We start from the raw sequence: 103,471 nt of genomic DNA, 5'->3' as shown, positions 1-103,471 counted from the left end.
CTCCAAACCGACACAGGTGGGCAGGGTGAGAATCCCAAGGCGCTTGAGGAAACTCGGGTGAAGGAACTAGGCAAAATGGTACCGTAACTTCGGGAGAAGGTACGCCTCGGATGGTGACGGGACTCGCTCCCCGAGCTGTTCGAGGTCGCAGAGACCAGGCCGCTGCGACTGTTTACTAAAAACACAGCACTCTGCTAACTCGAAAGAGGACGTATAGGGTGTGACGCCTGCCCGGTGCCGGAAGGTTAATTGATGGGGTTAGCTTCGGCGAAGCCCTTGATCGAAGCCCCGGTAAACGGCGGCCGTAACTATAACGGTCCTAAGGTAGCGAAATTCCTTGTCGGGTAAGTTCCGACCTGCACGAATGGCGTAACGATGGCGGCGCTGTCTCCACCCGAGACTCAGTGAAATTGAAATCGCAGTGAAGATGCTGTGTACCCGCGGCCAGACGGAAAGACCCCGTGAACCTTTACTACAGCTTCACACTGAACTTTGAGCTTGTTTGTGTAGGATAGGTGGGAGGCTTTGAAACCGGGACGCCAGTCTCGGTGGAGCCATCCTTGAAATACCACCCTTGCAAGTTTGGAGTTCTAACTCAGGCCCGTTATCCGGGTCGAGGACCGTGTGTGGTGGGTAGTTTGACTGGGGCGGTCTCCTCCCAAAGAGTAACGGAGGAGTGCGAAGGTACCCTCAGCGCGGTCGGAAATCGCGCGACGAGTGCAAAGGCATAAGGGTGCTTGACTGCGAGACAGACACGTCGAGCAGGTGCGAAAGCAGGTCTTAGTGATCCGGTGGTTCTGTATGGAAGGGCCATCGCTCAACGGATAAAAGGTACTCCGGGGATAACAGGCTGATACTGCCCAAGAGTCCATATCGACGGCAGTGTTTGGCACCTCGATGTCGGCTCATCACATCCTGGGGCTGAAGCAGGTCCCAAGGGTATGGCTGTTCGCCATTTAAAGTGGTACGCGAGCTGGGTTTAGAACGTCGTGAGACAGTTCGGTCCCTATCTGCCGTGGGCGTCGGAGATTTGACAGGATCTGTCCCTAGTACGAGAGGACCGGGATGGACGCACCTCTGGTGTTCCGGTTGTCACGCCAGTGGCATTGCCGGGTAGCTAAGTGCGGAAGGGATAACCGCTGAAAGCATCTAAGCGGGAAACCCACCTGGAGATGAGATCTCCCTGGAGCTTCGAGCTCCCTGAAGGGCCGTTGAAGACGACAACGTTGATAGGCTGGGTGTGGAAGCGCGGTAACGCGTGAAGCTAACCAGTACTAATTGCCCGTGCGGCTTGACCATATAACACCCAAATGGTTGTTGGTCTCTTCTGACACATCACCTAGTTGCATTCCGAATTTGGACAGTGAGCGCTGTCCAGCCAGTTTGCCTGGCGGCTATAGCGAGCAGGAACCACCCGATCCCATCCCGAACTCGGAAGTGAAACTGCTCTGCGCCGATGGTAGTTAGGGGCCTCCCCTCGTGAGAGTAGGTCACCGCCAGGCATTTACACCGAAAGCCCGATTCCTCTTGCGAGGGGTCGGGCTTTTTTTGTGCCTGTTTTTGTGGTGGTGAGACGCCGGACGGCCGGCGGGAGGTATGCGGTGGCGAACAAGCGGACGGATGGTGGGCTGGTGATCGTGGGCCTGGTGCTTATTGCCGTGGGGGCGTATGCGCTGCTGGGGCAGCAGGTCCATTTCTCGCCGATCGCTCCCCGTGAGGATGGAGGATTTGGCGGGTGGTTCGCGACCGTTGTGGGTGTGGTGATGATCCTTGGCGGGCTGTATTTCCTCCGCGAATCGCGGAAGTAGACTCTGGCAGCCAGCGGGCTGCGTTTCTGTGGCTATTCCCTAGAGCTCGCGCCAGCTGAACCCTTCTTCCTGGGTGGCGAGTTCCATTTCGGCTGCGGCCGCGCCGACGCCCTCTGCAAGCGCTTTCCGGGCGTGGTCGGGATGGTTGTTGTCGCTGGACAGGTGCATCCCGATCAGGGAGCGCAGCTTTCGGTTGTCGGCCCGCCGGAGCAGGTCACGCGCCGCGTGGTTGGGGAGGTGGCCCCATCCTCCGCGAATGCGCTCCTTGAGGCGCTCGGGATACGGGCCGGCCTGGAGCATATCCGGCTCGTGGTTGCATTCGAGCAGGAGTCCGTCGACCCGGGCGGCGATCGCGACCATGTGAGGCGTGACATGGCCGGCATCGGTCATTAGTGCCAGCTCGCGGTCGCCGTCGGACAACGTGAACTGCGTGGGTTCTCGCGAGTCATGCGGGACGGTGAACGGAATCACCCGCAGGTCGCGGATCTCGATCGGCGAGTCGCTGGTGATTTCCAGGGTGCTGGGGAAGCGATTGTCACGGGCGGCACGGATGGTGCCGTGGGAAGCGTATACGGGGATCCCGTGGCGTCGGGAGAACGCGCCGGTAGCCCCGATATGGTCACCGTGCTCGTGCGTGATGAGGATTGCGTTCAGCTGGTTGGGCTGCAGGCCTGCGCGCGCGAGCCGACGTTCGGCCTCCTGAGCGGAGAAGCCGCAGTCGATCATGATGCAGGTGTGGCGGGCGCGCACGACCAGTGCGTTTCCGCCGCTCCCGCTTCCAAGGGAACAGTATCGAAGCATGCCGACAGTGCCGGTGCTGGGCGATCAGCGGCGAAATCCTTCCTCGATCCGTTCGAGGAGGAACCGGGTGTCGTCCTCGTCCAGCGGTTCGCCCTCGATGTCCCGTGCACGCAGGAGGGACTGGCCGTTGTCCGCGGAGAGTTCGAGCCGGTAGCGCGTGTCTGCGCGGCGGTCACCGCGACCGAACAGGCGGCTGAAGAAGCCACCTTCGTCTTCGTCGGCGCTGTCCGGGCGATAGGTGACTTCGTGCACGCCGCTGCGGCGGTCGCGTTCGTCGACGAGGAGGCCGGAACGGTCGAGGCGCATGCCGAGGTGCCGCCATACCTGGTCCGTTTCGCTGTCAAAGCGAAGAACCAGTTCGTCGCCGACATTCTCGATGCGAGCGCCCGGCACCCGCTGGACCTCGGATTCGTCGGCGCGCTGACCGCCTTCGCCGGGGTCGCCGGTGAGCAGGAACAGGCGGAGGCGATTGAGCATTTCCGCCTCCAGTTCCGGATCGGAGGGGCGGGAAACCCAGAGGAAGCGTTCTTCGCCCACGGGCTGTTCTTCGGCCCCCCGATGGGTGATGTAGACCGCGGTGCGACCGTCTTCCTCGCGTTCCACGCGCAGGCGGTACCGGTCACGGGTGTTCGAGTCGTAGAGACCGCCAATGGTCCGGGCGATGAAGCCGCGGGTGCCGCTGAACGGGATACCGGCGCGGTCTTCGGCCCACTGGGTTTCCATGATGCCGACTTCCGGTTCGTTGCGTTCCAGCGGCAGGTTCTGGCTGTCCCAGAACGCGGCCAGGCGATTCCACAGGTCGTCCGGGTCGGTATCGACCGTCAGCCAGCGCGTATCGCCGTCACGCCAGATCTGTACATCGCTGTCTTCGGGCAGGACCTGGACCTCGCCGGCTCGCGGCGCCAGGGCGCCCGTTCCGTCCGGTGTGCCGGTCTGTCGGGTATCGGGCTGCTGCATCTCGCGGGCGCTGACGCGTTCTCCCGGCGCGTCGGGGACGCGGTAGCCGTCGCGGCTGTCGGGGGCACTGAGTTCGGGCGGAACCTCGAGGTCAGGGGCCTGACGGGATTCCTGATATACCGGGCCACGGTCATCGGTACCGGCGCAGCCGGCGGTACCCAGTGCGAGGGCGACGGCCAGCGGCAGCGCCGCGGGCAGGTAAGCGCGTACGGTCGTACGAGCGGAAAAGGACGAAAAACGGGTCATGAACGGTTCATACCTCGATGCCGGCCTGGCGCATGGCGTCCAGAACCGGGGCGTGAAACGGAGCCGAAAGCGGTGTCAGCGGGAGGCGGATGCCTTCTTCCATCATGCCCATCTGCTGCAGCGCCCATTTGACCGGGATCGGGTTGGCTTCCAGGAAAAGGGCCGAGTGCAGTCCGTCCAGCTGGCGGTTGATCTCGCGGGCTCGTTCGGCATCGCCTTCGCGCACTGCCCGGCACATCTCCGACATCAGACGCGGCGCGACGTTCGCCGTGACCGAGATGACGCCGTGGCCACCGGCCAGCATGAAGGCAAGTCCGTTGGCATCCTCGCCGCTGAACAGGTCCAGGCGGCTCCCGACGCGTTCGACCAGCTCGGCAGTGCGCTCGTTGCTGCCGGTCGCCTCCTTGATGCCGACGATGTTGGGCACCCCGGCGAGGCGCTCGACGGTTTCGGGCAGGATGTCGACCGCCGTCCGGCCGGGCACGTTGTACAGGATCTGCGGGATGTCCACCGCCTCGGCGATGGTCTTGTGATGCAGATACAGACCTTCCTGGGTCGGCTTGTTGTAGTAGGGGGCGACCAGCAGGCAGGCATCGGCACCGGCTTCCTTCGCACACCGGGTCAGGGCGATCGCCTCCCGGGTGGAATTGGCCCCGGTTCCGGCGATGACCGGCAGGCGGCCATCGATGGTCCGCACGACGTGCGCGATGGCCTCGCAGTGTTCGTCGAAATCGAGGGTGGCCGATTCGCCGGTGGTGCCCACGGCGACGATGGCGTCGGTACCCGACTCGACATGGAATTCCAGCAGCCGATCCAGCGCTGGCCAGTCCAGGCTGCCATCGGCGTGCATCGGGGTCGCGAGCGCGACCATGCTGCCTTGAAACATCGCCCCCTCCAGGACAAGTAATGGTGCAGTCTAACGGGGGACTGACAGGGCATTCAAGAAAGCGCCGCGTTGGCCTGTACCCGGGGAGGTGATATGTTCCGGCATCATGATCCACGCGATGCGCCATTGCCGTTCGCCATCCTGCTCGCCGGTTGCAGGAGGCCGGGCCCGTGGCTGAGGTCGTCGGGGCCGGTACGCACACCGAGCTGGTGCTGAGTCTGCTGGGGCCGGACCGGCCGGGCCTGGTGACCCAGGTGACCCAGCACGTCGCCGAATCCGGTTGCAATCTGGAAGCCAGTCGCATGGTGGTGCTTTCCGGCTATGCCTGCATGGCGGTGACCGCCAGCGGAAACTGGAAGACCCTGGCGACCCTGGAAGGGCGGCTGGAACGTCTGGAACGCGAGAGCGGGCTGGTGGTGACCGCGCGTCGCGGGCCGCTGGCAGAGGCGGGTGAGGCCGCGATGGCCTACGCGGTGGACGTGATTGCCCTGGATGCCCCGGGGCTGCTGCACGGCCTGGCGAACTTCTTCGCCACGCGGGGCGTCAACCTGCGGGATGTACAAAGTCGCGTTTACACGGCGCAGCAGACGGGCGCCCGCATGTTCGCGGCGAACATCGTGATCGACATCCCGGCCGCGCAGCATCTGGCGACGCTGCGGGGCGAATTCATGGACTTCTGCGACGAACTCAATCTCGACGGGGTGCTGGAGCCGATCAAGGCCTGAATGCCGCCCCGTCCCCGACCGGAGACACGAGAATGACGGTTGCGATCGATCAGGCCGTACCTGCCGATATCCGCCTGCCGGCCACCGGCGAGCAGGAGCTGGCGCTGGAGGATTTCCGCGGGCGCACGGTGGTCCTGTATTTCTACCCCAAGGACAACACGCCGGGGTGTACCAACGAGAGCCGTGACTTTGCCGAGCGCCTGGCCGATTTCGAGGCAGCGGGGGCGGTGATCCTCGGCTGCTCGCGCGACAGCGTGAAGAGCCACGAGAATTTCCGCAGCAAGCAGGAGCTGCCGTTCGACCTGCTCAGCGATGCGGACGAGCGCCTGTGCGAGGCCTTCGACGTCATTGGCATGAAGAACATGTACGGCAAGCAGGTGCGCGGCATCGAGCGCTCCACGTTCCTGATCGACGCGGACGGCGTGCTGCGCCGGGAATGGCGCAAGGTGAAAGTCCCCGGCCACGTGGACGAGGTGCTCGCCGCGGTGCGTGAACTCTCGGGCTGACATCGAGCGCGTTTCTGCCCCTGCCCCTGCGCCCCGGAGGCCCGATGATCGAAGACCGCGAACCCGGCCGTCATCTGTTCGTGCTGGACACCAACGTCCTGATGCACGACCCCACCGCGCTGTTCCGTTTCAAGGAGCACGACATCTTCCTGCCGATGGTGGTGCTGGAAGAGCTGGACCGGGGCAAGAAGGGGGTCTCCGAGGTGGCGCGCAACGTGCGTCAGGTGAGCCGGTTCATCGACGAGCTGATGACCGGGGCCACCCACGAGGCGATTGTCGCCGGGCTGTCGCTGACGGCGACGTCGCTGGAGGACTCGGATCTCGGCGGCCATGGCCGGCTGTTTTTCCAGACCCGCAGCCTGAATTCGCACTTGCCCGAGTCCCTGCCGGGCTCTTCGGCCGACAACGACATTCTCAGCACCGCACGGGCGCTGGAAGAGGAGCTCCCGGATGTCCGGGTGACCCTGGTTTCCAAGGACATCAACCTGCGCATCAAGGCCGCGGTGATCGGCCTGCATGCGGAGGACTACCACAACGACCAGGTGCTGGATGACGTTTCCCTGCTGTACTCGGGGATGCAGGAGCTGCCCGGCGACTTCTGGGACACCCACGGCGCGGCGATGGATTCCTGGCAGGAGGCCGGCCGGACCTATTACCGGGTGAAGGGCCCGCTGGTTGCGGAATGGCATCCCAACCAGTTCGTCTATCGCGAGGGCGAGCAGCCCCTGAGTGCCATCGTGCTGGAGGTGGATCGGCCGGCCGAGACCGCCGTGATCGAGCTGGTGGACGACTACATGAATCCCCGGCACACGGTCTGGGGCATCAATGCCCGCAACCGCGAGCAGAACCTGGCGCTCAATCTGCTGATGGATCCGGAGGTCGATTTCGTCTCGCTGGTGGGAGCGGCGGGGACGGGCAAGACCCTGCTGACCCTCGCGGCCGGCCTGGCGCAGACGCTCGAGGACGGGACCTACAAGGAAATCATCATGACCCGGGTGACGGTGCCGGTGGGCGAGGACATTGGCTTCCTGCCGGGTACCGAAGAGGAGAAGATGACTCCGTGGATGGGGGCCCTGATGGACAACCTCGAGGTCCTCGGCGGCAACACCGAAGGGGCCGGGGAATGGGGCCGGGCGGCCAGCGGGGACATCCTCACCAGCCGCATCAAGATTCGCTCGCTCAACTTCATGCGCGGGCGTACCTTCCTCAGCCGCTACATCATCCTGGACGAGGCGCAGAACCTCACCAGCAAGCAGATGAAGACGTTGATCACCCGCGCCGGGCCGGGGACCAAGATCGTCGCGCTCGGCAACATCGCGCAGATCGATACCCCGTACCTCACCGAGACCACCTCGGGGCTGACCTATGTGGTGGACCGCTTCCGTGAATGGACGCACAGCGGGCACATCACGCTCACCCGCGGCGAACGCTCGCGGCTGGCGGATTACGCTTCCAACCACCTGTAGGTGGCGCAGGGGTTGGTGGAGCGAGTGCGGTGTCTGGCTAGCCGTCCTCGCTGTAGCGCACGCAGGCGCGGTCGGTCTCCCACAGGGTAAGGGCGCTGACGCGCAGCCCCGGGCGGTTCAGGCGTTCCGCCAGCTCGCGGAAGAACCAGCGGGCGATGTTCTCCGCGGTGGGATTGACGGTGTCGAACGGCGGCACGTCGTTGAGGTAACGATGATCCAGCTGCCCGGCGATCTCGCGTGCGGCGCTCTTGACCACCTTGAAATCCACCGCCATTCCGGTGTCGTCCAGGGTTTCGGCCTCGACCTCGGCTTCCACCTTCCAGTTGTGGCCGTGCATGTTCGCGCACTGCCCCGGGTAATCGCGCAGGGTGTGCGCGGAGGCGAAGTCGGTCAGGACGCGCAGGGTATAGCGGGCACTCATGTTCGGATTCCGGAAGCGGTCGGCCGGCGGGCCGGGAGATGGCTGTCAGCCTGCAAAGCCTAGCCGGCCGCCCGGTGCGGCGCAATTCTCCTGCCCGGCCGCGTGGCGAATCGCTGCCAGCACGCCGGCGGTATCGAGACCGCATTCGGCGAGGATGGTCTCGCGCGGCCCGTGTTCGGTGAAGCGGTCGGGGATGCCGAGGGTCTGGCAGGGGATGTCCAGCCCCTCCGCCGACAGCCACTCCAGGACCGCGCTGCCGGCGCCGCCGGCGCGGGCATGATCCTCCAGCGTCACCAGGCGGTCGTGTTCCGCCGCCAGGCGGGCCAGGCAGGCGGTATCCAGCGGCTTGACGAAGCGCATGTTGACGACCGTCGCATCCAGGGCTTCGCCGGCCTCCAGCGCCGTATCCAGCAGGGCGCCGAAGGACAGGATGGCGATGCGTTCCCCCGCACCGTCCGCGCCCGCCTCGCGACGGATCTCGGCCTCGCCCACCGGCAGCGGATCCAGACGGTCGCCCGGCTCCGTACCCGGGCCGCTGCCGCGCGGATAGCGCACCGCGGCCGGACCGTTCCAGGCAAAGCCGGTCGCCAGCATGCGGCGGCATTCGGCCTCGTCGGCCGGGGCCATCAGCAGCAGGTTGGGTACGCTGCGCAGCAGGGCGATGTCGAAGGTACCGGCATGGGTGGGGCCGTCGGCGCCGACGATGCCGGCCCGGTCGATGGCGAACAGCACCGGCAGATCCTGCAGGGCGACATCATGGATGACCTGGTCCATGGCCCGCTGCAGGAAGGTCGAGTAGATCGCGACCACCGGGTGCTGGCCCTCGCAGGCCATGCCGGCCGCCAGGGTCACTGCGTGCTGCTCGGCGATGCCGACGTCGAAGTAGCGTTGCGGGAAGCGTTCCGAGAACGCCACCAGGCCGGAGCCTTCGCGCATCGCCGGGGTGATGCCCAGCAGGCGCTCGTCGGCCGCCGCCTGGTCGCACAGCCACTGGCTGAAGACGTCGGTGTAGGTCGGTGCCTTCGGACCGGAGGGGGCGAGACCGTTCTCCGGTTCGAACTTGGACACACCGTGATAGCGGCAGGGGTCCTCTTCGGCCGGGGCATAGCCCTGGCCCTTGCGGGTGACGACGTGCAGCAGCTGCGGTCCGTGTCCGCCGCGCAGGTTCTTGAGGATGCCGGCCAGACCGCTGACATCGTGACCGTCGACCGGGCCGAAGTAGCGAAAGCCCAGTTCCTCGAACAGCGTGCCGGGCACCAGCATGCCCTTCATGTGCTCCTCGGCGCGCTGGGCGAACGCCTTCATCGGTGGCACGAATTCCAGCATGCGCTTGGAGCCCTCGCGCATCGAACTGTACAGGCGCCCCGACAGCAGCCGGGTGAAGTACTGGTTCATCGCGCCCACGTTGGGCGAGATGGACATGTCGTTGTCGTTGAGGATGACCAGCAGGTTGCAGTCCAGCTCGCCGATGTGGTTGAGCGCCTCGAAAGCCATTCCGGCGGTCATCGCGCCGTCGCCGATCACCGCCACGTGGCGCCGGTCGAGGCCTGCGTGGCGGGCGGCCAGGGCCATGCCCGCGGCGGCGCTGATGGAGGTGCTGGAATGCCCGGCGCCGAAGGCGTCGTATTCGCTCTCCGCGCGCTTGGGGAAGCCCGCCAGTCCGCCGTGCTGGCGCAGGGTCGCCATGGCCTCGCGCCGTCCGGTCAGGATCTTGTGCGCATAGGCCTGGTGCCCCACGTCCCAGACGATCCGGTCGTCCGGGGTATCAAAGGCGTAGTGCAGGGCGATCGCCAGTTCCACCGTCCCGAGGTTGGCGGCCAGATGTCCGCCGGTGCGCGAGACACTGTCGATCAGAAAGGTGCGCAGCTCCCGGGCAATCTCCGGCAGTTCGGCGCCCGGTCGGGCGCGCAGATCGGATGGCCACTCGATGGCATCGAGGAGGGGGGTGGCTTGCATCGTGGAGGGCACCGGCTCAGTGGATGCGGTCGACAATGTAACGCGCGAGATGGCGAAGCAAATCGGCCTCCGCATCCAGGGGTTGCAGCGCCTCGAGTGCCTGGTCGACCAGCGCCACCGCGCGTTCGCGCGAGGCTTCCAGGCCCATCAGCGCGGGGAAGGTCGACTTGTCCAGGCGCGCATCCGCTCCGCAGGCCTTGCCCAGGGTCTCCGGGTCGCCCTCGACGTCCAGGATGTCGTCGCGGATCTGGAAGGCCAGGCCGATACATTCGGCGTAGTCGGTCAGGCGCGTCAGCAGGGCGTCGTCGGCGCCGCCGGCCAGCCCGCCCAGGCGAACCGAGGCGCGGATCAGGGCGCCGGTTTTCAGCCGGTGCATGCCCTCCAGACCCGGCAGGTCCAGGCGCCCGCCGCAGGCTCCCAGATCGATGGCCTGGCCCCCGGCCATGCCCTGCAGGCCGGCGGCGCGGGCCAGTTCCTGCAGCATGACCGGGGCGCGCCCGGCCGGCAGTGCCGCCGTCCCGCTCGACAGCGTGACAAAGGCCTGCGCCTGCAGGGCATCGCCGGCGAGGATCGCGGTGGCTTCGTCGTAGGCCCGATGACAGGTCGGGCGCCCGCGCCGCAGATCGTCGTCATCCATCGCCGGAAGGTCGTCGTGGATGAGCGAGTAGACGTGGATCATCTCCACCGCCGCGGCTGCGGCATCCAGCGCGTCCTGCGGGGCCCCCAGGGCCTCGCCGGTGGCATACACCAGCAGCGGGCGCAGGCGCTTGCCGCCGGAGAGCGTGGCATAGCGCATTGCCTCGATCAGCCGGGCGTCGGGCGCGCCGGCCGGATCGAGGGCTCGGTCCAGGACCCCCTCGATGCGTTCCTGATACGCGGGGATGGCCTGTTCGGGCGAGGTGGTGGCTGTCACGTCGGGCGTCCGCAGGTCCGGATCAGAAGGGCACCGGGTCATCGTCATCCGTCGCGGGCGGGGTTCCGCTGGCGGCTTCCGGATTGCCGGAGGTTTCGGTGGTCAGGGCTTCCATGCGCCGCTGGGCCTCGTCGAGGGCCCGCTGGCAGCGATCGACCAGCTGCATGCCCTGCTGGAACTCTTCCAGCGACTGTTCCAGACCCAGCTCGCCCGACTCCATGCGGGCCACCAGGGTCTCCAGGGCTTCCAGGCTGGCTTCGAAGTCGGCCGGGGTTCCGGGTGCGGGATCGGGAGTCTCGTCGGACATGGCGATTGTCGGCTGCAAAAACGGCCAAAGTACCGGATCCGCGCGTGCGTGAAAAGCACGAGGGGGCAGGTTGACAGGGCCGGGGGCAGGGCATACATTTGCGATACGGTTTAGACAGAGTCTAAATCACCCTCTGCACTCGATGCGACACTCGCTCGTTGTGTCTGTGTAGAACCCATACGAAGAAGGAGAGACATCATGGATCTGAAAGGCAGCAAGACCGAAGAAGCCCTGAAGGAAGCGTTTGCCGGCGAATCGATGGCGAACCGTCGCTATCTGTACTTCGCTTCCAAGGCGGACGTGGAAGGCTACAACGACGTCGCCACCGTGTTCCGTTCCACCGCCGAAGGTGAAACCGGCCACGCCCACGGCCACCTCGAGTATCTCGAGAGCTGCGGCGATCCGGCCACCGGCCTGGAGTTCGGTTCCACCGACGCGAACCTGAAGACGGCGGTCGCCGGCGAGACCCACGAGTACACCGACATGTACCCGGGCATGGCCAAGACCGCGCGTGACGAGGGCTTCGACGAAGTCGCCGACTGGTTCGAAACCCTGGCCAAGGCGGAGCGGTCCCACGCCAACCGCTTCCAGAAGGCGCTGGACCAGCTGGACGACTGATCGTCGCGGCTCGTGTCCCGCAGCGGGGCCGGTTCAGCCGGCCCCGTCTTGTCTGCAAGAACAGAACAATCAGAACATCCGGAGGGATGAATGTCTGCGCCGACCCATCAACGTGAAGGCAGTCTCGAAGCCCCGACCCGCCATCCACTGGACTGGAAGAACCCCGAGTTCTACAACGAGGAATCGTTGTTCAGCGAGCTCGAGCGCGTCTTCGACATCTGCCACGGCTGCCGGCGCTGCGTCAGTCTGTGTCATTCATTCCCCACGCTGTTCGATCTGGTCGACGAATCCGAGACCATGGAAGTCGACGGGGTCGACAAGAAAGATTTCTGGCAGGTGGTGGATCACTGCTACCTGTGCGACCTGTGCTACCTGACCAAGTGCCCCTACGTCCCGCCGCACGAGTGGAACGTGGATTTCCCGCACCTGATGCTGCGGGCCAAGGCATTCCGGTTCCAGAACGAGGGTGCGAAGACCTCGCACAAACTGCTCTCCAGTACCGACACGGTGGGCAAGCTGGCGGGCATTCCGGTGGTGGCCGGCGCGGTCAACGCGGCCAACAAGAACGCAACGGTGCGCAAGCTGCTGGACAAGACCGTCGGTGTGCACCCGGACGCCCCGGTGCCCGAGTATCACTCGAACAAGGGCCGTTCGCGCGTGGCGAAGGTGGCCGGCGGGGTGAGCAACCCGGAGCCGGCCGGCACCACTCAGGGCCGGGTCGCGCTGTATGCCACCTGCTACGGCAACTACAACGAGCCGCACCTGGTCGAGGATCTGGTCAAGGTCTTCGAACACAACGGCATCGAGGTCACGCTGGTCGAGAAGGAGCAGTGCTGCGGCATGCCCAAGCTCGAGCTGGGCGATCTGGAGTCCGTGGAGGCCTCCAAGGACGCGAACATCCCCGCGATGAAGAAGATGATCGACCAGGGCTACGACATCGTCGCCCCGGTCCCGTCCTGCGTGCTGATGTACAAGCAGGAACTGCCGCTGATGTTCCCCGACGAGCAGGACGTGGCCACGGTACGCGATCGCATCTTCGACCCGTTCGAGTACCTGATGGAGCGCCACAAGGACGGCAAGCTGAACACCGACTTCCCGGAAAAGCTGGGCAAGATCGCCTATCACGCCGCCTGCCATCTGCGCGTGCAGAACATGGGCCTGAAGACCCGCGATCTGCTCAAGCTGGTGCCGGACACCGAGATCGAGACCGTCGAGCGCTGTTCCGGGCATGACGGTACCTATGGCGTGAAGAGCGAATTCTACGAGACGGCCAGCAAGATCTGCCGGCCCGTGGTGAACCGGGTGCAGAAGGCCGAGGCGGACCACTTCTCCAGTGACTGCCCGATGGCCGGACACATGATCGAGAACGGACTGCAGGGCAAGGGCGAGGACAAGGCACCCGAGCACCCGCTGACCCTGCTGCGCCAGGCCTACGGCCTGTAACGACACTAAGGAGGGGAGTCTTCATGGCCAGCGACAGCTATCACGAACCCGTTGCGGAACTGAGCGACGAATCGCGCGAGATGCACCGCGCCATTTCCTCGCTGATGGAAGAGCTCGAGGCGGTGGACTGGTATCAGCAGCGCATCGACGCCTGCAAGGACGACGAACTGAAGGCGATCCTCGCGCACAACCGCGACGAGGAGATCGAACATGCCGCGATGGTGCTGGAATGGATCCGGCGCCGGAACCCGGTGTTCGATCGCGAACTCAAAGACAATCTCTGGTCCGACAAGGACTACACCGACAAAAGCCAGCATCACGACCACTGATGCCCCCCGCGCGGGTGATGTGGCTCCCGGTGCTCGAGGAGGTGAGAACATGGTAACGGAGGAAAACGTGGACAAGCTCAGCCGTGACGACCTGTATTCCCTGGAACAGTATTCCGAGGTACGGCCCAAATTCCGCCGCGACGTGATGGAGCACAAGCGCCACCGCGTGCTGCAGATCGGTCCTGCGGTCACCCTGCACTTCGAAGACCGCATGACCATGCAGTACCAGGTCCAGGAGATGCTGCGGGTCGAGAAGATCTTCGACCGCGAGGGCATCGAGGACGAACTGGGTGCCTACAACCCGCTGATCCCGGACGGCTCCAACTGGAAGGCGACCATGATGGTCGAATTCCCCGACGCGGACGAGCGCAAGGTGCAGCTGTCGAAGCTGATCGGCATCGAGCGTGCGACCTGGGTGCAGGTGGAAGGCCACGACAAGGTCTACCCGATCGCCAATGAAGACCTCGACCGCGAGACCGAGGACAAGACCTCGTCGGTGCACTTCCTGCGCTTCGAGCTGACGCCGACGATGGTGTCGGCGGTCAAGTCCGGCGCGGCCATCGCCGCCGGCGTGGAGCACGAGAACTACAACCACCGCGTGGACGCCGTGCCCGAGGGCATGCGCGAATCGCTGGCGGCGGATCTCGACGCCGTGAACTGACGCGCGGATTCCCGCACGCAGCAGTGAAAAAGGCGCCTCCGGGCGCCTTTTTTGTGTGCAGGCCACGTGGATCCGCGGTCCGGCAGGTTCCGGCTCGCCCCGGGGTTTCAGGGATTTACCCGGGCCTCCCGCCGTTGCGCTGACCGGTGGGGCGCTGCCGTCCGTTCTGGCTTCACGATGTTATACAGAATCCGTATAGCATCGACCGTCTGACGGGCTGCCGACCTTGCATCGACAATATCTGCCCCTCCATGGTGAGGTGACCGGCAATGCCCTCCGCCACGAGTCCCGCCAGACGAGGCCCGGGGAACCGAGTGATCAACCGTTCCGTCCGCACCGATTACCGGTGAGCCCACTTTACCTTAACCCCTTGAAAACACGCGCCTCCCGGTGTCCTTCCCGCAATCAGCGCCCCCTTCCGGCACGGATCCCTGTCGCCATGAGCTCACCTCACGGTTTAGCCATGATCCCACCATGGCTAAACTGTCGGAGCAGAAGCCACCAGAGGAAGGGGCGGTGCCGCGAGGATCAGGTGATATACAGACTCTGTATATCACCAATATTACAGATTCTGTCTAATCTGCTGTTAACCACAAAAAACCAATGGGAGGCAGGGGTTTGTCTCAAGTAAATGTCAGGTCTGAAATTCAGGAAAGCCCCATATCAGGTGAAGTGGCGGCCTTAACTGCAGTCGTTCGTCCGATTTTGATGGGACTTCTCTACAGCTTAAAGGGCGATGTAGTCAAAGAGGCAGGCGAGTATGAGAATCTCAAGCTCAAGATGCTCCCGAGGCTTTATAGACCTGGCGACGGCGATTGCGGCATTTGCTACGAATACGCCGTACATGACGCCATGCTAAGGCGTGATGCTACTGTTTTAGAGCGGGTAGAGGATGCCCTAAAAAAATGCAAGGTGCCTGGTGAAGAGCTCGAATCATTGCTTTTTGGCGTGGAAAAAAAGGGCGCCAGTCAGCTAATAGCAACAGCCGAAAACACGCTGACCGATGACTCGAGAATTCTAACAGGGAAAAGGTCACAGCCACCCAAGCTCAAAGGTTATCTAAACCAGCTAGCGGCGGCATTCCGAAGGGAAAATACTCGCCCATCGCTACCTACTAGTATAAATGGCCTCTGGAAGGCCGATTTGTTTCTTGGAACAACAGATGGAGATAGATGGGTCGGTACGACTGTGAAAATAAACAGTTCGCAACTCGAAGCTGCGAACGGATTAAGGGTCGGGGTAGTACCGGCAATTCAGGGAAAAAGCGATAAAGTAAGAAAAGATGAAAGGAAAAACCTAATAATTTGCCCAATTCCTTACGATGGGGCTTTTATGGAGATTTTTTACAGTGCTTGGGGAATAGTTCAGCAATTCATACAAGCGGACGCGCAGCTACCGAAAGAAGTTTTCTTACCACAGGCCTCTCATCGGCAAGTGGCGAAGGAATTGGCAACAAGAAGGGATTTCCCCGTGCTTGATGTTATTGAGGCACTTGGTCCTGTATCCCAACCAGGCCTTTTAAGAACCCAGGAAAGCTCTCAGTCTATGAAAGCTATTGGCCGAGGCGATTTGCTTCTCGAGGGTCTTATTTCACCGGTTCCGAGGAAAAGTAGTTAACAAGTCGCGCCACGCGGACGCACTAAAGTGCGCCGGTGCGCTCGGGCGTTATGTACAACTCACACCAGAGGTAACATGAAGAAAGAATTAACTATTGATCAGCTTAGCGAAGAGGCTGCGAAATTCGCGGAAATTGAGACCAAGTATGACGAGCCTACGCTATATGGGGTTACTGACGGAAAGGCGGTCGGTACTTACCTAGAGCACAAATTTACAGCCTACCTTGCTGAGAACTACTCTTATCAAGAAGGCAACTCTGCATCGGGCATTGATTTGCCAGGATTGGGCGTGGATATAAAGGTTACAAGCATTAAACAGCCTCAATCATCGTGCCCTTTCAAGTCGGCCACTCAAAAAGTTTATGGGCTGGGATACAGTCTGCTTGTATTTGTCTACGAGAAGTATGACGATCACGAGGATCGCACTGGCAGGCTGGATATGAAGCACACCATTTTCGTAGAGAAAGATGCAACCGCTGATTATCAGACGACAAAAGGACTTGTAGATATTCTCGATAGAGATGGGAATCTTGATGATATCAGTGCATTTTTGGTTGAACGAAATCTCCCGCTTGACGAAATCAGTGCAAATGATCTGGCAGAGAGAATCCTTAAACATCCTCCCAGGATTGGGTATTTAACTATATCTAATGCTTTGCAGTGGAGGCTTCAATATCGAAGAGTTATCGACAAGGCCGGTGATGTCGACGGCGTTCTAAGGATTAGATGATATGGCAAAGACGTTAGACAAATGGCAGTTTGGTGATTTCCAAACTCCAAGCGACCTAGCCACGCGGGTCGTTGAAGTTCTAAAAAGGAATCATCATATTGCGCCCGACTTGATAATTGAGCCAACTTGCGGAAAAGGCGCATTTGTGAGAGCTGCTTTAAGTGGTTTCACTGATTCTAAAGTCGTAGCGTATGAAGTAAATCCAGAGTACGTTTCGGATGCTAGCGCTTCAATTGAGCCAGACCAGGCCGAACGAGTTTCTATTAAGCAAGGTGACTTCTTTCTATTAGATTGGGAAGAAGTGCTAAATCAAAATAAAGGCAGCCTTTTAATTCTCGGTAATCCACCATGGGTGACTAGCAGTGAATTAGGCATTCTCAATAGCGAAAATCTGCCCGAAAAAACTAACTTCCAAGGGAGACGTGGGATCGAAGCTATCACAGGTTCAGGTAATTTTGATATATCTGAGTGGATGCTGCTTCGGCATGTTGACTGGCTGGAAAAGCATGATGGCGCGTTGGCAATGCTATGTAAGTATTCCGTCGCGCGTAAAATTATGCGCAAGTTACGCCAAAAAAAGGAGCATCGGCTCTTTGGGCATATCTATTCAATTGACGCGATGAAGTACTTCTCGGCTGCTGTTGACGCATGTTTGTTTGTTCTTACAACCGATGTAGGCAATGCGGATTGTGAGGTTTTTGACAGTCTCGAAGCAACTCAGCCAGCCTATATCATTGGGGAAAGGGATGGGTTTGTCGTCAGAGATATCGAAACCTATGAAAAATACAGAAGTCTTCGCGGCCAAGATTCAGTCTATATTTGGCGCTCAGGACTAAAACATGATTGCTCGAAAGTTATGGAGCTAGCCAAGCAGAACGAGGCTTATGAGAATGGCTTCAAAGCTAAAGTAGATGTTGAGCCGACATTCGTTTACCCACTTCTGAAGAGCTCCGATATTGGTAACTCAAGAACAGATATTTGCAGACGCTGGGTAGTGGTTACCCAAAGATCTGTAGGTGAAAGTACCGATAGAATAAAATTTGAGGCTCCTAAAACATACGAGTATCTCGAAAACCATGCTGATGTATTGAATTCTAGAAAAAGCTCGATATACCGTGGAAAGCCAAAGTTTTCCATCTTTGGTGTTGGGGAATACACTTTCCTTCCTTGGAAAGTGGCGATATCAGGGCTATACAAAAAACTGGATTTTTGTCTGGTTGGTCCAATTGATGGAAAGCCGGTTATCTTCGACGACACCGTCAATTTTCTTTCATTTAAGACAGAGAGTGAAGCTAAATTCGTACACTCTCTCCTTATGTCTGAACCGGCTAGAAAATTTTACGATGCGAGCATTTTTTGGGAAGAGAAAAGACCAATTACTACTGAAATTCTAAGGCGCCTTTCCCTAAAAGAAGTAGCCAGATATTTAGGGTTACTGGATAAATATATGGAGTATGTAGGATATAGGGAGACGACAAACGCTGATGGTCAACTTAGTCTCGGAATTGCCGAGAAGGCCACGGGATACAAGCGTGCAAGCAGTACATAACAAAGCGCTGCACTCGGACAATTTTTCCGCTACGCTCCAAAATTGCCGGTGAGCGCGGCGTTAGCTAGTGAGTACAAAAAGCACATAGTGTGCTAAACTTTGACCTATGAAACCTATCACATGGAACCCCGGAGAAGAACAAGCTTCTCCAAGCAGAAAGGAACGTCTCTTTCGAGGATGTGGTTTTGCATATCTCGGTTGGAGGCATCTTGGATACGTTCGAGCATTCGAATCAGGAGCGATATCCGGGGCAACAAATTCATGTGATTGAGATTGAGGGGTATGCGTATTTGGTGCCCTTTGTGGAGTCAGAGGATGAGGTTTTTCTGAAAACGATCATCCCGAGCCGGAAAGCGACCAAAACCTATTTGGGAGGTCCAAAATGAGTAGGCTGGATAAAGAAGAGCAGGAAGTTCTGGATGCATTCGATGCAGGAGAGCTGCAGAGGTCGCCAGACAGTGAAGACAGGAAACTGCGGCATCAACAATACGCCGAGGCCATGTTCAAAAAAGATGCCCGTATTAACATCAGGCTTTCTTCCAAGGATCTTCGGGGGCTCCAGAAGAAAGCCCTGGCGGAAGGTATTCCCTACCAAACACTTGTTGCCAGCATCCTTCATAAATATGTGGAAGGTCGCTTGCACGAGGATCGATAGCTAACCAGGCCATGCACCGGATGCCAAAACCTCCGCTTCGCTCTGGTTTTGTCACCGGTGATGGCGGGCGTTAGCGGCTCATGAACCGACATCGCTGCACACATCAGGCACATGATCGGGCGAAGGTGGAAGGGGTGGGAGGCTTGCGGCGCCACAAGATCCACCAGCGGTGGGGCCGGGGGTAGGCACTGCACGGGAGGCGGCCCGGGCTCGACTACAGCGCGTCGAGGACCTCGCCCAGGCGTGAGACGGCGACTACCTCCATGCCCTTGATTGGCTTGCGCGGGGCGTTGGCGGCGGGGGCGATGGCGCGGGTGTAGCCGTGCTTGGCGGCCTCGCGCAGGCGTTCCTCGCCGTTGGGGACCGGGCGGATCTCGCCTGCCAGGCCCACCTCGCCGAAGGCCAGCAGTTCCTGCGGCAGGGGCCGGTCCCGCAGGCTGGAGAGTGCGGCGGCCAGCATCGGCAGGTCGGCGGCGGTTTCGGTCACGCGTACGCCGCCGACCACGTTGATGAACACGTCCTGGTCGAACAGGGCGACGCCGCCATGGCGGTGCAGCACCGCCAGCAGCATGGTCAGGCGGTTCTGCTCCAGGCCCACGGTGATGCGTCGCGGCTGCGAGGCGTGGCTCTCGGCGACCAGGGCCTGGACCTCCACCAGCAGCGGGCGCGTACCTTCGCGGGTGACCATCACTACGCTGCCGGGCACCGGGTTCTCGTGGCGTGACAGGAAGATCGCCGAGGGGTTGGAGACCGGTTTGAGGCCGGTCTCCAGCATCGCGAACACGCCCAGCTCGTTGACCGCGCCGAAGCGGTTCTTGACCGCCCGCAGCATGCGGTAGCGCCCGTCCGGATCGCCCTCGAAGTACAGCACGGTGTCGACCATGTGTTCGAGGATGCGCGGGCCGGCCAGCTGCCCGTCCTTGGTCACGTGGCCGACCAGGATCACGGTGATGCCGCGCTGCTTGGCGAGCCGCACCAGCGCCGCGGCGGCATCGCGCACCTGGCTGACCGAGCCCGGGGCCGACTGCGAGGCCGCGGTGAACAGGGTCTGGATCGAGTCGATCACCAGCACCCCGGGGCGTTCGCTTTCGCAGGTGGCAATGATGTTTTCGACCTGGGTCTCGGTCAGCAGGCGCAGGCCGTCCACTTCCAGCCCCAGGCGCTGCCCGCGCATGCTCACCTGCTGGGCCGACTCCTCGCCGGTCACATACAGGGTCTGCTCCGCCGGCAGGGCGGCCAGGGTCTGCAGCAGCAGGGTCGACTTGCCGATGCCGGGATCGCCCCCGATCAGGATCACCGAGCCGGTGACCAGGCCGCCGCCCAGCGCGCGGTCGAGTTCGGAGATCCCGGTGGAGGTGCGCGGCAGCTCGCCCGTCTCGACCTCGCCCAGCCGGGTGATGCGTGCGCTCTCGCCGGCATAGCCGCCGCCGCGCGGCCCGGCGGAGGCGACCGGCGCGGCCTCCTCGAGCGTGTTCCAGGCGCCGCATTCCCCGCACTGGCCGGCCCATTTGGGCGAGGTCGCGCCGCAGGCGCGGCAGATGTACTGGGTCTTGCTGCGGGCCATGTCAGTCTTCCGGGGTGGTCGGGCTGTGGTGTTCGGGCGGGATGCGCACGGTGCGGATGGTGTTGTTCTTGATCTGTACGATGTCCATCACCACGCCGTTGATGCGCACGCTGACCGGGGCTTCCGGGATGCTCTCCAGGTGCTCCACGATCAGGCCGCTGAGGGTGCGCGGGCCGTCCAGTGGCAGATCCAGGGCCAGCAGCCGGTTGAGCTCGCGCAGGTGGATGCCGCCGTCGACCATCGCCGCGCCATCTTCCTGGAACAGGATATCGTCGCTCATGGTTGGCGAGTCGGTGGTGAATTCGCCGACGATGTCCTCCAGCAGGTCCTCCAGGGTGATCAGGCCCTGGATGTCACCATATTCATCCACTACCAGCCCGATCCGGCGACGCTGCTGCTGGAAGTTGATCAGCTGGCGGTTCAGCGGCGTCCCTTCGGGAATGAAACAGGGTGCCGTCACCACCTGGCGCAGCGCCTCGGGGCCGAATTCGTCACGTTCGATCAGCGGCAGGACGTCGCGCAGGTGCAGGAAGCCCAGCACCCGGTCCAGCTCGCCCTCCACCACCGGCAGCCGTGTGAAACTGCCGTGCAGCAGCTGATCCAGGACCTCGTTCCACGGCTCGGTCAGGTCCAGCACCACGATCTCGTTACGCGGGATCATGATGTCCTCGACCGTGGCCCGCTCCAGATCCAGCAGGTTGAGCAGCATGCGGCGGTGGTTCGGAGGGATCAGCGAGCCCGCCTCGGAGACCACGCTGCGCAGCTCGTCCGCATTGAGGGCCGAGCGCTGGCGGGCATCCACCGGCACCCCGAACAGCCGCAGGAAATTGTTGGCCAGCAGGTTGATGAGCCATACCACCGGCCACAGCACCCGCATCAGGATGCGGTAGATTCGTGCCGCGGGGTAGGCGACCCGCTCGCTGTGCAGGGCCGCCAGGGTCTTGGGCGCGGTCTCGGCGAAGATCAGCAGGGTCAGGGTCAGTATGCCGGTGGCGATGGCCACCCCGGTGTCGCCGAACAGCCGCCAGCCGATGATGGTGGCGATCTGGGCGATCAGGATGTTGACGAAGTTGTTGCCCAGCAGGATCAGCCCGATCAGCCGGTCCGGTTGTTCCAGAAGGTGTGCGGCATCCGCCGCCCCGCGGTGCCCGGTCTGGGCGCGATGCCGCATGCGGTAGCGGTTCAGCGCCATCAGTGCCGTCTCCGACCCGGAGAAGAAGGCCGACAGCAGGAACAGCACGACCAGCGCGCCGAACAGGACGGACAGCGGGATTTCTTGCAACGGGGCGACCTGCGGTCAGGGGTGGGCTGGCTCCATTTCAGGCAAGCCCCGCGAGGCTGTCAAGCGCCGGGGCAGGGGCTCAGACGCGCCCGAGGATGACCTCCAGCACCAGCTTGGTACCGAAGTAGGCCAGCACCAGCGCGACGAAGCCGCCGGTGGTCCAGGCCAGCGCGCGCGACCCGCGCCAGCCCAGCCGCCAGCGCCCCAGCAGCAGCACCGAGAAGATGAGCCAGGCCAGGATCGACAGCACCGACTTGTGCACCAGGTCCTGGGCGAACAGGTCGTCGACGAAGATGAAGCCCGAGATCAGGCTGAGCCCGAGGAACAGCCAGCCGATGAAGATCATGCGGAACAGCCACAGCTCCATGGAGAACAGCGGCGGCAGGTAGCGCACGATCCCGCGCGTGTGGTGATCGTGCAGGGCGCGGTGCTGGGCGGTCATCACCGCAGCCTGCGCGGTGGATAGTGCAAGAAAAGCCCAGCCCAGGGCGGAAAACAGTACGTGCACCGCGATGCCGGCCGAGGTCGCGTAGCGGGCGTCGCCGTCGCACAGCAGCGCGGTCAGCGCGGCCAGCAGGGTCAGTGGCAGGACCACCATCCCGAGACTGGCCAGCGGGTGACGCAGGGCGGTGACCCACAGCAGGGCCGCCACCAGCCACATCGACGCCGACAGCGCATTGCCCAGGCACAGGTTCCAGCCCGTGCCGGTGACAACCGCCGGCACCAGCGCCACCACGTGGGCGATCAGCGCCAGCAGCCACACTGCCAGCGGTCCGCGTGGCTGCCCGGCGGCCAGCGGTCGGTCGCGTATGCCCAGGGCCAGGTAGCCCAGCGCGATCAGGTACAGAAAAACGGCGATGGTTCCGGCGATCGTGATCATGCGCGGATTATCTCTTGTCGCGCCCGCGAATGCACTTCGTTACCGCGCGCTGCAGGAGACCCCCGGTCACGGGTATAATGTCGGATTCGATGCGGGCCGCTCCCCGCCGATTTCATCCGCAGGAGACACGTCCCATGTTCGACGGCCTTTCCAGTCGCCTCCAGGACACGATGAAGCGCCTGAAGGGTCAGGCGCGCCTGACCGAGGACAACATCCAGGAGGCCCTGCGCGAAGTGCGTATGGCCCTGCTCGAGGCCGACGTCGCGTTGCCGGTGGTGCGCGAGTTCGTGAAGGACGTCAAGGAAAAGGCGCTGGGCAAGGAGGTCATCGGCAGCCTGACGCCGGGGCAGGCCCTGATCAAGGTCGTGCACGACGAGCTGGTCGCGACCATGGGTGGCGAGAACGCCTCCCTCAATCTGGCCGCGCAGCCGCCGGCGGTGGTGCTGGTGGCCGGCCTGCAGGGTGCGGGCAAGACCACCAGTATCGGCAAGCTGGCGAAGCTCCTGCGCGAGCGCGACAAGAAACGCGTGGCCGTGGTCAGCTGCGACGTCTACCGCCCCGCCGCGATCCAGCAGCTGGAGACCCTGGCCGGCCAGGTCGAGGTGACCTTCTACCCCAGCGACACCTCGCAGAAGCCCGACGACATCGCCACCGACGCGGTGCAGCGGGCCCGCCGCGAAGGGGTCGACGTACTGCTGGTGGACACCGCCGGGCGCCTGCACGTCGACGAGGACATGATGGCCGAGGTGCAGAGCCTGCACGCAGCGGTCGAACCGGTGGAGACCCTGTTCGTGGTCGACTCCATGACCGGGCAGGACGCGGCCAACACCGCGCGCGCGTTTGGTGATGCCCTGCCGCTGACCGGCGTGGTGCTGACCAAGGCCGACGGCGATGCCCGCGGGGGTGCCGCCCTGTCGGTGCGGCAGATCACCGGGGTGCCGATCAAGTTCATCGGCACCGGCGAGCGCCCCGACGGGCTCGAACCCTTCCATCCGGAACGTATCGCGTCCCGTATCCTCGGCAAGGGCGACGTGGTCTCCCTGGTCGAGGAGGCCTCGCGCCAGGTGGATCAGGACAAGGCCGAAAAGCTCACGCGCAAGCTGAAGAAGGGGCGCGGCTTCGACCTCAACGACCTGCGCGAACAGCTGGCCCAGATGGAGAAGATGGGCGGCATGGGCAGCATGCTGGAAAAGCTGCCCGGCGGCGGCAAGATGCAGGAGGCGATCAAGAATCAGGCCGGCGACAAGGAGATCCGGCGCATGCAGGCCGTGATCTCCTCGATGACCGACGAGGAACGCCGCCACCCGGACATCATCAAGGGGTCGCGCAAGCGCCGCATCGCCGCGGGCTCCGGCTGCCAGATCCAGGACGTCAACCGCCTGCTCAAGCAGCACACCCAGATGAGCAAGGCGATGAAGAAATTTTCCAAGGGCGGCGCATCGAAGATGATGCGGGCCCTTGGAGGACAAATGGGCGGCATGGGCGGCCCTGGAGGCCCCGGAGGGGGCCTGCCGAAACGCTGACGACGGGGCTTCGGCCTTGTCTTGGCGCTGCAATTCGTTATAATCGCGCGTTTTCTCGCGAAACCGAACTTCACGGGGTTCAAGACTTCATGCTTACAATTCGTCTGTCACGCCGCGGCGCCAAGAAGCGCCCCTTCTACTCGATCGTGGTGACCGACTCCCGCGCCCGCCGCGACAGCGGCTACATCGAGCGCGTCGGTTTTCACAATCCGGTTGCCCGCGGTCAGGAAATCCCGCTGAAGATCGACCTCGAGCGGGTCGATTACTGGCTGAGCCACGGCGCCGGCATGTCCGAGCGCGTGGAGCACCTGGTCAAGGGGTACCGCAAGCAGCAGGCTGCGGCGGCCTGACCTCCGGGAGACGCAGGTGAGCGAGGCGGGTGAGCGCATCCGCGTCGGACGCGTCTCCGGGGTCTACGGCGTCAGGGGCTGGGTCCGGATCTTTTCCGAGACCGAGCCGCGTGACGCCATCACCGGTTTCCCCCGCCTGTGGATGAAACAGGCCGAGGGATGGCGGCTGGTGGAGATTGAAAGCGGCCGCGCGCACGGCCCCGGTGTGGTCATCAAGTTCGCCGGGGTGGCCGATCGCGATGCCGCCTACGGACTGATGGGGGCCGAGCTGGCGATCGAGCGCGAGTGGCTGCCCCCGGCGGAAGAAGGTGAATACTACTGGGCCGACCTGCAGGGCCTGTCCGTTGAACATGTCGACGGCACGCCGCTGGGGACGGTCACCGGTTTCATGGAGACCGGCGCCAATGACGTGATGGTCGTGAGCGGTGAACGCGAGCGGCTGATCCCCTGGGTGCAGGGTCCGTACATTCTCGAGGTCGATCTCGAGGGTGGGCGGATCCGGGTGGACTGGGATCCGGAATACTGACGCGGCGATGCGCTTCGACGTCATCACCCTGTTCCCGGAGCTGGTCGCATCCGTGACGCAGTGGGGCATCCCGCGCCGGGCCGTGGAGGCCGGGCAGCTGGACCTGCGGACCTGGAATCCGCGGGACTGGGCCAGCGGGGTGCACCAGGCGGTGGACGACCGGCCCTATGGCGGTGGCCCCGGCATGGTCATGCAGGTGCCCCCGCTGAAGGGGGCGCTGGACGCCGCCCGGGCCGATGGTGATGAACCGCTGCACGTGGTGGCGCTGACGCCGCAGGGCCGGCCGCTGGACCAGGCCCGGGTGCGGGAGCTGGCGCAGCGGTCGCGGGTGGCGCTGGTCTGCGGCCGCTACGAAGGGATCGACGAACGCTTCATCGAAGCCGAAGTCGACGAAGAAATCTCGCTGGGGGACTACGTGCTCTCCGGCGGTGAACTGGGCGCCATGGCGATCATCGATGCCTGCGCCCGCCTCCGGCCCGGGGTGCTGGGGCATGCGGACTCCGCCGAGCAGGATTCCTTCAGCGAGGGCCTGCTGGACTGTCCGCACTACACCCGGCCGGAGGAACTGAACGGACACCGCGTCCCCGGCGTCCTCCTTGGAGGCGACCACGGCGCGATCCGCCGCTGGCGCCGCCGTGAGGCGCTGGGGCGTACATGGAGCCGCAGGCCGGATCTGCTGGCCCGGCTCGAACTGGGGGGCACGGATCAGGCCCTGCTGGACGAATACCGCGAGCGTCACCGACTGGGTGGCGTCCGCTCCGAGAGCGATGATTGAGGTCGAGCAATGAATAACGTCATTCAGCAACTGGAAGCCGAGCAGATGAAATCCGATGTCCCGGATTTCGGCCCGGGCGATACCGTGGTGGTGCAGGTCAAGGTCCGGGAAGGCGAGCGCGAGCGCCTGCAGGCCTTCGAGGGCGTAGTGATCGGCAAGCGCAACCGCGGGCTGAACTCCGCGTTCACCCTGCGCAAGACCTCCTACGGCAACGGAGTGGAGCGCACCTTCCAGACCCACAGCCCGCAGATCGCCGAGATCCAGGTCAAGCGTCGCGGCAAGGTCCGTCGTGCCAAGCTGTACTACCTGCGCGATCGTACCGGCAAGGCCGCGCGCATCAAGGAAGACGTCCGCGCCCGGGCCAAGGGTCGCGGCTGACCCTCCGGGCCGCGGTTGGTCCCGCGGACCCCCGCACGAGCGCATGCAGGGCCGGCGCTGCATCCTCCCGGGTGCATCGCTGGCCTTTGTGTATGCCTGCGACCCCGAAAACTCCCTCCTCCTGCTCGGCTGGGAAGGCCATGAAACGCGGGTTTCCGTCCCGCTGCGCCTGCCCTTCGCTCCCGAGGTCTACGTCCGGGACCCGCGTGCCTGGGTTCCGCCCGATTGCCTGCCGCCCGGCACCCCGCATCAGCAGCGGGTCTGGCACGCGCTGACCCGCATCCCCGTCGGCGAAACCCGCACCTACGGCCAGATCGCCCGCGCCATCGGCTCCTCGCCGCGGGCCGTGGGCCAGGCCTGTCGTGCCAATCCCTGGCCCCTGTTCATCCCCTGTCATCGTGTCCTGCCGGCCGGCGCCGCCCCCGATCGTGGATCTGCGGGGGGGTACGCCGGCCAGCTCGCGGGGCCCCTGGCCGGCGCCAAACAGGCCCTCCTGGGACACGAAGCTGACCGGAAAATCGAAATCAACGGGAACTTTTTGCAAAAAGGGGAATAGATCCGTTCCCCGGGGCGTCTGCCTATCGGTGCCGGGCTGCAAGAACCCTTGAAAAACAGACTTTTAGGAAACGCTAATATAGCGTTTGTTTGTTGACACGGTGTTCACGCATTCCGCACTCTGCAGCGTAGGTTCGGGCGACGGAGACCCGGGCCCATCGAATAAAACCGTGTGATGGAGGTTTCCATGTTCAAGAAAGCATTGCTCGCCTTGCCCGTAGCAATGGCGGTCGGGGGCGCTGCCCAGGCCGGCGAATGGCAGGACCCGACCGATGTCCTGCAGAAGCTGCTCGACGCCAATCCCGATTCGGTGTATCTGCATCAGAGTGAACAGAACATCATGATGATGCCGGACAACCCCGCCCTGTGGGTGGCGGAAGATGGCGAGCAGCTGTTCTACGAGGAGCGCGGGCCGAACAACGCGTCGCTCGAATCCTGCGACTTCGGCAAGGGCGAGGGCGTGCTGGAAGGCGCCTACGTGGAGCTGCCGCGTTACTTCGAGGACGTCGGCAAGGTCATGGATTTCGAGCAGCGCCTGGTGCACTGCATGAAGGAGATCCAGGGGTTCGACGAGGATGATGCCGCCATTGCCCAGCGTCATGGCAGCGGTTCGGACATCATGCAGCTGACCACCTATATCGCCATGCAGTCTTCCGGCATGGAGTGGCAGCCGCAGAACGAGCATCCCGAGGAGCAGGCGATGATCGCGGCCGGCGAGAAGCTGTTCTTCCGTCGCGGCGGAGCTCAGGACTTCAACTGCGCCTCCTGTCACGGTCAGTCCGGCAAGCGCATCCGTGCGTCGGTCCTGCCCGAGATGCGTAACTCCCAGGAATGGACCAAGGCGGTCTCCTGGCCGGCCCAGCGTGCCGGGCACGACAACGTCCGCAGTCAGAACCACCGCATCCGTGGTTGCGTGTGGCAGATGCGTCATGCCGCCATCAAGCCGGACTCGATGGCCAACACCGCGCTCATCGCCTTCTGGAATGACGCGGCGCGTGGCGAGCCGGCGATCCTGCCCGACCTCAAGCGGTAACCCCGGACGCAATAGGAGACAGCAAGCATGTTCAAGAAAAATACTGTTGCGGCCGGTGTGGCCGCCTTTGCAACCATCGCGCTGGCAACGGGCTGCGCCGTGGCCGAGGGCAACAAGTCGGACGATGTTGACATCACCGCCATGAGCGCGGATGAGTTGGCCGAATACATGATCTTCGAGTCGGACAGCTTCCGTTATGACCAGGTCCCGCAGGAAGGCGGCACCATGGAAGAGCGCATGACCCAGGACGAGATCCAGGCGGCCTGCTCGATCGAGGGTGATCCGGACGGCGAGACCGCCGGCCGCGTGGTGGCCCTGGCTCGTGAGCAGTACGAGGCTCCCGAAGGCGACCTCGAACTGGGCGACTGGGAGCGCGGCGAAGAACTCGCGTTCTCCGGCTACGGCTATCGGATCGGTCACAACATCGATGATCATTCGACCCGGGAAGCCGGCGGCAACTGTGTCAACTGCCACGTTTTCGACGAGGACGGTCCCACTCAGGGCACCATCGGGCCGAGCCTGGTGAATTACGGCGCCACCCGTGGCGACAGCCAGGCGATTCGCGAGTACGTCCACCAGGTGATCAACAATCCGCATCAGTACTTCCCGTGTGCGGAAATGCCCCGCTTCCAGGGGCTGCTGAGCGAGGAGCAGATCAGCCATATCATGGCTTACATGCTGGATCCGGAGTCCCCGGTCAACAACTGATCCGGAGCGGCCGCAAGGCTGCATGACGATCCGTTCGGCGGATCGTGACCCGGGCCGCCGCGTTCCTCGCGGCGGCCCCCTCCCGGGGCATTCGCCACGGGACCAGACATTATTCACCATCGCACCCGCGAGCCGGGGTCAGCCGGGCGCCGCAGTGCACTCTGCCGGTGCCGCCGGCGTGGCTGCGGTCGCGGGTTCGAGGGCGAAACGGAATCGGGGAGACATCAGGGATGCCAGGCCAAAGCGTACGTTGGGGGTTGCCGCTTGCCGTGTCGGCAGCGTTATTCACCACCGGGTGTCAGTTTTTCGGCGACGCCGGCGAGGGCGAAACTGATATCGCCGCGATGGAAACGGACGAACTCGTTGAACACATCGTGTTCGAATCGGACAGCTATCGACTGGATCAGCCCGTTCAGGAAGGTGGTTCGGCCCGCGGGCGCATGGAACAGGATGACCTGCAGCGTGCGTGTTCCGTGGTCGGAGGGGAGCTTCCGGACGATCAGGTGCAGGAGGTGATTACCCTCGCCCGGGAAAGCTACGAGGCTCCCCCCGGGGGACCGCGTCTGGGTGACTGGGAGCGGGGCGCAGAGCTGGCCCGTTCGGGCTACGGTTTCCGCGTGGGTCATCGCAATGACGACCATTCCACGCGCACTCCCGGCGGTAACTGCTACGCCTGTCATCAGATGGATCCGAACGAGCCGATCTACGGTACGATCGGGCCGAGCCTGGTCGGGTACGGGAGCGGCCGGGGTACCGACGAGGCGTCGCTGCGGTATGCGCACGAGGTAATCTCGAATCCGCACCAGTATTTCCCCTGTACGGAGATGCCCCGGTTCGGTGCCAACGAACTGCTGAGCGAGCGGGAGATCAGCCACATCATGGCCTATCTGCTGGACCCGGAGTCCCCGGTAAACCAGTAAACTGCACCCGCAGCGGGCGCCGTGCTCCGTGACCCGGAGCCGGCCGCAAGGAAGTCCAGCCACCGTGGTCCGCCGCGGTGGTTTTTTTATGGCCGGGGCGTAAGGGAGCGAACCATGCTCAGCTATCAGCACGACTACCACGCCGGCAATTTCGCCGATATCCACAAGCATCTGGTGTTGCGTGCGGTGCTGGCGGCATTGCAGCGGCGGACCAAGCCGTTCGTGGCGCTGGATCTGCATGCCGGGGCCGGAGTTTATGACCTGGACGGCGAGCGGGCGCGCAAGACCGGCGAGGCGGCGCTCGGCATCGAGCGCCTGCGCGCCTGTGCCTGCGAAGCCGCGCTGCCGGAGGCGGTGACCGGGTTTCTGGAGACCGTGCAGCAGGTGGCCGGGACCGACGGGTATCCGGGATCACCGGCGCTTATCCGCGCGTCTCTGCGCGAGAATGACCGACTGGTGGCGTGCGAGATGCACCCCGAGGCCCACGAACGCCTGCAGGGCGCGTTCGCCGGGGATGCGCGCTGCCATGTGCACCGGCGCGATGCGCGCGAGGCCGCCCGAGGGCTGTTCCCGCCGCAGCCGCGGCGCGGGTTCGCCCTGCTGGACCCCTCGTACGAACGCCCGGCCGAATACCGTGAAATCGCGGAGATGGCGGAGACCATCCTGGAGCGCTGGAACACCGGGATGGTGCTGGTCTGGTATCCGGTGCTGGCGGGGCGTCCGGATCATGCCCTGGTCGAACGGCTGTGCACCCGCAGCACCCCCTGGCTGCGCAGCGAACTGCGTCTGCGTGATGATCCTGGCGTGGAGCGCGGGGCGCATACCGGGCTCGCGGGATCCGGCATGCTGGTGCTGCGTCCGCCGTGGCAGCTGGAAGAAGAACTGGCCGCAACGCTGCCTGCGGTGCTGGGCTGCCTCGACTCGGAGGGCGAGGGGGCGCTTTATCGCGCCGAGGGGCTTGAAGAAGGTCGCGGCGACCCCAGACTCCGGCGTGTTACCAGTAACTGAACCCATCCGAACCCATCACGGAGTCGTAACCCCATGACCGAAACCCGGACCGAGCAAGCCGCCGAGGCGGAAACCCGCCAGTTCGAGACCGAGGTCAGCCAGCTGCTGCAGCTGATGATCCACTCGCTGTATTCCAACCGCGAGATCTTCCTGCGCGAGCTGATCTCCAACGGCGCGGATGCCTGCGACAAGCTGCGCTTCGAGGCGACCGCGAACCCCGATGCGATCCCGCAGCCGGCCGAGCTGCACATCGACGTGGACGTGGACAAGGACGCCCGCACCGTGACCGTGCACGACAACGGCATCGGCATGTCGCGCGACGAGGTGATCCGGCAGATCGGGACCATCGCCCATTCGGGTACCCGGGCCTTCCTCGAGAAGCTGACCGGCGACCAGCAGAAGGATGCCCAGCTGATCGGGCAGTTCGGGGTCGGGTTCTATTCCTCTTTCATCGTCGCCGACCACGTGCGCGTGGAGACCCGGCGCGCGGGTGCCGGAATCGAGGCCGGCACGCGCTGGGAGTCGAAGGGCGACGGCGAGTACACCCTGTCAGACTGCGAACGCGCGGAACCGGGCACCGAGATTACCCTGACCCTGAAGGAAGACGCCGACGAGTTCCTCGAGCCGATGCGCCTGCGCCACGTGATCGGGCGCTACTCGGACCATGTGGCCTTCCCGATCCGCATGCGCAAGCAGGACGACGAAGGCAATCCCACGGACGAGTGGGAGACCGTCAACCGCGCCAGCGCGCTGTGGACGCGGTCGAAGAGCGAGATCTCCGACGAGGAATACCGCGAGTTCTACAAGCACATCGCGCACGACTTCGAGGACCCGGTGGCCTGGACCCACAACCACGTGGAAGGCCGTCAGGAGTACACCACGCTGTTCTACATCCCCGGCCGGGCGCCGTTCGACCTGTGGGATCGCGACGCCCGCCACGGGGTGAAGCTGTACGTGAAGCGCGTGTTCATCATGGACGACGCGGAGAAACTGCTGCCGAACTACCTGCGCTTCGTGCGCGGGGTGGTGGACTCGTCCGATCTGCCGCTGAACGTCTCGCGCGAGATCCTGCAGGATAACCGCCTGGTGGATTCCATCCGCTCGGGGTCGGTGAAGAAGATCCTCGGCCTGCTGGAGAACATCGCGAAGAACGAGCCGGAGAAATACGCCGGGATCTGGGACAACTTCGGTCGCGTACTCAAGGAAGGCCCCGGCGAGGACTTCGCCAACCAGCAGCAGATCGCGGGCCTGCTGCGTTTTGCCAGCACGTACAACGACGATGACACGCAGAACGTTTCTTTCGCCGACTACAAGGCACGCATGAAGGAAGGGCAGGACGCGATCTACGTGATCAGCGCCGACAACGCCGCCGCCGCGCGCAACAGCCCGCACCTGGAGGTGTTCCGCAAGCACGGCATCGAGGTGCTGCTGCTGTCCGACCGGGTGGACGAATGGCTGCTCTCCAACCTGCGCGAGTTCGACGGTACCCCGATCAAGAACGTGGCCAAGGGCGACCTTGATCTCGACAACATCATCGGCGAGCAGGATTCCGACGACGCGGACAATACCGAGGACCGGAAGGACGACGAACTGGGCGACCTGCCCGAGCGCATCCAGAGCGCACTGGGTGACCGGGTCGACTCCGTGCGCCCGTCGAAGCGGCTGGTGGACTCGCCGGCCTGCATCGTCCTCGGCGAGCACGAGATGGCGCTGTATCTGCAGGAGCTGCTGAAGCAGGCCGGACAGGAGACCTTCTCCTCGAAGCCGGTGCTGGAGGTCAACGCGCAGCATCCGCTGGTCGAACGGCTGAAGACGGCGGAAGGCGACGACTTCAACGACCTCGCCTCGCTGCTGTTCGAGCAGTCGCTGCTGGCCGAGGGCGGGCAGCTGGAGGACCCGTCGGGTTTTGTCCACCGACTCAACCGGTTCTTGCTGCAGGCCGGCTGACCCCCGTTCCGTCGCGGACGGTCAGTGCATGCGCCGGGCCCAGTGCCCGGCGTTTTCGTTGGTGTGCCCCGGAGCGGATTCGGCCACTGTCAGCGGGGACTGTGACGCGAGGGGGCTGGTCGGGTTACCCTGTCGGGCCACATTTCAAGAGAGCAGTGTCCATGCAAGTCGCGCAGAATTCCGTAGTGTCCATCCACTACAAGCTCACCAACAACGATGGCGAGACCATCGACAGCTCCGAAGGCCGCGAGCCGCTGGCCTATATGCACGGTAATGGCCAGATCGTGCCCGGTCTGGAACGCGAGCTGGAAGGCAAGGCCGCCGGCGACAAGGTCCAGGCCACCGTGCCGCCGGAAGAAGGTTATGGCGAAAAGATCGATGCCATGGTGCAGGAAGTCCCGATGGAGGCCTTCCAGGGCGTCGACTCGATCGAGCCGGGCATGCAGTTCCAGGCTCAGACCGAAAACGGCCCCCTGACCGTGACGGTCACCAACGTCGAGGGCGACACCGCCACGGTGGATGGAAACCATCCGCTGGCCGGCCAGACGCTCAATTTCGACGTCGAGGTGGTGGAGGTGCGCGAACCCTCCGCCGAAGAGCTGGAGCATGGCCACGCCCACGGGCCGGGCGGTCACGAGCACTGATCCTGCCTGCCGGGCCGGCCCCCGCCCGGTCCGGATCCCCCGGCGGTCGCAGCCCCGCGGCCGCCGGGACTTTCTTCCTTCTCCCGCTTCCCTAGAGCGCCAGCCGTGGCCAGTGCGCCGGCATGCGCCGGGGTGCGTGGGTCACGATGACCGTCTGCCGTGCCTCCAGCCATGGCCCGATGCGCTCCAGGATCGCCGCCTCGGTGGCTTCGTCCAGTCCTGCAAAGGGTTCGTCCAGCAGGGCGACCGGTCGGTCCTGCAGCAGCAGCCAGGCCAGCGCCACCCGGCGTGCCTGCCCGCCGGAGAGGTTGCCGGCATCCTCGCCCAGCGGATACTCCAGGCTGTAGCCCATGCGCTGCAGCAGCGGCGCGATCCGCACCTGATCCAGCACGGCCCACAGCCGGTCAGCGGAAAGTTCCGGCTGCCCCAGCCGCAGGTTGGCGGCCAGGCTGTCGTCCAGCAGGCGCACGCGCTGGGGCAGGTAGCCGATTACCCGGTGGCGGGTATCGGGGTCCAGCGTGGTCAGGTCCCGCTCGCCCCACAGCAGTTCGCCGCCGGTCGGCGTCAGCTCGCCGGCCAGGCTCTCCAGCAGGGCAGTCTTGCCGCGCCCGCTGATCCCGTGAACCACCAGCGGGTACCCGGGCTCGGGCCGGATGTCCAGCGGGCCGGCCAGCGGGCGGTCGGCGCGGAAGCCGACGCTCAGGCCACGCGCCTCCAGCGGGCCGGGGGGCAGTTCGACCGGTTCTGCCCCGGCGGGCTCCGGAGCCTCGGCTCCGGCCTCGGTCTCGCGCAGGCGCCGGGCCGCTTCCAGGCTCTCGCCGAGGCGCCACCAGGCGCCGGGCAGGCTGCCCAGCGCCTCGTTGAGGCCCAGGGTCATCAGGGTGAGCAGCACGGCGACCGGCCCGGAGATCAGCCCTTCGGCGTAGGCATGCAGCGCGTAGCCCAGCATGGCGAGGGTGGTCAGCATCACCACCAGCTGCACGCCCTGTTCGCCCAGCACCCCCGCCCGTTCCTGGGTCAGGCGACGCGCGGCTCCCTCACGGGCTCGCCGGGCCAGGGCCGCTCGGCGTTCCTCCAGGCGGCCAAACGCAGTCAGTTCCGGCAGCCCGCCGAAGTAGTCCAGCAGCGCCACGCGCTCATTCGATTCTTCCTGCACCAGCCGGCGGCCATGACGCCGACCGGCAGCCGCCGCGAGCCCGGCGGTGATCAGGGTGATCGCGGCGGCCACCAGCAGCATGACTGCGGCGAGCGGCGGGGCCAGCCACAGCGCGATCGCCACGGCGCTGACCAGTGCCAGCAGGGCCCCGACCATCGGTCCCACCACCCGCAGCGGGATGGCGTCCAGGGTGTCGATGTCGCTGGTCAGCCGGGCCTGCAGGTCGCCGCTGCGCAGATTCGCCAGACGCCGCGCCGGCCAGCGCGCCAGCTGGCGGAAGGTGGTCGCGCGCAGGTCGGCGAGGATGCGCAGGACCGCTTCGTGTCCGGTCACGCGCTCGAAATACCGGGCGATCGTGCGCAGCACCGCCGCCGCACGTATCCCGCCGGACGGTGAATAGATGTCCAGGGTGGCCAGCATGCCGGCCCCGGCCAGAGCGGTGGCGGTGATGAACCAGCCCGACAGGGCGAGCAGCACGATGCCGCTGACCCAGGTCACCGCCAGCAGCAGCCAGGCGAGCAGGCTCCAGCCGAGCCGCGAGGCAAACAGGCGTTGCAGGTATTCGCGGTCCGTCATGCCAGGCTCTCCACGCGGCCTTCGGCCAGCCGGACCACTCGGCTGGCACGTTCCCGGACGGCCTCGCGGTGGGCCGCGATGACCAGGGTGATGTCGTGCTCCGCCGCAAGGGCGAACAGGGTGTCCAGCAGGGCGGCCTCGGTCGCCTCGTCGAGCGCGCTGGTGGGTTCGTCCAGCAGCCACAGGGGATGCCCGGCGAGGATCCCGCGGGCCATCGCGATGCGCTGGGCCTGCCCCCCGGAGATCCCGGTGTTGCCTTCGCCGATGGCGGTATCCAGCCCGTCCGGAAGCTGCGGGTCATCTACCGGCAGCCCGGCGCGGGCGAGGGCGTCATTCATCGCCGCGTCGCTTACCGGTTCGGCAATGGCGAGCTGCAGATTGTCGCGCAGGCTGCCGTGGAACAGGTGGGCATCCTGGCCAATCCAGACGAACTGCTGCAGGTCGCTTGCTACGCGGATCGCGCCGTCGGCCGGCCGCAGGAAACCGGCCAGCAGCGCCAGCAGGGTGGACTTGCCGGAGCCGCTGGGGCCGGTCACCGCCAGGTGTTCCCCGCGACCGATCTGCAGGTCGATGTCGTGCAGGGTCGGTTGGGCGGTATCCGGATACTGCACCTGCACTCCGGCCAGGTGTATCGCCGTGCGCGGGCTGTCCGGCACCCCGGCCGGGGCGGAGGCGGGGCCACCGGCCGGCTGCAACAGCGGCGCCAGGGACTCGGCCGCGGCCAGGGCGGCGGCCCGATCGTGATAGCTCTGCGCGAACTGGCGCAGGGGCAGGAAATATTCGGGCGCCAGCACCAGGATGAACAGACCGGTGAACAGGGTCAGGCTGCCGGCCGGGCCGTAATCGATGGCCCCGAACAGGCCGAAACCGATATAGATGGCCAGCAGGCCGATCGCGACCGCGCTGAAGAATTCCATGATCGCCGACGACAGGAACGCGACCCGCAGCACGCGCATGGTCAGGCGGCGGTGTTCGTCGCTGGCGGCCACCACCGCCTCGCGGGCTGCCTGCGTGGCGCGCGCGCGGCGCAGGAAGTCGAGGCTGCGCAGGCGGTCGAGGAAATGCCCGGCCAGGCGGTTCTCCTCGTCCTGCTGGCTGCGGTGGATCTGTTCGGCGCCCATGCCGACCAGGGCCATGAAGGCGGGGATCAGCGGCGCCGAGAGCAGCAGCAGGCCGGCGGCGAGCCAGTCCAGCCAGGCGACCGTCAGCAGCAGCACCAGCGGGGTCAGGATCACCATGCGGGTGCCGGGCAGGTAGCGGGCGTAGTGGCCCGTCAGGTCTTCCACCCGCCGCAGGTAGTGATCGACCCAGGCCCCGGACGGCGCGCGGTGCGCCAGATGCACGGGGCCGTCGCGCCGGGCCGCGTCCAGCAGTTCCTCGCGCAGTTCGCCCTTGACCGCATCCGCCAGACGATGGCCGGCGCCATCGCGCAGGGCCTGCAGGGCATAGCGCAAGACCGCCGCCACCGCCGCTCCCGCCAGCACCATTCCCAGTGGCAGGCGTTCCGGTGCGAACAGCGCCATGTGGACTGCCCAGGCGATCAGGCCGGCCAGGGCCACGGTGGCGAGGGTGGCGCCCAGACCGGCGGCGGTGGCGCCCAGCAGCCAGTGGCGGTGCGGACGCATGCGCGCCTGCAGCCAGGGGCCGGGGCGTGGAAGGCCGGAGTCGGGGGCGTCGGCGGGCATCGAAATCCTTCCGTGACGGGGCGGGGTCCGCGGGTCCGGGGCGGCCCGGGGACGGAAATTCGAAACTAATCTATAAGAAGATGCTGATCAATGGACCCGGCAACGGGTGGGGCCGACACACCACGACACACCTGAAAAGAATAGTGTTGAAAAGCATTCTCATTAGCGGTAATGTCGCCTCATCCACCCATTGCCATGGGCCGGAGCCGTCAAAGATGATTGTATGTGTCTGCAATGCCGTGCGCGAACGCCAGATTCGGGAGCTGGTGGCGCAAAGCGATACCCGCGTCCGTATGCGCGATCTGCGCGAACAGCTGGGTGTGTGCGGTGATTGCGGCAAGTGCGCACGGCGGGCCCGGGGGATCCTGCGCGACTGCGCGGATCGCGCGGGCGACCCGGTGGCCGGACACGCGCCGGCCGGGGGCTTCGCGGGCATTCCGGTGACGGCCGGGACCACGGCAGCGGGGGCCTGCGCGGCCACCTAGGGAACTCCCTGGTCCGGTGCGCCCCGCGCGCCCCTTCAGGCAACGAATTCGGGATCCAGCATGAATGCATTGATCGAGTCCCTGGCGGGCAAGCGCTTCGCCGGGTTTCTGGACGCGGGCGGGCCCGTGGTGGCCATCCTGCTGGTGGCGTCGGTGGTGGCACTGGCGTTCGTACTGGTAAAGCTCTGGCAGCTCTGGCAGCTGCGGGTGACCGACGTGCGTCCGGCCGAGCAGGCCCTGGAGCTGTTTCACGGCGGGGATCCGGAAGCCGCCATTCGGCATGCCGAAGCCACGCCCAACCCCGCAGCGCGCGCAGTGGCGCTTGGTATTCGCGGACTGCGCTCCGGCGTGCCCGAAGCCACCGTACGGGAAGAGGTCGTGCGGTATGGCAACGCGACCATCCAGTCCCTGCGCCAGGGTCTGCGGCCGCTGGAGGTGATCGGTGCGCTGGCACCGCTGCTGGGCCTGCTGGGGACGGTGATGGGCATGATCAGGGCCTTTCAAGCGCTGGAAGAGGCAGGCAGTCAGGTGGATCCCGCCGTGCTTTCCGGCGGGATCTGGGAAGCGTTGCTCACTACCGCCGTGGGACTGGCCGTGGCCATTCCGGTGGTGGCCGCACTGAACTGGCTGGAGACCCGGGTCGAGCGGGTGGCGCATCGCATGGATGACGCGGTCACGCGGCTGTTCACCGGCCAGCTGATGCCCCTGGCCCCGCGCGAGAAGGCCGCGGATGCGGAGCCCGCCAGCCAATGACCGGTGACCCGGCGGAACAGCCGACGCTGGACACCGGTCGCCCGCGCCGGCGTAACCTGATCAGCCTGACGCCGCTGATCGACGTCGTTTTCATCCTGCTGGTGTTCTTCATGCTCGCCTCCAGTTTCCTCGACTGGCGCGCCGTGGAGCTGGAGGCCCCGGCCGAGGCCGGGGGAGCCGGCTCCATGGAAGGCGCAATGCTGGTGGAGGTGCGGCCCGATGACCTGCGTCTGGGCGGCATTGCGGTACCCGCCGCTGAACTGCGCGAACGCGTGTCCGCGCGGCTGGCGGAGGATGCCGACACCCGCGTGCTGGTGATGCCGGTGGCCGGGGTGAACATGCAGCGCACCGTCGAGATCCTCGAGGCGCTGGCCGATGCCGGGGTCCGCGACCTGTCCGTGATCCGGGAGGGTGGCTCATGATTGGCCAGCGTCGCCATTTCCAGGTTGCGCACCGGCCGCGCAACGACGACGAGAGCATACTGCCGCTGATCAACATCGTGTTCCTGCTGCTGATCTTCTTCATGGTGGCGGGGCAGCTGAGCGCGGTGGATCCGTTCGAGGTCGAGCCGGTGGAGTCCGCGGTGGATGGCCAGCCCGGCCCCGACGAATTCATGGTGATCGTGGGCACCGAGGGGCGTCTGGCGGTCAACCAGGACGAGATCGATCTCGAGGGCATGGCGCGGCTGGTGGCTGAGCACCTGCAGCGGCACGGCGATGCGGCGCGGGTGCGGGTGAAGGCCGATGGCCGCGCCGAGGCCGTCGACGTGGTCGGCATTCTCGAACGCCTGCGCGAGGCGGGCGTGGAGCGCATCGACCTGCTGACCGTGCCGGAGACCTGAAGCATGCAGCCCGGCATTCGACACTGGGTGGTCGCACTGATCCTGGCCGTGGTGCTGCACGGACTGGTCGCGATGGCCCTGCTGCTGCGCGAGCCGCCCACCGGGGCTGAGGACGCCGGGGTCGGCGGCCTGGAGATCTCCATGGCGGCCGGGGGCTCCGCACCCCCGGCCGCCGCGGCGGAGCCACCCGCGGAGACGGCCGAGGCCGAACCGGTCGAGCCCGAAATGCCCGAGCCCGCCCCGGCCGAGCCGGTCCGGCCGGAGGAGGCCGAGGCTCGGGAGCCGGAACGCCAGCCGGTCCGCGAAGCGGAGGAGGTCGAGCCCGAGCCCGAACCCGAATCCGAGCCGGAACCGGAACCGGAGCCCGAGCCCGAGCCGGAGCCGGAGCCGGAGCCCGAGCCCGAGCCGGAGCCGGAGCCGGAGCCCGAGCCGGAGCCCGAGCCGGAGCCCGAGCCGGAGCCCGAGCCGGAGCCGGAGCCGGAACCGGAGCCTGCGGGAACGGCCGAGACGGTCGCCGAAACCGATGCCGTGGCCGATGAGCCGGGCGAAGCGGACCCGACGGCCGACGAGTCCGGCCCCGCCGGGGACGCGGAGGGGGCAGCCGAAACGGATGCTACGGGCGGTGGCGACCCCGGGGCGGAGAGTGACTACCTTGCCGAACTGCAGGCCTGGGTCGAGCAGCACAAGCGCTATCCCAGAGCGGCCCAGCGTCGCCGGCAGGAAGGTACCGTGGAGGTCCGGCTGCAGCTCGCCCGTGATGGTTCGGTGATCGACTACGAGATCCAGGAGAGTTCCGGCTCCGGGATCCTGGATCGCGCGGTGGAAGACATGGTGCAGCGGGCCGACCCGTTTCCGGCGCCGGACAGTATCGGTCTGGACGGCTACGAGATCGTGGTGCCGGTGAATTTTTCGGTGCGCTGAGGAACGACGGATCGACGCGTTGTGGAGGCAGGCGAGATGACACGAAAGCGGCAGATTCACGGCGGACTCGCGGCAGGCGTGCTGGGGCTGGTCCTGGCGCTGCCGGCACTGGCGGAGGACGGCGGCGGGATCGGCGTCCAGCTGAACAAGCTGGAGCCCGACGGCGACGACTGTCGCGCCCATCTGGTACTGGAGAACGGCCTGGATCAGGCGCTGGAGTCGCTGCAGCTGGATCTGGTGGTGTTCGGCGATGACGGCATCATCCAGAGCCGGACGCTGCTGGAGATGGCACCGCTGCGGGCGGGGAGCACCTCGGTGCGGGCCTTCCGCATGACGGATACGTCCTGCGATCGCGTCGGCCGCATCCTCGTCAATGACGTCGCCGATTGCGAAGGCCCCGAAGGCGCGGTCGCGGACTGTGCCGACCGCATCGAGATCGAAAGTCTGGCGGATCAGCCGCTGATTCGTTGAGTTGTGCTTCGGGCAGCTCCGCTCCGGAGCGGCTCCGGAGAAGACGTGAAGACCTCACGGGTTCCGTACGCGGACGCCAGCCGCAATACCGTGGACTACCGGCGGTCGAACGCCTGCAGCGAATGGCTGCCCGGAGCTTCCATGACCTTTGACTTGGACGATCGCTGGCAGCTGCTGGCCGGTGTGCATCGCGGCTTTCCGCCGGCCGGAGGCGGAGCCGGGTCCGGTACCGCCCCCGAGACCAGTATCAACTGGGAGCTGGGCGGGCGCTATATCACCCCCGGACGATTTCCGCAGGAATGACGCACCGGTGCTGAGCTGCAGGGGTTCCTGATCCCCGGTCCCCGCTCGCAGGTTGCAGGCGGGAAGCAATAAAAGGCCCGATCGGGGACGGTTCCCGATCGGGCCTTTGTGGCCGGGGAATGCGATGGCATCGCCCGGCGGAGCTTCCGGGGCGCGATCAGAATTGGGGTTCGTCGTCGCCTTCCATGTCGCCACCCATGCCGTCGTCCATGCCATCGCCTTCGGGCTCCATTCCCTGGCCACCCATGTCACCTTCCGGCGGGGCGCCTTCCTGCATGCCGCCTTCCATACCGTCCTCGGCCGGCGGCGCGCCTTCTTCCATCTGCTGTTCTTCGAACTCGTCCATGCCCATGTCGTCACCGCCGCAGCCGGCGATCAGCAGGGCAAAGGGCACGATGGCGGTGGCAGCCAGCAGTTTCGTGGAACGTTTCATTGAGGTCCTCCTCATTGGGACAAGGGTAAGAATCAGGGACAGGGTCCCGTTACCCCTGTGTCTCCTGCCCCCGGGGGTGAGTTCCCGACTCGCGCCCGGCGGATCCGCACGCAAGCGGGATGCCGGTGAAAAAATGAGAATGGCGTCACGCTCTGTGGTTCGCGTGCCCGGTCGCCGTGGGGGACATCGACGCTGCGTTGTCCGGTCGGTACATTGCCGGCCGACATGTCCCGAACCGAGTTCGCACCATGAATGCATCAAATGATCCGCGCGGGCTGCTCGAGCAGGCGCGCGCGGCCTGGACGGACGGAGACACCGCGCGGGCGGTGGACCGCTGGCAGCAGGCCGCCACCGCGGGTGATCCGCTCGCGGCCTACAACCTGGGGGTGCTGCTGGATGAAGGCACGCATATGCCGCGCGACCCGGCGCGTGCCGCGATCTGGTATCTGCAGGCGGCCGAGGCGGGCTGGCCGGATGCCGCGTTCAATCTGGCGGTGCTGTTCGAACAGGGCGACGGCGTGGAGGCCAGCCCGAACGAGGCGGCGCGCTGGTTCCATGCCGCCGCCGAGGGCGGCAATCCGCAGGCGATGTTCAACCTGGGCCTGAAGTTCGACGAGGGGCGCGGGTTGCCGCAGGACGCCGAGCAGGCGGCGCAGTGGTATCTGCTGGCGGCCGAGGCCGGCGAGGGCCGCGGGGCCGCCAACCTGGCACGGCTGTTCGCGATGGGCGAGGGCGTGGAGCGCTCGGATGTCTCCGCCTTCAAGTGGTATGCGATCGCGGCGGAGATGGGCGTGGCCAGTGCGGCGCGCTATCGCGAGCGGGTGGCACGCGAACTCAACGCGGACGAGCGGCTGCATGCGGGGGAGCGGGCCCAGGAGTGGCTGGCGGAGTTCCCGCGGCGGGGAGACGCCTGAGTCCGCAGGGCCACACCGCCGCGGTCAGACGACGATGTTCAGCTCGCGGCGGGGTTCCTCGGCCGGGCCGGCAAAGCTGAAGGCCAGTTCCACACGCCGGCGCAGGGCCTCGACCCCGGAATCCTCCAGTGCGCCACCGTCGGCGATGCGCTCCTCGCCCGGACGGGCGTCGTCGGCCGTGCCGGAGTGAAACGCCTCGATCTCGGCCGCCAGGCGCGCCTGGCCGGCCATTTCGCGGTCGTTGCGGGGCAGGACCAGGTCGGCACGCGGGTCGCCCTCGTCCCCGTTGCGGTTGCGCTGCTGCTCGGCGCGGTCCTCGATCGGACGGCGCGCGGCCCCGGCTTCGGGGTCGTTCAGCGGGCGATCGAACTCCGATGGCGCAGACAGCTGGCCGAGACCCAGGCGGTCCGAACCGCTCGGCCGGGTGGCCGGGACGGTCGGCGGTGCCGGATTGGTCAGCGGTGCTTCCATGGTGTCCCTCGCTTCCGCGTCAGGCGCGGACGTCGAGCAGGCTCCCGATCATGCGGTCTTCGGCTTGCAGGGTCTTCACGTTCGCTTCCACGTGACGCTGGCTCGCGCTCATCTCGACCATCGCCGTGTTGCTCTGGCGGCTGCCGGCGTTCTCGGTGGCCACGGTGTGGGCCTGCTGACGCATCTGCGTCATGCCCTTCTGGATGCCCTGCAGGCCGCTGCTGCCGTCGATCATTTTCCGGTCCGGATTCGCGCTTGTTTCAAATTATAGACCAGACCCCGGGAGATATGCTAAGGGCGCTCAGGAAGCCGCGGGGGCAGCCCCGAGATGTTCGGCCAGGCGGGCCGCGACCCGTTCGCGGGCCGTGGCCTGTCGTTCCAGCCATCGGGTCAGCCGCGTCTGGCGCTGCCCGGCATCCGGCAGGGTCGAAAGGGTCTCGAGAATCGCCCCGGCCACGGCATCGGGATCTTCTCCGCGGCGGATCAGGCCGGTGGTCTCCGCGGCGCGACGCAGACGGACCTCGTCTTCCGGGGCGTCGCCGCTGGCGGCCGGGCCGGTCACCACGGCACTGCCGCAGGCAAGGGGGCGTGCCAGATCCGGCGGGGTCCGCGTGGCCGCCAGGGTACCCCCGGGCAGGGTGATGTCGGCGCAGGCGTAGGCGGCCTGCAGGGTCTGCGGATCCTCGATGTAGTAGACCCGGTTCTTGCGCGGGACATACGACGTCATGAACCGGTTGTGGCGCACGATCGGCAGCGAGTACTTGATTGCGTCGCGGTAGACCGGCTCGTGGCGTTCGGGGTCCGCCGGCGCCAGCAGGAGCAGGGCGGCGGTCTTCTGCAGGACCGCGAACAGTACTGCGAAGGCGAACGCCTCCTCGTCCGGGCCGGTGTTCGGGGCCAGCAGGATCGGGTGGCCGCGCTCGCGGTATTCGGCGAAGCGTTCGCAGAACGCGCGCTCGGGATCCGGGTCTTCCGGTGCGGGGGGCAGGGATACGGCCCCGGCGAGCGGGTCGCCGGTGGTCTCGGCGCCCAGTGCCGGGTCCACGGCGCCATCCCGTGCGGACAGCACGGTGGCGAAGGTGACCCCTTCCGGGGCGGGGCCCTCGGCGTTGATCCAGGCCACGCCGGCCCCGGCGGCCACGGTGGCCCGCAGCGCCTCGCCGGGGAGATCGACCGGGCCCAGCAGCACCACGGCCCGGGGGCGCAGGCGGGCCAGGCGCACCGGGGCGAGTTCGGGGGGCAGGGCCACCGCCGGCAGGTCATCGGGGGCTCCGGGCACGGCGGCCTCCCTGTCGCGGGGGGCATCGCTGACGCCCAGCAGCAGCGGGCCCAGGGCCTCGCCGAGACCGGCGAGCCAGTCGGGCGCCCGCGCGAGTTCGCGGTGCGAGGCGATGATCAGGGTACGGCCGGTGTATGCGGACGGGACCGAGCGGGCCGTGATCCAGGCAGACAAACGTGAGATCATGCGTGATCGGACGCGGGGCGCCGGGTGGTTTGCGAGCCGCCCAGTATAGCGACCCCGCGAGGATTCGCGCAGGGGTGGCTCGGGAGCAGAAGTCGGCATGAATCTACGCTGGACCATCGGGGCGGTCGTCCTCGCGGGCATTCTGGCCCTGGCGATGTTCGTCTACATGCAGCCCGGCGGGCAGCAGACCCGGCAGTTCGAGAGCCTGCCCTGGCAGGTGGAGGTGCTGGACCGGCAGCACACGCGGGTGCTGGGGATTACCCTGGGCGAGACCACCATGGCGGATCTCATGGGGCGGTTGCCGGTGCCCGAGATCCGGATGTTCGAGGATCCCGACGGGACGCGCTCGGTGGAGGCGTATTACGTGAACGCCCGCATCGAGCCGTTCGAGACCAACCTGATCCTGCGCCCCGATCTGGACGAGGCCGACCTGGACCGTATCGAGGCGGGGACGACCTCCGAACGGCCGATGCCGTCGGGTGCCCGGCGCTACGGCCTGGACGACGACACCCTTGCATCGCTGGGTAACGTGCCGGTGGTGGAGATGAGCTATATTCCCCGGGCACGCTGGGACGCGGATCTGCTGCGCCGGCATTTCGGCGAGCCGGCCGAGCGCATGCAGATCGACAGCGACCACGCCTACTGGCTTTATCCCGATCAGGGTGTGGCCGTGCTGCTGCCCGACCGCGGACGGCCGACCATGCACTACACCACGCAGGAGCGCTGGAGCCGGGTCGAGCAGCGCCTGCAGGAAGAGGGGCGCCGGCGGCTGGGCGAAGAGGACCACCGGGCGGAGACGCCGTGAGCGGCGAACGGCCCTTTTACCAGCGCCCGCTGGAGGAACTCGACGCGGCCGAATGGGAGGCCCTTTGCGACGGCTGCGGGCGCTGCTGCCTGCACAAGTTCGAGGACGAGGATACCGGCGAACTGGCCCACACCTGGCTGGCCTGTGACCTGCTCGACTGCGAGACCGGCCATTGCTCCGACTATGCCCGGCGTCGCGAGTCCGTGCCGGACTGTCTGCAGCTGACCCTGGAGAAGGTGGCGCAATACGACTGGCTGCCGCCCACCTGCGCCTATCGCCTGCGCTTTGCCGGGCAGCCCCTGCCCAGCTGGCACCCGCTGCTGACCGGCGATCCGGACAGCGTGCGCCGCGCCGGGGTGTCGGTGGCCGGGCGGGTCCTGCGCGAATGCGATGCCCCGGATCTGCCGATCATCGATTACGTGGTGGACTGGCCGGGCGAGGTTCCGCTGGCTGCCCGCCTGTTGCAGCCGGCGTCGGATGCCACCGGGGGATGCGAGTGATTCAGCCGCGGCGCAGTGCGGCCGCCAGTTGCCGGGGCGCGGTGCCGGTCTGGCCATCCAGGTAGGTGGCCAGGCGCTGCGAGAAATCCGCCGGTACCGAGTCGCGTACTGCGTCCATCGCCTCCAGCCACTGCCAGCGCGCCGCCAGCCGCGGGAAGGATTCGGGGTCCCAGGGGCTGTCTTCGTGGGTGAGCAGCGCGTAGCGCATCAGCAGCGGCGCCAGGGTCGCGTCCACCAGCGAGAACTCCGCCCCGGCCAGCGCGTGGTCGTCGGCCATCTGGCGTTCCAGTCGCTCCAGACCTCGTGCCGCCTCGTGTGCGGCCCGTTCGAAGGCGTCCTCGTCGGCCGCGGTCATCCAGCGGTACTGCGCGAAGGTCTGTTCCGACAGGTACTCGATCCAGGCGCGGGCCCGGGCGCGTTCCAGCGGTTCCGGAGGCAGGCGTTCGGGCGGGGTGACGGCGTCGATGTATTCGTTGATGACCGCCGATTCGAACAGGACCGTGTCCCCGTTCACGATCAGGATCGGGACCTTGCCCAGCGGCGAGCGTTCCCGGAACCAGTCGGGCGGGTCGGCGAGGTCGATGCGGGTGAGTTCGTACGGCGCTGCCTTGTAATTCAGCGTGATGAGGCTACGCTGGACGAAAGGACAAATATCGAAGCTGACCAGGTGCAGATGCGGAAAGTCCATGGCATGGCCCGGTGGCCCGCGGGCCACCGGTTCCCCCTCCGGAAATATCGGTGCATGAAGGCGGCATTCTGGTCGCTCCGGTCCGCGGATAAAAGCCCGGGCCGGCCTGTCCCGGGTGTGCGCGGGGTGTTCGGTACCTCCGCGCGGGGGTGCACATGAGCCGGACGGGTGCAGCGGCGCCTGCGTCCAGCCTGCGTCTGGACAAGTGGCTGTGGGCGGCGCGTTTCTTCAAGACCCGCGCCCTGGCGACGGAGGCGGTGTCCGGCGGCAAGGTCCATGTCAACGGCGAGCGCTGCAAGCCCGCGCGCAAGCTGCATCCGGGGGATCGCGTACGGGTGCACAAGGGGAGCTGGTCCATGGAGGTCGACGTGGTGGCGCTGGATGATCGGCGGCGCCCGGCGACCGAGGCGGAGCAGCTCTATACCGAAACCCCGGAGAGCCGCGAGGCGCGCGAGCAGGAGGCATCCCGCCGGCGGCTCGAACGCGAGGCACGGGCCCCGGCGCCCTCGGGGCGTCCGGACAAACGCGAGCGCCGCAAGATCCGGCGTTTCGTGCGTCAGGATCAGGGAGGAACCGATGAGTGACCGACGCCCGCGTACGCCGGCCCTGGCGGTGGATCTGGTGATCCGGCATGCCGCCGAGCCCGGCCGGATCCTGGTCATCGAGCGTCACAACCCGCCGCACGGGTGGGCGCTTCCCGGGGGCTTTGTCGACGTGGGCGAGAGCGCCGAACATGCCGCCGTGCGCGAGGCCCGCGAGGAAACCGGTCTGCAGGTCGAACTGCAGGCCCTGCTGGGGGTGTATTCGGCGCCCGATCGCGACCCCCGCGGGCACACCGTGAGCGTGGTGTATCTGGCTCGGGGGAACGGTCAGGCGCGGGCCGCCGACGATGCGCGCGACTGCGCCTGGCTGGATCCGGGCGACCCCGGTCTGCCGCTGGCCTTCGATCACCGCCGCATCGTGGACGACTACCTGCACTATCGCCTTACCGGCGAAGTGGCTCCCCTGAGAACAAGGACGGATTAGCTGTTAAGATACGCTCCCGAAGCCATTCTGACGGCCCTGTGTGACCCGCCCTGATACCGAAATCCCGGCCCCGGCCGAATCCGATTCCCGCGACGACGCTTCGCGCGCCGGCGATGAACACGTCGTGCCGCGCGTCTATACCCGCGAGGAACACGGCATCTCGCGCGCGGCCATCGACAACAACGCGCTCAAGGTGCTGTACCGCCTGCGCGACGCCGGGTACCGCGCCTGTCTGGTCGGCGGCGGCGTGCGCGATCTCCTGCTGGGGCGCGAACCCAAGGACTTCGACGTGGCCACCGATGCGACCCCCGAGGAAGTCCGCGGGGAGTTCCGCAACTGCCGACTGATCGGTCGGCGGTTCCGGCTGGCTCACGTGCTGTTCGGCCGCGAGGTGATCGAGGTCGCGACCTTCCGTGCTCCGCACGATGCCGGTGGGGACGATGACGACGACGACGGCGACGTGGTCCTGAGCGACGACGGCCGCATCCTGCGCGACAATCGCTACGGCACCATCGAGCAGGACGCCCTCCGGCGCGATTTCAGCGTCAACGCGCTGTACTACGACATCAACGACTTCTCGGTGCTGGACTACACCGGCGGCGTCGAGGACCTGCGCGAGGGCGTTCTGCGCCTGATCGGCGACGATCCCGAGACGCGCCTGCGCGAGGATCCGGTACGCATGCTGCGGGCCGTGCGTTTCTCCGCCAAGCTGGGGCTGCGCATCGACCCGGCGGTGGACGATGCGATGCACCGGCTGGCGCCGCTGATGCGGGAGGTCGCCCCGGCACGGCTGTTCGACGAGGTGATCAAGCTGTTCCACAGCGGCGAGGCGGTCACCTGCCTCGACGAGCTCGAACGCTTCGGCCTGTTCGAGGCGATGTTCCCGTCCACCGCCGAGGCCTTCGACGACCCCGACGATCCCGAGGCCGGTCTCAGCCAACGTGCTTTCCTGGTCGAGGCGCTGCGCAACACCGACAAGCGTCTGGCCGAGGACCAGGGCGTGCACCCGGCGTTTTTGTATGCCGCGCTGATGTGGGCGCCGCTGCACTGGGAGGCCACGGCGCGCATCGAGGAAGGCGAGGATCCGGCGCCGGCCTGGGATCAGGCGATGTCCCAGATCCTCGAGGAACAGGGCGAAACCGTCACTATCCCGCGGCGTTTTGCCCTGGTGATCCGCGAGATCTGGGAGATGCAGAATCGGCTGGAGACCCACTCCGGGGCGCGCGCCCTGAAGCTGCTGACGCATCCGCGTTTCCGCGCCGGTTACGATTTCTACTGCCTGCGGGCGCAGGTGGGCGAGGCCGACGAGCAGATCTGCAGCTGGTGGACCGAACTGCAGGAAAAGGACGAAGCCGGACGCAAGGAAATGAGCGGGGCCTCCGGCGGGGATGGCAAGCGCAAGCGCCGCAAACGCAAGCCGCGGGGGCGCGCCGGCGGTTCGGGCGCAAAAAAGGCGGGGGAAGGCTCGGCATGACCCGGATCCAGTCCGGCGGGCGCACTGCGGCCGTGTCGGCCTACATCGGCATCGGCGCCAACCTGGGGGATCCGGTGGCACAGGTTCGCGGTTCCTTTGCCCGCCTTGCCGTTGAGGTGCCCGATACGCGGCTGGCCGGACGCTCGCGGCTGTACCGCAATCCGCCGATGGGACCGCCGGATCAGCCGGACTACGTCAATGCCGTGGCCCGGCTGCATACCCGCCTGACGCCGCGCGAACTGCTGCATGCGCTGCAGGCCATCGAACAGCGCTGCGGGCGCGTGCGCGACGGCCAGCGCTGGGGGCCGCGGCTGCTGGACCTCGACTTGCTGCTGTACGGCGACCGGGTGCTGGACGAGCCGGGACTCGCGGTGCCGCATCCGGGGGTGGCCGAGCGCAATTTCGTGGTCCTGCCGCTGCAGGAGCTGGCACCGGGGCTGGAGATCCCCGGGTGCGGCCCGCTGGCGGCGCTGGCCCGTGCCTTTGACCCCGCCGCCCTGATCCCGGTGGAGGAGTCGGGCGACAGTGAAGCGGAGGCCGCCGCGGTGGAGCCACCACCGGGCCGCCGCGCGGGGGCGGGCGCATGAGCCTGGGCCATTTCGACTTCATCGCGGTCGAGGGGCCGATCGGCGTCGGCAAGTCCTCGCTGGCGCAGCGGCTGGCGGAACACCTGCGCGCGGAGCTCCTGCAGGAGGCCCCCGACGAGAACCCGTTCCTGGAACGTTTCTATCAGGATCCGGCCAAGCATGCCCTGGCCACCCAGCTGTATTTCCTCGTGCAGCGGGTCCGCCAGCTGACCCCGGTGGCGCAGAAGGGGCTGTTCCAGCAGGCGCATGTGGCCGACTACCTGATGGACAAGGACCCGCTGTTCGCCGAACTCAATCTGGCCCCGGACGAGCTGGAGATCTACCACGAGATGTTCCGCCGGCTGCGCCAGGGGCTGCCGCAGCCGGATCTGGTGATCTATCTGCAGGCGCCGGTGGACGTGCTGCAGGAACGCATCCGTCAGCGCGGACGGGCCTATGAACGCCGGATCGAAACCGCCTATCTGGAGCGGCTGAACGCCGCCTACGCGGATTTCTTCTATCATTTCGAGGGACCGGCGCTGGTGATCGTCAACGCGACCGAGATCGACTGGGTGAACAACCCGGCCGATTTCGACCAGCTGCTGCAGTTTCTCGAACCGATCCAGGGCGGGCGACACTACTTCAACCCGCTGCCGATCACGCTGTAGGGGACACGCATGGGGGCGATCACCGTCAACACCCTGGCCGAGCGTCGGCGGGCCGGCGAGCGCTTTGCCTGTCTGACCGCCTACGACGCCGCGTTCGCGCGCCTGCTGGACGAGCAGGGCGTGGAGGTGATCCTGGTCGGAGATTCGCTGGGCATGGTGGTGCAGGGGCACGCCACCACGCTGCCGGTAACCCTGGAGGACATGGTCTATCACACCGCCGCGGTGGCCCGCGGGGCACGCCGGGCCCTGATCATGGCCGACCTGCCGTTCCTGGGGGATGCCGATCCGGCCACCGCGCTGGCCCAGTCCGGGGCTCTGATGCGGGCCGGGGCGCACATGATCAAGATTGAATGTGGCGCGACGCAGATCCCGGTGGTGGAGCGGCTGGTGGATGCCGGTATCCCGGTGTGCGCCCACCTCGGACTGACCCCGCAGGCGGTGCACCGCATGGGCGGATATCGCGTGCAGGGGCGCGATGCCGAAGCCGCGGCCCAGCTGGAATCCCTGGCCGGGCGGCTGGAGAAGGCCGGGGCCCAGGCCCTGCTGCTGGAAGGCGTGACCGAGGGGCTGGCGACCGCGGTGGCGCGGGCGGGCGACGTGCCGGTGATCGGGATCGGCGCCAGCCCCGCCTGCGACGGCCAGGTGCTGGTGATCGCCGACGTGATCGGTCTGACCCCGAATCCGCCGCGCTTCGCCCGCGATTTCCTCGCCGAAGGCGGCTCGCTGGCCGGTGCGGTCCGGGCCTATGTCGGCGCGGTGCGCGAGGGGCGCTTCCCCGAGTCCGGCGTGCATACCTTTTCGTAGCGAACTCCGGTTCAGACGAGGCTCGGGACGGCCATGAGAATCCTTCGAGATCGACCACAGATCCAGGCGATGCGCCGTGAGTGGACCCGGCGCGGCAGCCAGGAAACCATTGCCCTGGTGCCCACCATGGGACACCTGCACGAGGGGCACATGACCCTGGTTCGCGAGGCCCGGGCGCGCGCCTCGCGCGTGGTGGTGTCGATCTTCGTCAATCCGCTGCAGTTCGACCGCGAGGAAGACCTCGCGAACTACCCGCGTAGCCTGGAAGAAGACTCCCGCCGGCTGGCGGATGCCGGCGTCGACGCCCTGTTCTGCCCGGACGAATCGGTGATGTACCCGGACGACGGGCTGCCGCCGGTGAAGGTGGTCGTGCCGGTGCTGTCGGAGATCCTCGAGGGGGCGTTCCGTCCGGGCCATTTCGACGGTGTGGCGACGGTGGTCGCCAAGCTGTTCAACCTGGTGCGCCCCGACATCGCCCTGTTCGGCGAGAAGGATTACCAGCAGTTCCGCCTGATCGAGCGCATGGTCGGCTCGCTGGACATGCCGGTGCGGGTGGATGCGGTACCCACGGTGCGCGAGCCGGACGGGCTGGCCTGTTCCTCGCGCAACAGCCGGCTGACCGCGGAGTCGCGCGCGCGAGCGCCGGCGCTCAAGCGCGTGCTCGACGAGGTCGCCATCGTCTGCCGGCGCGACCGCAGCGGCGCGGCCGACCGGGTCACCGAGATCGAGGCGGAGGCCTGCGACCGCCTGCGCGAGGCCGGGCTGGATGCCGAATACGTGGCCATCCGCCGGGCGATGGATCTCGCCGAGCCGGTAGCCGGCGAGGCCCTGTGCGATCAGGACCTCGTGATCCTCGGGGCCGCCTGGCTGGACAGCGTGCGCCTGATCGATAATCGCCGGCCCTGAGTCGGACGCGGGACATTGCCGCTCCCGCGTGCATCGCGCATAATTCCCGGCCCCGTGAAAAGACCGTTCGCCGACGGAAGACGCTTATGCTGGTCACCATGCTCAAGGGCAAGCTGCACAAGGCCCGGGTCACGCACTGTGAACTCGAGTACGAGGGGTCCTGCGCGATCGATACGCGTCTGCTGGAGGCCTCCGGGATCCTGCCGTTCGAGCAGATCCAGATCTACAACGTGGACAACGGCGAACGCTTCACCACATACGCGATCGAGGCGGAAGCCGGGTCCGGGGTGATTTCGGTCAATGGCGCCGCTGCGCACAAGGCATCGGTGGGCGATCGCGTGATCATCTGCGCCTACGGCCAGCTGGATGCCGCCGAGGCGCGCGAGTTCACCCCCGATCTGGTGTATCTCGACGCCGACAACGCCATCGCCCGCACCGGGCACGATATCCCCGTCCAGGCCGCCTGAGTACGGCATTATTGGCCCGGGGCCCTGCATGAGCCCCGGGCCCCGGCCAGTGCGTGTCCCGCTCCGGTCTCAGCCGGTGTTGCGCATCCCCGCGGCGATCGCGTTGATCGAGCGCAGCAGCGGCGAGATCCAGGGGTTCTCCCGGGCGTCCCCGTTCCCTTCGTTCTCGGCCTCGAAACCCCGTGACTGGCGCAGCAGGTGGATCTGGATGCTGTTGAGCGGATCCAGATAGGGGTTGCGCCGCTGCAGCGAGCGCGCCAGCAGGGGTGTTTCTTCCATCAGCCCGTCCAGCTGAGCCACCCGCAGAACCTCGTTGACGGTGCGGCTGTGTTCCTCGCGTACCCGCGAATAGATGCGCTCGGACAGGTCGGTGTCGTGCGACAGCCGGGCGTACTCGGCGGCGGTGCGCATGTCGGCCTTGGTCAGGGCCATCTGGCAGTTGGACAGCAGCGAACGGAAGAACGGCCACTCCTGATACATGCGCTGCAGCTGTTCCAGGCGTGCCGGATCGTCGCCGCGCCAGGTTTCCAGCGCGGTGCCGATGCCGTACCAGGCGGGCAGGGTGTGGCGCGACTGGGCCCAGCCGAAGACCCACGGGATCGCGCGGATCGAACTCTTGGAACGGTCGGTCTTGCGCCGGTGCGAGGGTCGCGAGCCGATGTTGAGATAGCCGATCTCCTGCACCGGGGTGATCTCGTAGAAGTAGTCGAGCGTGCCCGGGGTGTGGTCGATCAGATCGCGGTAGGCATCCTCGCCCAGGCGCGCCAGTTCCTCCATGGTCTCGCGGTAGTCGTCGCGGTCGCAGCGCGGCGGGCGGATCAGGCTGCGCGAGGCGAGCATCAGGCCGGTCGCGCCCATGCCCAGTTCGTATACCGCGGTCTCCACGTTGGAGTACTTGTACGACAGGACCTCGCCCTGTTCGGTGAACTTGATCCGACCCTGCACGGTGGCCGGGGGCTGGGCGAGGATGGACTCGTGGGTCGGGCCGCCGCCGCGCCCGACGGTGCCGCCGCGGCCGTGGAACAGCTGGCAGCGCACGCCGTAGCGGTCGGTGATGCCGACGATCTTCTTCTGCGCCTCGTAGAGGTTCCAGCTGGAGGCGAGGATGCCGCCGTCCTTGCAGGAGTCCGAGTAGCCCAGCATCACGTCCTGGACGTTGCCCGAGGCGGCCAGCAGGCGCGCGTAGACCGGATTCGACAGCAGGCCCTCCAGGACGTCCTCGACGTGCAGGAGGTCCTCGATGGTCTCGAACAGCGGCGAGATGCGCAGGTGGCAGTACGCCCCGGTTTCCGGGTCCTCGCCGGCCAGTCCGGCCAGGCGTCCCAGCAGCAGGACCTCCAGTACGTGCGAGGCCGCATGGGTCATGGAGATGACGTAGGTGCCGATGCCGTCCGGACCGACCTCGCCGCGCATGCGCCGGATGACCTCGAAAACTTCCAGGGTCTCGCGGGTACGTTCGTCGAGGGCGGCGCGATCGGGCTGCGGCAGCTCGTCGCCGCGGCCAATCAGCTCCGCCAGACACTGCTGACGGGCGGGCTCGTCCATGGCCGCGTAGTCCAGGGACGGATCGATGTGGCGCAGGATCTCGGCGACCGCCTCGGTGTGCACGGTGGATTCCTGGCGCACGTCCAGGTGATGCAGATGGAAACCGAAGGTCTCCACCAGGCGGATGAGGTCGGTCAGCGCGCCGCTGGCGATATTGCGGTCACCGTGGCTGATCAGGGAGTCACGGATCAGCTTCAGGTCCTGCAGGAAGGTTTCTGGCGTGGCGTAGGCGCTGTTGGTCGGCAGCACGGCGGCCTCGCCCCGGATCCGCCGGCTGACCGTACCGAGGGTCTCGCGCAGGCGGTAGCGCATGATGTAGAGCTTGCGCCGGTAGGGCTCGGTCTCGAAGCGGTCGGAGGCGCCCTGGAACACGGCATTGGAGATGGTCGAGTCCGCCTGAAGGCTGGCGAGGAATTCGGCCGATGGCTCGCACATGTAGGAGGAGTGGGTGAGGACGTTGCGCAGTTCGTTGACCCGCTTGATGTACTCGCGCAGCACCTGTTCCATCGCCAGACGCGAGGCCAGTGCCGTGACCTCCGGGGTGACGTTGGGGTTGCCGTCGCGGTCGCCGCCGATCCAGGAGCCGAAATGCAGGAACGCGGGGATCCGCATCGGCAGGGAGCCGTCCGGGTTGACCCCGTAGATGCGGCGGATCGCCTTCTCGAGGAAGCGGTAGCTCTGCGGCACCGCCTCGAACAGGCTCTCCTCGAAATAGAACAGGCCGTACTTGATCTCGTCCTGGACCTCCGGCTTCCTCACCCGCACCTCGTTGGTGCGCCACAGGATCTGGATCTGGCTTTCCAGCTCTTCGGTGATCAGGCGACGTTCCTCGTCGCCCAGCCCCGGCTGATTGAGGCGGTCGGCGGTCTCGAACACCCGGCGCTGGTTCTCCATGGTGGTCCGCCGGCGCGCCTCGGTGGGGTGGGCGGTGAACACCGGCTGGTAGTGCAGCTGGCCCAGCAGCTTCTCCAGCTCCCAGGCGGTCACGCCGTCCGCGTGCAGATCGCGCAGGGCCTGGTCGAAGGAACCCACCCACAGCGGCTCGCCGCTGGAGACCTGGGCGCGGCGCCAGCGGTAGAACAGGTCTTCCTCGGCGATATTCACCAGCGAGAAATAGATGCTGAAGGCACGGATCACGCGTTCGGTCAGGGTGGTGTCGAACTGCGTGATGTCGTCCATCAGACGCTGGCGCAGGTCCGGGTCTTCCTCCTTGCGCAGGCTGACGAAACCGCGGCGCAGGGTCTCCACCGCATCGAAGACCGCCTGGCCTTCGAGTTTCCAGATGACGTTGCCCAGCAGTTCTCCGAACAGGCGCACCCGGGCGCGCAGTTCCTTGTCCTGAGGCAGGAAACGGTCGTTGTGATCGGCTTGGTTCATGAGGCGGCCCGCGCAGGGGGCCGACTGCAGCCGGCCCCGCCGTGGTGGTTGCTTGCCTGCCGGCCCGTGCCGGTCGGCGGCGAAAGCCGGCAATTATAGCGCAGATGCGCCCGAACGCGCCTGCGGCCGGTGCCGGCGGTAGAGATCGAGGTAGGCGCCGGCGGCGACCTGCCAGTCGAAGTTCTGCTGCATGCCGGTGCGCATGAGTTGTTCCCAGCGGCCATCCGCCCGGTTCCGGTACAGCGTCAGGGCCCGTTCCAGGGTGTCGCCGAGCGCCGGGATGCTGTCGGGTGTGAAGCTGAATCCGGTGGCGGTTCCGGCCTCCAGCGCTTCGGGGGTGGCGTCGACCACGGTGTCGGCCAGCCCGCCGGTGGCGTGGACCACCGGCGGGGTGCCGTAGCGCAGGCTGTAGAGCTGGTTGAGCCCGCAGGGCTCGAAGCGCGACGGCATCACGAACAGATCGGCGCCGGCCTCGATCTGGTGTGCCAGCGGTTCGTCGTAGCCGATGTGGACACCCACCTGGCCCGGATGGGCCCGCGACAGCGCGCCCGCGGCGTGCTCCAGATCGGTCTGCCCGGAGCCGACCAGCGCCAGCTGAATGCGCCCGGCCTCGGCCAGCGGGGCGGCCACCGCCAGCAGCAGGTCCATGCCCTTCTGCTCGACCATGCGCCCGACGTGGCCCAGCAGCGGGATGTCCGGGTCTTCGGTCAGCCCCAGGCGGCGCTGCAGCGCGGCCTTGCAGGCGGCCTTGCCGGAGAGGTCGTCGGGGTCGTAGGCGGCGGCGATGTGCGGATCGCGGGCCGGGTCCCAGGCGCGGTAGTCGACGCCGTTGAGGATGCCGTGGAACACGTTGGCCCGGGCGCGCAGCACCCCGTCCAGGCCCATGCCGTGTTCCGGTTGCCGGATCTCGCGGGCATAGGTGGGCGAGACCGTGGTGATGGCGTCGCTGAACATGAGGCCGGCCTTCATGAAGGACAGCTGCTGGTGGAACTCGACGCCGTCCGGGTGCCAGAGCTCGGCGGGCAGACCCAGTGCGGTCGCGGTTTCGGCCGGAAACAGGCCCTGATAGGCGAGGTTGTGGATGGTGAATACCGACGCCGGTGCATCCCGCGTGCCGCAGGCCTCGCGCAGGTAGATCGGCAGCAGGCCGCATTGCCAGTCGTTGCCGTGGACGATCTCCGGGGTCCAGTTCAGCCCGGCGTCATCCGCGGCCACTCGGGCCACCGCACGGGCGAAGCCGGCGAAGCGCTGCGCGTTGTCCGGCCAGTCCTGGTCGTTGGAGGCGGTGTACGGGTTGCCGGCGCGCTGGAAATATTCCGGCCAGTCGACCAGGTAGACCGGCATGCGCGTGCCCGGTAGATGGCCCTCGATCAGCTGCCACGGAGCGTCTTCCGGTCCCGGGTGGGTGACCGGCCGGCGCAGGCGCTGCACCGCCTCGGGGTAGGCCGGCAGGATCAGGCGCGCGTCCTGTCGCCGGCGCCGCAGGGCGACAGGCAGGCTGGCGCTGACATCGGCGAGACCGCCGGTCTTGACCAGCCCGAAGACCTCGCTGGTGGCGAAAAGGATGCGCATGACGGCTTCTCCGTAACGAGACGTTGAGTGTAACGCAGCCGGCCCCGGTGAATGGCAATGCAGGCTGACGGCTGCCGGGTGGCGGATTATGCTGTATCGACACCCCCCGACGTCGAGGTAGCCGCATGAACCGTTCCCACCGAATCGCCGCGCGCGAGGTCCTGCAGAACGAAGCCCGGCGCCTGGAGCCGGAGCATCTGCGCGAGCTGCTGGAGCGCGAGCCGGAACGGGTGGAGCGCGATGTCTGCGAGGTGGCCGGCCTGCGCCTGGACTGGACGCGCCAGCGGCTGGATGCCGATTCCTGGGAGGCGCTGTTCGCGGCGGCGCGGGCCGCCGATATCCCTTCGGCGCTGGGGCGGCTGTTCGGCGGCGAGCGGGTGAACGTGACCGAGGGGCGGGCCGCGTTGCACACCGCGTTGCGCCTGCCCCGCGAGGCTCGCTGCGAGCTGGACGGCGAGGACGTGGTGCCGGTGGTGCATGAGGTCCTGGACCGAATGGAGGCGTTCGTGACGGCGGTGCACGACGGGACGCACCGGGGATTCAGCGGACGGCCGATCGAGGCGGTGGTGAACATCGGGATCGGGGGCTCCGATCTGGGGCCGCGCATGGTCTGTCGCGCGCTTGCCGACCATGCATGCCCGGCTGCCGGGGGAAGCCCGCTGGACATGCATTTCGTTTCCAATGTCGACGGCGAGGCCCTGTCCCGGGTGCTGCGCGAAGTGGATCCGGAGACTACGCTGTTCGTGGTCGCCTCCAAGACCTTCACGACTCAGGAGACCCTGACCAACGCCCGTGCGGCCCGCGAGTGGCTGGTGGAGCATGCGGCCGGCGATGCGTCCGCGGTCGCGGCTCATTTTGTGGCGGTTTCCACCGCGCGCGAGCGCGTCGAGGCCTTCGGTATCTCGCCCGAACGCATGTTCGGTTTCTGGGACTGGGTGGGTGGTCGTTATTCGGTATGGTCGGCGATCGGCCTGCCGGTGGCCCTGATGCTGGGGATGGAGGGCTTCCGCCGCTTCCTGGCGGGGGCCCACAAGATGGACGAGCACGTGCGCACCGCTACGGTAGAAGACAATGCCGCGGCGCGCATGGCCCTGGTGGACCTGTGGAATCAGGACACCCAGGGTGGGGAGTCGCGCGCGGTGCTGCCCTACGACGAGCGGCTGTACTTCCTGCCGCCGTATCTGCAGCAGGCGGAGATGGAAAGCCTGGGCAAGCGGGTGCGGCTGGACGGCACGCCGGTGGAGGGGCATACCGGGGCGCTGGTCTGGGGCGCGGTGGGCACCGACGGGCAGCATGCGTTCTATCAGCTGCTGCATCAGGGTACGCGGCGGGTTCCGGCGGAATTCATCGGCGTTGCGCGCGCCGAACACGACCTGCCGCAACAGCACCCCATGCTGCTGGCCAATCTGGTGGCCCAGGCCGAGGCGCTCGCCCTGGGGCGCAGCGAGGACGAGGCCCGGGCGGAGATGGCCGCCGCCGGTCGCGATGCGGCCGAGATCGAGGCGCTGGCGGCGCATCGCAGCTTCCCCGGCGACCGGCCGAGCACGCTGATCCTGCTGGAGAACCTGGATCCGGAACGACTGGGGGCGCTGATCGCCCTGTTCGAGCACAAGATCTACGTGCTTGCGAGCCTGTGGGAGATCAACGCCTTCGATCAGTGGGGCGTGGAGCTGGGCAAGCAGCTGGCCGGCCGGGTGCTGGCGGATCTCGACCCGGCCGGCGAGCCGGGTCCGCACGACCCGGCGACCGCCGCCAGCATCGACTGGCTGCGCCGGCACATGCGCTGAAGCGCCCGCGGAGGGACCCGGCGGCGCGCGTTCAGGCCTGAATCGCGTCTTCGTCGTCCGGCAGTACCGGTACGTCGGTGGGCAGCGTGATGGTGCGGGTCTCGCCGTCCAGCCAGAAGCGCAGTTCGGCTTCTTCGTCGTCCGGGGTGGTTCCCACGGCCTCGAGGAAGTCGATCGGGGTTTCCGGGCTGCGTCCGTTGACCTCCAGGATCAGCGCGCCCTGCTCCAGGCCGGCCTCGGCGGCGGCTCCCTCGGCACGGCTGACGAGGACGCCGGGCTCGTCCGGCAGGCCCAGGGCCTCGCGCAGATCGTCGCGTGCTTCGATTACGGTGATCCCCAGCGCGGTGACGATCTCGTCGTCACCGGGGGGCTGGAAATCGAAGGGGACGTCGGCCTCGAGGATTTCCGGCGCCACCGCGATGGGCGCGCCGGTGCGCACTGCCAGCGCGAGGGCGTCGCTGGGCCGGGCATCGATCCGCCGCGGTGCCCCCTCGCCGGGGACACGCAGCTCCAGCATGCCGAGATAGGTGCCGTCTTCCAGCCCGTCCACGATGACCCGTTCCAGCTCCGCGTCGAGTTCGCGCAGCAGGTCGACCATCAGGTCGTGGGTCATGGGCCGCGGTACGTCGACATCCTGCATGGCCAGGAGGATGGCGCGGGCCTGGTCGGTGCCGATGACGATGGGCACGACGTCGGCGGATTCGGGGTCGCGCAGCAGGGCAATGGGCAGGCCGCTATGCGCGTCCACCCCCACGGTGGCCAGCTCCACCGGCAGGAGGGTGTCCGGGTCGCTGGCCGGCTCGCGTGCGTCGGCGTGAGAGGTGGCGGCCACGGCGCCGAGGAGCAGCCCCAGGGCGGTGGCCCATGCAGCGATCCGGGAGCGGGCGGGACGATGCGGGTAGCGGGACATGGGGGCTCTCCGTAAAAGGGACCTGAATACGGATCATGGCAGTCCCGCACCCGCGGGGTCCATCGCGGACCTGAGGAACGTGCGGTCTTGCACGTGGGCGCTTCGGGCGTCGTTTATGCTGGGCCGGAACCCGCACACCGCAGACCGGAGAACCCCATGGAAATGACGCAGCGCCCGTATGCCCCGGCGGCCGAACAGAACCGCGAGCCGATCCTGGGGATCCTGGAACAGTGGTTCATCCGTCCGGGTGCCCTGCTGGAGCTGGGGGCGGGGACCGGCCAGCATGCGGCTTTCATGGCGCCGCGCCTGGGGCATCTGCAGTGGCTGCCCACCGATGTCGCCGAACACCTGCCGGGGATCGAGGCGTGGCGGCGCGAGGCGGCGGCGCCCAACCTGCAGCCGCCGCGCGCGCTGGATGTCGCCGCTGATCCCTGGCCGGACGGTCCGTTTCGTTACGTCTACAGCGCGAACACGGTCCACATCCTGCACTGGCCGGGGGTGGAGGCGCTGTTCTCCGGGGTCGCCGGGGTCCTGGAACCGGACGGGCTGTTTGCGCTGTACGGGCCGTTCGCGCACGACGGGGAGCACACGGCCGAATCCAATGCGCGCTTCGACCGTTCTCTGCGCCAGCAGGACCCGGGGATGGGGGTGCGCGATCGCGCCGACCTGGACGCGCTGGCGAGCGCCTGCGGCCTGACCCGGGAGGCGGTGGTGGACATGCCGGTGAACAACCAGATCCTGATCTGGCGGCGGGATCCGGTCTGAGCCGTATGGTTTGTGGACCGGGTCACTGTCCGGCGGGAACTTCGGGCGAGGTGGCGACACCAATGGTTGACCATGAAGCAGCCATGGAAATGGATCCAGGGCGACTCATAGGATTAGGCGATCGGTGTGATTGATATAATAGAATTCACGTCATAAGAATTCGCCGATATAGTGATGCACATGATCGATAACGATCATCTGCCACCAACCGAATGAACGGAAACAAGCAAAGGAGATAGCGATATGACGCTTCGTCTGGGCGATACCGCACCGAACTTCCAGGTCGACACCACCGCCGGCAAGATCGACTTCCACGAGTGGATCGGCGATTCCTGGTGCTTCTTCTTCAGCCACCCGGCCGACTTCACCCCGGTGTGCACCACCGAGATGGGTCGCACCGCGCAGCTCGCGAAGCAGTTCGCGGACCGCAACGTGAAGCCGCTGGGTCTGTCCACCGACACGGTGGAAGAGCACAACAAGTGGATCGAGGATGTGAACGACACGCAGAACACGACCCTCGAATTCCCGATCGTTGCCGACGCCGACAAGAAAATCTCGGAACTCTACGAGATGATCCACCCCGGCGAGAGCGACACCGCGGCGGTGCGTTCGGTCTACATCATTGATCCGAACAAGAAGATCCGTCTGATGATGACCTACCCGATGTCGCTGGGCCGCAACTTCGACGAGATCCTGCGTGCCATCGACGGCCTGCAGACCGCCGACAAGCACGGCATCGCGACGCCGGCCGACTGGACCCCGGGTGACAAGGTGATCATCCCGCCGACGGTCAGCAACGAAGAAGCGCAGAAGAAGTTCCCGCAGGGCTTCGACGAGATCCGCTCGTACCTGCGCTACACCAAGGTCTGAACCTCCGGGTTCTGATCACCGGTCCCGGGGTTCTGCCTCCCCGGGCCGGGTCTCTCCGGGCCCCTCCGGTTCTGCCGGGCGGGGTCTTTTTTGTGTGTGCGGCGCGCGTGTGTTTCAGGGCAGCAGCGGGCCGAAGCCGGCCCGGTAGTCGGGATACCGGAAGCGGTAGCCGGAGTCCTGCAGGCGCCGGCTGTCGCAGCGCCGGCCGCGGGCCCCGTCGCGGGCATCCACACGGTGGACCGCCGCGTCTGCCGGCAGGGTGCCCAGACGCGCGGCGAGCCAGTGCAGCACTTCGCTTTTCAGGGCCGGTTCGGTATCCACGCCGAGATAGACCGGATCGGGATCGGCCAGCGTGAACAGGTGGTGCAGGATGCCGACCGCATCATCGCGGTGGATGCGGTTGGTCCACGTCGGCGGTTCGTCATCGCCCAGCTGGCCGGCGCGCGCCAGATCCAGCATGCGTTCGCGCCCCGGTCCGTAGATCCCGCCCAGGCGCAGGCGGATGCCACGGTACGGCGAGGCCTCCAGCAGGCGTTCGGCCTCCAGCAGGCGGCGTCCGGAGAAGCGTTGTGGCAGGGCGGGGGTGTCTTCGTCGACCCGGCTGCCGTCATCGACGCCGTAGACGCCGGTGGACGACACGAAGATCACGCGTTCCGGCTGCAGGCCCTGGCGCTCCAGGGCGCCCAGCGCGTGCTGCAGGGCGTCGACATAGGCGCGCCGGTAGCCGGTGTCGTCCATCTGGTCGGGGGTGGTGATGAAATACACCGCCCGGGTCGAGCGCGGCAGCTCCGGCAGGCCGTCGGGGTCTGTCAGGTCCCCCTGCAGCGGCCGGATCCATCCGGGCAGGCGTTCGGGATGGCGCCGCAGACCCCAGACCCGGTGTCCGGCGTCGTGCAGCCGGCCGGCCAGCCCGGTGCCCAGGTCTCCGCAGCCGAGGATCAGTATATCGTCCATGCGGTTCACTCCGGTGTGGCTGGGGGTTACGCTACTCCCCTGCTCCGGCGTTGGGGGATTTCCCGCGTCCTGATCATTTTTTCTCGGGGGTCGAGATGGGTCGCCGCAAGCCGAAACCGGACAGCGTGAACTGCCCCTGCGGGTCCGGTCGCCCGCGTGAGCGGTGCTGCGGGCCGCGCATCGATGGCACGGCCCCGGCGGAGACCGCCGAGGCGCTGATGCGCTCGCGCTACACCGCCTACACCGAGCATAACGAGGCCTACATCCTGGCGACCTGGGATCCGCAGACCCGCCCGGCCTCGCTGGAGCTGGACCCGGATCGGCGCTGGCTCGGGCTGAGTGTGCGCGGCAGCGAAGCCGGCGGCCCCGACGACACCGCCGGGAGGGTCGAATTCGTCGCCCGCGCGCGGCTGCACGGCCAGGGCATGCGGCTGCACGAACGCAGCCGGTTCCGGCGCATCGACGGCCACTGGTACTACATCGACGGCGACACGCCGGACGCCTCGTGAACCCCGTCGTCGCTGCCGCCGCGGATGCGCGTACCGGGGTGGATACCGAGGTCGATCCGGGGCTGCTGGCGGCGGTGGAGCGGGGCGTGCGTGCGCAGGCTGCGGGACAGACCGAGCACGCGCTGATCGCCCGCCTGCGCGACGCTGGCGTGGTGCCCTTCGCCGGGGCCGACCTGCGTGAACCGCTGGGGCTGTTCCGCACCCATTTCCTGCTGTTTCACTGCCTCTATCGCCTGCGCGACCGGCTGGCGGCCGAGGGCGAATGGCTGCGCATCCATTGCCTGGATATCGGCATTCAGGCGCGGGCCACGGACGGCGCGGGGGCCGCGGCAACCGCCGGCACGGTCTCCGCGGCCCTGGTGCGCGAGGACCCTTTGCGGGCCTATTACCTCGACCTGAGCACTCTGGATCACATGGATGCGGCCGCGGTGCAGGCCCTGCTGGACGGCTTCTGGCGGCGGATGGACGGCGGCGACCGCCGGGCAGCGGCGCTGGCGGTGCTGGAGCTGGCGGATCCGGTGGACGACGCGGAGATCCAGTCCCGCTACCGCCGCCTGGCCCAGCGCCACCACCCCGACCGGGGTGGCGACACGGCCACCCTGCAGCGCCTCAACGAGGCGCGCTGGATCCTGCTGGGCGACTGACACGTCTCGCTCCGCCGCCGGAGGGCTCAGTCGTCGGCGTCGTCCATGGTGGTCACGAAGGCCTGTTCCACGGTGTAGGTGCCGGTCCCCTTGTAGCTGGTCTGTACCCAGCCGTGCTCCTCGAGCCACTGGCTCATCTCGCGGTTCATCGCCGGGTTGCCGCACAGCATCACGCGATCCTGCTCCGGGTCCGCGGGCGGCAGATCCAGCGCCCGGAACAGCTCGCCCGAGCGGAACAGCTCGGCGCCGCGCTGGTTGTTGTCGAACGGCTGCTGCGCCACGGGGCAGGCGAAGTCGTGATCCTCGCGGGTCACGGTGGGCATGTAGCGGAAGCGATCGCTGATCTTCGCTTCCAGCTCCTCGCGATAGGCCAGTTCCTCCACGGTGCGCACGCTGTGCACCAGGATGACCCGTTCGAAATGTTCGAACACTTCGTCGCTGCGGACCAGGGAGACGAACGGCGCGATGCCGGTGCCGGTGGCCAGCATGTACAGATGCCGACCGGGCTGCACGTAATCCACCGTCAGCGAGCCGGTGACCTTGTTGTTGATCCAGATCGAGTCGCCCGGTTCGACATGGGCGAGGCGGCTGGTCAGGTCACCGTCGGGCACGTGGATGCTGAGGAACTCGAGTTCCTCGCTGGACGGGTCCGACACGATCGAATAGGCGCGCGGGATCAGTTTGCCCTCCGGGCGCAGGCCCAGCGTCACGAACTGGCCATTGCGGAATTCGAAGCCCTCCGGCCGCGTGGTGGTGAAGCTGAAGGTCTTGTCCGACCAGTGGTGCAGGGACGTGATCTGCTGTTCCGAGTAGGGCATGACGGGGCTATTCTCCGAGTGATCTGGTCAACAATTTAACAGGCGGAGGAAAGACGTGCCCAATGAGCGGGCCTGCGCCGGGGCCATGCAGCGAAACACGGGGATCCCCGGCAGACAACCGCTCGTTGGTCAGGAAGAAGTGAGAAGGTCCTGCAGGCAGTCGCGCAGGGGACGCGGACGGGCGATGTGATAACCCTGCACGCAGTCCAGACCGATGGCGCGCAGCCGTTCCATGCCCTCGGCGTCCTCCACCCCTTCGGCGATGGTGTGCAGACCCAGAACACGGCCCACCCGGTGGATGGCCGTGACCATGGCCGCATCCACCGGGTCCTGAGCGATCCCGCGGACGAAACTGCCGTCGATCTTGAGGAAGTCCACCGAGAGTTTCTTCAGATAACCGAAAGAGGACAGCCCCGAGCCGAAGTCGTCCAGCGAGAAATGACAGCCAAGATAGCGCAGTGCGCGGATCAGGCTGATCGCCTGGTCGTGATTGGAGATCGCCGCGGTTTCGGTGATCTCGAAGGTCACGCGCCGCGGGGCGATGCCGTGGTGCGACAGGCGGTCGGCGATGAAGTCCAGCATCTCCGGCTGGGCCAGCGACTGGCCCGACAGGTTGATGGCCACCGGGATCGAGTCGTCCGGGTGCGTGGTCAGCTCGATCAGCACCGCCTCGATTACGTGACGGTCGATCTCGGGCATCAGGTGGTAGCGTTCGGCAGCCGGAATGAATGCCCCGGGCGCGATGAGCTCGCCCTGCTCGTCCTGCAGCCGCACCAGTACCTCGAAATGGTCCAGGCTGTGTCCGGCGGCCGGGTCCAGACGCTGAATGGGCTGGGCAAAGGGGACGAAACGGGCCTGTTCCAGGGCGTCGCGAATGCGCCCCACCCATTCCATCTCGCCGTGGCGCTGGCGCAGGCGATCATCGCCCTCGCGCCACAGGTACACCGTGTTGCGCCCGGTTTCCTTGGCGGCGTAGCAGGCCGAATCGGCCTGGCTGAGAAGGATGTTCAGATCCTTCTGCGCCCCGTACACCGGGACTAGGCCGATGGATACCCCGATGTCGAAGCGCCGGCCCTCCCATTCGAAGCGCAGATCGCGCACCGTGTCGATGATTTCCTCCGCAATCTCCTGCGCGCGCTCCACCGGACAGTGGTTAAGCAGCAGGCCGAATTCGTCACCGCCCAGGCGCGCCAGGGTGTCGCTCTCCCGGATGTGCCGGGGCAGCAGCTCGGCCAGGCGCTGTAACAGGGCATCGCCGGCCAGGTGGCCGCAGGTATCGTTGACGATCTTGAACTGGTCCAGGTCCATGTAGCACAGCACATGCGGTGTCCTGTGCCGGCCCGGAATTGACAGGGCCGACTCCACCCGGCGCTCGAACTCCCGACGGTTGAACAGTTCGGTCAGGTCATCGTGGGTCGCCTGGTGGTTGAGGCGGCTGGTCATGTCCGACAGGGCGGTCATGTCCTGCAGCACGATGACCGCGCCCGTGACGTCTCCATCCGTTGCTCCGCCCAGGGGCGAGACCGTGGCGCGCACGTGGCAGGGGCCCGCGCAGATTTCCAGGCGACCTTCCGGGTACTCCAGGGGCCGGCCCCAGCGCAGACAGCGCGCCGCGAGGGGTGTCGCGCTGTCCTGGCCGGGTTCCAGGAGACCGATCGTGCGATCCGCATCGGCGTCCAGGACGTTCGCCCGGTCCACGTCCAGGAGCGCTTCGGCGGCCGGGTTGATGTACTGGATCCGGCCGTCGGCATCGGTCGTGATGACCCCGTCGGCCAGTGATTCCAGGGTGGTCGAGAGCCGGTCGCGTTCCGCTTCCAGGTGCCGTTCGGTAACGCGCAGGTCGGTCAGGTCGTAGGCCACGCCGATCACGCCCGAGATCACGCCGTCCGGGTCCGCGGTCGGGGTCCAGCTGATGTTGAGGCGGCGGCCATCGAGATCGAATTCACTGGCGAAGTGCTCGCCCGCGAGGGCGCGACGCAGGTCCTGCGGCACCTGCGGATGGTCCGCCCAGCGTTCGAAGGCGTTCACGCCCACCAGGTCGTGGTTGTTCAGCCCCAGGCCGTACAGGCCGGCGCCCTCTGACAGCGTGATGTAGCCGTCGGCATCGAGGGAGAACAGGATCAGCGGAGCATTGGCGACGGTGACCTCCAGCTGGCTTTCGAGGTCATGCAGGGTCTGCTCCGAGATGCGCTGGCCGGTGATGTCGCGCAGGGTGGTGAAGACCTCGATATCGTCGTCGTGTTCCACCGCGCGGGTACGGACCTCCGCCGGGAAATGGCTGCCGTCCGGACGCCGCATGCGGGTCTCGAAGCGTGCGGGCAGGTGATGCGCCGGATTTTCGTGAACGCGCCGGACATCGTCGGGCGAGGCTTCCATGTCCAGTGCGGAGATGCTCCGGCCGTCGAGCTCCCCGGCGTCGGCGCAGTGAAAAAGCCGGCAGGCCGCCTGGTTGGCCGCCACCACATGCCCGGCTCGATCAAGGACCAGGTGAGCCTCGGGCGCCTGCTCGAAAAGGTTGCGGTAGCGTTGGGAGTCCGGCGCAGGTGACATCGCGGTTGTCGGGTGACGGGCTGGAACACTGACGATACAGAGTGCCCGGGCCGCTGTCAGATCCCGTACCGTGACCGAGGGAGTCCGGTCATTTCGACAGGGAATTTGCGGGTTCGGTCTTGAAGCGGGGGGCGGCGGCCCCATCGTTCGGGTCAGTTGCCAATTTTGAAGCGAGGATCAATCCGATGCGAATGGATCGCCTGACGACCAAATTCCAGAGCGCGATCTCCGACGCCCAGTCGCTGGCGGTGGGCCGGGATCATCAGTTCATTGAACCGGCCCACCTGCTGCTGGCCATGCTGGATCAGGAGGGCGGCACCACCCGCCACGTGCTCGACCGTGCCGGGGTCAACGTGCGCCAGCTGCGCTCCGCGCTGGGCGAGGCGCTGGATCGCATGCCGAAGGTAGAGGGTGCCGCCGGCGACGTGCACGTGTCCAGCGACCTGGGGCGCATGCTCAACGTGTGTGACAAGCTGGCCCAGGAGCGCAAGGACCAGTACATCCCCAGCGAGCTGTTTCTCCTCGCCGCCATCGACGAGAAGGCCGGCGTGGGCGAGATGCTGCGCAATGCGGGGGCCAACAAGGATTCCATCGAGGACGCGGTGGAGCAGATCCGCGGCGGGGCCCAGGTGGACGACCCCAATGCCGAGGAGAACCGGCAGGCGCTGGAGAAATACACCACCGACCTGACCGAACGTGCGGAGCAGGGCAAGCTGGATCCGGTGATCGGGCGTGACGAGGAGATCCGTCGCTCGGTGCAGGTGCTGCAGCGGCGAACCAAGAACAACCCGGTGCTGATCGGCGAGCCCGGGGTCGGCAAGACCGCGATTGTCGAGGGCCTGGCCCAGCGCATCGTCAACGGCGAGGTGCCCGAGGGGCTCAAGGACAAGCGCGTGCTGGCGCTGGACATGGGCTCGCTGCTGGCCGGGGCCAAGTACCGCGGCGATTTTGAGGAACGCCTGAAGTCGGTGCTCAACGAGATCTCGCAGGAAGAGGGTCGCGTGATCCTGTTCATTGACGAGATCCACACCCTGGTGGGCGCCGGCAAGGCCGAGGGCGCGATGGACGCCGGCAACATGCTCAAGCCGGCGCTGGCGCGTGGCGAGCTGCACTGCATCGGCGCCACCACGCTCAACGAATACCGCGAAAACATCGAGAAGGACGCCGCGCTGGAGCGCCGCTTCCAGAAGGTGCTGGTGGACGAGCCGAGCCAGGAGGATACCATCGCCATCCTGCGCGGGCTGAAGGAACGCTACGAGGTGCACCACGGGATCGAGATCACCGACCCGGCAATCGTCGCCGCGGCGCAGCTGTCGCAGCGCTACATCACCGACCGCCAGCTGCCGGACAAGGCGATCGACCTGATCGACGAGGCCAGTTCGCGCATCCGCATGGAGATTGACTCCAAGCCCGAGTCCATGGACCGGCTGGAGCGGCGCCTGATTCAGCTGAAGATCGAGCGCGAGGCGCTGAACAAGGAATCCGACGAGGCCTCGAAGAAGCGCCTGGGCACGCTGGAGGAGGAGATCGAGCGCCTGGAGCGCGAGTACTCCGACCTGGAAGAGGTGTGGAAGTCCGAGAAGGCCTCGGTCTCCGGCGCCGCGCAGCTCAAGGAAGAACTGGAGCGGGCGCGTCAGGAGCTGGAGACCGCGCGGCGTGCCGGTGACCTGTCGCGCATGTCCGAGCTGCAGTACGGGAAGATCCCGGATCTGGAGAAGTCCCTGGCCATGGCCCACGAGATGGAGAGCCAGGAGACCCGGCTGCTGCGCAACAAGGTGACCGACGAGGAAGTCGCCGAGGTCGTCTCGCGCTGGACCGGGATCCCGGTGGCGAAGATGCTGGAGGGCGAGAAGGACAAGCTGCTGCGCATGGAAGAGGCCATCGGCGAGCGCGTGGTCGGCCAGAACGAGGCGGTCACCGCCGTGGCCAACGCCATCCGCCGTTCACGCGCCGGGCTGGCGGATCCCAACCGTCCGAACGGCTCGTTCCTGTTCCTGGGCCCCACCGGCGTCGGCAAGACCGAGCTGACCAAGTCGCTGGCCGGCTTCCTGTTCGACACCGAGGAGGCCATGGTGCGCATCGACATGTCGGAGTTCATGGAGAAGCATTCCGTGGCGCGGCTGATCGGGGCGCCTCCGGGCTATGTCGGATACGAGGAGGGCGGCTATCTGACCGAGGCCGTGCGCCGCAAGCCGTATTCCGTGATCCTGCTGGACGAGGTCGAGAAGGCGCATCCGGACGTGTTCAACGTGCTGCTGCAGGTGCTGGATGACGGCCGCCTGACCGACGGTCACGGGCGTACCGTGGACTTCCGCAACACGGTGATCGTGATGACCTCCAACCTGGGCTCGCAGCAGATCCAGGAGATGGCCGGCGAGGACAACTACGATCGCATGAAGGGCGCGGTGATGGAGATCGTCGGGCAGCACTTCCGGCCCGAGTTCATCAACCGCGTGGACGACGTGGTGGTCTTCCACCCGCTGGAGCGCGAGCAGATCCGTGCGATCACCGAGATCCAGCTGCGCTATCTGCGCGAACGCCTGGAGGAGCGCGAACTGGGGCTGGAGGTCTCCGACGCGGCGCTGGATCACCTCGGCGAGGCGGGCTTCGACCCGGTGTACGGGGCGCGGCCGCTGAAGCGGGCGATCCAGACCCAGCTGGAGAACCCGCTGGCGCAGCAGCTGCTGTCCGGCGAGTTCGTCTCCGGCGACACCATCCGCGTGGACATGGAGGGCGAGGCCCTGCGCTTCGTCAAGCACGCCGAGGCGGCCTGAGCCGCCCCGGTCCGTCCCGGCTGTCACTGAGGATGACCCGAAGGCCCGCCATGTGCGGGCCTTCCTGCGTTCGGGCCCGGGACCTCAGATGTGGCCCATGGCCTCCATGGCGCGGGCGACCTTGACGAAGCCGGCGATGTTGGCGCCGACCGAGTAATTGCCCGGTGAGCCGTATTCTTCGGCCGTCTCGAAGCAGGTCTGGTGGATGTTCGCCATGATCTCCTGCAGGCGTGCCTCGGTGTATTCGAAGGTCCAGGAGTCGCGGCTGGCGTTCTGCTGCATTTCCAGCGCGCTGGTGGCTACGCCGCCGGCGTTGGCGGCCTTGCCGGGACCGAACGCGATGCCCGCCTCGCGGAAGGTCTGAATGCCCTCCGGGGTTACCGGCATGTTGGCGCCTTCGGCGACCGCGATGCAGCCGTTTTCGACCAGCGCCTTCGCGTCCTTGCCGGTCAGTTCGTTCTGCGTGGCGCAGGGCAGGGCGACCTCGCAGGGGATCTCCCAGATGCAGCCGTTTTCGCGGTATTTCGCGCTCGGCTTGCGTTCGGCGTAGTCCGAGACCGGGCCGCGTTCACGTTCCTTGATCTGGCGCAGCAGGTCCAGATCGAGGCCGTCCTCGTCGAGGATCACGCCACGCGAGTCGGAGCAGGCGATGACCTTCGCACCCAGCTGCTGCGCCTTCTGCGTGGCGAAGATCGCCACGTTGCCGGCGCCCGAGATTACTACCCGCTTGCCTTCGAGGGAATCGTTGCGGGCCTTCAGCATCTCCTGGGTGAAGAACACCGCACCGTAGCCGGTGGCCTCGGTGCGCGCGCGGCTGCCGCCCCAGTCCAGACCCTTGCCGGTGAACACGCCCGACTCGAAGCGATTGGTCAGACGCTTGTACTGCCCGAACATGTAGCCGACCTCGCGCTGGCCGACGCCGATGTCGCCGGCGGGGACGTCGGTGTATTCGCCGAGGTAGCGATACATCTCGGTGATCAGGCTCTGGCAGAAGCGCATGATCTCGCCGTCGGAGCGGCCCTTGGGATCGAAGTCGCTGCCGCCCTTGCCGCCGCCGATCGGCAGCCCGGTAAGCGCATTCTTGAAGACCTGGGAGAAGCCGAGAAACTTGACGATCCCCAGATACACCGATGGATGGAAGCGGATGCCGCCCTTGTACGGCCCCAGCGCGCTGTTGAACTGCACGCGGAAGGCACGGTTGATCTGCAGTTCGCCGCGATCGTCCTGCCAGGGCACGCGGAAGATGATCTGGCGTTCCGGTTCGCAGATGCGCTGGATGATCTTCAGGTCGGCGAATTCCGGGTACTTGACCAGAACCGGGCCCAGGGTCTGCAGCACCCCGTGCACGGACTGGTGAAACTCCGTCTCGCCCGGGTTGCGGTGCAGGACTTCCTGATAAATCGGCTCGAGTTTCTCGTCGAGACTTCCGTTCATGAGTGTCTTCCTGTGTGAATCATGGGCGCGCATTAAGGCATAAGCTGCTACCCGGGACAATCCTGTCTGCTCTTTTGTGGTGCAGAATGCACATGGATGGTGCGGGCTGGACGGCCGGCGCGTGGCGCGGGAACATGCCCGGAATGGAAGCGTCAGGGCCCGCCGTAGGCCGGGTCAAAGGATGAAACCATGGATGAGCGGGCAGGGGTGCGTGACGTGTTCCGCCGGGCGATGTGGCGGCTTGCGTGGATGCCTGTGCTGCTGGCCGTGGCGGTGGCCGGGACCGGCTGCACCCTGCTGGAGGCGCGCGGCCAGTTTGCCGCGATGCAGGGGGGCTGCGTACTGGAGGGCCGCATCGCCGGGGCCGGAGCGCTTGGCAAGGATCCGGACGACGGGGCCTACGTGGTGCTGGCGGTGCGCGAGCGCGGTCAAGGGTTGCCGCCGGAGGTGGTGGATCACGTGCTCACTGGGTCCGGCGGGCAGTGGTTCTTTGCCCTCGAACCGGGCGTGTGGTCGGTGCTGGGTTACTGGCAGGATGGCCGCGATGCGGAGGCCGTGCCCGTGGCCGCCCATGCCTGGGAGCGCGGTGCAACGCTCGATTGCGGCGCCGGCGAGCGCTACCTGGACGAGCGCATCCGGGTCGACGACCCCGCGAGGCGGATCGAGGGGGTTTTCGCCGAGGGCGGTCTGGCGTTCGCGGGCGCGGCGGCGGAACGGGTGGAACACGAGGATGGTTCGCTGCCCAGCCTCGGGCGGGTTACGGCCTTCGGTCTTGTCACCACGCTGGCGGACCCGCGATTCGATCCGGCGATTGCCGCCGCCAGTCAGTGGCGGCCACTGGATTTCGTCCGCGACGGCCACACGGGGGTGTATTTCCTCGATGGTCCCTACGATTCCTCGCGCGAGCCGGTGCTGTTCATCCATGGCATGAACGGTTCGCCCGTCTCTTTCGAGGCGCTGGTGGAGGACCTGGATACCCGCCGTTTCCAGCCCTGGGCTTATTACTACCCGTCGGGTGTCCCGCTGGAAGCGGCCGCGGTGCACCTGGCCCAGGTGATGGAGGAGCTGGAGCTGCGCCACGACCTGGAACGGTATCATGTGGTGGCGCACAGCATGGGCGGTCTGGTGGCGCGCGGTTTCCTGCTGGAGCGCGAGCGCCGCGGCGCGCCTGCCCGGGTGCCGCGGCTGGTGACCCTGGCCACGCCCTGGGGAGGCCACCGGATGGCCGCGACCGGGGTCGCGCATGCGCCGGTCGTGGTGCCGGTCTGGCGTGACATGGCGCCGGGCAGCGAATTTCTGGAAGGCCTGTTCGCCGGCTCGGTCGGGATCCCGGCCGAGATGCACCTGCTGTTCGCGCATCGTCGGGACAGCGGGCGCAGCCGCGAACTTACCGACGGCGTGGTGAGCCTCGAGAGCATGTTGCGGCCGGAGGCCCAGGCGGCGGCTGCGAGTCTCTACGGGGTGGATGCCACGCATGCCGGCATCCTCGAGCATCCGCGTACCCTGGAACGGGTGCGGACGCTGCTCGAGGGGCCCTGACGCGGGGCGCCGGAGGGCGTACTCTGGGGCGGTACCGGCAGACCGGGAGCAGCGGGGAATATCCATGCAGTTGTTCGAGTGCGAGGCCTGTGGCCTTGCGGTGCATTTCGACAATACCTGCTGCACCCGCTGCGGCCACCGTCTGGGTTTTCTGCCCGACCGCATGCGGGTGGCGGCCCTGGCCCCGGTCGGGGCGGGCACCGACCGGCATGGCCGCGAGGTTCCGGAAGGATGGTGGCAAATAGCCGGGGAGCCGGATGGCCAGCGCTATCGGCAGTGTCGGCATTATGCGGTGGACGGCATCTGCAACTGGATGGTGCCGGAGTCGGATCCGGATCCGTTCTGCCGCGCATGCCGTCTCAACCGGACCATCCCCGATCTGAGTGTTCCCGGGAACCGGACCCTGTGGGCGCGTCTGGAGGCTGAGAAGAGGCGTCTGGTCTATGGCCTGCTGCGGCTCGGTCTGCCGGTGACGCCGAAACGCGATGATCCCGCGGGCCTGGCGTTCGATTTCCTGGCGTCCACCGCGCCGGCCTTTCAGGAAGGCGGCGGCGTGGTGACCGGGCATGCCGGCGGTCTCATCACCCTGGATATCGCCGAGGCCGATCCGGCGGTGCGCGAGCGCATGCGCGAGGCGATGGCCGAGCCCTATCGCACCATTCTGGGGCATTTCCGCCACGAGAGCGGCCACCATTACTGGGAACGCCTGGTGCGCGGTGGCCCGGCGCACGAGGATTTCCGCCGGGTGTTCGGCGACGAGCGCGCCGATTATGATGCCGCGCTGCGCCGGCATTATCGCGAGGGGCCGCCGGCCGACTGGCAGGAGCGCTTCGTCAGTGCCTATGCCAGTGCTCATCCGTGGGAGGACTGGGCGGAGACCTGGGCGCACTATCTGCACATCGTGGATACCCTGGACACCGCGCGGGCCTATGGCCTCGAGGTTGGCGCCGAGGGGCTGGCCGGGTCGGCGATGAGCCACGCGCCGGACTATGATCCCTATCATGCCCCGGACATCGATACCCTGATGGATCACTGGCTGCCGCTGACCAATGCCCTCAACAGCCTCAACCGCAGCATGGGGCACGGCCACATCTACCCGTTCACGCTGACCCCGGCCGCGATTGCGAAGCTGCGGTGGGTCCATGCGATCATTCGGGCCGCGCGCGAAGCGTCGGGACCGGGGCCCGGGACGGGGCCGGCCGGCGAGTCGTTCGCGTCCCGGCGGTCATCCGCCTGACCCGCCCGCGCCGGACCCGGAAACCAGGGGAGCCCATGTACAACGTTGCCACTCGCGGTCCGTTCAAGGGCCTGAATCCCCGAGTCGCCTTCGTCTCCATCGTTGCCGTGCTGATCATCGTGGCGCTGGCGATTTACCGTACCGATCAGGTCGATTCCGCGGTCAGCGGGGCACGCGATTTCCTCAGTCCCCTGCTGGAGTGGTATTACGTCGCCGCCATGGCCTTCTTCCTGGTCCTGGTAATCTGGCTGGGCATCGGCCGTTACAAGGACGTCCGTCTGGGGCATGACGACGAGGTCCCCGAGTTCACTACCCTGTCCTGGCTGGCGATGCTGTTCGCCGCGGGCATGGGCGTGGGGCTGCTGTTCTGGGCGGTGGCCGAGCCCCTCAGTCACTATGGCGGCAATCCGTTCGTGGCCGGCGACGGCGACCCCGCGGCGGCGGACATGTCCATGGTGCTGACCTATTTCCACTGGGGGCTGAACGCATGGGCGGTGTTCGCGCTTCTGGCGCTGATGCTGGCCTATTTCGGCTTTCGTCGTGGCCAGCCGCTGGCCCTGCGCTCGGCCCTGCACCCGATGCTGGGCAAGTACGTGCATGGCTGGCCGGGTGACATCGTCGACCTGCTGGCCATCCTCGCGACGGTATTCGGCATCGCCACCACCCTGGGCCTGGGCATCCAGCAGCTGGGGTCGGGACTGGACCACCTCACCGGGATGGGCACCTCGGCGACCACCGAGGTGGTGATCACCGCGGTGCTCACGGTGATCGCGGTGCTGTCGGTGGCGACCGGGCTGCAGTCCGGCGTGCAGCGGATCTCGCAGGCCAACATGTGGCTCAGCGCAGGGCTGCTCGCGCTGCTGCTGATCTGGGGGCCGACCCAGTACCTGCTGGCGCTGGTGGTGCAGTCCACCGGCTCCTATCTGCAGAACTTGATGGGGCTGTCGCTGTACACCCATGCCCACCATACCGACGGCTGGCATGCCGACTGGACGGTCTTCTACTGGGGCTGGTGGCTGGCCTGGGCGCCGTTCGTCGGGCTGTTCATCGCGCGCATATCGCGCGGGCGCACCCTGCGCGAGTTCGTGATGGGCGTGCTGCTGATGCCGACCCTGATCACCTTCGTGTGGCTGGGGCTGCTGGGCGGGACCGCGCTGTACGCCGAATCCGAGGGGGTGGCCGGCATCGCTGTCGCGGTCAGCGAGGACATGACCCGGGCCACCTTCCTGACCATGGAGACCCTGGAGCCGGGGCTGGTCGCGATCGGCGGCAGCATACTGGTGACCGTGCTGATCGCGACCTACCTGCTGACCTCCGCGAACGCCGGGATCGTGGTCATCAACACCCTTCTGGCGCACGGCTCCACCGAACATCGCACGGTGCACCTGGCGACCTGGGGCGGGGCGATGGGCCTGCTGACCGCGGTGCTGCTGCTGGCCGGCGGGCTGGAAGTGCTGCAGAGCGCGGTCATCCTGGCGGCCCTGCCGTTCTCGCTGGTGATGCTGGTGATGGTCGTCGGGCTGATCCGCGGGCTGGAGGAGGAGCGGTGGGCACCGCGTCCCGGCGAGCACAACATCGTGCCCTCCGAGCCCTGGCAGGTCCCGCCTGACCGGGCCTACGAGGATTTCGACGTGGAGGACGACGCCCCGCTGGCGGAGCATTCGTCCGACGATGATCGCGACGACGAGGGCTGGCGCTCGCGTCAGGGCTGATCAGTGTTTCCCTAAAGGCCCGTCGCTGCACGGGCGGACTTTCGGTGCTTCCGGGCATGGCTTAGGGTTGCGCGCAAACTTTGAGTGTGAATGGAGAATCCGGAAATGAGCGACGAAACCCTGCAGCTGTCCGGCGAACTGATCCAGAAGGTTCAGGGCGTCTTGGCCGAGGCCGATCCGCGTGCCCAGCAGCCGCTGGTGGCCGTGCAGTACCTGAGTGCGATCACCGGCTTTCTGCTGGCGCAGATGCCCGAGTCGGTGGATGAACGCAAGGATTACCTCAAGCAGCTCGCCGCCTTCACCGAATCGGTGTTCGACGACGTGGAAGGCCAGAAGCAGCAGCAGCCCGCCGCCCCGCAGGAAGCCAGCGGCGTGTGGCGCCCCGGCGACGACTGAGCCGGCGGTTGGCGACGGGGACGCCGGGGCGGCCGGTCAGTCCTCGTCGTCCTGACGGCGCTGCCGCATCTGCCGCAGCATTGCCTCCTGTTCGTTGAAGCTGGGCATGCGGCGTTTCCCCCCGGCATCGCGATCGCGGTCGTTGGCACCGGCGGGGCCCGGCTGGCCCGGGCGTTCGCCTTCCTTGACCTCCTGGTATTCCTGCAGCTCGCGCCGGGCGTCCTCGTCGGAGGTGTAGCGTCCGCGATAGTCCTGCGGCGGGCGGTCGCCCTTGCGCAGGAAGGCCCGCATCCGCAGTTCCTTGTTGTAGCGCGTCACGCGACGGTCGATCCACACCAGGTCGAAGGCCGCCAGCGCGGCGACCGGGGCCGCCGGGAGCAGCCACCAGAGTCCGGGTACGAGGACGGCGAGGGCGGCGGTGGCCGCGCTGCCGGCGATGAACGCCACCGCACCGACGGGTTCGTGGAGATAGAAACGGTGCCCGCCGACGGGGAACAGCAGCCACGCGGCATAGGCTGCCGGCCGCGAGCGCATGGTGCTGGCCAGCCGGGCGTTGACCGCCTGCAGCCCGCCACCTTCCAGATCGAGTTTCTTCCAGGCCTTGCTCATGCGGCGCAGTCTAGGGAAACGCCGGGCAATGTGCACATTCGCACTGGTGCCCCGGGTTTTCCGGGAGACCCGTCCCCGGCTCCTCAGGTGGCCGGCGCCGGCACTGGCGGCGAATTCGCGTGTGTCCAGCGGATCACGTCGTCCAGCGGCATTGGCCGGGCGATGCCGTACCCCTGAACCGCATCGCAGCCCAGTTGCTCCAGCTCCAGCAGGGTCCGGTCGTCTTCGACGCCCTCGGCCACGACCCGCAGGCCCAGGTCATGGCCCAGACCGATGGCGGCGCGGGTGATCTGTGCGTCGACCGTACGCCGGGTCATGTCGCGCACGAACGCCTGGTCGAGCTTGAGTGCGTGCACCGGGAGTCGGCGCAGGTAGGATAGCGACGCCTGGCCGGTGCCAAAGTCGTCGATCGCCACGTCGACTCCGGCGTTCTGCAGGCGGCCGAGGGCGGCGATGACCTCCTCGGGGTTGGCCATGACCGCGGTCTCGGTGAATTCCAGCTCCAGGTCGCGGGGTGACAGCCCGGCCCCCCGGATGATCGCGAGCACGTGCTCGGCGAACTCGGGATCGAGAAAATTCCGGGCGGACACGTTTACGCTCACCGGTACGTCGATCCCGGATTCGCGCAGGCGCAGTGTGTCGGCGGCCGCGCGTTCCAGCAGTTCGCGGGTCAGCGGGTGGATCAGGCCGGTGTGTTCGGCCTGCGGCATGAACTCGTCGGGCGGGATGTTGCCGAGCCGCGGGTGCTCCCAGCGGAGCAGGCCTTCCAGCCCGAGGAGGCGACCGTCGTCCGGGCGAGTCTTGGGCTGATACCACAGGTGCAGCTGGTCGCGGCCGAGTGCCTCCTGCAGTTCGCCGAGACGCTCGACCGTGCGCCGCGAGCGCTCTTCCTGCTCGGCGTTCCAGACACGGCAGGGAAGCCCGCTGGTGCGCGCTTCGTGCATGGCCATCCAGGCGCGGGTCAGCAAACCGGCGGGATCGTCGCGAGGCCCGGTCGGAAAGGCCGCGACCCCGGCGTGTGCCCCCAGATAAACCGGGATGCCGCGAACCAGAAACGGGGCCTCCAGCCGCTCCACGGCCAGACGGGTGATCTCGCTGCAGGGTGCCTCGCCGTTGGCCGGAACGATCAGGGCGAAATGGTCGTCGTGGACATGGTAGAGGCGACTGCCGGTTGCCTCGGCCATGGTCTGCAGGCGCTGGCTGATGGCCTGCACCAGGCGGCGTTCGGCTTCCAGCCCCAGGGCGCTGACGGCATCCGCATAGTTGTCCATTCGCAGGCTCGCGAGCCATGCCGGGCGGGGGATGTTCGGCTCCGCCAGGTCGCGCTCCAGCGCCTGGCGGTTTGGCAGGCCGGTCAGCGGGTTGGCAAGCGCCTGGTCCACCAGACGCCGCGCGTGCCCGTGGAGCTGGGCGAACATCCAGCCGGTGACCCCGCCGAGGAAGACATAGAGTCCCGCACGGGTGGTCCAGTTGAGCAGCGGTTGCATCTGCCCGGTGGTGGTGTCCAGGGGCATGAACGGGCCCAGGACCAGTCCGGCGAGCAGGCCCAGCGCGGCGCCTCCGCGCGGGCCGAAGATCGCGGCCCCGGCCAGGATCGGGATCAGGATGAAATTCAGGTAGGCGGTGGCGGTGCCGCCGGTGCGCAGGACCAGAGCGACCACGGCACCCATCTGGATGAGGATGAGTACCAGGGCGGCCAGCCGTCGGCCACCGGAAATCTCCAGCCAGGGTTCGGGCCGCCAGCGGGAGTCGAGCAGCTGTTGTATGTCCATGATGTCCCTTTCTGGAGTATTGCTGCAGCGGATGCAAGCGGGATCCCTGCGCCGGCATGTGCCGCGCGGGCAGTGGCACTGGTAGCATGCCGGTTTCCGGCGCGACAGGGGTGAACGGGGCCGATGGCCGATCGACGCTTGCAGGTGTTTCTGACGGTGGCGCGGCAGCTGTCCTTTACCCGCGCCGCGGAGATCCTCCACATGACGCAGCCGGCGGTCACCTTTCAGGTCCGCCAGCTGGAAGAGCAGCTGGACGCGCGGCTGTTCGACCGCAACCACAACCGGGTGGCCCTGACCGAAGCCGGGGAACTGGTGCGGCGTTACGCCGAGCGGATCTTCGATACCTACGGCGAGATGGAGGCCGCCCTGCGCGAGCTGAAGGGGGCCGCCGGGGCCCTGGTGATCGGCGCCAGCACCACGGTGGCCGAATACATGCTGCCGTCGCTGCTGGGGGCGTTTCGCCGTGCGCATCCGGAGATCGGCATCCGCCTGCGGGTGGGCAACACCGGGATGGTGGTGGGCATGGTCGAGGAAGGCAGCGTGGACCTGGGCATCGTTGAGGCGCCGGTGACCCATCGCAGTCTGGAGGTGCAGGCCTGTTTCAGTGACCGTCTGCAGCTGATCGTACCGCCCGACCATCCGCTCGCCGGACACGACAGTGTCGGGGTGGAGGCCTTCATCGACGCCCCATTCATATGCCGTGAGGAGGGTTCCGGGACCCGCGAGGTCATCATGGAGTACCTTGGGCAGGCCGGGTACGACCGCAACGCCCTGCGCGGCTGCATGGAACTGGGCAGCCCCGAGGCCATCAAGGGGGCCGTGGCCGCCGGTATGGGGGTCTCGGTGCTGTCCGAGGCCGTGGTGGCCAAGGAACTGGCCCTGGGCGAACTGGCGGCGATCCCGCTCGATCCCGCGCTGGAACGGCCCATCTCGCTGGTCCATGCGCGACAGAAATTCCGGGTGCCGACGCTGGAGGTGCTCAAGCAGTTCCTGCAGGACTACTGCCGGCCCGGCCCCGACATGCCCAAATAAGGACAAAGTGCGATGAAGAACTACTGCGTAGTACAGCACACCTATTCCGAGTTCCTGGCCCTGATCGAGGCCCAGCTCGAAAAACGCGACATTGGATTCTCCTACTACCGTCCCTTCGTCGGGCAGGACCTGCCCGGGTCGGCGGCCCAGTTCGACGGCCTGTGGCTGCTGGGCGGGGCCTGGCCCACGGCGGACCGCGAGAACAACCCGCAGGTCCCGGACGAACTGTCCCTGATCGACATCTTCCGCCGCTCGCAGCGCCCGGTGGTCGGGCTGGGCATGGGCGGACTGCTGGTGGCCGAGCAGGCCGGCGGTACGGCCAGCGAGGAGCCGCCCTACGTGGCGCGTTTCACCACCGCCCACAAGACCGCGGCCGGCGAGGGTGACCCGGTGGCCGAGGCGGTGGACGGCCACCGCGTGCTGCAGCTGCACCACGGCTCGGTGGAGCTGCCCGAGGGTCTGGAGCCGATCATGGTGGATGACGATGGCCAGTGGCTGATGGTGCGGCCCGACGAGCTGACCTATGGCATGCTGTTCCGTCCGGAGGCCAAGCCCGGGATGCTCGAGGATATCCTGATGGAGGGCGACCACAATCCGCCGCCGAACATGGGCGAACTGCTCGGCGAGGCGCGCATGGAATGGAACCAGATGCAGCAGGTTACCGACGAACTGCTCGTCGCCCTGGTCAAGCAGCTGTCGCTGATGCAGGAGCGGCGCAAGATGCCCGTGTTCAGCCTGCAGATCGAGGGTGATGGATGATCCCGCCGAAGGGCTCGACGGACGCCGGCCTGCCCGGGGATCTCGGACAGGTCCTGGCCGGAGGCCAGGGCCGGCGCAAGCGTGATGTGACCACCGAGGCCATCGCCGAGGTGGCCGCGCGCCTGTCCGAAGCCGACCGGACGAGCCTGCTGAAATTCGCGCGTTTCCTCGAATCCCAGGGCGATGGCGCGGGCGAGGAGTCCGGTGATATCGCCGCGGGGTCCGAACCCGAGCCGGCCGGCGTGCCGGAACCCGAGCCCATCCCGCGGCCCGAGGGCGAGTCGGTGATCAAGGCGATGCGCCGGCTGACCGCCACCTATTACATGCTGGACCGCGGCAAGCTGCTCAACGAGGCCTCGTCCCTGATGGCCCAGCACGTGATGCAGGGGCGCGAGGCCAGCGAGGTCATCGACGAACTGGAAACGGTATTCTGGTCGCACTATCAGGCCAGGGTGCAGGCCGAGGACCCGCATCGCGACGGCAACGACAAGGACAGCCCGACGTCATGATCGACATGCTCCGCCAGTGGTACCGGCGGCACTTCACGGATCCGCAGGTGGTGATCCTGGCCATGCTGTTGCTGGTCGGGCTGCTGATCATCGTGTTCGCCGGGCGCATCCTGGCGCCGCTGCTGGCGAGCGTGATCATCGCCTATCTCCTGGAAGGGGCAGTGGCCAAGCTGCAGCGCCTGCGGGTGCCGCGCATCCTCGCGGTGATACTGGTGCTGCTGGGAGCACTGCTGGCCACGCTGGCCGCACTGTTCAGCGTGGTGCCGCTGATGTCGCAGCAGGTGACCCAGCTGGTGCGCGAGCTGCCGGGCATGATCTCCGAGGGGCAGAAACTGCTGCTGCAGCTGCCGGAGCGCTACCCCCAGCTGATCACCGACGAGCAGGTGTTCGAGCTGATGGGCGCGATCCGTGCCGAGGCCACCCAGCTGGGGCAGCAGGTGGTGACCTTCTCGCTGGCGTCGGCACGCCATCTGGTGGACGTGGTGATCTACCTGATCGTGGTTCCGCTGATGGTGTTCTTCATGCTCAAGGACCGCGACCAGATCCTCGGCTGGATCCGGGGTTTCCTGCCTCGGGATACCCATCTGGCCAGCGAGGTCTGGGGCGAGGTGAACGTGAAGATCGCCAGCTACGTGCGTGGCAAGTTCATCGAGATCCTGATCGTCTGGGTGGTCAGCTTCACCACGTTCAACTGGTTTCAGCTGGAATACGCGGTGCTGCTGTCGTTCATGGTCGGCATCTCCGTGATCATCCCCTACATCGGTGCCGCGGTCGTGACCATCCCCGTGGCGGCGGTGGCGTATTTCCAGTTCGGCCTCAGTTCCGAGTTCGCCTGGGTGCTGGTGGCCTACGGCGTGATCCAGTTCCTCGACGGCAACGTGCTGGTGCCGCTGCTGTTTTCCGAGGTGGTTAACCTGCATCCGGTGGCGATCATCGCCTCGGTGTTCATCTTCGGCGGGATCTGGGGCCTGTGGGGCGTGTTCTTCGCCATCCCGCTGGCCACTCTGGTGCATGCGGTGATCAAGTCCTGGCCGCGGTCCCTGCCACCCGGATCGCCGCCGGGCGATCCGCCGCCGTCCGACGGGGATGCGGATCCTGCCGCAGCGATCCCCGCGCGCGACTCCGCCTGAGGCGGAGTCGCGTTCCTTTTTCGTACACGCCGACCAAAGATCCCGCATGACCGGAACCGAACTGCTGATGAACGTCACGCCCCAGGAGAGCCGGGTGGCCCTGGTCGAGAACGGCGTGCTGACCGAACTGCACATCGAGCGCGCGCGTCAGCGGGGCATCGTCGGCAACATCTACAAGGGGCGCGTGGTGCGCGTGCTGCCGGGGATGGATGCCGCGTTCGTCGAGATCGGTCGCGACCGCACCGCCTTTCTGCATGCCTCGGACGTGATCTCGCGCAACGAGGACGAGGGGCGGGGAAGCGAAGCGATCCGCGATCTGCTGCACGAAGGGCAGGAGCTGCTGGTGCAGGTGACCAAGGACCCGATGGGTTCCAAGGGCGCGCGCCTGACGACCTACATCACCGTGCCGGCCCGTCACCTGGTGTTGATGCCCAACCAGAACAACGTCGGGGTCAGCACGCGGATCGAGGACGATGCCATGCGTGCCCGCCTGCGCGAACAGGTCGAGGCCCTGCGCGACGAACTGGCCCCGCAGCACGGCTTCATCGTGCGCACCGCGGCGGAGCTGGCGGACCACGAGGCCCTCCGCACCGATACCGCGTTCCTGAAGAAGATCTGGGACAGCCTGCAGGAAGCCGCGCGCAGCGCGCCGGCCGGGACCGAGGTGTACGCCGACCTGCCGCTGGTTCAGCGCATCCTGCGCGACATGGTCGGGGTGGATCTGGAACGGGTCCGCATCGACTCGCGCGAGACCTACCAGAAGATCGTCGATTTCTCCCGGCGCTATCTGCCGGAGCTGACCGAACGCATCGAGCACTACCCCGGCGAGCGGCCGATCTTCGATCTGTTCAACATCGACGAGGAGATCCAGCGCGCGCTGGAGCGCAAGGTCGAGCTGAAATCCGGCGGCTACCTGATCTTCGACCAGACCGAGGCGATGACCACGGTGGACATCAACACCGGCGGCTTCGTCGGCCACCGCAAGCTCGAGGAGACCATCTTCAAGACCAACCTCGAGGCGGCCCAGGCCATCGGTCGCCAGCTGCGCCTGCGCAATCTCGGCGGGATCATCATCATCGATTTCATCGACATGCAGGATGACGAGCACAAGCGCCAGGTGATCCGCGCGCTGGAGAAGGCGCTGGAGCGCGACCACGTGAAGACCCAGATCTGCGACGTGTCGCCGCTGGGGCTGGTGGAGATGACCCGCAAGCGTACCCGCGACAGCCTTGAACACCAGTTGTGTGAGCCCTGTCCCACCTGTGGTGGCCGGGGCTATCTCAAGACGGCCGAAACCGTGTGTTACGAACTGTTTCGCGAGATCCTGCGGGAGGTGCGCCAGTACGATGCCCGCGAGCTGCGGGTGCTGGCCTCGCAGAGCGTGATCGACCTGCTGCTGGACGAGGAGTCGGCGAGCCTGGCGGAGCTGCAGAGCTTCGTTGGCATCCCCATCCGTTTCCAGGTCGAAACCCTCTATACCCAGGAGCAGTTCGACGTGGTGTTTGTCTGAGGGAGGTCGTCCAGCGTGAATGCAGCGGAGCGAACCGGGTACGCCTGGAACAGGCTGCGCACGATCGCTCGGGTGCTGCTGCCTGCGCTGCTGGTCGTGGTCCTGCTGCTGATGCTCGTGCTGCTGGGCCTGCGGCTGTTCCTGCCGCACTGGGACGGGTTGCACGAACGCCTGGAAACGGCCGCTTCCGAAACCTCCGGCATGCAGGTGCGGGCCGAGTCGGTGGAGCTGGGCTGGCGCGGCTGGACCCCCGAGCTGGTGGTGCGCGGGGTGCACATGGTCGAGGGCGAGGCCGAGCCCCTGGAGGTCGAACGGGTCGGGGCCACCCTGGACCCGGTGGCGTCGTTGCGCGCGTGGGCGCCCCGCCTGCGGCTGCAGGTCATCGGCATGGAGGCCCGTCTGGTCCGCCAGGCGGACGGGCGGGTCACCTTTCATGGCCACACCATGGGCACCGGCGAGGGCGCGGTGCTGGAACATGCGCTGGAGGCCTGGCCGGAGTTCGATGGCGAGGCGATCTCGCTGGTGTGGGACGATCGTGTTGCCGGTATTACGTCGGCCGCCCGGCTGGAGCATCTGAGCTTTCGCAGCGGCGCGGCTGGCGACGGCCTGCTGCGGCTGGCGGGCGCCCTGGACCCGGAGGCCGCCGGAAGCTTCGAACTGGGCGTGCGGATCCCGGCGTCCGCCGCTCGCGATGCCCGGTTCTTCCTCGAGGGCCAGAGCCTGGAGATCGCTCACTGGGCACCCTGGCTGGCGTATCTCGGCCTGCCGGCAATCGACGGTACCAGCGGGGCGCGGATCTGGGGTGACCTGGAAGACGGTCGCCTCACCCGCCTGCGCGGGTTCCATACCACCCGGCTGAACGGCGACGAGGACGCGCGCGAGCGCGAACTCGGACACCGCTTCGACTGGCATGTGGACGATGCCTGGCACCGCTCCGCCTGGACCGGCACGCGGCCCGGTTCCGGTGACCTGCGCATGCGCTATCGCCTGGAGACGGGGGCGCACGGCGCCGTGGTGGACCGGCTGGAGCTGGCCGCGCGCGGGCTGGATGCCGACGTCTATGCCCCGTTCAAGCCTTTGCTGGATCATGCGGCGCCCGCCCTGGCGGACCCTGTGGCGCGCCTGCGTCCGCGCGGCCGCCTGGCGGAGGGCAGGCTGGTGGCGCGGCGCGACGACGACCGTCTGCGCATCCGCGAGGCGGAGCTCGATCTGCGCTCGTTCAGTCTGCGCACGGATGGCGACTGGCCGGGGGTGCGTGGCCTGGATCTGCGTGCATGGTGGGACGCGGAGACGGACGAGGCCGGCGCCACGTTCGATGGCGAACACCTGCGTGCGGAGTTCCCGCGCGTGCTGGGTGACGAGATCCTGTGGCTGGACCGCCTGCGCGGCGAGCTGCATGCACGGCGGCATGCGCCGGGCGACTGGACCGTGACCGGCGAGGGGCTGGAGGTCCGGGCCGAGCAGGGGGCGGCTTCGCTGCGCGGAGAACTGCGCCTGGATGGTCACGAGCAGGGGCCACTGCTGGCCATGGCGATGGACATTCACCATGCCGACGGGGCCTATGCCGCTCGCTATCTCCCCGAACGCTATCTCCCGGCGACCACCTATCAATGGCTGGCGCGCAGCATCGTCGACGGTCGGGGGACCGGCGGGGGCATGGCCTACCGGGGGCGCCCGCTCGAATTCCCGTTTGCGGACCACCAGGGGGTGTTCGATCTGTGGGCCGACATCGAGGACGGAGTGCTGGACTATCAGGAGGACTGGCCGCCGGCGGAGGAACTGGCGGGGCGTCTGTGGTTTCGCAACGAGGCCTTCCGCACCGAGGGTGCGCGGGGCCGTATCCTCGACACCCGCATCACGCGCGGCGATGTCACCGTGACTGACATGACCGGCGAGCCCGATCTCGAACTGGATGCGTCGGCCTACAGCAATGCGGCCGATCTGCTCGCATACCTGCGCCGGGCCGGGCTGGGCGACGAGCTGGCGGAGCTGCGCGACGGGGCCGAGGCCGCCGGCCCGGCGGGCCTGGACCTGCAGCTCCTGGTGCCGCTGGACAGCGATCGCATGGATGACCTGCGGGTGGCCGGGCGGCTGCGGCCGCAGGGGCTGGACCTGAACGTGCCGCAATGGCCGGTCGCACTGGACGGACTGCGCGGCGAGATCCGTTTCGATACCGCGGACCGGGTGCATGCCGAGGGTCTGGAGGCAGGGGTGCATGGCGAACGGGTGGCCCTCGACATCGACTGGCCGCTGGACGGCGAACGCGCCCGGCTGGGGCTGCGTGGTCCGCAGCCGATCGAGCCCTGGCTGGAGGGGATTCCGGAACTGGCGGCCCATGCCAGTGGCCGCGCCCACTGGGACGCGGAACTGAGCCTGGGGGGCGGGATGGACGGGATGCGCCTGGATCTGCGTTCGGATCTGGAGGGGGCCTCCATCGACTGGCCCGCACCCGTGGGCAAGACCGAGGAGCAGCGACGCGAGCTGGAGCTGTCGTTGCCGCTGGGCAACCAGCGCCCGGCCGTGGGAGATCTGGTGCTGGGGGATGCCCTGCGGGCACGCGTGCGGGTCCTGGCGGAGACCGGGGTCGGGGAGCCGCCGGCGCTGCAGGCGCTGGCCCTGGGGCTGGGGCGGGCGACGGCGGATCCCCCCGGGCTGCCCTCGCAGGGTGCCGTAGTGGAGGGGCATTTCGGCGAGCTGGATGCCCGCGCCTGGGTCGATGCCCTGCAGGGCGCCCCGTGGGCGGGGAACGTGCAGGTTGCCGGTCCCGGTCCCGATGCCGCGGAGGAAGCCGTCACCGGGGTACCGCTGAATCGCCTGATCCTGCGCGTGGACCACGCCCTGCACTGGGATGGCCTCAGCGTTCCGGAAACCCGGATCCGGGCGGTGCGGGACCTCGGGGGCTGGCAGGTGGAAAGCCGTTCGGACTGGCTCGCGGGAACCGTGGGGTGGCGCTACGGTATGGGCGACCGGCGGGACCATCTGCAGCTGGGGCTGGAACGGGTGGATCTGCCGGAGCTGGAATTCGCCGGACCCGACGGGGATCCGTCCCTCGAGGAGCCGGCGGTCGTCGAGGGTCTGACCGATCCCCGCAACTGGCCCTCGGTGCGGCTTGCCCTCGACAGCCTGCGCCTGGGGGATTACCGTTTCGCCGACATCCGCGGGGATCTGGTCCCCCACTCCGATGGTCTGGCCCTGCAGGATCTGGTGCTCCGCAGCCCGGATCCGGGTGTTCGGGCATCCGGAAGCGGGGGCTGGCGCGTGGATGCCGAGGGTCGCGGGCAGAGTCGGCTGCAGTTCGAGCTGGAGGGTGGCGACTGGGGGCAGGGGCTGGAGTCCACGGGCCTGAGTCGGGCCCTGCGGGGCGGTGCCGGGAACGGCGTGGTGCAACTGGAATGGCCGGGGCCCCTGTTCCGGCCGTCGCTGCGGCGCCTCACCGGCGAGATGGCGCTGGCCATGAGCGATGGCGAGCTGGCCGATGTCGAGCCCGGCGCCGGACGGCTGCTGGGCCTGGTGAGCCTCGACCTCCTGCCGCAGCGGCTGCGTCTGGATTTTCGCGACCTGTTTGTCGAGGGGCTGGCCTTCAGCGAACTCGAAGGCACTGCCCGACTCCGTGATGGCGTGCTGCACGTGCCGGAGCTCCGCCTGGAAGCCGGCTCGGCCGCCATCCGGGTGCGGGGAGATACGGATCTCGTGGCGCGCGAATACGACCAGGGAATCGTGGTCGTGCCGCGCCTGCGTACGGCGTTGCCGATCGCGGGGGCGCTGCTGGGCGGCCCGGTGACGGGGGCGGCGGTACTGCTGCTCGAACGCGTGCTGGGGATCGGCGATCAAATGGAAGAGGCGGCCCGGGTGGAGTATCGCGTGACCGGGCCGTGGGAACGGCCGCGGGTGGAAGCCCGAGTGGAAGCCGCGGAGAACGAACAATAATGAATTCGAACAATCACGAGGAACGCGCATGACACCGGTCGCCGCCATCCAGATGGCATCCGGGACCCAGCCCCGGGCCAACCTGGCCGATGCCCGCCGGCGCATGGTCGAGGCGGCGGAGCAGGGAGCCCGGGTACTGGTGCTGCCGGAGAACTTTGCCTTCATGGGGATGCAGGAAACCGATGTCCTCGACATCGCCGAGGCCCCCGATGGTCAGGGCCCGCTGCAGCGTTTCCTGGCCGAACAGGCGCGCACTCTGGGGGTGTGGATCGTGGGTGGGACGGTGCCGCTGCAGGCCCCCGACGGTGAACGCGTGCGTTCGGCCTGCCTGGTGTATGACGACCGCGGCGAGCTCGCGGCCCGTTACGACAAGATCCACCTGTTCGACGTGCACCTGCCTGACAACAACGAGGCCTATACCGAGTCGCGGGTGTACCAGCCCGGCGACGAGGTGGTGACCGTGGACACCCCGGCGGGGCGTCTGGGGCTGGCGATCTGCTACGACCTGCGTTTCCCCGAGCTGTTCCGCGCGCTGCTGGACCAGGGCGCGGAATGGCTCGCTCTGCCATCGGCGTTTACGGCGCAGACCGGGCAGGCCCACTGGGAGGTGCTGCTGCGGGCGCGTGCGGTGGAAAACCAGATGTACGTGGTGGCCGCGGCTCAGGGCGGTTTTCACGTGAACGGTCGCGAGACCTGGGGCCACAGTGCGGTGATCGACCCCTGGGGTCGCGTACTGGGGGAGCTGGGGCGCAACCCCGGGGTCCTGCTGGGGGAGATCGACGGCCGCGAGGTGGAACGCATGCGGACCGTGTTCCCCACTGTCTCGCATCGGCGTCTGGGTTGTGCCATTCCGGAGTGAGCCTCCCGGAGCGCGTGGGGGTTGCGAGAGCCCCCGCCGCTCGCGGGCTTGAAAGCGCTTCCCGGGCCCCAAGCCTCATACTGACGAAAACGAGCCAACCCGAGGGATGCATGATCGACAACCTGGCCCGACAGACCCTGCTGGATCCCGCCGGTCTCGGCGAATCCGAACTCTCCCGCCTGGTCGGAACGACTTTCGGCCAGGGGATCGACGGCGGTGACTGCTATTTCCAGTTCGCCTGCCAGGAGGGCTGGTCGCTGGAGGACGGGATCGTCAAATCCGCGAACTTCAACATCGAGCGCGGCGCCGGCATCCGCGTAGTGCGCGGCGAACAGACCGGGTTCGCGTATTCCGACGATCTCGCGATGCCCGCCCTGCTGGAGGCGGCGGGCACCGCGCGCAGCATCGCCCGCGCGGGCCAGAGCGGCGGCGTGGCGGTGCAGGGGCGCACGCCCTCGCGCGAGCTTTACGTGCCCGACAACCCCATCGACTCCCTCGGCGAGCAGGAGAAGATCGACCTGCTCAAGGAGGTTGACGCCGAGGCCCGCGCCGCCGATCCGCGCGTGACCCAGGTGATGTGCTCGCTGGCCGGCTCGCGCGAGGTGGTGATGGTGCTCAACGCGCGCGGCGAACTCACCACCGACGTGCGTCCGCTGGTGCGGCTCAACGTGCAGGTGATCGTCGAGCAGGGCGGGCGTCGCGAATCCGGCAGCTCCGGCGGCGGCGGCCGCTTCGGCTATCGCCATTTCCTCGAGAACGGGCAGGCCGCCGCCTACGCGCGCGAGGCGGTGCGTCAGGCGCTGGTCAACCTCGAGGCGGTGGACGCCCCCGCCGGCAGCATGAAAGTGGTGCTGGGTCCGGGCTGGCCCGGCGTCCTGCTGCACGAAGCGATCGGCCACGGCCTCGAGGGCGACTTCAACCGCAAGGGTACCTCCGCCTTCGCCGGACGCATCGGCGAACGGGTCGCGGCCGAGGGCATCACCATCGTCGATGACGGCACGCTGGCCGGGCGCCGCGGCTCGCTCAACGTGGATGACGAGGGCAATCCGACCGAGGAAACCGTGCTGATCGAGGACGGCATCCTGCGCGGCTACATGCAGGACGAGCTCAACGCGCGCCTGAGCGGCACGCAGACCACCGGCAACGGTCGGCGCGAGTCCTACGCCCACCTGCCCATGCCGCGCATGACCAACACCTACATGCTGGGGGGCAACGCCGATCCCGAAGAGATCATCGGTTCGGTGGAAGACGGCCTGTATGCGGTCAATTTCGGCGGCGGTCAGGTGGACATCACCTCCGGGAAGTTTGTGTTTTCGGCCTCGGAGGCCTATCTCATAGAGAACGGAAAGGTGACGCGGCCGGTGAAGGGTGCGACCCTGATCGGTAACGGTCCGGATGTCCTGACCCGCGTATCGATGGTCGGCAACGACATGCAGCTCGACCCCGGCGTGGGTACCTGCGGCAAGGAGGGGCAGGGCGTGCCGGTTGGCGTGGGCCAGCCCACGCTGCGCATCGACGGCATGACGGTGGGCGGTACCCAGGCGGCATGACCCGGCATCGTCCGGGGCGTCACCGGACCGGATCTGGTCAGCAAGAAAAGGAGAGCCGCATGAATACCGATTTTCTGGAACAGGAACGCTCCCTCCCCGAAGGGCACGGCCACGACAAGGTCGTTCAGTGGCACGTGTTCCGGGCCCGCGACAAGGCCGAGGAATTCGCCCGTCACGTCAATCTGGGCGAGGGCCAGGACCTGATCGGTGGCTGGACCCGTGACAGCGTCGGCATGCTCTACTGGGTCGGCGTGCACGTGGATGACCTCGAGCGCTGGGGTAACGTCGGCGCGGTCCACAAGCACGGCACCCGCGTCTAGCCCGACTTCCGCACGGGGTCCGGGTCCGCCCCCGGCAGGGGCGGGCGCGGACCCCGTGGTTTTTCTCTCCCCCAAATCGAAAACGGACCGGAATCCGCATGAGTCAACGTCCCGCAGTCGAGACCCCGGAAGCCGCCGCCCAGGCGCTCTCGCACAGCCCCGAATCCCTGCGCGCCCGCGTGCAGCAGGCGCTGGAAGAGGCAAAGAAGCAGGGGGCCACCGATGCCCAGGTGGTCGTCAGCCACAGCGTGGGTCTGGACCTGGGGGTGCGCAAGGGCGAGATCGAGACCCTGGAGCACGAACGCGACCAGAACCTGTCGCTGATCGCGCACTTTGGCCAGTCCAAAGGCGCGGCATCGACCACCGATTTCAGCGAGCAGGCCCTGCTGGATACCGTCGCGGCGGCCTGCCGCATCGCGCGCTACACCGAGCCGGATCCGTATGCCGGCATGCCGTCGATCGCCTTCAAGGCGGTGGACTGGGAAGATCTGGACCTGGATCACCCCTGGGAGCTGTCCATCGCGCAGGCCACCGAGCTGGCGCAGCGCACCGAACAGGCCGGGTTCGACACCGAGTCGCGCATCGAGAACTCCGAAGGCGCCTCGGTGAATACCCGCCGCGCGATGGCCTTCCTCGGCGACACCCAGGGCTTCATGGGCGGCTATCGCAGCACCCGCCATTCGCTTTCCTGTGCCCTGGTGGCACGTGGCGATGACGGCATGCAGCGCGACTACGCCTACAGCGTCAGCCGCCGCGCCGCCGATCTGGGTATCCCCGAGGACATCGGGCGCGAGGCGGCGGAGCGCACCGTGCGCCGGCTGGGCGGAGAAAAGCTCTCCACCCGCAGCTGCCCGGTGCTGTTCGCCCCGGAGATGGCGCGCACCCTGATCGGCAGTTTCACCCGCGCGATCTCCGGCCCGGCCCAGTTCCGGGAGAGCTCGTTCCTGCTGAATGCCCTGGACGAACGCATCTTCCCCGAATGGATGCGTATCGAGGAGCGCCCGCTGACCCCGCGCGGGCTCGGCAGCGCACCGTTCGACGGCGAGGGCGTGCAGACCCGCAACCGGCCGCTGGTGGAACAGGGCGTGCTGCGCAGCTACACCCTCGACAGCTACGCCGCCCGGCGTCTCGGCCGCGAGACTACCGGCAATGCCGGCGGGGCGCGCAACGTGACGGTGCGTCCGGGGACGCTGGACGCCCCGGGCATGCTGCGCGAGATGGGCACCGGACTGCTGGTGACCGAGCTGATCGGTCAGGGCGTGAATCCGGTGACCGGCGACTACTCGCGCGGCGCGGCCGGGTTCTGGGTGGAAAACGGCGAGATCGTCCATCCGGTGGAGGAGATCACCATCGCCGGCAACCTCAGGGACATGTTCCGCGCCATCGTCGCCACCGGCTCGGACGTCGACTACCGCGGGAACATCCGCACCGGCTCCATCCTGATCGAGTCGATGACCGTCGCCGGGGAATAGGCCTCGTTCACCGGGACCCTCCCGGAGGGCCGTGCTGGCCCCTGCAATCATGCGGGGTGCGCCGTTGCCAGTTGGGCCAATATGGCCGGGTACTGGCGTGAGGGAGTGGACGAAGATGAGGGATTCGGAACAGCGCCCCGTCCGGGGGCGCCGGTGCCTGCGCCGACGCCTGGCGTCGGGTGCACTGACTACCGGCCTGTGCCTGACGGCGGCGGGCGTGATGGCCGGACCGCCGCAGGACATGAGCGAGGCCGCCGACGATTTTGTGGAGACGGAGGGCTACCAGCGCTTCGCGAGCGAGGAGGTCCCGGAGTTGCTGCGCGAGCGCCTGCCGCCCGAGCAACGCGAATCGGTGCGGCCGTTAGAACGGGCCGGGCCGTGGACCGTGCCCGTCCTGCTGCTGGAGGGCCACGAGGGGCCGGCGGAACCCGCGCGCTACCGGATGCAGGCGGGCTTCGAGTGGATGGAGGGTAGTCCGCCCGGGCGGATGCGGGATCTGCATTTCGTGCAGATCGACCGTTTTGAACCTTCGGACGAGGACGCCGGCGACGGTAACGACGGCGGGGCGTGGGACGGGGTCTCCTGGCGCATGGTGATGAGCCCGATCCAGGGGTTCCCGGGGCACGTGGTCGCGGCCTCGCGCCGGAGCCTGGACGCATCGGCCATCGAACAGGCCCGCTGCCTTGAACAGGCCTGCACCGATCCCGAACCGCTGGGTGACCGGGTCACGCAGTGGCGTGACAACGGCGAGGGGCTGTGGGATTTCGTCCCGCCATCGCTGTCGTCATCGCCGGAAGGCGCTCCGGCCCCGGCATTCCTGCTGGGGTCCCTGCTGGATACCCGGCCGGGACAGCTGGAGGCCCGCGAGAGCGTCGGCTTCGCCGAACCCTTCGCCGAAGCGGTGGTGGAGGTCGGGCTGGAGGAGCCGGGCAGCGTGGATATCCTGCTGCGCGACGGCGACCTGATGGACCACGAGCTGGAGGCGATCTGGCAGCGCCTGAGCGTCGGGCCGGACGCGCAGATCCGCACCGCGTGGGCGGTGGATCGGCGTCCGCCCCCGCCCTGGCTGGAGGAAGGTGACGCTCCGGATGCGGCCCCGGATGCCGCTCCGGACGACCCGGACGACGCCGGGAAGGACGCCCGGGATGCCGAGTACGGCAAGGGCGGTCAGCCCGCCGGTGCACTGCAGGGTTCGTGGCGTGCGGCGCTGGTCGAGGGTGACGTGCCGCTGGCGTATTTCAGCCTGTTCCACGGCCGCGGAGAGACCCGCGCGCAGGGCGATTTCCTGATGGGCAATGCCCGCGGGCCCGGGCTGGACGGCGCCAGCGGTGATCTGGATTCGGTGGAGCTTGCCGCAGACGGGGAACGTGTGGAACTGGCGTGGAACCCGACCCCGGACCAGCAGGAGAGTTACCACCTGGAGCTCGAACGCCTGAATGCGGACACCTGGGAGGGCCGCTTCCATGCGGCGCGCTATCCGCACGAACATGCGGTGCGGATGACGCGGCGCGTGGACTGAGACGGCCGGCTGGCGACGGGCGCCGGCCGGGGGGGGTCAGAGGTCGAAGATCTCGGCCTTCAGGCCCCACTTGGAGGCCAGGGTCTCGGTGGCGTTGAGGAATTCCTCGGCGCGGGCCGGGTGGTTCCACTGGCCCTTCGCGATCCAGTTGAGCGCGGTGTCGCGATCGGGGGCCAGCGACAGGATGTGGATCAGCTCGCCGGCGTCACCGCCGATGACCTCGCCGCCCAGCAGGCCGCCGGTGTCCATGTCGCCGATCAGGCGGACGAAGCCCTCGGGCTCGTCCTGCCCCAGGGCGCGTGGCGAGGTCTCGAACGCGGCGAAACCGACCGCGGGTTCCAGTTCCTCGTCCTCGGCATCGTCCTCGTCCATGCCCAGACGCGCCATCTCCACCGCCGAATAGATGGCGATCGGGACGTAGCGCTCGTCCTGCTCGCGGGTGTTGCCGGTCTGGATGTTCTCCACCGCGATGGTGGCATCGGCCAGCGCATGGTTGGCGGTCTGCCATTCGCTGGCGACGTCGCCGATGGCATAGATGTGGTCGACGTCGGTCTGCAGGGTGGCGCGTCGCTGCACGAAACCCCGCGCGTCGGTCTGCACGCCGACGGCCTCCAGGTTCAGGTCCGCGGTATGCGGCGTGCGGCCGGTACCGAGCAGGACCCAGTCGACCTCGTGGCGTCCACCGTCCTGATCGGTGATGACGACGCCGTTATCGGTGGTCTCCACGCTCTCGTAGCCCTTCACCCGGATCGGCTCGACGCCGTTCTCACCCAGCTTGTCCTTCAGCGTCGACAGGGCCTGGGGGCTGAACTTCTGGCCGTTCAGGGGTTTCGAGCGGGTCAGCCAGGTCACTTCCTTGCCAAGCATGGAGAAGATGAAGGCGAATTCGGTGGCCACCACGCCGGAGCCGATGATGGCGACCCGGTGCCCTTGCGGCGGGCGCTCGTCGAACAGCATGTCGGTGGTGATCACCCGCCCGGGGACGGCCTCGAACGGTGCGGGCACGGTAGCCGTGGCGCCAGTGGCGATGATGGTGTGCTTCGCCTCCAGGGTCTCGCTGCCGTCGGCACCGGTGACCTCCAGGGTGCTGGCGTCGCGAAAGCGCGCGGTGCCCTCGCGGTACTGGATCTTCAGGTGCTTCATGTACTCCAGGTAGGAGTCGCGCACCGAGGTCACGACCTCTTTCTGATGGTCCCAGGCCGGGTCCATCTCCGCGCTCAGCGAGCCCCGGATGCCGCGGCCCTCGAAGTGGCGCTGGGCGGCCACGGTGCGCGCGGTGTGGTACCAGTCCTTCTTGGGCACGCAGCCGCGGTTGAGGCAGCAGCCGCCCCAGGTGTCCTTCTCGATGATGACGACGGAGAGTCCGCGCAGGGCACCGAGGACGGCGGCGCGATAACCGCCGGGGCCGCTGCCGATGATGGCCAGGTCGAAGGTTTCGCTCATGGATGTGCTCACGGATTGGGATCTTCGGTCAGGTCGATGATGGGTTCGTGCCATTCCAGCGCGGTGAGTTCGAGTTCGAACACGCGCCCGCCGGCTTCGTAGTCGAAGCGCACGGGGATGTGGTTCAGGTCCGGGGCGAACCAGGCGGCGAGTTCGACATCGCCGTTGTCGCTGCGGCGGACCACGCGCACGGTGTCCAGCGAGCCGATGCCGGAGTCCACGGTTTCCTCGCCGTCGCGGCGGAATTCGTATTCGCGCAGGCGGTCGCGCTCCAGGGTGCGGATGCGGACGGTGTCGCCGGTGACGCCCAGTTCGCCGGTTTCCAGCTGCTGCATCATCATGTAGAGCGAGCCAAGGAAGTCGAGGGTGCCTTCGGGCACGTCGAGCGTGAACCGCTCGCTGTCGATGTGGCCGATGGCCTGCTGTTCCTCGTGGTCCAGGCGGGTTTCGACTTTACGTTCCTCACGCGGGGTGACCTGGTGGGAGCGCGACGAGATCAGGTGCAGGCCGGAACCATTGGTGTTCAGCAGCGATTCGCGGCTGAGTTCGAAACGCCCGAGTACGCGCAGGAATCCGGTCACGTGGGCATCCATCGCCATGCGCGTGCGGAGGTCTTCGTGGTTGAGGCTCATGGAGGCATTCAGCGTGCTGGCCATGGCCGTGGCCTCGAAGCTGGCGGTGAACGGCGGGATCCGCGACGCGTCCGCCGGGTCCGCGTTGCTGTCGGCGGCAGGGGCGGCGGTCGGGAACGCCGTTGCGAGGATCGCGGCCAGCGCCAGGACGAGACCGGTCAGCAACCGCGCCGTGAAACGCCGTCGGGCGGCGTCAGGACGATTCACCTGGGGCATGGGAAGTCACCTCGTGATCGAGCTGCAGGGGCGCCTCCAGCGGGGCGCCATCGTACCGGATCGTGGGTTCCGACCACTGAATCCGCCCTGAACACACCAGCCCGGCTGCTGCGGGGTAGAGGCGGTGCTCGGCCTGCTGCACGCGCGCACTCAGGGAGGCTTCGGTGTCGTCGGCCAGAACCGGGACCCGTGCCTGCATGATAACCGGTCCCCCGTCCAGTTTCGGCGTGACGAAGTGCACGCTGGCGCCGTGTTCGGTCTCGCCGTCGGCCAGGGCGCGGGCATGGGTGTCCAGCCCGCGGTATTTCGGCAACAGCGACGGGTGAATGTTCAGCAACCGTCCGGTAAAGCGTTCCACGAATCCCGGGGTCAGGATGCGCATGAACCCGGCCAGCAGCACCAGGTCCGGCTCGAACGCCTCGATGGCCCCGGCCAGGGCCGCGTCGAACGGTTCGCGCCCGGCGTAGTCGCGGTGGTTGAGGACCTGTTCCGGGATGCCTCGGGCGCGCGCGAACTCGAGTCCGCCGGCGTCGGGGCGGTTGCTGATCACGCCGACCACCTGGCCGTTGATCTCGCCGCGTTCACAGGCGTCGATCAGGGCCTTGAGGTTGCTGCCGCGCCCGGAGATCAGCACGACCAGCCGTTGCGGGGTCATGCCTGTCATCCCGCGGTGTACACCACGCCGGGTTCGTGTTCCGCGCACTCGGCCACCACGCCGATCGGCCAGGCGGGAATGCCGGCGGCCGCCAGTTCGGTGGTGGCCGCATCCACGTGCGCTTCCGGCAGGATCAGCGTCATGCCGATGCCGCAGTTGAACGTCAGCAGCATCTCCTCGTCGGCGATGCCGCCCTGCTGCTGCAGCCAGCGGAACACCGCCGGCCACTGCCAGGCGTTGGTGTCGATGCGCGCATGCAGGGTCTCCGAGAGCAGCACGCGCGGCAGGTTCTCGGTCAGGCCACCGCCGGTGATGTGGGCCGCCGCATGCACCGGATGCCGCGCCATCAGTTCCAGCAGCGGCCGGGCATAGATGCGGGTGGGCGCCATCAGGGCCGCGCCCAGGGTCTCGCCGTCGCCGCCCGGCAGCGGCGCGTCGAGGTCCGCCTGCACGTGTTCCAGCACCCGCCGGATCAGCGAGTAGCCGTTGGAATGCGGACCGCTGGACGCCAGCCCCAGGATCACGTCGCCCGCGGCCACCTGGCTGCCGTCCAGCAGCTGATCCTTCTCCGCGATGCCGACCGCGAAGCCGGCGACGTCGTAGTCCTCGCCCTGGTACATGCCGGGCATCTCGGCGGTCTCGCCGCCGATCAGCGCGCAGCCGGCCTGTTCGCAGCCCTCGGCGATGCCGGTGATGACATCGCCGGCGATGTCGATGTCGAGGTGGCCGGTGGCGTAATAGTCGAGAAAGAACAGCGGCTCGGCGCGCTGCACGATGATGTCGTTGACGCACATCGCCACCAGATCGATCCCGATCGAGTCGTGACGATCGGTCTGCTGGGCCAGGCGCAGCTTGGTGCCGACCCCGTCGGTGCCGGACACCAGCACCGGCTGGCGGTAGCGATCGACGGGCAGTTCGAACAGCGCGCCGAAACCGCCCAGGCCGGCCAGGACCTCGGGGCGCAGGGTGCGCTGCGCGTGCGGCTTGATGCGTTCGACGAGTTCCGACCCGGCGGCGATGTCGACGCCGGCCTCGCGATAGGTCAGACCGGAAGAGGATTCGGACATGGGCAACGTTCCCGGAAAAGGGCCTTCTGGCGGGCCGCGACGCTGCCCGCGGGCAGGCGCGCATTTAACCCGCGCATGTTAGCCGCCCGTGCCGGGGCGTGCAAAGCGCGGGCGGCGCGCCGACGGCGGGCGCTGTGCTATGTTGAGCACCGTGTTGTCTGCCTGCTGCCCGTGAGTCCCATGCCCGCCGTGTCGCGTTCCATTTCCGCTGTCGCCCTGCTCCTTTCCCTGTGGCTGATCGCTCTGCTGCCACACACCGCGGGGGCGGGGACGCTGGTGGTGGAGAGCGATGCCGAAGAGCGCGAAGTGGCGCTGGCGGAAGGGCTCCACGCGGCGCTGGTGCGGGTGGCGGGGCTGGATTCCGACGCGGTGCGGGCGCTCGCCGACCAGCTGCGCGAGACCCCGGACGATGACGAACTGCCGGCGGCGCTGGAGCGCCAGCAGGCGCGCGACGCGGGCGGCTATCGCCTGGAGTTCGACCGGACTGCCCTGCGCCGGTCGCTGCGCGACGCCGCCGTTCCGATGCTTGTCGGCTCGCGTCCGTCCCTGCTGGTGTGGGCGGTGGAGGAGGCCGGCGGCCGACGTGACCTGCTGGGCACCGCGTCCGTCGGGGAGGACTCCGGCGTGCTGGCCGCACTGGAGACCCTGGCCGGCGAGCGGGACATGCCGCTGCTGTTCCCGCTGGGGGATCTGCAGGACCGGCGCGAGGCGCGCATCAGCGACATCGTCGGACGCGTGACCGAGCCGCTGTTCGAGGCGGCCGGGCGCTACGGCCCGGACGGCCTGATCCTGCTGCACCTGCGACCGGCGGAAGGCGAGACCCGCGCGCGGGCCCTGCTGGTGCACCGGGACCGCGAATACCGTGCCGAGGCCACCGGCGCGGATGCCCCGGCGGCCGCGCGTCAGGCGATCGCCGCCGCGCTGGACCGGATGGGCGCTGACCTGGCGCGGGTGCCGGACGAACCCGAGTGGATCACGGTGGGCTTTACCGGGGTGGCGGGTTTCGACGGTTTTCGCCAGCTGCGTGCCCGGCTGGACGGCATGGAGGCCATCGAACGCGTGCAGCTGGACTCGCTGGGCAGGGCCGCCCTGACCTTGCGGTTGCGCACCGGTCTGGATGCCGAGGCCCTGGGCGAAGTGCTGCAGGAGGCGGGTTTCCCTGCGGCCGGGGAGGAGGAACGGGAAGAGGCCGGACTCCCCGACGCTGCACTGTGGCTGGGTGTGCGTTGATCCGGGGGAGGATCCGATGAGCGCCACAGAAACCCTGCCCCCCGGTGGCCCGGCCCCGGGGAACGTATCCGCCGCCACCGTGGCCGCCCTGCTGGGGCTGCTGGTCGTGGCCGGCGCGCTGTATCTGCTGGCGCCCATTCTCATGCCATTTCTGGTCGCCCTGCTGGTGGGTTACCTGTTCAACCCGCTGGTGACCCGCCTGGGGGTGCGTTGGAATACCTCGCGCACGGTGGCCACGCTGGTCATCTCCCTGCTGGTGATGCTGCTGCTGGCGGCGGTGGTGCTGGTCCTGATCCCGCTGGTGGCCGCCCAGCTGGAGCGCCTGTTCCTGTTCCTGCCGGAGATCATGGCGTGGTTCGACCAGCAGGCACGGCCATGGCTGGAGCGGCATGTCGGCGACGGCATCCCGGCGCTGGATCCGCAGGCGGTGCAGGACATGGTGGCGCGCCACTGGCAGGAGGCGGGCGGGCTGGCCGGCGGCGCGCTGCACTGGATCGGTAGTTCCACCACCGCGCTGGTGATGGGCGTGCTCAACCTGGTGCTGATCCCGGTGGTGAGCTTCTATCTGCTGCGCGACTGGCCGCGCCTGATCGACGGCCTGCATGACCTGCTGCCGCTGGGCTGGCGGCCCCCGGTGGAGACCTTCGCGCGCGAATCCGACGAAGTGCTGGGTGCGTTCCTGCGCGGGCAGCTGCTGGTGATGGTTTCGCTGGGCCTGTTCTATGCGGTGGCCCTGTCGCTGGTGGGCGTGGAGCTGGGGCTGGCCATCGGCGTGATCGCGGGTGTGGTGAGTTTCATCCCGTATGTGGGCGTGATCGTTGGTATTACCCTGGCCAGCGCTGCAGTGCTGTTCGCTGGCGACGGCTGGGTCCTGCTGCTGGTCGTCTGGGCGATTTTCGCGGTGGCGCAGGTCCTCGAATCGGTCTGGCTGACGCCGTGGCTGGTGGGGGACCGCACCGGGCTGCACCCGGTGGCGGTGATCTTCGCCGTGCTGGCCGGGGGGCAGCTGTTCGGGTTCGTGGGGGTGCTGCTGGCCCTGCCGGTGGCGGCGGTGCTGGCCGTTGCGGTGCGCCACGCGCTGGCGCATTATCGCGCGCTCAATCAGCCCGCCCCCGGAGGGGATGCCGACCCGTGACCCGAGATCCTGCCAGCGTCGACACCGACGTGGCCCAGCTCCCGCTGGACCTGCGGCTGCGCGATGCATCGCGCTTTGTGGAATACCACGCCGAGGCCAATCGGATCGCGCGCGACACCGTCGAGAGCCTGGGGTGCAACGCCGGGCTGAGTCAGCCGCAGGTCTATCTGCACGGGCCGGGCGCGACCGGCAAGACCCACCTGCTGCAGGCGGCCTGCCACGTGGCGCATGAACGCGGCGACCGGGCCGCCTACCTGCCGCTGGCGGAACTGGCCACGGCGCCCCCCGCGGCGGTGCTGGACGGGCTGGAGCGTGCAGGGCTGGTGGCGCTGGATGACCTTGCGGCGGTGGTCGGTTCGCCGGCCTGGGACGAGGCGCTGTTCGGCCTGCTCAACCGTCTGCGCGATGCTGGCTGCCGGGTGCTGCTGGCGGCGCCGGAGCCGCCGGACGACATGGGCGCGACCCTGCCGGATCTGAGCTCCCGCCTGGGCTGGGGGCCGGTATTCCGCCTGGAGCCCCCGGAGGAGGAGGATCTACGGCGCATCCTGGTGGACCGCGCCCGGCGGCGCGGGCTGGAGATGCCGGATGCGGTCGCCAACTACGTACTGCGCCACCAGCGGCGGGACGTGGCCGCGCTGCTGGCCCTGCTGGAACGCCTGGACCTGGCGGCGCTGGCCGAACAGCGCCGCCTGACCATCCCCTTCGTGCGCGATCAGCTGGCGCGTTCGGCCGCCGACTGAGCCGCGCGGGCGCGGCGCGCGTCCAGCTTCACGAACAGCAGGCAGCCGGCAAACCAGGCCAGGCTGAAGCCCGTGACCAGCGCACCGTAGAGACGGTCGCTGGCGACCGACGCCAGTGTGATCCCGAGGGTGATGTAGGCCAGCGCCAGCAGGCTGGCCCAGGCATGGGTGTAGCGCCGCGCATGCAGGATCCCGCGCAGCGGGAACAGCAGCGGCACCAGCAGGATGGCCAGCGCGAGGGCGCGCGGCAGGGCCTCCGGCGGCTGCAGCCAGCCGGTGAACGCCAGCAGGGTGGCGAACAGGCCGAACCACCCGATCAGGGTCATCCAGCGGAACAGGGCCACGAGGTTCATGCCTTGCCGCCTCCCTGGCCCTCTGCGGCCTGCAGCCGCTGCGCCAGCCGCCCCACGCGCTCGCCCAGCGCGCTGGCGATGCGCTGCTCCTCGCGCGAGACCGGCGCCTCGCCGCGTTCCCCGGCCACGTGGCTGGCGCCGTAGGGCGTGCCGCCGGTGGTGGTCGTGGAGAGTTCCGGCACGGTGTACGGCACGCCGGCCCACAGCATGCCCTGATGGATCAGCGGCAGGGCCATGGTCAGCAGGGTGGTCTCCTGACCGCCGTGCTGGGTGGCGGTGCTGGTGAACACCCCGAACGGGCGGTCCACCAGGCCGCCGCTGGCCCACAGCCCGCTGGTGCCATCGAGGAAGTGCTTGAGCGGCGCGGCCATGTTGCCGAAGCGGGTCGGCGAGCCCAGCACCAGCCCGGCGCATTCTTCCAGATCGCGGGTCTCGGCCCAGGGCGGGCCGCTGTCGGGCACCGCCGGGGTGTCGCCGGGGGTGCCGGTGGTCACCGGCGGGACCGTGCGTACCCGGGCGGTGGCCCCGGACTGCTCCACGCCGGTGGCCACGTGGCGCGCCAGTTCGGCAGTGGCGCCGTAGCGGCTGTAGTACAGCACCAGGACTTCCACGGCGGCGCTCACGGCAGGATCTCCAGGATCTGTTCGGGCGGCCGGCCGATGCGTGCGGCGTCACCGTGGACCAGGATCGGGCGCTCGATCAGTTTCGGGTGTTCGACCATGGTCCGGATCAGCGCCTCGTCGTCCAGCTCGGCGTCCTTCAGGCCCAGTTCGCGGTATTCGGCCTCGCCGGTGCGCAGCAGCTCGCGCGGGCGCACTTCCAGACGCTCGAGGATCGTGCGCAGGGTGTCCGCGTCCGGCGGGGTCTTCAGGTATTCGACGATCTCCGGCTCGATGTCGCGTTCACGCAGCAGGGCCAGCGCGGCGCGGGACTTGCTGCAGCGCGGGTTGTGGTACAGCGTAGGGCGTGGCGATTCGGACATGCACGGACTCCGGAGGTGAAGGATTCATGACTGAGGCCAATGATAACCGGGCCCGCCGCTGGCGTGTCAGCGGCCGGGTGCAGGGCGTGTTTTTCCGCGCCTCCACGCAGAAACAGGCGCGCCCGTTGGGCCTGACCGGCCATGCCCGCAATCTCCCCGACGGCAGCGTGGAGGTGCTGGCGGTGGGCTCGCCCGAGGCCCTCGACCGGCTCGGGACGTGGCTGCAGGAGGGCCCGCGCCAGGCCCGGGTGGACGATCTGCAGGTCGAGGACGTTCCGATCCCGCAGCCGCCGCCGGAGCGGTTCACCACCGGCTGAGCCGGGTCGGGTCTTTCCCCCGACGCATTGCGGGTGTAGATTAGAACGAACGTTCGTTTTAGTGAGGCGTCGATGACTGCCAGTCCCGGAAAGGTCGTACGCGGGGAGACCCTGCGCAAGCTGGTTCTGGACACTGCGCTGGAGCGCTTCAGCACCGACGGCTATTTCAATACCTCCATCCACGACATCCGCCGCCAGGCCGGGGTGTCGATTGGTTCGATCTATCACCACTTCGGCAACAAGGAGGCCCTGGCCAAGGCGCTGTACGACGACCTGCTGCAGCGCATGGACGCCGGGCTGCAGCAGGTGATGGAGGAGAGTCAGGACTGCCGCACGCGCTGCGACGGGATCATCGCCTTTCTGTTCGAGACCACCGCACAGGCCCCGCAGACCATGCGCTTCGTGCTGGAGTCGCGGCACCGGGAGTTCCTGCCGGATGAACCGCCGGTGTGTTCGTCGCAGCCGTTCCAGCGCATGCGCGAATGCATCGAGCAGGGCATGGCGGCCGGCGAGCTGCGGCCGATGGAGGTGCCGGTGGCGGCCACCGTGGCCTTCGGTGGAGCCATCCGCCTGCTGCACCTGTACCTCGATGGCGTGCTGGACCGGCCCCTGTCCGACTTTTTGCCCGACATGCAGGAGGCGGCATGGCGGGCGATTGCGATGGATCCGCCTCGCAACACCACCCGGGAGAACGCATGATGATGAAAAGAATGGCCGTACTGCCGTTGCTGCTGGCGCTGGCCGCATGGCCAATGCTGGCGGTGTCCGCCGCCGAAGCCGGCGCCGAACCCACCGACGCGAAGGCGCTGGAGGGCGTCGAGACCGGGCGCGTGGTGTTCGATCTCAACAACAGCGACCCCGAGGGGCTGGCGCTTTACTTGACGGTGATCCGCGAGACCCACGAGGACTTCACCGATCAGGGCGTGGAGCCGGACATGATCCTCGCCTTCCGCGGGCTGGCGGTGACCATGGTCAGCGAGGACCGCGAGCGGTTCGAACTGACGCAGTTCGAGCATCTGGACGCGATCGAGGAGCACATCGCCGCGCTGCGGGAGAAGGGCGTGCGGATGGAGGCCTGTTCGGTGGCCACGCGCCTGTTCGGCGTGGATCACGGCGAGCTGCTCCCCGGCATCGAGCCGGTGCGCAATACTTTCGTGTCGCTGACCGGGTATCAGGCGCAGGGCTATGCGGTGATCCCGATCTACTGACCCCGGGAAGAGAACCGGAAAACCACCAGGAGGAGGAGACCACATGAAAAAAACGATACTGAGCATCTTTTTCGCCTGCGTCCTGCCGCTCGGTCTGGCCGTGCCGGCGGCCGCCGACGAAGAGGGCCTGGACAACCGTGAGGCCACGCAGGGGATCGAGACCATGCGGGCGGTCTACGACATGCGCAAGTCCGATCCGGACGTGATGCTGGCGTACCTGCGCGGCATTGCCACCAACCACGAGAACCTGCTCAAGGAGGGCGTGGAGCCCGACCTGCGCATGGTGTTCATCGCCGAGGCGGTCAAGTTCATCACCACCGATCCGGAGCCGGAGGTCGACATCGACCACGCGGAGACCCTGGAGGAGATTGCTAAGGCGGTGGACCGGCTGGATGAGCTGGGCGTGCAGATGGAAGTCTGCTCGGCCGCCACCCGCGCCTACGGCGTGGACAACGACACCATCCTGGAGCCGATCAAGCCGGTTCGCAGCGGATTCATCGCGGTGATGGGCTACCAGAACCAGGGCTACGCGCTGGTACCCGTCTACTGAACCCGCACACCCCATCACACGGGGCCTTTGGGCCGTCGCATCCGTGCGGCGGCCTTTTTTGTGTCCGGCCACCTGCGGGCGTAGCGCCCGCCGGGGCTCAGCCGCGCGCCAGCCGGCGGTTGAGCACCCATACGGATAACGGCGCGAACACCGCCGCGATCCCCGCTGCCCAGGCCAGCGATGCCAGCGCCGGGGCCGCGACCGCTCCATCGTCGTTCATCAGCCCGCGCGCGGCGTCGGTCAGGAGCGACACCGGGTTGGCCTGCACGAAGCCCTGCAGCCACTCGGGCATGGTCTCCACCGGGACAAACGCCGAGCTGACGAACGTGACCGGGAACAGCGCGGTGAAGCCGAACAGCTGTACGTGTTCCGGGTCGCGCGCGAGCACGCCGACCAGCACCATCACCCAGGAGAAGGCCACCGCGAAGGTCAGCACCAGCAGCACCATGACCAGCAGATGGCCGAAGGAGGTGGCCAGGCGGAAGCCCAGCAGGTAGCCCACGATCAGCAGCAGGGCGATGCACAGGACCTGCTTTACTACGTCCGCGAGGATGCGCCCGGCCAGCGGCGCCCAGCGCGGGATGGGCAGGGCGCGAAAGCGGTCGAACACCCCGCGGGTCAGGTCGGTGTTGAGGCCGTGGCCGACATACACCGTGACGAACAGCATGTTCATCACGATCACGCCCGGCAGCACGAAGGCGAGGTAGTCATCCGGCGAGCCGGCGATGGCCCCGCCGAACACGAACAGGAACAGCACCAGGAACAGGATCGGCTGGATGGAGTAATCCCCCAGCTCCCACGGATTGCGGCGCACCTGCACCAGGCTGCGCCAGGCCAGCGCGAGGGTCTGGTCGAGGGCGTTCATGCGGCATCCTCCCCGCTGTGCCCGGCGGCATCGGCCGGGGCGCCGGCGCTGCCGGTCTGTCCGGTGAGTGACAGGAATACGTCGTCCAGGCTGGCGCTGCGCAGGCCCAGCTCCGCGACCTCGATCCCGGCGGCATCCAGCTCGCGCAGCACCGCCGGCAGCAGCGAGGACTCGGTCACCGGTGCGCTGAGGGTCTCGCCTTCCACATGCGGGTCGCTGCCGGTGAGGGCGGCCACCTGGCGGGCGGCCGCATCCGCCTGGTCCGCCCGCGCCAGGCGCAGGAACAGCGTGCGCGTGCCGACCCGGGCCTTCAGCTCCGCGGCCGTGCCCTCGGCGATTACGCGGCCCTGATCCAGCACCACGATGGAATCGGCCAGTGCATCGGCCTCCTCGAGGTACTGGGTGGTCAGCAGCACCGTGGTGCCCGCGTCCTGCAGCCGGCGCACCCGCGCCCACAGGTCGCGGCGGGCACGCGGGTCCAGTCCGGTGGAAGGTTCGTCGAGGAACAGGATGCGCGGGCGGCCGACCAGGCTGGCCGCCAGATCCAGCCGCCGGCGCATGCCGCCGGAATAGGTCTGCACCGGGCGGTGCCCGGCGTCCCGCAGGGAGAAGTCGGCCAGCAGCTCGTCGGCGCGGGCCCGGGCCGCGGCGCG

Annotated in this window: 104 protein-coding genes, 2 rRNA genes and 1 pseudogene (2 of these 107 running past the window's edge); 72 read left to right on the top strand and 35 right to left on the bottom strand. The window is 67.4% G+C overall.

Going from position 1 to position 103,471, the window contains the following annotated elements; translation table 11 throughout:
• The 3 genes from D577_RS0105755 to D577_RS0105745 form a co-directional block, all read left to right on the top strand.
• Positions 1 to 1,299: ribosomal RNA gene (locus D577_RS0105755) — 23S ribosomal RNA — on the top strand (it extends 1,580 nt beyond the left edge of the window).
• Between the two features lie 87 nt (positions 1,300 to 1,386).
• Positions 1,387 to 1,502: ribosomal RNA gene (rrf, locus tag D577_RS0105750) — 5S ribosomal RNA — on the top strand.
• Positions 1,503 to 1,601: 99 nt separating this feature from the next.
• Complete coding sequence (locus tag D577_RS0105745; protein WP_018946592.1) at positions 1,602 to 1,808, top strand: hypothetical protein; 207 nt, start codon at positions 1,602 to 1,604, stop codon at positions 1,806 to 1,808.
• A gap of 39 nt (positions 1,809 to 1,847) precedes the next feature.
• Here the strand turns inward: D577_RS0105745 and D577_RS0105740 are convergent, their stop codons facing one another.
• The 3 genes from D577_RS0105740 to dapA are packed head-to-tail and all read right to left on the bottom strand — an operon-like array spanning position 1,848 to position 4,698.
• A complete protein-coding gene (locus D577_RS0105740) occupies positions 1,848 to 2,609 on the bottom strand; it encodes an MBL fold metallo-hydrolase (protein ID WP_026288928.1) in 762 nt (253 codons plus the stop codon).
• Between the two features lie 24 nt (positions 2,610 to 2,633).
• The gene (gene bamC, locus D577_RS0105735) at positions 2,634 to 3,812 is read right to left on the bottom strand and encodes an outer membrane protein assembly factor BamC (RefSeq protein ID WP_018946590.1); all 1,179 of its coding nucleotides are present in this window, start codon (positions 3,810 to 3,812) and stop codon (positions 2,634 to 2,636) included.
• Between the two features lie 7 nt (positions 3,813 to 3,819).
• Complete coding sequence (gene dapA, locus D577_RS0105730) at positions 3,820 to 4,698, bottom strand: 4-hydroxy-tetrahydrodipicolinate synthase (protein WP_018946589.1); 879 nt, start codon at positions 4,696 to 4,698, stop codon at positions 3,820 to 3,822.
• 170 nt (positions 4,699 to 4,868) lie between these two features.
• Here dapA and D577_RS0105725 point away from each other — a divergent pair, with 170 nt between their 5' ends.
• The 3 genes from D577_RS0105725 to D577_RS0105715 are packed head-to-tail and all read left to right on the top strand — an operon-like array spanning position 4,869 to position 7,395.
• Positions 4,869 to 5,423, top strand: coding sequence for a glycine cleavage system protein R (locus tag D577_RS0105725; RefSeq protein WP_018946588.1), 555 nt, complete (start codon positions 4,869 to 4,871; stop codon positions 5,421 to 5,423).
• Positions 5,424 to 5,455: 32 nt separating this feature from the next.
• A complete protein-coding gene (locus D577_RS0105720; RefSeq protein WP_018946587.1) occupies positions 5,456 to 5,929 on the top strand; it encodes a peroxiredoxin in 474 nt (157 codons plus the stop codon).
• Between the two features lie 44 nt (positions 5,930 to 5,973).
• Positions 5,974 to 7,395 carry a PhoH family protein gene (locus tag D577_RS0105715; RefSeq protein WP_018946586.1) on the top strand — a complete coding sequence of 474 codons (1,422 nt, stop codon included), beginning with the start codon at positions 5,974 to 5,976 and terminating at the stop codon, positions 7,393 to 7,395.
• 37 nt (positions 7,396 to 7,432) lie between these two features.
• On the opposite strand, the gene queD is transcribed toward D577_RS0105715, so the two are convergent.
• Genes queD through xseB form a run of 4 tightly spaced genes read right to left on the bottom strand, consistent with a single transcriptional unit; the run spans position 7,433 to position 10,992 of the window.
• Positions 7,433 to 7,816, bottom strand: a complete 384-nt coding sequence (gene queD / locus D577_RS0105710) for a 6-carboxytetrahydropterin synthase QueD (protein WP_018946585.1) — start codon at positions 7,814 to 7,816, stop codon at positions 7,433 to 7,435.
• A gap of 45 nt (positions 7,817 to 7,861) precedes the next feature.
• Positions 7,862 to 9,772: a 1-deoxy-D-xylulose-5-phosphate synthase gene (dxs, locus tag D577_RS0105705; RefSeq protein ID WP_018946584.1), complete on the bottom strand. Its 1,911-nt coding sequence runs from the start codon at positions 9,770 to 9,772 to the stop codon at positions 7,862 to 7,864.
• A 16-nt stretch (positions 9,773 to 9,788) separates the two neighbouring features.
• Positions 9,789 to 10,727, bottom strand: coding sequence for a (2E,6E)-farnesyl diphosphate synthase (ispA, locus tag D577_RS0105700; RefSeq protein WP_051073621.1), 939 nt, complete (start codon positions 10,725 to 10,727; stop codon positions 9,789 to 9,791).
• Positions 10,708 to 10,992: an exodeoxyribonuclease VII small subunit gene (xseB, locus tag D577_RS0105695; RefSeq protein ID WP_018870616.1), complete on the bottom strand. Its 285-nt coding sequence runs from the start codon at positions 10,990 to 10,992 to the stop codon at positions 10,708 to 10,710. Before xseB ends, ispA begins: the two co-directional genes overlap by 20 nt.
• Before the next feature lie 198 nt (positions 10,993 to 11,190).
• On the opposite strand from xseB, the gene D577_RS0105690 reads away from it, so the two are divergent.
• The 8 genes from D577_RS0105690 (at position 11,191) to D577_RS13965 (ending at position 18,593) form a co-directional block, all read left to right on the top strand.
• Complete coding sequence (locus D577_RS0105690; protein ID WP_018946582.1) at positions 11,191 to 11,610, top strand: rubrerythrin family protein; 420 nt, start codon at positions 11,191 to 11,193, stop codon at positions 11,608 to 11,610.
• A gap of 90 nt (positions 11,611 to 11,700) precedes the next feature.
• Positions 11,701 to 13,053, top strand: a complete 1,353-nt coding sequence (locus D577_RS0105685) for a heterodisulfide reductase-related iron-sulfur binding cluster (RefSeq protein ID WP_018946581.1) — start codon at positions 11,701 to 11,703, stop codon at positions 13,051 to 13,053.
• A gap of 23 nt (positions 13,054 to 13,076) precedes the next feature.
• Positions 13,077 to 13,382 carry an encapsulin-associated ferritin-like protein gene (locus D577_RS0105680; protein ID WP_018946580.1) on the top strand — a complete coding sequence of 102 codons (306 nt, stop codon included), beginning with the start codon at positions 13,077 to 13,079 and terminating at the stop codon, positions 13,380 to 13,382.
• A gap of 49 nt (positions 13,383 to 13,431) precedes the next feature.
• Entirely contained in the window at positions 13,432 to 14,043 is a 612-nt protein-coding gene (locus D577_RS0105675; protein WP_018946579.1) for a DUF3501 family protein, read from the top strand.
• A gap of 618 nt (positions 14,044 to 14,661) precedes the next feature.
• Positions 14,662 to 15,660, top strand: coding sequence for a hypothetical protein (locus D577_RS13985; protein ID WP_208854540.1), 999 nt, complete (start codon positions 14,662 to 14,664; stop codon positions 15,658 to 15,660).
• A gap of 75 nt (positions 15,661 to 15,735) precedes the next feature.
• Positions 15,736 to 16,389 (top strand): restriction endonuclease, encoded by a 654-nt coding sequence (locus tag D577_RS13980; protein WP_081618808.1) that lies wholly within the window; start codon positions 15,736 to 15,738, stop codon positions 16,387 to 16,389.
• Position 16,390: 1 nt separating this feature from the next.
• Complete coding sequence (locus D577_RS13975; RefSeq protein WP_081618807.1) at positions 16,391 to 17,938, top strand: SAM-dependent methyltransferase; 1,548 nt, start codon at positions 16,391 to 16,393, stop codon at positions 17,936 to 17,938.
• 382 nt (positions 17,939 to 18,320) lie between these two features.
• A complete protein-coding gene (locus D577_RS13965; protein ID WP_077244722.1) occupies positions 18,321 to 18,593 on the top strand; it encodes an antitoxin in 273 nt (90 codons plus the stop codon).
• 214 nt (positions 18,594 to 18,807) lie between these two features.
• Here D577_RS13965 and radA read toward each other — a convergent pair whose 3' ends face one another.
• The 3 genes from radA to D577_RS0105655 form a co-directional block, all read right to left on the bottom strand.
• A complete protein-coding gene (gene radA, locus D577_RS0105665; RefSeq protein ID WP_018946577.1) occupies positions 18,808 to 20,157 on the bottom strand; it encodes a DNA repair protein RadA in 1,350 nt (449 codons plus the stop codon).
• A 1-nt stretch (position 20,158) separates the two neighbouring features.
• Positions 20,159 to 21,439, bottom strand: a complete 1,281-nt coding sequence (locus tag D577_RS0105660; protein ID WP_018946576.1) for an HlyC/CorC family transporter — start codon at positions 21,437 to 21,439, stop codon at positions 20,159 to 20,161.
• A gap of 79 nt (positions 21,440 to 21,518) precedes the next feature.
• Entirely contained in the window at positions 21,519 to 22,319 is an 801-nt protein-coding gene (locus D577_RS0105655; protein WP_018946575.1) for an inner membrane protein YpjD, read from the bottom strand.
• Positions 22,320 to 22,453: 134 nt separating this feature from the next.
• Between D577_RS0105655 and ffh the strand changes: the two genes are divergently transcribed.
• From ffh to D577_RS0105595, 12 genes are all read left to right on the top strand, one after another.
• The gene (gene ffh / locus D577_RS0105650) at positions 22,454 to 23,842 is read left to right on the top strand and encodes a signal recognition particle protein (protein ID WP_018946574.1); all 1,389 of its coding nucleotides are present in this window, start codon (positions 22,454 to 22,456) and stop codon (positions 23,840 to 23,842) included.
• 89 nt (positions 23,843 to 23,931) lie between these two features.
• Positions 23,932 to 24,192: a 30S ribosomal protein S16 gene (gene rpsP / locus D577_RS0105645; RefSeq protein WP_018870607.1), complete on the top strand. Its 261-nt coding sequence runs from the start codon at positions 23,932 to 23,934 to the stop codon at positions 24,190 to 24,192.
• A gap of 16 nt (positions 24,193 to 24,208) precedes the next feature.
• A complete protein-coding gene (rimM, locus tag D577_RS0105640; RefSeq protein ID WP_018870606.1) occupies positions 24,209 to 24,718 on the top strand; it encodes a ribosome maturation factor RimM in 510 nt (169 codons plus the stop codon).
• Between the two features lie 7 nt (positions 24,719 to 24,725).
• Positions 24,726 to 25,493 (top strand): tRNA (guanosine(37)-N1)-methyltransferase TrmD, encoded by a 768-nt coding sequence (trmD, locus tag D577_RS0105635; RefSeq protein WP_018946573.1) that lies wholly within the window; start codon positions 24,726 to 24,728, stop codon positions 25,491 to 25,493.
• Positions 25,494 to 25,502: 9 nt separating this feature from the next.
• A complete protein-coding gene (gene rplS, locus D577_RS0105630) occupies positions 25,503 to 25,871 on the top strand; it encodes a 50S ribosomal protein L19 (protein WP_018870604.1) in 369 nt (122 codons plus the stop codon).
• Between the two features lie 43 nt (positions 25,872 to 25,914).
• Complete coding sequence (locus D577_RS0105625; protein ID WP_018946572.1) at positions 25,915 to 26,427, top strand: methylated-DNA--[protein]-cysteine S-methyltransferase; 513 nt, start codon at positions 25,915 to 25,917, stop codon at positions 26,425 to 26,427.
• 222 nt (positions 26,428 to 26,649) lie between these two features.
• Positions 26,650 to 27,459 (top strand): sulfur oxidation c-type cytochrome SoxA, encoded by an 810-nt coding sequence (soxA, locus tag D577_RS0105620; RefSeq protein ID WP_018946571.1) that lies wholly within the window; start codon positions 26,650 to 26,652, stop codon positions 27,457 to 27,459.
• Between the two features lie 27 nt (positions 27,460 to 27,486).
• On the top strand, positions 27,487 to 28,167 hold the full coding sequence (gene soxX / locus D577_RS0105615) for a sulfur oxidation c-type cytochrome SoxX (RefSeq protein WP_018946570.1): 681 nt from the start codon (positions 27,487 to 27,489) through the stop codon (positions 28,165 to 28,167).
• 230 nt (positions 28,168 to 28,397) lie between these two features.
• Complete coding sequence (gene soxX / locus D577_RS0105610) at positions 28,398 to 29,087, top strand: sulfur oxidation c-type cytochrome SoxX (RefSeq protein WP_038036012.1); 690 nt, start codon at positions 28,398 to 28,400, stop codon at positions 29,085 to 29,087.
• 114 nt (positions 29,088 to 29,201) lie between these two features.
• A complete protein-coding gene (locus tag D577_RS0105605; RefSeq protein ID WP_018946568.1) occupies positions 29,202 to 30,095 on the top strand; it encodes a 23S rRNA (adenine(2030)-N(6))-methyltransferase RlmJ in 894 nt (297 codons plus the stop codon).
• Positions 30,096 to 30,128: 33 nt separating this feature from the next.
• A complete protein-coding gene (gene htpG / locus D577_RS0105600) occupies positions 30,129 to 32,042 on the top strand; it encodes a molecular chaperone HtpG (protein WP_018946567.1) in 1,914 nt (637 codons plus the stop codon).
• A 161-nt stretch (positions 32,043 to 32,203) separates the two neighbouring features.
• Positions 32,204 to 32,686 carry a peptidylprolyl isomerase gene (locus tag D577_RS0105595; RefSeq protein ID WP_018946566.1) on the top strand — a complete coding sequence of 161 codons (483 nt, stop codon included), beginning with the start codon at positions 32,204 to 32,206 and terminating at the stop codon, positions 32,684 to 32,686.
• Between the two features lie 91 nt (positions 32,687 to 32,777).
• Here D577_RS0105595 and cydC read toward each other — a convergent pair whose 3' ends face one another.
• Together cydC and cydD are read right to left on the bottom strand one after the other, a co-directional pair.
• Complete coding sequence (gene cydC, locus D577_RS0105590; RefSeq protein ID WP_018946565.1) at positions 32,778 to 34,418, bottom strand: thiol reductant ABC exporter subunit CydC; 1,641 nt, start codon at positions 34,416 to 34,418, stop codon at positions 32,778 to 32,780.
• On the bottom strand, positions 34,415 to 36,103 hold the full coding sequence (gene cydD, locus D577_RS0105585; protein WP_018946564.1) for a thiol reductant ABC exporter subunit CydD: 1,689 nt from the start codon (positions 36,101 to 36,103) through the stop codon (positions 34,415 to 34,417). Before cydD ends, cydC begins: the two co-directional genes overlap by 4 nt.
• A gap of 215 nt (positions 36,104 to 36,318) precedes the next feature.
• Between cydD and D577_RS0105580 the strand changes: the two genes are divergently transcribed.
• The 7 genes and pseudogenes from D577_RS0105580 to D577_RS0105550 form a co-directional block, all read left to right on the top strand.
• Positions 36,319 to 36,588: a (2Fe-2S)-binding protein gene (locus D577_RS0105580; RefSeq protein WP_018946563.1), complete on the top strand. Its 270-nt coding sequence runs from the start codon at positions 36,319 to 36,321 to the stop codon at positions 36,586 to 36,588.
• 60 nt (positions 36,589 to 36,648) lie between these two features.
• Positions 36,649 to 37,341 carry a MotA/TolQ/ExbB proton channel family protein gene (locus D577_RS0105575; protein ID WP_018946562.1) on the top strand — a complete coding sequence of 231 codons (693 nt, stop codon included), beginning with the start codon at positions 36,649 to 36,651 and terminating at the stop codon, positions 37,339 to 37,341.
• On the top strand, positions 37,338 to 37,763 hold the full coding sequence (locus tag D577_RS0105570) for a biopolymer transporter ExbD (protein WP_018870592.1): 426 nt from the start codon (positions 37,338 to 37,340) through the stop codon (positions 37,761 to 37,763). Before D577_RS0105575 ends, D577_RS0105570 begins: the two co-directional genes overlap by 4 nt.
• The gene (locus D577_RS0105565) at positions 37,760 to 38,182 is read left to right on the top strand and encodes a biopolymer transporter ExbD (protein ID WP_018946561.1); all 423 of its coding nucleotides are present in this window, start codon (positions 37,760 to 37,762) and stop codon (positions 38,180 to 38,182) included. Before D577_RS0105570 ends, D577_RS0105565 begins: the two co-directional genes overlap by 4 nt.
• A 3-nt stretch (positions 38,183 to 38,185) precedes the next feature.
• A complete protein-coding gene (locus tag D577_RS0105560; RefSeq protein ID WP_018946560.1) occupies positions 38,186 to 39,103 on the top strand; it encodes an energy transducer TonB in 918 nt (305 codons plus the stop codon).
• A gap of 36 nt (positions 39,104 to 39,139) precedes the next feature.
• A complete protein-coding gene (locus D577_RS0105555; RefSeq protein ID WP_026288926.1) occupies positions 39,140 to 39,574 on the top strand; it encodes a hypothetical protein in 435 nt (144 codons plus the stop codon).
• Positions 39,575 to 39,613: 39 nt separating this feature from the next.
• Positions 39,614 to 39,847: pseudogene (locus tag D577_RS0105550) on the top strand (TonB-dependent receptor domain-containing protein); the annotation flags it as partial.
• A gap of 187 nt (positions 39,848 to 40,034) precedes the next feature.
• Here D577_RS0105550 and D577_RS0105545 read toward each other — a convergent pair.
• Entirely contained in the window at positions 40,035 to 40,310 is a 276-nt protein-coding gene (locus D577_RS0105545) for a hypothetical protein (RefSeq protein WP_018946557.1), read from the bottom strand.
• A gap of 248 nt (positions 40,311 to 40,558) precedes the next feature.
• Here D577_RS0105545 and D577_RS0105540 point away from each other — a divergent pair, with 248 nt between their 5' ends.
• Positions 40,559 to 41,224 carry a tetratricopeptide repeat protein gene (locus D577_RS0105540; protein WP_018946556.1) on the top strand — a complete coding sequence of 222 codons (666 nt, stop codon included), beginning with the start codon at positions 40,559 to 40,561 and terminating at the stop codon, positions 41,222 to 41,224.
• 24 nt (positions 41,225 to 41,248) lie between these two features.
• On the opposite strand, the gene D577_RS0105535 is transcribed toward D577_RS0105540, so the two are convergent.
• The 3 genes from D577_RS0105535 to D577_RS0105525 form a co-directional block, all read right to left on the bottom strand.
• Positions 41,249 to 41,695, bottom strand: coding sequence for a hypothetical protein (locus D577_RS0105535; protein WP_018946555.1), 447 nt, complete (start codon positions 41,693 to 41,695; stop codon positions 41,249 to 41,251).
• 19 nt (positions 41,696 to 41,714) lie between these two features.
• A complete protein-coding gene (locus tag D577_RS0105530) occupies positions 41,715 to 41,930 on the bottom strand; it encodes a flagellar basal body rod C-terminal domain-containing protein (protein ID WP_018946554.1) in 216 nt (71 codons plus the stop codon).
• 66 nt (positions 41,931 to 41,996) lie between these two features.
• The gene (locus tag D577_RS0105525; protein WP_018946553.1) at positions 41,997 to 43,160 is read right to left on the bottom strand and encodes a hypothetical protein; all 1,164 of its coding nucleotides are present in this window, start codon (positions 43,158 to 43,160) and stop codon (positions 41,997 to 41,999) included.
• A gap of 97 nt (positions 43,161 to 43,257) precedes the next feature.
• Here D577_RS0105525 and D577_RS0105520 point away from each other — a divergent pair, with 97 nt between their 5' ends.
• Together D577_RS0105520 and D577_RS0105515 are read left to right on the top strand one after the other, a co-directional pair.
• Positions 43,258 to 43,965 carry a hypothetical protein gene (locus D577_RS0105520; RefSeq protein WP_018946552.1) on the top strand — a complete coding sequence of 236 codons (708 nt, stop codon included), beginning with the start codon at positions 43,258 to 43,260 and terminating at the stop codon, positions 43,963 to 43,965.
• Complete coding sequence (locus tag D577_RS0105515) at positions 43,962 to 44,465, top strand: YcgN family cysteine cluster protein (RefSeq protein WP_018946551.1); 504 nt, start codon at positions 43,962 to 43,964, stop codon at positions 44,463 to 44,465. The genes D577_RS0105520 and D577_RS0105515 overlap by 4 nt, the downstream gene beginning before the upstream one ends.
• Before the next feature lies 1 nt (position 44,466).
• On the opposite strand, the gene D577_RS0105510 is transcribed toward D577_RS0105515, so the two are convergent.
• Complete coding sequence (locus D577_RS0105510; protein WP_018946550.1) at positions 44,467 to 45,153, bottom strand: glutathione S-transferase family protein; 687 nt, start codon at positions 45,151 to 45,153, stop codon at positions 44,467 to 44,469.
• A 155-nt stretch (positions 45,154 to 45,308) separates the two neighbouring features.
• Between D577_RS0105510 and D577_RS0105505 the strand changes: the two genes are divergently transcribed.
• The 8 genes from D577_RS0105505 to panD all read left to right on the top strand — a co-directional run bounded on the left by D577_RS0105505 (position 45,309) and on the right by panD (position 51,064).
• Entirely contained in the window at positions 45,309 to 45,737 is a 429-nt protein-coding gene (locus D577_RS0105505) for an RNA-binding S4 domain-containing protein (RefSeq protein WP_018946549.1), read from the top strand.
• Positions 45,730 to 46,179 (top strand): NUDIX hydrolase, encoded by a 450-nt coding sequence (locus tag D577_RS0105500; protein WP_018946548.1) that lies wholly within the window; start codon positions 45,730 to 45,732, stop codon positions 46,177 to 46,179. The genes D577_RS0105505 and D577_RS0105500 overlap by 8 nt, the downstream gene beginning before the upstream one ends.
• 40 nt (positions 46,180 to 46,219) lie before the next feature.
• Positions 46,220 to 47,653 carry a polynucleotide adenylyltransferase PcnB gene (gene pcnB / locus D577_RS0105495; protein ID WP_018946547.1) on the top strand — a complete coding sequence of 478 codons (1,434 nt, stop codon included), beginning with the start codon at positions 46,220 to 46,222 and terminating at the stop codon, positions 47,651 to 47,653.
• Positions 47,650 to 48,240, top strand: coding sequence for a 2-amino-4-hydroxy-6-hydroxymethyldihydropteridine diphosphokinase (gene folK, locus D577_RS0105490; RefSeq protein WP_018946546.1), 591 nt, complete (start codon positions 47,650 to 47,652; stop codon positions 48,238 to 48,240). The genes pcnB and folK overlap by 4 nt, the downstream gene beginning before the upstream one ends.
• Complete coding sequence (locus tag D577_RS0105485; protein ID WP_018946545.1) at positions 48,237 to 48,887, top strand: deoxynucleoside kinase; 651 nt, start codon at positions 48,237 to 48,239, stop codon at positions 48,885 to 48,887. Before folK ends, D577_RS0105485 begins: the two co-directional genes overlap by 4 nt.
• Positions 48,888 to 48,896: 9 nt before the next feature.
• Positions 48,897 to 49,691, top strand: a complete 795-nt coding sequence (gene panB, locus D577_RS0105480) for a 3-methyl-2-oxobutanoate hydroxymethyltransferase (RefSeq protein WP_018946544.1) — start codon at positions 48,897 to 48,899, stop codon at positions 49,689 to 49,691.
• 33 nt (positions 49,692 to 49,724) lie between these two features.
• The gene (panC, locus tag D577_RS0105475) at positions 49,725 to 50,597 is read left to right on the top strand and encodes a pantoate--beta-alanine ligase (RefSeq protein ID WP_026288924.1); all 873 of its coding nucleotides are present in this window, start codon (positions 49,725 to 49,727) and stop codon (positions 50,595 to 50,597) included.
• A gap of 86 nt (positions 50,598 to 50,683) precedes the next feature.
• On the top strand, positions 50,684 to 51,064 hold the full coding sequence (gene panD, locus D577_RS0105470; RefSeq protein ID WP_018871149.1) for an aspartate 1-decarboxylase: 381 nt from the start codon (positions 50,684 to 50,686) through the stop codon (positions 51,062 to 51,064).
• Between the two features lie 69 nt (positions 51,065 to 51,133).
• Here panD and ppc read toward each other — a convergent pair whose 3' ends face one another.
• A complete protein-coding gene (gene ppc, locus D577_RS0105465; RefSeq protein ID WP_018946542.1) occupies positions 51,134 to 53,986 on the bottom strand; it encodes a phosphoenolpyruvate carboxylase in 2,853 nt (950 codons plus the stop codon).
• Between the two features lie 93 nt (positions 53,987 to 54,079).
• Entirely contained in the window at positions 54,080 to 55,558 is a 1,479-nt protein-coding gene (gene glgA, locus D577_RS0105460) for a glycogen synthase GlgA (RefSeq protein ID WP_018946541.1), read from the bottom strand.
• A gap of 125 nt (positions 55,559 to 55,683) precedes the next feature.
• Between glgA and pgi the strand changes: the two genes are divergently transcribed.
• A complete protein-coding gene (gene pgi / locus D577_RS0105455; protein ID WP_018946540.1) occupies positions 55,684 to 57,345 on the top strand; it encodes a glucose-6-phosphate isomerase in 1,662 nt (553 codons plus the stop codon).
• Positions 57,346 to 57,376: 31 nt separating this feature from the next.
• Here the strand turns inward: pgi and D577_RS0105450 are convergent, their stop codons facing one another.
• The gene (locus D577_RS0105450) at positions 57,377 to 58,255 is read right to left on the bottom strand and encodes a bifunctional nuclease domain-containing protein (protein WP_018946539.1); all 879 of its coding nucleotides are present in this window, start codon (positions 58,253 to 58,255) and stop codon (positions 57,377 to 57,379) included.
• Between the two features lie 156 nt (positions 58,256 to 58,411).
• On the opposite strand from D577_RS0105450, the gene D577_RS0105445 reads away from it, so the two are divergent.
• Positions 58,412 to 59,020, top strand: a complete 609-nt coding sequence (locus D577_RS0105445; protein ID WP_018946538.1) for a DUF938 domain-containing protein — start codon at positions 58,412 to 58,414, stop codon at positions 59,018 to 59,020.
• Between the two features lie 243 nt (positions 59,021 to 59,263).
• Entirely contained in the window at positions 59,264 to 59,890 is a 627-nt protein-coding gene (locus D577_RS0105440) for a peroxiredoxin (protein ID WP_018946537.1), read from the top strand.
• A 114-nt stretch (positions 59,891 to 60,004) separates the two neighbouring features.
• Here D577_RS0105440 and D577_RS0105435 read toward each other — a convergent pair whose 3' ends face one another.
• Positions 60,005 to 60,844 carry an SDR family oxidoreductase gene (locus D577_RS0105435; protein ID WP_018946536.1) on the bottom strand — a complete coding sequence of 280 codons (840 nt, stop codon included), beginning with the start codon at positions 60,842 to 60,844 and terminating at the stop codon, positions 60,005 to 60,007.
• Positions 60,845 to 60,939: 95 nt separating this feature from the next.
• On the opposite strand from D577_RS0105435, the gene D577_RS0105430 reads away from it, so the two are divergent.
• Positions 60,940 to 61,353, top strand: coding sequence for a YchJ family protein (locus D577_RS0105430; RefSeq protein ID WP_018946535.1), 414 nt, complete (start codon positions 60,940 to 60,942; stop codon positions 61,351 to 61,353).
• Positions 61,350 to 61,997 (top strand): DNA-J related domain-containing protein, encoded by a 648-nt coding sequence (locus D577_RS0105425; protein WP_018946534.1) that lies wholly within the window; start codon positions 61,350 to 61,352, stop codon positions 61,995 to 61,997. Before D577_RS0105430 ends, D577_RS0105425 begins: the two co-directional genes overlap by 4 nt.
• 26 nt (positions 61,998 to 62,023) lie before the next feature.
• On the opposite strand, the gene D577_RS0105420 is transcribed toward D577_RS0105425, so the two are convergent.
• Together D577_RS0105420 and D577_RS0105415 are read right to left on the bottom strand one after the other, a co-directional pair.
• Positions 62,024 to 62,815 carry a ferredoxin--NADP reductase gene (locus D577_RS0105420; protein ID WP_018946533.1) on the bottom strand — a complete coding sequence of 264 codons (792 nt, stop codon included), beginning with the start codon at positions 62,813 to 62,815 and terminating at the stop codon, positions 62,024 to 62,026.
• A 129-nt stretch (positions 62,816 to 62,944) separates the two neighbouring features.
• Positions 62,945 to 65,365, bottom strand: a complete 2,421-nt coding sequence (locus D577_RS0105415) for a bifunctional diguanylate cyclase/phosphodiesterase (protein ID WP_018946532.1) — start codon at positions 65,363 to 65,365, stop codon at positions 62,945 to 62,947.
• A 191-nt stretch (positions 65,366 to 65,556) separates the two neighbouring features.
• Between D577_RS0105415 and clpB the strand changes: the two genes are divergently transcribed.
• Positions 65,557 to 68,139, top strand: a complete 2,583-nt coding sequence (gene clpB, locus D577_RS0105410; protein WP_018946531.1) for an ATP-dependent chaperone ClpB — start codon at positions 65,557 to 65,559, stop codon at positions 68,137 to 68,139.
• Between the two features lie 84 nt (positions 68,140 to 68,223).
• Here clpB and gdhA read toward each other — a convergent pair whose 3' ends face one another.
• Positions 68,224 to 69,573 carry an NADP-specific glutamate dehydrogenase gene (gene gdhA, locus D577_RS0105405; protein ID WP_018946530.1) on the bottom strand — a complete coding sequence of 450 codons (1,350 nt, stop codon included), beginning with the start codon at positions 69,571 to 69,573 and terminating at the stop codon, positions 68,224 to 68,226.
• 189 nt (positions 69,574 to 69,762) lie between these two features.
• On the opposite strand from gdhA, the gene D577_RS0105400 reads away from it, so the two are divergent.
• The 4 genes from D577_RS0105400 to D577_RS0105385 all read left to right on the top strand — a co-directional run bounded on the left by D577_RS0105400 (position 69,763) and on the right by D577_RS0105385 (position 74,457).
• Positions 69,763 to 71,112, top strand: coding sequence for an alpha/beta fold hydrolase (locus D577_RS0105400; protein WP_018946529.1), 1,350 nt, complete (start codon positions 69,763 to 69,765; stop codon positions 71,110 to 71,112).
• 64 nt (positions 71,113 to 71,176) lie between these two features.
• Positions 71,177 to 72,349: a putative zinc-binding metallopeptidase gene (locus tag D577_RS0105395; RefSeq protein WP_018946528.1), complete on the top strand. Its 1,173-nt coding sequence runs from the start codon at positions 71,177 to 71,179 to the stop codon at positions 72,347 to 72,349.
• 35 nt (positions 72,350 to 72,384) lie between these two features.
• The gene (locus D577_RS0105390) at positions 72,385 to 74,061 is read left to right on the top strand and encodes a BCCT family transporter (protein WP_018946527.1); all 1,677 of its coding nucleotides are present in this window, start codon (positions 72,385 to 72,387) and stop codon (positions 74,059 to 74,061) included.
• A gap of 105 nt (positions 74,062 to 74,166) precedes the next feature.
• Positions 74,167 to 74,457: a hypothetical protein gene (locus tag D577_RS0105385; protein ID WP_018871131.1), complete on the top strand. Its 291-nt coding sequence runs from the start codon at positions 74,167 to 74,169 to the stop codon at positions 74,455 to 74,457.
• A 36-nt stretch (positions 74,458 to 74,493) separates the two neighbouring features.
• On the opposite strand, the gene D577_RS0105380 is transcribed toward D577_RS0105385, so the two are convergent.
• Both D577_RS0105380 and D577_RS0105375 read right to left on the bottom strand, forming a co-directional pair.
• A complete protein-coding gene (locus D577_RS0105380; protein ID WP_018946525.1) occupies positions 74,494 to 75,066 on the bottom strand; it encodes a hypothetical protein in 573 nt (190 codons plus the stop codon).
• An 83-nt stretch (positions 75,067 to 75,149) separates the two neighbouring features.
• A complete protein-coding gene (locus D577_RS0105375) occupies positions 75,150 to 76,838 on the bottom strand; it encodes a bifunctional diguanylate cyclase/phosphodiesterase (RefSeq protein WP_018946524.1) in 1,689 nt (562 codons plus the stop codon).
• 123 nt (positions 76,839 to 76,961) lie between these two features.
• Here D577_RS0105375 and D577_RS0105370 point away from each other — a divergent pair, with 123 nt between their 5' ends.
• From D577_RS0105370 to D577_RS0105320, 11 genes are all read left to right on the top strand, one after another.
• On the top strand, positions 76,962 to 77,870 hold the full coding sequence (locus tag D577_RS0105370; RefSeq protein ID WP_018946523.1) for a LysR family transcriptional regulator: 909 nt from the start codon (positions 76,962 to 76,964) through the stop codon (positions 77,868 to 77,870).
• A 12-nt stretch (positions 77,871 to 77,882) separates the two neighbouring features.
• Positions 77,883 to 78,629: a type 1 glutamine amidotransferase gene (locus tag D577_RS0105365; protein ID WP_018870130.1), complete on the top strand. Its 747-nt coding sequence runs from the start codon at positions 77,883 to 77,885 to the stop codon at positions 78,627 to 78,629.
• On the top strand, positions 78,626 to 79,138 hold the full coding sequence (locus D577_RS0105360) for a hypothetical protein (protein ID WP_018946522.1): 513 nt from the start codon (positions 78,626 to 78,628) through the stop codon (positions 79,136 to 79,138). Before D577_RS0105365 ends, D577_RS0105360 begins: the two co-directional genes overlap by 4 nt.
• Complete coding sequence (locus D577_RS0105355; protein ID WP_018946521.1) at positions 79,135 to 80,268, top strand: AI-2E family transporter; 1,134 nt, start codon at positions 79,135 to 79,137, stop codon at positions 80,266 to 80,268. Before D577_RS0105360 ends, D577_RS0105355 begins: the two co-directional genes overlap by 4 nt.
• Before the next feature lie 46 nt (positions 80,269 to 80,314).
• Complete coding sequence (gene rng, locus D577_RS0105350) at positions 80,315 to 81,778, top strand: ribonuclease G (protein ID WP_026288923.1); 1,464 nt, start codon at positions 80,315 to 80,317, stop codon at positions 81,776 to 81,778.
• Positions 81,779 to 81,793: 15 nt separating this feature from the next.
• Positions 81,794 to 85,705: a YhdP family protein gene (locus D577_RS0105345; RefSeq protein WP_208854539.1), complete on the top strand. Its 3,912-nt coding sequence runs from the start codon at positions 81,794 to 81,796 to the stop codon at positions 85,703 to 85,705.
• Between the two features lie 28 nt (positions 85,706 to 85,733).
• The gene (locus D577_RS0105340; RefSeq protein ID WP_018946518.1) at positions 85,734 to 86,564 is read left to right on the top strand and encodes a carbon-nitrogen hydrolase family protein; all 831 of its coding nucleotides are present in this window, start codon (positions 85,734 to 85,736) and stop codon (positions 86,562 to 86,564) included.
• Positions 86,565 to 86,674: 110 nt separating this feature from the next.
• Entirely contained in the window at positions 86,675 to 88,114 is a 1,440-nt protein-coding gene (tldD, locus tag D577_RS0105335; protein WP_018946517.1) for a metalloprotease TldD, read from the top strand.
• Between the two features lie 59 nt (positions 88,115 to 88,173).
• Positions 88,174 to 88,434 (top strand): hypothetical protein, encoded by a 261-nt coding sequence (locus D577_RS0105330; RefSeq protein WP_018946516.1) that lies wholly within the window; start codon positions 88,174 to 88,176, stop codon positions 88,432 to 88,434.
• Between the two features lie 98 nt (positions 88,435 to 88,532).
• Complete coding sequence (pmbA, locus tag D577_RS0105325) at positions 88,533 to 89,906, top strand: metalloprotease PmbA (protein ID WP_018946515.1); 1,374 nt, start codon at positions 88,533 to 88,535, stop codon at positions 89,904 to 89,906.
• A 220-nt stretch (positions 89,907 to 90,126) separates the two neighbouring features.
• A complete protein-coding gene (locus tag D577_RS0105320; protein WP_371180225.1) occupies positions 90,127 to 91,425 on the top strand; it encodes a hypothetical protein in 1,299 nt (432 codons plus the stop codon).
• Positions 91,426 to 91,461: 36 nt separating this feature from the next.
• On the opposite strand, the gene D577_RS0105315 is transcribed toward D577_RS0105320, so the two are convergent.
• From D577_RS0105315 to purM, 4 genes are read right to left on the bottom strand one after another with little or no spacing between them, the layout of a single operon-like run.
• Positions 91,462 to 92,868 carry an NAD(P)/FAD-dependent oxidoreductase gene (locus tag D577_RS0105315; RefSeq protein ID WP_018946513.1) on the bottom strand — a complete coding sequence of 469 codons (1,407 nt, stop codon included), beginning with the start codon at positions 92,866 to 92,868 and terminating at the stop codon, positions 91,462 to 91,464.
• Positions 92,869 to 92,876: 8 nt separating this feature from the next.
• On the bottom strand, positions 92,877 to 93,716 hold the full coding sequence (locus D577_RS0105310) for a DUF3108 domain-containing protein (RefSeq protein ID WP_026288921.1): 840 nt from the start codon (positions 93,714 to 93,716) through the stop codon (positions 92,877 to 92,879).
• Complete coding sequence (gene purN / locus D577_RS0105305) at positions 93,694 to 94,371, bottom strand: phosphoribosylglycinamide formyltransferase (protein ID WP_018946511.1); 678 nt, start codon at positions 94,369 to 94,371, stop codon at positions 93,694 to 93,696. The genes D577_RS0105310 and purN overlap by 23 nt, the downstream gene beginning before the upstream one ends.
• A 5-nt stretch (positions 94,372 to 94,376) precedes the next feature.
• Complete coding sequence (gene purM / locus D577_RS0105300; protein WP_018946510.1) at positions 94,377 to 95,438, bottom strand: phosphoribosylformylglycinamidine cyclo-ligase; 1,062 nt, start codon at positions 95,436 to 95,438, stop codon at positions 94,377 to 94,379.
• Between the two features lie 180 nt (positions 95,439 to 95,618).
• On the opposite strand from purM, the gene D577_RS0105295 reads away from it, so the two are divergent.
• Genes D577_RS0105295 through hda form a run of 3 tightly spaced genes read left to right on the top strand, consistent with a single transcriptional unit; the run spans position 95,619 to position 98,543 of the window.
• A complete protein-coding gene (locus tag D577_RS0105295) occupies positions 95,619 to 96,668 on the top strand; it encodes a DUF2066 domain-containing protein (RefSeq protein WP_018946509.1) in 1,050 nt (349 codons plus the stop codon).
• A gap of 16 nt (positions 96,669 to 96,684) precedes the next feature.
• On the top strand, positions 96,685 to 97,803 hold the full coding sequence (locus tag D577_RS0105290; RefSeq protein WP_018946508.1) for an AI-2E family transporter: 1,119 nt from the start codon (positions 96,685 to 96,687) through the stop codon (positions 97,801 to 97,803).
• Positions 97,800 to 98,543 carry a DnaA regulatory inactivator Hda gene (gene hda / locus D577_RS0105285; RefSeq protein WP_018946507.1) on the top strand — a complete coding sequence of 248 codons (744 nt, stop codon included), beginning with the start codon at positions 97,800 to 97,802 and terminating at the stop codon, positions 98,541 to 98,543. Before D577_RS0105290 ends, hda begins: the two co-directional genes overlap by 4 nt.
• Here the strand turns inward: hda and D577_RS0105280 are convergent.
• Genes D577_RS0105280 through arsC form a run of 3 tightly spaced genes read right to left on the bottom strand, consistent with a single transcriptional unit; the run spans position 98,516 to position 99,878 of the window.
• On the bottom strand, positions 98,516 to 98,896 hold the full coding sequence (locus D577_RS0105280; protein ID WP_018870111.1) for a DUF2069 domain-containing protein: 381 nt from the start codon (positions 98,894 to 98,896) through the stop codon (positions 98,516 to 98,518). The genes hda and D577_RS0105280 overlap by 28 nt on opposite strands.
• Positions 98,893 to 99,519 carry an NAD(P)H:quinone oxidoreductase gene (gene wrbA / locus D577_RS0105275; protein WP_018946506.1) on the bottom strand — a complete coding sequence of 209 codons (627 nt, stop codon included), beginning with the start codon at positions 99,517 to 99,519 and terminating at the stop codon, positions 98,893 to 98,895. The genes D577_RS0105280 and wrbA overlap by 4 nt, the downstream gene beginning before the upstream one ends.
• Positions 99,516 to 99,878 carry an arsenate reductase (glutaredoxin) gene (arsC, locus tag D577_RS0105270; RefSeq protein ID WP_018946505.1) on the bottom strand — a complete coding sequence of 121 codons (363 nt, stop codon included), beginning with the start codon at positions 99,876 to 99,878 and terminating at the stop codon, positions 99,516 to 99,518. The genes wrbA and arsC overlap by 4 nt, the downstream gene beginning before the upstream one ends.
• Before the next feature lie 26 nt (positions 99,879 to 99,904).
• Between arsC and D577_RS0105265 the strand changes: the two genes are divergently transcribed.
• From D577_RS0105265 to D577_RS0105250, 4 genes are all read left to right on the top strand, one after another.
• A complete protein-coding gene (locus D577_RS0105265; RefSeq protein WP_018946504.1) occupies positions 99,905 to 100,195 on the top strand; it encodes an acylphosphatase in 291 nt (96 codons plus the stop codon).
• Between the two features lie 72 nt (positions 100,196 to 100,267).
• Positions 100,268 to 100,894, top strand: coding sequence for a TetR/AcrR family transcriptional regulator (locus D577_RS0105260; protein ID WP_018946503.1), 627 nt, complete (start codon positions 100,268 to 100,270; stop codon positions 100,892 to 100,894).
• Positions 100,895 to 100,896: 2 nt separating this feature from the next.
• Positions 100,897 to 101,403, top strand: coding sequence for a DsrE family protein (locus D577_RS0105255; protein WP_026288918.1), 507 nt, complete (start codon positions 100,897 to 100,899; stop codon positions 101,401 to 101,403).
• Between the two features lie 43 nt (positions 101,404 to 101,446).
• A complete protein-coding gene (locus D577_RS0105250; RefSeq protein ID WP_018946501.1) occupies positions 101,447 to 101,953 on the top strand; it encodes a DsrE family protein in 507 nt (168 codons plus the stop codon).
• Between the two features lie 97 nt (positions 101,954 to 102,050).
• Here the strand turns inward: D577_RS0105250 and D577_RS0105245 are convergent, their stop codons facing one another.
• Together D577_RS0105245 and D577_RS0105240 are read right to left on the bottom strand one after the other, a co-directional pair.
• Entirely contained in the window at positions 102,051 to 102,818 is a 768-nt protein-coding gene (locus tag D577_RS0105245; RefSeq protein WP_018946500.1) for an ABC transporter permease, read from the bottom strand.
• Positions 102,815 to 103,471, bottom strand: the 3' portion of a protein-coding gene (locus tag D577_RS0105240; protein WP_018946499.1) for a daunorubicin resistance protein DrrA family ABC transporter ATP-binding protein. Its footprint extends 324 nt past the window's final position; only the last 657 of its 981 coding nucleotides appear in the window; its start codon lies beyond the right edge, outside the window; it ends in the stop codon at positions 102,815 to 102,817. Before D577_RS0105240 ends, D577_RS0105245 begins: the two co-directional genes overlap by 4 nt.

Origin of the sequence: Thioalkalivibrio sp. AKL17 (assembly GCF_000377885.1) — a bacterium.
GTDB lineage: Bacteria > Pseudomonadota > Gammaproteobacteria > Ectothiorhodospirales > Ectothiorhodospiraceae > Thioalkalivibrio > Thioalkalivibrio halophilus.
Note: the sequence above shows the minus strand (reverse complement) of the source record. Positions and strands in the feature narration are given on the sequence as shown.

Excerpts from the sequence above, each read along its gene's own strand:
- D577_RS0105420 (WP_018946533.1), bottom strand. The coding sequence starts at position 62,815 with ATGCCCTACTCGGAACAGCAGATCACGTCCCTGCACCACTGGTCGGAC.
- D577_RS0105445 (WP_018946538.1), top strand. The coding sequence starts at position 58,412 with ATGGAAATGACGCAGCGCCCGTATGCCCCGGCGGCCGAACAGAACCGC.
- D577_RS0105535 (WP_018946555.1), bottom strand. The coding sequence starts at position 41,695 with ATGGAAGCACCGCTGACCAATCCGGCACCGCCGACCGTCCCGGCCACC.
- cydD (WP_018946564.1), bottom strand. The coding sequence starts at position 36,103 with ATGCCCGCCGACGCCCCCGACTCCGGCCTTCCACGCCCCGGCCCCTGG.
- soxA (WP_018946571.1), top strand. The coding sequence starts at position 26,650 with ATGGCGGTCGGGGGCGCTGCCCAGGCCGGCGAATGGCAGGACCCGACC.
- D577_RS0105360 (WP_018946522.1), top strand. The coding sequence starts at position 78,626 with ATGATCCCGCCGAAGGGCTCGACGGACGCCGGCCTGCCCGGGGATCTC.
- D577_RS0105330 (WP_018946516.1), top strand. The coding sequence starts at position 88,174 with ATGAATACCGATTTTCTGGAACAGGAACGCTCCCTCCCCGAAGGGCAC.
- D577_RS0105740 (WP_026288928.1), bottom strand. The coding sequence starts at position 2,609 with ATGCTTCGATACTGTTCCCTTGGAAGCGGGAGCGGCGGAAACGCACTG.
- xseB (WP_018870616.1), bottom strand. The coding sequence starts at position 10,992 with ATGTCCGACGAGACTCCCGATCCCGCACCCGGAACCCCGGCCGACTTC.
- D577_RS0105290 (WP_018946508.1), top strand. The coding sequence starts at position 96,685 with ATGAGCGCCACAGAAACCCTGCCCCCCGGTGGCCCGGCCCCGGGGAAC.
- radA (WP_018946577.1), bottom strand. The coding sequence starts at position 20,157 with ATGGCCCGCAGCAAGACCCAGTACATCTGCCGCGCCTGCGGCGCGACC.
- D577_RS0105260 (WP_018946503.1), top strand. The coding sequence starts at position 100,268 with ATGACTGCCAGTCCCGGAAAGGTCGTACGCGGGGAGACCCTGCGCAAG.
- soxX (WP_038036012.1), top strand. The coding sequence starts at position 28,398 with ATGCCAGGCCAAAGCGTACGTTGGGGGTTGCCGCTTGCCGTGTCGGCA.
- D577_RS0105310 (WP_026288921.1), bottom strand. The coding sequence starts at position 93,716 with ATGCCCCAGGTGAATCGTCCTGACGCCGCCCGACGGCGTTTCACGGCG.
- D577_RS0105720 (WP_018946587.1), top strand. The coding sequence starts at position 5,456 with ATGACGGTTGCGATCGATCAGGCCGTACCTGCCGATATCCGCCTGCCG.
- D577_RS0105690 (WP_018946582.1), top strand. The coding sequence starts at position 11,191 with ATGGATCTGAAAGGCAGCAAGACCGAAGAAGCCCTGAAGGAAGCGTTT.
- D577_RS0105380 (WP_018946525.1), bottom strand. The coding sequence starts at position 75,066 with ATGAGCAAGGCCTGGAAGAAACTCGATCTGGAAGGTGGCGGGCTGCAG.
- D577_RS0105545 (WP_018946557.1), bottom strand. The coding sequence starts at position 40,310 with ATGAAACGTTCCACGAAACTGCTGGCTGCCACCGCCATCGTGCCCTTT.
- D577_RS0105520 (WP_018946552.1), top strand. The coding sequence starts at position 43,258 with ATGAATCTACGCTGGACCATCGGGGCGGTCGTCCTCGCGGGCATTCTG.
- htpG (WP_018946567.1), top strand. The coding sequence starts at position 30,129 with ATGACCGAAACCCGGACCGAGCAAGCCGCCGAGGCGGAAACCCGCCAG.
- D577_RS0105540 (WP_018946556.1), top strand. The coding sequence starts at position 40,559 with ATGAATGCATCAAATGATCCGCGCGGGCTGCTCGAGCAGGCGCGCGCG.
- D577_RS0105565 (WP_018946561.1), top strand. The coding sequence starts at position 37,760 with ATGATTGGCCAGCGTCGCCATTTCCAGGTTGCGCACCGGCCGCGCAAC.
- D577_RS0105570 (WP_018870592.1), top strand. The coding sequence starts at position 37,338 with ATGACCGGTGACCCGGCGGAACAGCCGACGCTGGACACCGGTCGCCCG.
- trmD (WP_018946573.1), top strand. The coding sequence starts at position 24,726 with ATGCGCTTCGACGTCATCACCCTGTTCCCGGAGCTGGTCGCATCCGTG.
- dapA (WP_018946589.1), bottom strand. The coding sequence starts at position 4,698 with ATGTTTCAAGGCAGCATGGTCGCGCTCGCGACCCCGATGCACGCCGAT.
- panC (WP_026288924.1), top strand. The coding sequence starts at position 49,725 with ATGAGAATCCTTCGAGATCGACCACAGATCCAGGCGATGCGCCGTGAG.
- D577_RS0105625 (WP_018946572.1), top strand. The coding sequence starts at position 25,915 with ATGCAGGGCCGGCGCTGCATCCTCCCGGGTGCATCGCTGGCCTTTGTG.
- ispA (WP_051073621.1), bottom strand. The coding sequence starts at position 10,727 with ATGACCCGGTGCCCTTCTGATCCGGACCTGCGGACGCCCGACGTGACA.
- D577_RS0105375 (WP_018946524.1), bottom strand. The coding sequence starts at position 76,838 with ATGGACATACAACAGCTGCTCGACTCCCGCTGGCGGCCCGAACCCTGG.
- D577_RS0105400 (WP_018946529.1), top strand. The coding sequence starts at position 69,763 with ATGGATGAGCGGGCAGGGGTGCGTGACGTGTTCCGCCGGGCGATGTGG.
- D577_RS13965 (WP_077244722.1), top strand. The coding sequence starts at position 18,321 with ATGAGTAGGCTGGATAAAGAAGAGCAGGAAGTTCTGGATGCATTCGAT.
- D577_RS0105450 (WP_018946539.1), bottom strand. The coding sequence starts at position 58,255 with ATGTCCCGCTACCCGCATCGTCCCGCCCGCTCCCGGATCGCTGCATGG.
- D577_RS0105320 (WP_371180225.1), top strand. The coding sequence starts at position 90,127 with ATGGCCGGACCGCCGCAGGACATGAGCGAGGCCGCCGACGATTTTGTG.
- tldD (WP_018946517.1), top strand. The coding sequence starts at position 86,675 with ATGATCGACAACCTGGCCCGACAGACCCTGCTGGATCCCGCCGGTCTC.
- D577_RS0105435 (WP_018946536.1), bottom strand. The coding sequence starts at position 60,844 with ATGGACGATATACTGATCCTCGGCTGCGGAGACCTGGGCACCGGGCTG.
- pgi (WP_018946540.1), top strand. The coding sequence starts at position 55,684 with ATGAACCGTTCCCACCGAATCGCCGCGCGCGAGGTCCTGCAGAACGAA.
- purM (WP_018946510.1), bottom strand. The coding sequence starts at position 95,438 with ATGTCCGAATCCTCTTCCGGTCTGACCTATCGCGAGGCCGGCGTCGAC.
- D577_RS0105280 (WP_018870111.1), bottom strand. The coding sequence starts at position 98,896 with ATGAACCTCGTGGCCCTGTTCCGCTGGATGACCCTGATCGGGTGGTTC.
- D577_RS0105605 (WP_018946568.1), top strand. The coding sequence starts at position 29,202 with ATGCTCAGCTATCAGCACGACTACCACGCCGGCAATTTCGCCGATATC.
- panB (WP_018946544.1), top strand. The coding sequence starts at position 48,897 with ATGGGGGCGATCACCGTCAACACCCTGGCCGAGCGTCGGCGGGCCGGC.
- D577_RS0105505 (WP_018946549.1), top strand. The coding sequence starts at position 45,309 with ATGAGCCGGACGGGTGCAGCGGCGCCTGCGTCCAGCCTGCGTCTGGAC.
- D577_RS0105530 (WP_018946554.1), bottom strand. The coding sequence starts at position 41,930 with ATGATCGACGGCAGCAGCGGCCTGCAGGGCATCCAGAAGGGCATGACG.
- folK (WP_018946546.1), top strand. The coding sequence starts at position 47,650 with ATGACCCGGATCCAGTCCGGCGGGCGCACTGCGGCCGTGTCGGCCTAC.
- D577_RS0105680 (WP_018946580.1), top strand. The coding sequence starts at position 13,077 with ATGGCCAGCGACAGCTATCACGAACCCGTTGCGGAACTGAGCGACGAA.
- D577_RS0105245 (WP_018946500.1), bottom strand. The coding sequence starts at position 102,818 with ATGAACGCCCTCGACCAGACCCTCGCGCTGGCCTGGCGCAGCCTGGTG.
- D577_RS0105415 (WP_018946532.1), bottom strand. The coding sequence starts at position 65,365 with ATGTCACCTGCGCCGGACTCCCAACGCTACCGCAACCTTTTCGAGCAG.
- D577_RS0105340 (WP_018946518.1), top strand. The coding sequence starts at position 85,734 with ATGACACCGGTCGCCGCCATCCAGATGGCATCCGGGACCCAGCCCCGG.
- purN (WP_018946511.1), bottom strand. The coding sequence starts at position 94,371 with ATGACCCCGCAACGGCTGGTCGTGCTGATCTCCGGGCGCGGCAGCAAC.
- D577_RS0105580 (WP_018946563.1), top strand. The coding sequence starts at position 36,319 with ATGATTGTATGTGTCTGCAATGCCGTGCGCGAACGCCAGATTCGGGAG.
- ppc (WP_018946542.1), bottom strand. The coding sequence starts at position 53,986 with ATGAACCAAGCCGATCACAACGACCGTTTCCTGCCTCAGGACAAGGAA.
- rpsP (WP_018870607.1), top strand. The coding sequence starts at position 23,932 with ATGCTTACAATTCGTCTGTCACGCCGCGGCGCCAAGAAGCGCCCCTTC.
- soxX (WP_018946570.1), top strand. The coding sequence starts at position 27,487 with ATGTTCAAGAAAAATACTGTTGCGGCCGGTGTGGCCGCCTTTGCAACC.
- D577_RS0105295 (WP_018946509.1), top strand. The coding sequence starts at position 95,619 with ATGCCCGCCGTGTCGCGTTCCATTTCCGCTGTCGCCCTGCTCCTTTCC.
- D577_RS0105395 (WP_018946528.1), top strand. The coding sequence starts at position 71,177 with ATGCAGTTGTTCGAGTGCGAGGCCTGTGGCCTTGCGGTGCATTTCGAC.
- D577_RS0105575 (WP_018946562.1), top strand. The coding sequence starts at position 36,649 with ATGAATGCATTGATCGAGTCCCTGGCGGGCAAGCGCTTCGCCGGGTTT.
- cydC (WP_018946565.1), bottom strand. The coding sequence starts at position 34,418 with ATGACGGACCGCGAATACCTGCAACGCCTGTTTGCCTCGCGGCTCGGC.
- queD (WP_018946585.1), bottom strand. The coding sequence starts at position 7,816 with ATGAGTGCCCGCTATACCCTGCGCGTCCTGACCGACTTCGCCTCCGCG.
- D577_RS0105510 (WP_018946550.1), bottom strand. The coding sequence starts at position 45,153 with ATGGACTTTCCGCATCTGCACCTGGTCAGCTTCGATATTTGTCCTTTC.
- rplS (WP_018870604.1), top strand. The coding sequence starts at position 25,503 with ATGAATAACGTCATTCAGCAACTGGAAGCCGAGCAGATGAAATCCGAT.
- D577_RS0105675 (WP_018946579.1), top strand. The coding sequence starts at position 13,432 with ATGGTAACGGAGGAAAACGTGGACAAGCTCAGCCGTGACGACCTGTAT.
- D577_RS0105385 (WP_018871131.1), top strand. The coding sequence starts at position 74,167 with ATGAGCGACGAAACCCTGCAGCTGTCCGGCGAACTGATCCAGAAGGTT.
- D577_RS0105365 (WP_018870130.1), top strand. The coding sequence starts at position 77,883 with ATGAAGAACTACTGCGTAGTACAGCACACCTATTCCGAGTTCCTGGCC.
- D577_RS0105255 (WP_026288918.1), top strand. The coding sequence starts at position 100,897 with ATGAAAAGAATGGCCGTACTGCCGTTGCTGCTGGCGCTGGCCGCATGG.
- D577_RS0105685 (WP_018946581.1), top strand. The coding sequence starts at position 11,701 with ATGTCTGCGCCGACCCATCAACGTGAAGGCAGTCTCGAAGCCCCGACC.
- D577_RS0105485 (WP_018946545.1), top strand. The coding sequence starts at position 48,237 with ATGAGCCTGGGCCATTTCGACTTCATCGCGGTCGAGGGGCCGATCGGC.
- D577_RS0105250 (WP_018946501.1), top strand. The coding sequence starts at position 101,447 with ATGAAAAAAACGATACTGAGCATCTTTTTCGCCTGCGTCCTGCCGCTC.
- D577_RS0105265 (WP_018946504.1), top strand. The coding sequence starts at position 99,905 with ATGACTGAGGCCAATGATAACCGGGCCCGCCGCTGGCGTGTCAGCGGC.
- D577_RS0105440 (WP_018946537.1), top strand. The coding sequence starts at position 59,264 with ATGACGCTTCGTCTGGGCGATACCGCACCGAACTTCCAGGTCGACACC.
- gdhA (WP_018946530.1), bottom strand. The coding sequence starts at position 69,573 with ATGAACGGAAGTCTCGACGAGAAACTCGAGCCGATTTATCAGGAAGTC.
- D577_RS0105430 (WP_018946535.1), top strand. The coding sequence starts at position 60,940 with ATGGGTCGCCGCAAGCCGAAACCGGACAGCGTGAACTGCCCCTGCGGG.
- pmbA (WP_018946515.1), top strand. The coding sequence starts at position 88,533 with ATGAGTCAACGTCCCGCAGTCGAGACCCCGGAAGCCGCCGCCCAGGCG.
- ffh (WP_018946574.1), top strand. The coding sequence starts at position 22,454 with ATGTTCGACGGCCTTTCCAGTCGCCTCCAGGACACGATGAAGCGCCTG.
- D577_RS0105370 (WP_018946523.1), top strand. The coding sequence starts at position 76,962 with ATGGCCGATCGACGCTTGCAGGTGTTTCTGACGGTGGCGCGGCAGCTG.
- D577_RS0105525 (WP_018946553.1), bottom strand. The coding sequence starts at position 43,160 with ATGATCTCACGTTTGTCTGCCTGGATCACGGCCCGCTCGGTCCCGTCC.
- clpB (WP_018946531.1), top strand. The coding sequence starts at position 65,557 with ATGGATCGCCTGACGACCAAATTCCAGAGCGCGATCTCCGACGCCCAG.
- D577_RS0105560 (WP_018946560.1), top strand. The coding sequence starts at position 38,186 with ATGCAGCCCGGCATTCGACACTGGGTGGTCGCACTGATCCTGGCCGTG.
- D577_RS0105500 (WP_018946548.1), top strand. The coding sequence starts at position 45,730 with ATGAGTGACCGACGCCCGCGTACGCCGGCCCTGGCGGTGGATCTGGTG.
- D577_RS0105555 (WP_026288926.1), top strand. The coding sequence starts at position 39,140 with ATGACACGAAAGCGGCAGATTCACGGCGGACTCGCGGCAGGCGTGCTG.
- bamC (WP_018946590.1), bottom strand. The coding sequence starts at position 3,812 with ATGACCCGTTTTTCGTCCTTTTCCGCTCGTACGACCGTACGCGCTTAC.
- panD (WP_018871149.1), top strand. The coding sequence starts at position 50,684 with ATGCTGGTCACCATGCTCAAGGGCAAGCTGCACAAGGCCCGGGTCACG.
- glgA (WP_018946541.1), bottom strand. The coding sequence starts at position 55,558 with ATGCGCATCCTTTTCGCCACCAGCGAGGTCTTCGGGCTGGTCAAGACC.
- D577_RS0105655 (WP_018946575.1), bottom strand. The coding sequence starts at position 22,319 with ATGATCACGATCGCCGGAACCATCGCCGTTTTTCTGTACCTGATCGCG.
- rng (WP_026288923.1), top strand. The coding sequence starts at position 80,315 with ATGACCGGAACCGAACTGCTGATGAACGTCACGCCCCAGGAGAGCCGG.
- D577_RS13975 (WP_081618807.1), top strand. The coding sequence starts at position 16,391 with ATGGCAAAGACGTTAGACAAATGGCAGTTTGGTGATTTCCAAACTCCA.
- D577_RS0105355 (WP_018946521.1), top strand. The coding sequence starts at position 79,135 with ATGATCGACATGCTCCGCCAGTGGTACCGGCGGCACTTCACGGATCCG.
- dxs (WP_018946584.1), bottom strand. The coding sequence starts at position 9,772 with ATGCAAGCCACCCCCCTCCTCGATGCCATCGAGTGGCCATCCGATCTG.
- arsC (WP_018946505.1), bottom strand. The coding sequence starts at position 99,878 with ATGTCCGAATCGCCACGCCCTACGCTGTACCACAACCCGCGCTGCAGC.
- D577_RS0105715 (WP_018946586.1), top strand. The coding sequence starts at position 5,974 with ATGATCGAAGACCGCGAACCCGGCCGTCATCTGTTCGTGCTGGACACC.
- D577_RS0105595 (WP_018946566.1), top strand. The coding sequence starts at position 32,204 with ATGCAAGTCGCGCAGAATTCCGTAGTGTCCATCCACTACAAGCTCACC.
- D577_RS13980 (WP_081618808.1), top strand. The coding sequence starts at position 15,736 with ATGAAGAAAGAATTAACTATTGATCAGCTTAGCGAAGAGGCTGCGAAA.
- D577_RS0105315 (WP_018946513.1), bottom strand. The coding sequence starts at position 92,868 with ATGAGCGAAACCTTCGACCTGGCCATCATCGGCAGCGGCCCCGGCGGT.
- D577_RS0105390 (WP_018946527.1), top strand. The coding sequence starts at position 72,385 with ATGTACAACGTTGCCACTCGCGGTCCGTTCAAGGGCCTGAATCCCCGA.